The 112,089-nt window shown below is 71.5% G+C and carries 105 protein-coding genes and 1 pseudogene (2 of these 106 running past the window's edge); 50 read left to right on the forward strand and 56 right to left on the reverse strand.

All coding sequences use genetic code 11. The annotated features are described in order from the left end of the window. The 4 genes in view from dapF to ACFY1P_RS03020 are tightly spaced (at most 12 nt apart) and all read left to right on the forward strand, a layout consistent with a single transcriptional unit that may run on beyond the window. Positions 1-212, forward strand: partial view of a diaminopimelate epimerase gene (dapF, locus tag ACFY1P_RS03005; RefSeq protein ID WP_390749485.1) — the end only. 589 nt of this gene lie to the left of the window's left edge; only the last 212 of its 801 coding nucleotides appear in the window; its start codon lies beyond the left edge, outside the window; it ends in the stop codon at positions 210-212. Then, entirely contained in the window at positions 209-1,300 is a 1,092-nt protein-coding gene (locus tag ACFY1P_RS03010) for an ATP-grasp domain-containing protein (RefSeq protein WP_390749486.1), read from the forward strand. Before dapF ends, ACFY1P_RS03010 begins: the two co-directional genes overlap by 4 nt. Positions 1,301-1,312: 12 nt before the next feature. Continuing rightward, on the forward strand, positions 1,313-1,858 hold the full coding sequence (locus ACFY1P_RS03015) for a C39 family peptidase (RefSeq protein ID WP_390749487.1): 546 nt from the start codon (positions 1,313-1,315) through the stop codon (positions 1,856-1,858). Further along, positions 1,858-2,232: a glutamate ligase domain-containing protein gene (locus tag ACFY1P_RS03020; RefSeq protein WP_390749488.1), complete on the forward strand. Its 375-nt coding sequence runs from the start codon at positions 1,858-1,860 to the stop codon at positions 2,230-2,232. The genes ACFY1P_RS03015 and ACFY1P_RS03020 overlap by 1 nt, the downstream gene beginning before the upstream one ends. On the opposite strand, the gene ACFY1P_RS03025 is transcribed toward ACFY1P_RS03020, so the two are convergent. Next, entirely contained in the window at positions 2,229-3,431 is a 1,203-nt protein-coding gene (locus ACFY1P_RS03025) for a hypothetical protein (protein ID WP_390749489.1), read from the reverse strand. The genes ACFY1P_RS03020 and ACFY1P_RS03025 overlap by 4 nt on opposite strands. Positions 3,432-3,986: 555 nt before the next feature. After that, entirely contained in the window at positions 3,987-5,075 is a 1,089-nt protein-coding gene (gene ychF, locus ACFY1P_RS03030) for a redox-regulated ATPase YchF (protein ID WP_361528803.1), read from the reverse strand. Positions 5,076-5,360: 285 nt separating this feature from the next. On the opposite strand from ychF, the gene ACFY1P_RS03035 reads away from it, so the two are divergent. Further along, a complete protein-coding gene (locus tag ACFY1P_RS03035; RefSeq protein WP_390749490.1) occupies positions 5,361-5,903 on the forward strand; it encodes a DUF6542 domain-containing protein in 543 nt (180 codons plus the stop codon). On the opposite strand, the gene ppgK is transcribed toward ACFY1P_RS03035, so the two are convergent. Both ppgK and ACFY1P_RS03045 read right to left on the reverse strand, forming a co-directional pair. Further along, positions 5,800-6,564, reverse strand: a complete 765-nt coding sequence (gene ppgK / locus ACFY1P_RS03040) for a polyphosphate--glucose phosphotransferase (protein ID WP_361528799.1) — start codon at positions 6,562-6,564, stop codon at positions 5,800-5,802. The genes ACFY1P_RS03035 and ppgK overlap by 104 nt on opposite strands. Positions 6,565-6,594: 30 nt before the next feature. After that, on the reverse strand, positions 6,595-7,632 hold the full coding sequence (locus ACFY1P_RS03045) for a 4-hydroxy-3-methylbut-2-enyl diphosphate reductase (RefSeq protein ID WP_390749491.1): 1,038 nt from the start codon (positions 7,630-7,632) through the stop codon (positions 6,595-6,597). A 106-nt stretch (positions 7,633-7,738) separates the two neighbouring features. On the opposite strand from ACFY1P_RS03045, the gene ACFY1P_RS03050 reads away from it, so the two are divergent. From ACFY1P_RS03050 to ACFY1P_RS03065, 4 genes are all read left to right on the forward strand, one after another. Continuing rightward, positions 7,739-9,091 (forward strand): APC family permease, encoded by a 1,353-nt coding sequence (locus ACFY1P_RS03050; RefSeq protein ID WP_390749492.1) that lies wholly within the window; start codon positions 7,739-7,741, stop codon positions 9,089-9,091. Positions 9,092-9,181: 90 nt separating this feature from the next. After that, the gene (xseA, locus tag ACFY1P_RS03055) at positions 9,182-10,402 is read left to right on the forward strand and encodes an exodeoxyribonuclease VII large subunit (RefSeq protein ID WP_361528793.1); all 1,221 of its coding nucleotides are present in this window, start codon (positions 9,182-9,184) and stop codon (positions 10,400-10,402) included. Positions 10,403-10,412: 10 nt separating this feature from the next. Further along, entirely contained in the window at positions 10,413-10,661 is a 249-nt protein-coding gene (locus tag ACFY1P_RS03060; RefSeq protein ID WP_361528791.1) for an exodeoxyribonuclease VII small subunit, read from the forward strand. A 382-nt stretch (positions 10,662-11,043) separates the two neighbouring features. Beyond that, positions 11,044-11,634: a malonic semialdehyde reductase gene (locus ACFY1P_RS03065; protein ID WP_390749493.1), complete on the forward strand. Its 591-nt coding sequence runs from the start codon at positions 11,044-11,046 to the stop codon at positions 11,632-11,634. A 48-nt stretch (positions 11,635-11,682) separates the two neighbouring features. On the opposite strand, the gene ACFY1P_RS03070 is transcribed toward ACFY1P_RS03065, so the two are convergent. Further along, positions 11,683-12,216 (reverse strand): DUF4245 domain-containing protein, encoded by a 534-nt coding sequence (locus ACFY1P_RS03070; protein WP_361528787.1) that lies wholly within the window; start codon positions 12,214-12,216, stop codon positions 11,683-11,685. Between the two features lie 223 nt (positions 12,217-12,439). Between ACFY1P_RS03070 and glpX the strand changes: the two genes are divergently transcribed. Next, a complete protein-coding gene (gene glpX / locus ACFY1P_RS03075; protein ID WP_361528785.1) occupies positions 12,440-13,471 on the forward strand; it encodes a class II fructose-bisphosphatase in 1,032 nt (343 codons plus the stop codon). 343 nt (positions 13,472-13,814) lie between these two features. On the opposite strand, the gene ACFY1P_RS03080 is transcribed toward glpX, so the two are convergent. Both ACFY1P_RS03080 and ACFY1P_RS03085 read right to left on the reverse strand, forming a co-directional pair. Then, a complete protein-coding gene (locus ACFY1P_RS03080) occupies positions 13,815-14,171 on the reverse strand; it encodes a WhiB family transcriptional regulator (protein WP_361535436.1) in 357 nt (118 codons plus the stop codon). 170 nt (positions 14,172-14,341) lie between these two features. Next, positions 14,342-15,016 carry a DUF1707 domain-containing protein gene (locus ACFY1P_RS03085; protein WP_390749494.1) on the reverse strand — a complete coding sequence of 225 codons (675 nt, stop codon included), beginning with the start codon at positions 15,014-15,016 and terminating at the stop codon, positions 14,342-14,344. Between the two features lie 146 nt (positions 15,017-15,162). Between ACFY1P_RS03085 and ACFY1P_RS03090 the strand changes: the two genes are divergently transcribed. Beyond that, positions 15,163-16,857, forward strand: coding sequence for a fumarate hydratase (locus ACFY1P_RS03090; RefSeq protein ID WP_361535442.1), 1,695 nt, complete (start codon positions 15,163-15,165; stop codon positions 16,855-16,857). 330 nt (positions 16,858-17,187) lie between these two features. Here ACFY1P_RS03090 and ACFY1P_RS03095 read toward each other — a convergent pair whose 3' ends face one another. Next, a complete protein-coding gene (locus tag ACFY1P_RS03095) occupies positions 17,188-18,705 on the reverse strand; it encodes a ricin-type beta-trefoil lectin domain protein (protein ID WP_390749495.1) in 1,518 nt (505 codons plus the stop codon). A gap of 108 nt (positions 18,706-18,813) precedes the next feature. Here ACFY1P_RS03095 and ACFY1P_RS03100 point away from each other — a divergent pair, with 108 nt between their 5' ends. From ACFY1P_RS03100 to ACFY1P_RS03120, 5 genes are all read left to right on the forward strand, one after another. Further along, complete coding sequence (locus tag ACFY1P_RS03100; protein WP_361534990.1) at positions 18,814-20,208, forward strand: class II fumarate hydratase; 1,395 nt, start codon at positions 18,814-18,816, stop codon at positions 20,206-20,208. A 105-nt stretch (positions 20,209-20,313) separates the two neighbouring features. Then, a complete protein-coding gene (locus ACFY1P_RS03105) occupies positions 20,314-20,994 on the forward strand; it encodes a DUF402 domain-containing protein (protein ID WP_361534987.1) in 681 nt (226 codons plus the stop codon). Between the two features lie 100 nt (positions 20,995-21,094). After that, positions 21,095-21,805 carry a methyltransferase domain-containing protein gene (locus tag ACFY1P_RS03110; RefSeq protein WP_361534984.1) on the forward strand — a complete coding sequence of 237 codons (711 nt, stop codon included), beginning with the start codon at positions 21,095-21,097 and terminating at the stop codon, positions 21,803-21,805. A gap of 59 nt (positions 21,806-21,864) precedes the next feature. Further along, positions 21,865-23,964 carry a SpoIIE family protein phosphatase gene (locus ACFY1P_RS03115; protein WP_390749496.1) on the forward strand — a complete coding sequence of 700 codons (2,100 nt, stop codon included), beginning with the start codon at positions 21,865-21,867 and terminating at the stop codon, positions 23,962-23,964. Between the two features lie 172 nt (positions 23,965-24,136). Beyond that, positions 24,137-25,600, forward strand: coding sequence for a catalase (locus ACFY1P_RS03120; protein ID WP_390749497.1), 1,464 nt, complete (start codon positions 24,137-24,139; stop codon positions 25,598-25,600). A gap of 70 nt (positions 25,601-25,670) precedes the next feature. Here the strand turns inward: ACFY1P_RS03120 and ACFY1P_RS03125 are convergent, their stop codons facing one another. Further along, complete coding sequence (locus tag ACFY1P_RS03125; protein WP_390749498.1) at positions 25,671-27,920, reverse strand: transglycosylase domain-containing protein; 2,250 nt, start codon at positions 27,918-27,920, stop codon at positions 25,671-25,673. Positions 27,921-28,160: 240 nt separating this feature from the next. Between ACFY1P_RS03125 and ACFY1P_RS03130 the strand changes: the two genes are divergently transcribed. From ACFY1P_RS03130 to ACFY1P_RS03150, 5 genes are all read left to right on the forward strand, one after another. After that, complete coding sequence (locus ACFY1P_RS03130; protein WP_390749499.1) at positions 28,161-29,120, forward strand: SPFH domain-containing protein; 960 nt, start codon at positions 28,161-28,163, stop codon at positions 29,118-29,120. After that, on the forward strand, positions 29,117-29,368 hold the full coding sequence (locus tag ACFY1P_RS03135; RefSeq protein WP_361527491.1) for a hypothetical protein: 252 nt from the start codon (positions 29,117-29,119) through the stop codon (positions 29,366-29,368). The genes ACFY1P_RS03130 and ACFY1P_RS03135 overlap by 4 nt, the downstream gene beginning before the upstream one ends. 375 nt (positions 29,369-29,743) lie before the next feature. Continuing rightward, a complete protein-coding gene (locus ACFY1P_RS03140) occupies positions 29,744-30,268 on the forward strand; it encodes a PadR family transcriptional regulator (protein ID WP_361527489.1) in 525 nt (174 codons plus the stop codon). Then, positions 30,265-30,951 (forward strand): ABC transporter ATP-binding protein, encoded by a 687-nt coding sequence (locus ACFY1P_RS03145; protein WP_361527487.1) that lies wholly within the window; start codon positions 30,265-30,267, stop codon positions 30,949-30,951. The genes ACFY1P_RS03140 and ACFY1P_RS03145 overlap by 4 nt, the downstream gene beginning before the upstream one ends. Beyond that, the gene (locus ACFY1P_RS03150) at positions 30,948-33,347 is read left to right on the forward strand and encodes an ABC transporter permease (protein WP_390749500.1); all 2,400 of its coding nucleotides are present in this window, start codon (positions 30,948-30,950) and stop codon (positions 33,345-33,347) included. The genes ACFY1P_RS03145 and ACFY1P_RS03150 overlap by 4 nt, the downstream gene beginning before the upstream one ends. 47 nt (positions 33,348-33,394) lie before the next feature. On the opposite strand, the gene ACFY1P_RS03155 is transcribed toward ACFY1P_RS03150, so the two are convergent. After that, positions 33,395-34,411, reverse strand: a complete 1,017-nt coding sequence (locus ACFY1P_RS03155) for a hydrogen peroxide-inducible genes activator (RefSeq protein ID WP_361527483.1) — start codon at positions 34,409-34,411, stop codon at positions 33,395-33,397. Between the two features lie 132 nt (positions 34,412-34,543). On the opposite strand from ACFY1P_RS03155, the gene ACFY1P_RS03160 reads away from it, so the two are divergent. Both ACFY1P_RS03160 and ACFY1P_RS03165 read left to right on the forward strand, forming a co-directional pair. Further along, the gene (locus ACFY1P_RS03160; protein ID WP_116213654.1) at positions 34,544-35,098 is read left to right on the forward strand and encodes a peroxiredoxin; all 555 of its coding nucleotides are present in this window, start codon (positions 34,544-34,546) and stop codon (positions 35,096-35,098) included. Between the two features lie 6 nt (positions 35,099-35,104). Next, positions 35,105-35,638 (forward strand): alkyl hydroperoxide reductase, encoded by a 534-nt coding sequence (locus tag ACFY1P_RS03165; RefSeq protein ID WP_361527481.1) that lies wholly within the window; start codon positions 35,105-35,107, stop codon positions 35,636-35,638. A 73-nt stretch (positions 35,639-35,711) separates the two neighbouring features. Here ACFY1P_RS03165 and ACFY1P_RS03170 read toward each other — a convergent pair whose 3' ends face one another. The 4 genes from ACFY1P_RS03170 to ACFY1P_RS03185 all read right to left on the reverse strand — a co-directional run bounded on the left by ACFY1P_RS03170 (position 35,712) and on the right by ACFY1P_RS03185 (position 40,933). Then, the gene (locus ACFY1P_RS03170; protein WP_390749501.1) at positions 35,712-37,166 is read right to left on the reverse strand and encodes an AI-2E family transporter; all 1,455 of its coding nucleotides are present in this window, start codon (positions 37,164-37,166) and stop codon (positions 35,712-35,714) included. 169 nt (positions 37,167-37,335) lie between these two features. Continuing rightward, positions 37,336-38,061 carry a transglycosylase SLT domain-containing protein gene (locus ACFY1P_RS03175; protein WP_361527477.1) on the reverse strand — a complete coding sequence of 242 codons (726 nt, stop codon included), beginning with the start codon at positions 38,059-38,061 and terminating at the stop codon, positions 37,336-37,338. Positions 38,062-38,492: 431 nt separating this feature from the next. Then, entirely contained in the window at positions 38,493-39,815 is a 1,323-nt protein-coding gene (locus ACFY1P_RS03180; protein ID WP_361527475.1) for a PhoH family protein, read from the reverse strand. Between the two features lie 356 nt (positions 39,816-40,171). Beyond that, on the reverse strand, positions 40,172-40,933 hold the full coding sequence (locus ACFY1P_RS03185) for an isoprenyl transferase (RefSeq protein WP_361527499.1): 762 nt from the start codon (positions 40,931-40,933) through the stop codon (positions 40,172-40,174). Positions 40,934-41,038: 105 nt separating this feature from the next. Between ACFY1P_RS03185 and mgrA the strand changes: the two genes are divergently transcribed. Next, positions 41,039-42,097 carry an L-glyceraldehyde 3-phosphate reductase gene (gene mgrA, locus ACFY1P_RS03190; protein WP_390749502.1) on the forward strand — a complete coding sequence of 353 codons (1,059 nt, stop codon included), beginning with the start codon at positions 41,039-41,041 and terminating at the stop codon, positions 42,095-42,097. Between the two features lie 357 nt (positions 42,098-42,454). On the opposite strand, the gene ACFY1P_RS03195 is transcribed toward mgrA, so the two are convergent. From ACFY1P_RS03195 to ACFY1P_RS03205, 3 genes are all read right to left on the reverse strand, one after another. Next, on the reverse strand, positions 42,455-43,675 hold the full coding sequence (locus ACFY1P_RS03195) for an MFS transporter (protein ID WP_390749503.1): 1,221 nt from the start codon (positions 43,673-43,675) through the stop codon (positions 42,455-42,457). 117 nt (positions 43,676-43,792) lie between these two features. Then, the gene (locus tag ACFY1P_RS03200) at positions 43,793-44,374 is read right to left on the reverse strand and encodes a TetR/AcrR family transcriptional regulator (protein WP_390749504.1); all 582 of its coding nucleotides are present in this window, start codon (positions 44,372-44,374) and stop codon (positions 43,793-43,795) included. 114 nt (positions 44,375-44,488) lie between these two features. Continuing rightward, a complete protein-coding gene (locus tag ACFY1P_RS03205; protein WP_390749505.1) occupies positions 44,489-45,214 on the reverse strand; it encodes a prepilin peptidase in 726 nt (241 codons plus the stop codon). A 143-nt stretch (positions 45,215-45,357) separates the two neighbouring features. On the opposite strand from ACFY1P_RS03205, the gene ACFY1P_RS03210 reads away from it, so the two are divergent. After that, positions 45,358-45,741 (forward strand): DUF192 domain-containing protein, encoded by a 384-nt coding sequence (locus ACFY1P_RS03210; RefSeq protein ID WP_390749547.1) that lies wholly within the window; start codon positions 45,358-45,360, stop codon positions 45,739-45,741. Between the two features lie 4 nt (positions 45,742-45,745). Here the strand turns inward: ACFY1P_RS03210 and ACFY1P_RS03215 are convergent, their stop codons facing one another. From ACFY1P_RS03215 to ACFY1P_RS03270, 12 genes are all read right to left on the reverse strand, one after another. Beyond that, a complete protein-coding gene (locus ACFY1P_RS03215) occupies positions 45,746-46,999 on the reverse strand; it encodes a hypothetical protein (RefSeq protein WP_390749506.1) in 1,254 nt (417 codons plus the stop codon). Between the two features lie 82 nt (positions 47,000-47,081). Then, a complete protein-coding gene (locus tag ACFY1P_RS03220; protein ID WP_361527461.1) occupies positions 47,082-47,714 on the reverse strand; it encodes an OmpA family protein in 633 nt (210 codons plus the stop codon). A gap of 5 nt (positions 47,715-47,719) precedes the next feature. After that, positions 47,720-48,295, reverse strand: coding sequence for a hypothetical protein (locus tag ACFY1P_RS03225; protein WP_361527459.1), 576 nt, complete (start codon positions 48,293-48,295; stop codon positions 47,720-47,722). 56 nt (positions 48,296-48,351) lie between these two features. Then, a complete protein-coding gene (locus ACFY1P_RS03230) occupies positions 48,352-48,969 on the reverse strand; it encodes a pilus assembly protein TadG-related protein (RefSeq protein ID WP_361527497.1) in 618 nt (205 codons plus the stop codon). Continuing rightward, positions 48,966-49,190, reverse strand: a complete 225-nt coding sequence (locus ACFY1P_RS03235) for a hypothetical protein (protein ID WP_390749552.1) — start codon at positions 49,188-49,190, stop codon at positions 48,966-48,968. Before ACFY1P_RS03235 ends, ACFY1P_RS03230 begins: the two co-directional genes overlap by 4 nt. Before the next feature lie 218 nt (positions 49,191-49,408). Continuing rightward, on the reverse strand, positions 49,409-50,296 hold the full coding sequence (locus ACFY1P_RS03240; RefSeq protein WP_390749507.1) for a DUF5936 domain-containing protein: 888 nt from the start codon (positions 50,294-50,296) through the stop codon (positions 49,409-49,411). A 9-nt stretch (positions 50,297-50,305) separates the two neighbouring features. Next, positions 50,306-51,244, reverse strand: a complete 939-nt coding sequence (locus ACFY1P_RS03245; RefSeq protein ID WP_390749508.1) for a type II secretion system F family protein — start codon at positions 51,242-51,244, stop codon at positions 50,306-50,308. Positions 51,245-51,250: 6 nt separating this feature from the next. Beyond that, positions 51,251-52,594, reverse strand: coding sequence for a CpaF family protein (locus ACFY1P_RS03250; protein ID WP_390749509.1), 1,344 nt, complete (start codon positions 52,592-52,594; stop codon positions 51,251-51,253). Beyond that, entirely contained in the window at positions 52,591-52,938 is a 348-nt protein-coding gene (locus ACFY1P_RS03255) for a TadE/TadG family type IV pilus assembly protein (protein WP_390749510.1), read from the reverse strand. Before ACFY1P_RS03255 ends, ACFY1P_RS03250 begins: the two co-directional genes overlap by 4 nt. 632 nt (positions 52,939-53,570) lie before the next feature. Beyond that, a complete protein-coding gene (locus ACFY1P_RS03260) occupies positions 53,571-55,247 on the reverse strand; it encodes a CpaE family protein (RefSeq protein WP_390749511.1) in 1,677 nt (558 codons plus the stop codon). Positions 55,248-55,284: 37 nt separating this feature from the next. Then, positions 55,285-56,007 carry a Flp pilus assembly protein CpaB gene (cpaB, locus tag ACFY1P_RS03265; RefSeq protein ID WP_361523091.1) on the reverse strand — a complete coding sequence of 241 codons (723 nt, stop codon included), beginning with the start codon at positions 56,005-56,007 and terminating at the stop codon, positions 55,285-55,287. A gap of 74 nt (positions 56,008-56,081) precedes the next feature. Beyond that, positions 56,082-56,963, reverse strand: coding sequence for a hypothetical protein (locus ACFY1P_RS03270; protein WP_390749512.1), 882 nt, complete (start codon positions 56,961-56,963; stop codon positions 56,082-56,084). 285 nt (positions 56,964-57,248) lie between these two features. Here ACFY1P_RS03270 and ACFY1P_RS03275 point away from each other — a divergent pair, with 285 nt between their 5' ends. Beyond that, entirely contained in the window at positions 57,249-58,949 is a 1,701-nt protein-coding gene (locus tag ACFY1P_RS03275; RefSeq protein ID WP_390749513.1) for a chitinase, read from the forward strand. 77 nt (positions 58,950-59,026) lie between these two features. Here the strand turns inward: ACFY1P_RS03275 and ACFY1P_RS03280 are convergent, their stop codons facing one another. From ACFY1P_RS03280 to ACFY1P_RS03300, 5 genes are all read right to left on the reverse strand, one after another. Further along, positions 59,027-59,902, reverse strand: coding sequence for a serine protease (locus ACFY1P_RS03280; protein WP_361523087.1), 876 nt, complete (start codon positions 59,900-59,902; stop codon positions 59,027-59,029). Positions 59,903-60,058: 156 nt separating this feature from the next. Continuing rightward, complete coding sequence (locus ACFY1P_RS03285) at positions 60,059-61,456, reverse strand: GntP family permease (protein WP_390749514.1); 1,398 nt, start codon at positions 61,454-61,456, stop codon at positions 60,059-60,061. 475 nt (positions 61,457-61,931) lie between these two features. Next, on the reverse strand, positions 61,932-62,345 hold the full coding sequence (locus ACFY1P_RS03290; RefSeq protein ID WP_390749515.1) for a RidA family protein: 414 nt from the start codon (positions 62,343-62,345) through the stop codon (positions 61,932-61,934). Next, positions 62,342-63,103 carry an IclR family transcriptional regulator gene (locus ACFY1P_RS03295; protein WP_361523080.1) on the reverse strand — a complete coding sequence of 254 codons (762 nt, stop codon included), beginning with the start codon at positions 63,101-63,103 and terminating at the stop codon, positions 62,342-62,344. Before ACFY1P_RS03295 ends, ACFY1P_RS03290 begins: the two co-directional genes overlap by 4 nt. Then, positions 63,100-64,176, reverse strand: coding sequence for a sugar kinase (locus ACFY1P_RS03300; RefSeq protein WP_361523077.1), 1,077 nt, complete (start codon positions 64,174-64,176; stop codon positions 63,100-63,102). The genes ACFY1P_RS03295 and ACFY1P_RS03300 overlap by 4 nt, the downstream gene beginning before the upstream one ends. Before the next feature lie 162 nt (positions 64,177-64,338). On the opposite strand from ACFY1P_RS03300, the gene ACFY1P_RS03305 reads away from it, so the two are divergent. From ACFY1P_RS03305 to ACFY1P_RS03320, 4 genes are all read left to right on the forward strand, one after another. Then, positions 64,339-65,619, forward strand: coding sequence for an alanine racemase (locus ACFY1P_RS03305; RefSeq protein WP_390749516.1), 1,281 nt, complete (start codon positions 64,339-64,341; stop codon positions 65,617-65,619). A gap of 323 nt (positions 65,620-65,942) precedes the next feature. Next, entirely contained in the window at positions 65,943-67,547 is a 1,605-nt protein-coding gene (locus ACFY1P_RS03310) for an amidohydrolase family protein (protein WP_390749517.1), read from the forward strand. An 87-nt stretch (positions 67,548-67,634) separates the two neighbouring features. After that, a complete protein-coding gene (locus ACFY1P_RS03315) occupies positions 67,635-68,846 on the forward strand; it encodes a pyridoxal phosphate-dependent aminotransferase (protein WP_361523067.1) in 1,212 nt (403 codons plus the stop codon). An 82-nt stretch (positions 68,847-68,928) separates the two neighbouring features. Continuing rightward, positions 68,929-69,351: a hypothetical protein gene (locus ACFY1P_RS03320; protein ID WP_361523064.1), complete on the forward strand. Its 423-nt coding sequence runs from the start codon at positions 68,929-68,931 to the stop codon at positions 69,349-69,351. Positions 69,352-69,373: 22 nt separating this feature from the next. Here ACFY1P_RS03320 and ACFY1P_RS03325 read toward each other — a convergent pair whose 3' ends face one another. The 4 genes from ACFY1P_RS03325 to ACFY1P_RS03340 form a co-directional block, all read right to left on the reverse strand. Continuing rightward, positions 69,374-69,574 carry a hypothetical protein gene (locus ACFY1P_RS03325; protein WP_361523062.1) on the reverse strand — a complete coding sequence of 67 codons (201 nt, stop codon included), beginning with the start codon at positions 69,572-69,574 and terminating at the stop codon, positions 69,374-69,376. Positions 69,575-69,606: 32 nt separating this feature from the next. Continuing rightward, positions 69,607-70,266: a maleylpyruvate isomerase family mycothiol-dependent enzyme gene (locus ACFY1P_RS03330; RefSeq protein WP_390749518.1), complete on the reverse strand. Its 660-nt coding sequence runs from the start codon at positions 70,264-70,266 to the stop codon at positions 69,607-69,609. 100 nt (positions 70,267-70,366) lie between these two features. Further along, positions 70,367-72,100 carry an Ig-like domain repeat protein gene (locus tag ACFY1P_RS03335; protein ID WP_390749519.1) on the reverse strand — a complete coding sequence of 578 codons (1,734 nt, stop codon included), beginning with the start codon at positions 72,098-72,100 and terminating at the stop codon, positions 70,367-70,369. A 177-nt stretch (positions 72,101-72,277) separates the two neighbouring features. Beyond that, positions 72,278-74,110: a phosphoenolpyruvate carboxykinase (GTP) gene (locus ACFY1P_RS03340; RefSeq protein WP_390749520.1), complete on the reverse strand. Its 1,833-nt coding sequence runs from the start codon at positions 74,108-74,110 to the stop codon at positions 72,278-72,280. A 287-nt stretch (positions 74,111-74,397) separates the two neighbouring features. Between ACFY1P_RS03340 and ACFY1P_RS03345 the strand changes: the two genes are divergently transcribed. Then, positions 74,398-75,192 (forward strand): hemolysin III family protein, encoded by a 795-nt coding sequence (locus ACFY1P_RS03345; RefSeq protein ID WP_361523051.1) that lies wholly within the window; start codon positions 74,398-74,400, stop codon positions 75,190-75,192. Here the strand turns inward: ACFY1P_RS03345 and ACFY1P_RS03350 are convergent. Beyond that, positions 75,124-75,402, reverse strand: a complete 279-nt coding sequence (locus ACFY1P_RS03350; protein WP_361523048.1) for a hypothetical protein — start codon at positions 75,400-75,402, stop codon at positions 75,124-75,126. The two genes, ACFY1P_RS03345 and ACFY1P_RS03350, sit on opposite strands and share 69 nt — an antisense overlap. A 167-nt stretch (positions 75,403-75,569) precedes the next feature. Here ACFY1P_RS03350 and ACFY1P_RS03355 point away from each other — a divergent pair, with 167 nt between their 5' ends. Next, positions 75,570-76,211, forward strand: a complete 642-nt coding sequence (locus ACFY1P_RS03355) for a TetR family transcriptional regulator (protein ID WP_361523045.1) — start codon at positions 75,570-75,572, stop codon at positions 76,209-76,211. Between the two features lie 6 nt (positions 76,212-76,217). On the opposite strand, the gene ACFY1P_RS03360 is transcribed toward ACFY1P_RS03355, so the two are convergent. Then, positions 76,218-78,293, reverse strand: a complete 2,076-nt coding sequence (locus ACFY1P_RS03360) for a thioredoxin domain-containing protein (protein WP_361523042.1) — start codon at positions 78,291-78,293, stop codon at positions 76,218-76,220. Between the two features lie 129 nt (positions 78,294-78,422). Here ACFY1P_RS03360 and ACFY1P_RS03365 point away from each other — a divergent pair, with 129 nt between their 5' ends. Beyond that, positions 78,423-81,707 (forward strand): tetratricopeptide repeat protein, encoded by a 3,285-nt coding sequence (locus ACFY1P_RS03365; protein ID WP_390749548.1) that lies wholly within the window; start codon positions 78,423-78,425, stop codon positions 81,705-81,707. A gap of 3 nt (positions 81,708-81,710) precedes the next feature. Here ACFY1P_RS03365 and ACFY1P_RS03370 read toward each other — a convergent pair whose 3' ends face one another. Together ACFY1P_RS03370 and mca are read right to left on the reverse strand one after the other, a co-directional pair. After that, the gene (locus ACFY1P_RS03370; RefSeq protein WP_390749521.1) at positions 81,711-82,016 is read right to left on the reverse strand and encodes a hypothetical protein; all 306 of its coding nucleotides are present in this window, start codon (positions 82,014-82,016) and stop codon (positions 81,711-81,713) included. Positions 82,017-82,020: 4 nt separating this feature from the next. Beyond that, positions 82,021-82,890 (reverse strand): mycothiol conjugate amidase Mca, encoded by an 870-nt coding sequence (gene mca, locus ACFY1P_RS03375; protein ID WP_361523039.1) that lies wholly within the window; start codon positions 82,888-82,890, stop codon positions 82,021-82,023. Positions 82,891-83,015: 125 nt separating this feature from the next. Here mca and ACFY1P_RS03380 point away from each other — a divergent pair, with 125 nt between their 5' ends. Both ACFY1P_RS03380 and greA read left to right on the forward strand, forming a co-directional pair. Next, positions 83,016-83,417, forward strand: a complete 402-nt coding sequence (locus tag ACFY1P_RS03380) for a DUF4307 domain-containing protein (RefSeq protein WP_390749522.1) — start codon at positions 83,016-83,018, stop codon at positions 83,415-83,417. 309 nt (positions 83,418-83,726) lie between these two features. Then, positions 83,727-84,224, forward strand: coding sequence for a transcription elongation factor GreA (gene greA / locus ACFY1P_RS03385; RefSeq protein ID WP_116213613.1), 498 nt, complete (start codon positions 83,727-83,729; stop codon positions 84,222-84,224). A 126-nt stretch (positions 84,225-84,350) separates the two neighbouring features. Here greA and ACFY1P_RS03390 read toward each other — a convergent pair whose 3' ends face one another. The 3 genes from ACFY1P_RS03390 to ilvA all read right to left on the reverse strand — a co-directional run bounded on the left by ACFY1P_RS03390 (position 84,351) and on the right by ilvA (position 87,509). Continuing rightward, the gene (locus tag ACFY1P_RS03390; protein WP_361523034.1) at positions 84,351-85,211 is read right to left on the reverse strand and encodes an ABC transporter permease; all 861 of its coding nucleotides are present in this window, start codon (positions 85,209-85,211) and stop codon (positions 84,351-84,353) included. Continuing rightward, complete coding sequence (locus ACFY1P_RS03395; protein WP_390749523.1) at positions 85,208-86,185, reverse strand: ATP-binding cassette domain-containing protein; 978 nt, start codon at positions 86,183-86,185, stop codon at positions 85,208-85,210. Before ACFY1P_RS03395 ends, ACFY1P_RS03390 begins: the two co-directional genes overlap by 4 nt. A 103-nt stretch (positions 86,186-86,288) precedes the next feature. Continuing rightward, positions 86,289-87,509, reverse strand: coding sequence for a threonine ammonia-lyase (ilvA, locus tag ACFY1P_RS03400; protein WP_361523113.1), 1,221 nt, complete (start codon positions 87,507-87,509; stop codon positions 86,289-86,291). Positions 87,510-87,807: 298 nt separating this feature from the next. Here ilvA and ACFY1P_RS03405 point away from each other — a divergent pair, with 298 nt between their 5' ends. From ACFY1P_RS03405 to ACFY1P_RS03415, 3 genes are all read left to right on the forward strand, one after another. Further along, complete coding sequence (locus ACFY1P_RS03405) at positions 87,808-88,299, forward strand: MarR family transcriptional regulator (protein WP_361523027.1); 492 nt, start codon at positions 87,808-87,810, stop codon at positions 88,297-88,299. 129 nt (positions 88,300-88,428) lie between these two features. Continuing rightward, positions 88,429-88,893 (forward strand): sigma factor-like helix-turn-helix DNA-binding protein, encoded by a 465-nt coding sequence (locus ACFY1P_RS03410; RefSeq protein WP_390749524.1) that lies wholly within the window; start codon positions 88,429-88,431, stop codon positions 88,891-88,893. Next, positions 88,890-89,141, forward strand: coding sequence for a hypothetical protein (locus tag ACFY1P_RS03415; protein WP_390749525.1), 252 nt, complete (start codon positions 88,890-88,892; stop codon positions 89,139-89,141). The genes ACFY1P_RS03410 and ACFY1P_RS03415 overlap by 4 nt, the downstream gene beginning before the upstream one ends. Before the next feature lie 87 nt (positions 89,142-89,228). On the opposite strand, the gene ACFY1P_RS03420 is transcribed toward ACFY1P_RS03415, so the two are convergent. Then, positions 89,229-90,374 (reverse strand): cystathionine gamma-synthase, encoded by a 1,146-nt coding sequence (locus ACFY1P_RS03420; protein WP_390749526.1) that lies wholly within the window; start codon positions 90,372-90,374, stop codon positions 89,229-89,231. A 154-nt stretch (positions 90,375-90,528) separates the two neighbouring features. Here ACFY1P_RS03420 and ACFY1P_RS03425 point away from each other — a divergent pair, with 154 nt between their 5' ends. From ACFY1P_RS03425 to ACFY1P_RS03445, 5 genes and pseudogenes are all read left to right on the forward strand, one after another. Next, positions 90,529-91,614, forward strand: a complete 1,086-nt coding sequence (locus ACFY1P_RS03425; RefSeq protein WP_361523017.1) for a hypothetical protein — start codon at positions 90,529-90,531, stop codon at positions 91,612-91,614. A 68-nt stretch (positions 91,615-91,682) separates the two neighbouring features. Then, positions 91,683-92,336, forward strand: coding sequence for a peptide-methionine (S)-S-oxide reductase MsrA (gene msrA / locus ACFY1P_RS03430; protein WP_361523015.1), 654 nt, complete (start codon positions 91,683-91,685; stop codon positions 92,334-92,336). A gap of 75 nt (positions 92,337-92,411) precedes the next feature. Continuing rightward, on the forward strand, positions 92,412-93,623 hold the full coding sequence (gene mgt / locus ACFY1P_RS03435; RefSeq protein ID WP_390749527.1) for a macrolide-inactivating glycosyltransferase: 1,212 nt from the start codon (positions 92,412-92,414) through the stop codon (positions 93,621-93,623). A 3-nt stretch (positions 93,624-93,626) separates the two neighbouring features. Continuing rightward, a pseudogene (locus ACFY1P_RS03440) lies at positions 93,627-93,722 on the forward strand (peptide-methionine (S)-S-oxide reductase); the annotation flags it as partial. 276 nt (positions 93,723-93,998) lie between these two features. Further along, the gene (locus tag ACFY1P_RS03445; RefSeq protein WP_361523009.1) at positions 93,999-94,280 is read left to right on the forward strand and encodes a hypothetical protein; all 282 of its coding nucleotides are present in this window, start codon (positions 93,999-94,001) and stop codon (positions 94,278-94,280) included. Between the two features lie 56 nt (positions 94,281-94,336). Here the strand turns inward: ACFY1P_RS03445 and ACFY1P_RS03450 are convergent, their stop codons facing one another. Beyond that, entirely contained in the window at positions 94,337-95,113 is a 777-nt protein-coding gene (locus tag ACFY1P_RS03450; RefSeq protein WP_390749528.1) for a GntR family transcriptional regulator, read from the reverse strand. Between the two features lie 235 nt (positions 95,114-95,348). On the opposite strand from ACFY1P_RS03450, the gene ACFY1P_RS03455 reads away from it, so the two are divergent. Further along, complete coding sequence (locus ACFY1P_RS03455; RefSeq protein WP_361523004.1) at positions 95,349-95,984, forward strand: ATP-dependent Clp protease proteolytic subunit; 636 nt, start codon at positions 95,349-95,351, stop codon at positions 95,982-95,984. 1 nt (position 95,985) lies between these two features. Further along, positions 95,986-96,588 (forward strand): ATP-dependent Clp protease proteolytic subunit, encoded by a 603-nt coding sequence (locus tag ACFY1P_RS03460; RefSeq protein ID WP_361523001.1) that lies wholly within the window; start codon positions 95,986-95,988, stop codon positions 96,586-96,588. Positions 96,589-96,637: 49 nt separating this feature from the next. Here ACFY1P_RS03460 and ACFY1P_RS03465 read toward each other — a convergent pair whose 3' ends face one another. From ACFY1P_RS03465 to ACFY1P_RS03480, 4 genes are all read right to left on the reverse strand, one after another. Continuing rightward, the gene (locus ACFY1P_RS03465) at positions 96,638-97,039 is read right to left on the reverse strand and encodes a helix-turn-helix transcriptional regulator (protein ID WP_361522998.1); all 402 of its coding nucleotides are present in this window, start codon (positions 97,037-97,039) and stop codon (positions 96,638-96,640) included. Between the two features lie 790 nt (positions 97,040-97,829). After that, positions 97,830-99,080, reverse strand: coding sequence for a DUF2786 domain-containing protein (locus ACFY1P_RS03470; protein WP_390749529.1), 1,251 nt, complete (start codon positions 99,078-99,080; stop codon positions 97,830-97,832). A gap of 87 nt (positions 99,081-99,167) precedes the next feature. Further along, positions 99,168-100,172, reverse strand: coding sequence for a GNAT family N-acetyltransferase (locus ACFY1P_RS03475; RefSeq protein WP_390749530.1), 1,005 nt, complete (start codon positions 100,170-100,172; stop codon positions 99,168-99,170). Between the two features lie 142 nt (positions 100,173-100,314). After that, positions 100,315-101,592 (reverse strand): Ig-like domain-containing protein, encoded by a 1,278-nt coding sequence (locus ACFY1P_RS03480; protein ID WP_361534266.1) that lies wholly within the window; start codon positions 101,590-101,592, stop codon positions 100,315-100,317. A gap of 369 nt (positions 101,593-101,961) precedes the next feature. Here ACFY1P_RS03480 and ACFY1P_RS03485 point away from each other — a divergent pair, with 369 nt between their 5' ends. Further along, positions 101,962-102,231 (forward strand): hypothetical protein, encoded by a 270-nt coding sequence (locus tag ACFY1P_RS03485; RefSeq protein ID WP_390749531.1) that lies wholly within the window; start codon positions 101,962-101,964, stop codon positions 102,229-102,231. A 7-nt stretch (positions 102,232-102,238) separates the two neighbouring features. On the opposite strand, the gene hutH is transcribed toward ACFY1P_RS03485, so the two are convergent. From hutH to ACFY1P_RS03510, 5 genes are all read right to left on the reverse strand, one after another. Then, positions 102,239-103,783: a histidine ammonia-lyase gene (hutH, locus tag ACFY1P_RS03490; protein WP_390749532.1), complete on the reverse strand. Its 1,545-nt coding sequence runs from the start codon at positions 103,781-103,783 to the stop codon at positions 102,239-102,241. A 73-nt stretch (positions 103,784-103,856) separates the two neighbouring features. Continuing rightward, positions 103,857-104,942, reverse strand: coding sequence for a diguanylate cyclase domain-containing protein (locus ACFY1P_RS03495; RefSeq protein WP_390749549.1), 1,086 nt, complete (start codon positions 104,940-104,942; stop codon positions 103,857-103,859). Between the two features lie 533 nt (positions 104,943-105,475). Further along, a complete protein-coding gene (locus ACFY1P_RS03500; protein ID WP_361533100.1) occupies positions 105,476-106,294 on the reverse strand; it encodes an enoyl-CoA hydratase-related protein in 819 nt (272 codons plus the stop codon). 80 nt (positions 106,295-106,374) lie between these two features. Then, positions 106,375-107,574: an adenylate/guanylate cyclase domain-containing protein gene (locus ACFY1P_RS03505; RefSeq protein WP_361533097.1), complete on the reverse strand. Its 1,200-nt coding sequence runs from the start codon at positions 107,572-107,574 to the stop codon at positions 106,375-106,377. Between the two features lie 91 nt (positions 107,575-107,665). Continuing rightward, a complete protein-coding gene (locus tag ACFY1P_RS03510) occupies positions 107,666-108,535 on the reverse strand; it encodes a biotin--[acetyl-CoA-carboxylase] ligase (RefSeq protein ID WP_361533094.1) in 870 nt (289 codons plus the stop codon). A 133-nt stretch (positions 108,536-108,668) separates the two neighbouring features. Here ACFY1P_RS03510 and ACFY1P_RS03515 point away from each other — a divergent pair, with 133 nt between their 5' ends. From ACFY1P_RS03515 to ACFY1P_RS03530, 4 genes are all read left to right on the forward strand, one after another. After that, complete coding sequence (locus tag ACFY1P_RS03515) at positions 108,669-110,276, forward strand: acyl-CoA carboxylase subunit beta (protein ID WP_361533092.1); 1,608 nt, start codon at positions 108,669-108,671, stop codon at positions 110,274-110,276. 21 nt (positions 110,277-110,297) lie between these two features. After that, positions 110,298-110,504: an acyl-CoA carboxylase subunit epsilon gene (locus ACFY1P_RS03520; protein ID WP_361533089.1), complete on the forward strand. Its 207-nt coding sequence runs from the start codon at positions 110,298-110,300 to the stop codon at positions 110,502-110,504. A 125-nt stretch (positions 110,505-110,629) separates the two neighbouring features. Further along, positions 110,630-110,761, forward strand: a complete 132-nt coding sequence (gene mmpB / locus ACFY1P_RS03525) for a morphogenic membrane protein MmpB (RefSeq protein WP_390749550.1) — start codon at positions 110,630-110,632, stop codon at positions 110,759-110,761. A 101-nt stretch (positions 110,762-110,862) separates the two neighbouring features. After that, positions 110,863-112,089 carry the 5' portion of a peptidoglycan D,D-transpeptidase FtsI family protein gene (locus tag ACFY1P_RS03530; protein ID WP_390749533.1) on the forward strand. Its footprint extends 240 nt past the window's final position, so the window shows 1,227 of its 1,467 coding nt (coding positions 1-1,227); its start codon is at positions 110,863-110,865; its stop codon lies off the right edge, out of view.

Genomic DNA, 112,089 nt, shown 5'->3' on the forward strand with positions numbered 1-112,089 from the left:
GTGGCGTCGAGGCCGAGACGCTCTCCTGCGGCAGCGGAGCCGTCGCAGCCGTCGTCATCGCCACCATGCGCGGTCTCGTCGCCAAGCGCGAGGTCACCGTCCACAACCAGGCCGGTGAGCCGCTCACCGTCCGCCCGCACGAAGTCCGCCCGGACCGGACCGCCTGGATTGGCGGACCGGTCACTCAAACCTTCGAAGGGGTACTCGCATGACCGTCTTTCTCGACTCCAGCTCGAAGCAGGCGGCGCACCTGGCCGTCGAGGAACTCCGCAAGTGGGGGCAGAGCCGGCAGGGCCTCGGCGTCGCCCTCATCTACGGGCCGGTGTCCGCCGAAGACAGGCTCTACCACTCCAAGTGCCCCGTCGAACAGCGGTCCGTGACTGCCTTGGGCGAGGCGCTCGAAGAGATCGGCGCGCGGTGGAACGTGCTGGACCCCACCCAGCCCGACTTCATCCGGGAGCTGGTCTCGTACGACGTGGCCCTCTCGAACCTGCACGGCCCTTACGGCGAGGACGGCCGTCTTCAGGGCCTGCTCGACTACCTCCGCGTGCCCTACTGCGGTAGCGGGGTCGCGGCCTCCACGGTGGCCGCCGACAAGGTCCTCTGCAAGCGGATCATGCTGACCCTCGGCGTCCCGACGCCCGGCTGGCGCGTCTGGTCCGGCGGCCCGGTGAACTGGGGCAGCCGCGCCGTCATGGTTAAGCCGCCCCTTGGCGGGTCCAGCGTGGGCATGAGCCTCGTCCGCGATGCGGCCGACCTGCCCCGCGCCCTGACGGAAGCCGCTGGCGAAGGCGGCGACGAGGTGCTCGTCGAGGACTACGTGGTCGGCACTCCTGTGACCGTGGGCATGCTGGAGCTTCCCGGCGGCTCGGTCATCGTCTTCCCCCCGCTGACCACCGAGGCGACCGATGCCGAGTTCTACGACGCCGACACCAAGCTCGACGTGGACTCCAAGGGCACCGTCGCCGTCCGCGCCGCCGAGCTGGAGCCGGTAGCACTGAACCGGATCGCCAGGGACACCCGGACGCTGTGGGACGGGCTCGGACTGCGCGGCTCGGCCCGGATCGACTTCATCGTCACCGAGAACGGCGACGCCTATGCGCTGGAGGTCAACAGCACGCCGGGCATGTCCCGTGACAGCAACTTCGCAGTCGGGGCGGCGATGGTGGGGCTCACGCACACGGATGTCGTACTGGCGATGCTGCACGAGGCCCTAGTCCGCCCGCCGTACGATGTCCCCCTGCCCACTCCCGTGTTCACCAGCACCACGGCGACTCGGGAGGCTGCCGTCTCGCCGTAGGAGCCTGCCGCTGTGCCGCGCGTCCACGATGTCCCCCTGTGCCGACAGCTCATCGACCCCGCCGAATGGGATCTACACGGCGGATGGGCACTCGGAGACAGGATCGAATGGTCCAACCGGGCGTGCGGCCTAGCATCACTGAGAGCGATTCTGCTCGCCTACGGGCGTGCGGCGCCCACGGTGACCGAACTCCTAAAGCTCGCGGTCAAGCAAGACGTCTTGACCCCGCGTGGAGCGCTCCACGCGGGGATCGCGAGCCTGGCGAGCGACCTCGGAGTGCAGTCCCGCGCCGAGCCTGTACCCGTCGAGGAACTGCTCGCCCGGCTCGACGATGCCCCGCTCATCGTGTCCGTGACCGAGCAGTTTCCCAACGACGGCCGATCGGGCGGCCACCTCGTCATCCTTCGCGGCTACGAGAGCGGCGCGGACCCAACCATCCACTTCCGCGACCCGTCGGCCTGGGGCCAGGAGAACGACCAGGTTCCACTCAGTCGCCTGTCCCACTCATACACCGGACGTGCGATCACCTTCGCGCCCCTGAATAACGGAGACTCTTGATGACCGAGGCAGACGGCGGAACGCGCCAGGCCGAAGGCGGCCGGACGATCGCCGTACTCGGAGAGATGCTCGAACTGGGCGACGACTCGATAGAGGCCCATCGCGAGATCGGGCGCTACGCAGCCGAGCAAGGAGTCGACATCCTGCTCGGCGTCGGCAACAGCCCCAGCGTGAAGCAACTCGTCCTCCACGCGGGCGCGGCCGGCGTACCCAACCTTGCGCTCGTCGCCGACAACGAGACCGCCGCCGACTTCCTGGAAAAGATCCTCGTGCCCGGCGACAAGGTGCTCATGAAAGCCTCACGAGGCGGCATGCTCTGGCAGATCGCCCAGCGGCTCACCGGGCAGCCCGTCACAGGGATCGGGGACCACTAGCCCGCGGTCCGTTCAGGCCGCCCCGGCTCGCCCTCTCCTGTAGCGGACGGCTGGGGCGGCTCGGGTTGCGGGAGCTCCTCCAGCGCCTTGCCGGCGTCTTCGACCACCTCGTCCGCAGCCTTGGCGTCCGTGCGTGTGGCGCCGTCGTCGGCTGCGGCGGCGACCACCGCCTCAACGACTTCCCCGATGGCTACGCGCGGGATATCGGCTTGGCCACCTTCGACGGTCTGCTCGTTGGCGGCCACGGTCGCCCCCGTCTCCGGGTTGGTCACCGTCACCGAGACCGTGCACGGAGACGCATCGGGAGTTTCCTCGACAGGCGCCTGGACCTCCACGGTGACGGCCATGCTGTCGGTCATCTGCGACTCCGCGGTGACGGTGACCACCCCGTCCTGCGGCTCGGAGACCGTGAAGGTCGGCTGCGTGCCGGGGGCGCTGATCGCGGCCATCCACTTACGGAACGGGTTCAGGCGACCCATGAGCTCTACGGCCGGCTTCTCGATGGGGTCGGGGAGAACGGTTTCCACCGACCTCTTCAGAGTCTCTTTCACGCTCGGCTGCTTCTCGGGCTTGGCGGAGTCCCCCTCGTCCTCCCCCTCATCGCCACGCCGACCAGAAGAGCGGGTCGTCCCCCGAGCCGCCCCAGGAGAAGCCGCCCCTTCGGCGGCGTCGCTCTTGTCGGACGGAATCTTCTCTCCTGGAGCGACCTCGCGGTAGAGCGGCCCCGCGGCCAGCGCCGTTGTGCCGTCGAACGTCGGCGGTTTGATATTCGGCTTGGCAATCGGAGGGGCATCGTCGCCTTCGCCGTACGCAAGGGCGTGCGCGTCTTCCGTCGAGACGCCTCGCCGCAAGGCTTCCTTAAGGACGGCCTGTCGCTGTTCTTCCGTGAGGGGAACGCCAGCAATTCCGCCGCGCCCGTCGAAGTAGGTCGGGACGTAGCCGTCGGCCGGATCGTGGCGGTACATGTCTCCCTCGTGAACATGCACGTTCGATTCCGGGATCACGTCCGGCTCCGTCTTGGCGGGGCCTTTGCCCTTGCTCTGCACCCGCTCGTGGGTGGTCTGCGATATGCCCATCGTGCCGGCATAAACGGCGGTGGTGGCCAGCAGCCCCCACGCGACCATCGCGGTCCGCCTCTGCGGCTCACCCTTCTCGGGGACTGCGAGAGCTTTGGCTACGAGCGTGCGACGACGCGTCACGGATGATTCCTTTCCCCCAGGAACGAGTAGTTCCGGTTACTCCTCGGTTACTTCTAACATGCGAACAGCCGTTCGAACCAGCGGCGTATCCATTCGATCTTCCAAGTCATCCTCTGGGCTGATTAGGACCAACCCACGGGGATGATGAACACCGTTCGCGGACATGCAAGACGAACCGGGCGGCTCCACAAGATCGCACACACTCGCGCGCCATTCCACACAAATAACGGCGCGAGACCAATGGCCTCACGCCGCGAAAGAAACACTGTTCGCCCCTAGGGGAAGACGATCAACCGCAAGGGCATCAAGATCGCATTGTCAATTGAAATTCGATCACCGCTCTGCCGGAATCTCAGCGCCCGCAGTCCAGGCCCGACGCCGACCCAGCACCGATCCAGCACGGTACGGATGATGAGGGGTGATGACAGGTGACGAGGCGTCAGATTATCCAGCACCGATCCAGCACGGGAAAAAACAAGGGGCCCGACCCCGGAGAGTCGGACCCCTTCTGACCTGCATGTTTGCCAGATCAGCGACGTGGTGATATGTCAGCCGCTACACGTTGAACCGGAACTCCACCACGTCCCCGTCCGCCATCACATAGTCCTTGCCCTCCATGCGGGCCTTGCCCGCCGCTCGGGCCTCGGCGACGGAGCCGGCGGCCACGAGGTCGTCGAAGGAGATGACCTCTGCCTTGATGAAGCCCTTCTGGAAGTCGGTGTGGATGACACCGGCCGCCTCGGGGGCCGTGGCGCCCTTCTTGATGGTCCAGGCGCGGGTCTCCTTGGGGCCTGCCGTGAGGTAGGTCTGGAGGCCCAGGGTGGCGAAGCCGACGCGGCCGAGGGTGGCCAGGCCGGGCTCCTCCTGACCCATGGACTGGAGGAGCTCCAGCGCCTCCTCGTCGTCGAGCTCGATCAGCTCGGACTCGATCTTGGCGTTGAGGAAGATCGCCTCGGCGGGCGCCACCAGGGCGCGCTGCTCGTTCTTGAAGTCCTCGTCGACCAGCTCGTCCTCGTCGACGTTGAAGACGTAGAGGAAGGGCTTGGTGGTGAGCAGGTGCAGCTCGTGCAGGAGGTCGCCCTGCTCGGTGCCCTTGGTGATGCCGGCGGAGAAGAGCGTCTGGCCGGACTCAAGGATCTTCCGGGCGGACTCGACGGCGGCGAGGACGGCCACCTTCTCCTTCTGGAGGCGGGACTCCTTCGTCAGGCGCGGGACCGCCTTCTCCACCGACTGGAGGTCCGCGAGGATCAGCTCGGTGTTGATGGTCTCGATGTCGTCCTTGGGCGAGACCTTGCCGTCGACGTGGACGACGTTCTCGTCCTTGAAGGCGCGGATGACCTGGCAGATCGCGTCCGACTCACGGATGTTCGCGAGGAACTTGTTGCCCAGGCCCTCGCCCTCCGAGGCGCCGCGCACGATGCCCGCGATGTCGACGAAGTCGACCGTGGCGGGGAGGATCTTCTGCGAGCCGAAGATCTCGGCGAGCTTGTCCAGCCGGGGGTCCGGCACGCCGACGACGCCCACGTTGGGCTCGATGGTGGCGAACGGGTAGTTGGCCGCCAGCACGTCGTTCTTGGTCAGGGCGTTGAACAGGGTCGACTTGCCGACATTCGGCAGACCGACGATTCCGATCGTGAGCGACACGTGGCGACTTCCCGTAGCGAGATTCCCGGGAGGTGCCGGCAGCGGGTCGGCCGCCGCCATCCCCGGGAAGGGTGTAAAGGGTCCGCGGCCCACACGGGGCCGGTCAACCAGTCTACGGGTCCCCGCCGCGCCACGGCCCCGGAAGGACTATCAGTCGAACGCGCGGCCAAGGTGGCCCAAACCGCGTGTCCAACGTCGGATTCCTCCCGCTTCTCGACCTAGTTTGGTCGAGTGGAGCAACCCAGCACCCGTGCGCCCCAGCCCAGGATCCGTCGGACCTCCCCCGTGCCCAGGCCCGCCTCCCCCGTGGGGCAGGGCGAGAAGGCGGCGGTCCACCGCGTGCGCTCCGGGCGCGCCTCGCCCCCGCTGCGCGTCCCGGGCCCCCGCCTGACCGGCTTCGGCAGCGGCCTCCTGACCGCCCTGGCCATGCTGGCGGCCGGCGCCCTGGACTCGGCGGCGGGCGGCTCGCCCGCCTTCTACGGCGTCTTCTTCCTGGTGGCGAGCGCGGCCTGTGCCCTGTGGGTGCGGCCGGCCGACCTGGTCACCGCCCCGGTGACCGCGCCCATCGCCTTCGCGGCCGGCGCGGTGCCCCTCGCCGAGGGCCCGGACAGCTTCGCGGGGCAGGCCATGGGCCTGGTCACCGTGCTGTCCCTGCACGCCGAGTGGCTCTACGCGGGCACCGCGCTCACCGCGCTGATCGCCTTCGTACGCCGCATGGTGCTGCTCAGGCAGCAACGACGGGATCGGGCCAGGCCGCGCCGGCGGCCATCGCGGCTCCCACGATCCCCGCGTTGTTCAACAGCTGAGCGGGCACGATCTCCGCGCTGACGCCCTCGATCAGCGGGAGGAACTTCTCGGCCTTCCGGCTGACGCCACCGCCGATGACGAAGAGCTCGGGCGAGAAGAGCTTCTCCACATGGGCGAGGTACCGCTGCACCCGGCGCGCCCAGTGCGCCCAGCTCAGGTCCTCCTCCTCCTTGGCGCGGGTGGAGGCGCGCGTCTCGGCGTCGTGGCCGTTCAGCTCCAGGTGGCCCAGCTCGGTGTTGGGCACGAGCTTGCCGTCGGAGAAGACCGCGCTGCCGATGCCCGTACCGAAGGTGAGCAGGACGACGGTGCCACGGCGGCCGCGCGCCGCGCCGTAATACAGCTCGGCGAGGCCCGCGGCGTCCGCGTCGTTCAGCACGGTCACGGGGGAGCCCAGCCGCGCGGCGAGCAGCCCGGCCGCGTCCACGCCGATCCATTCCTTGTCGACGTTGGCCGCCGTGCGCGTCGTGCCCTGGACGACCACGCCCGGGAACGTCACCCCGACCGGGCGCCCGGACCAGCCGAAATTCGCCACGACCTCCCGGACGGTGTCGGCGACGGCGTCCGGGGTGGCCGGCCGCGGCGTGAGGAGCTTGAAGCGCTCCGCGGTCAGCTCGCCCCGCGTCACGTCGACCGGTGCGCCCTTGATGCCCGATCCGCCGATGTCCACGCCGAATACGTTCATGCCGACCACGCTAAAGGGTGGGGCTGACGCTCACCCCTCGGAATCCCGGACTGACCGCTCGGCTTGGGACTTCCCGGAGCCGTCGCCCTCGGACGACAGGGCGGCGGCCGCCTCCGCGCGCAGGTCGCGGCGCAGCTCCTTCGGCAGCGAGAAGGTGATCGACTCCTGGGCGGCCGTGATCGTCTCGACGTCGCCGTAGCCGCGCTCGGCGAGCCACTCCAGGACGCCCTCGACGAGGATCTCCGGGACGGAGGCGCCCGAGGTGACGCCGACGGTGGTCGCGCCCTCCAGCCACGCCTCGTCGATCTCGTCGGCGAAGTCGACCAGGTGGGCGTCGCGGGCACCCGCGCCGAGGGCGACCTCGACCAGGCGGACGGAGTTGGAGGAGTTCTTCGAGCCGACGACGATGACCAGGTCGGCCTCGGCGCCCATCTGCTTGACGGCGGTCTGCCGGTTCTGCGTGGCGTAGCAGATGTCGTCGCTCGGCGGGCTGATCAGCTGCGGGAAGCGGCCCTTGAGCGCGTCGACGGTCTCCATCGTCTCGTCGACGGACAGGGTGGTCTGGGAGAGCCAGACGACCTTGGACTCGTCGCGGACGCTCACGTTCTCCACGTCGCCGGGGCCGTCGACCAGGGTGATGTGGTCGGGCGCCTCGCCGCTCGTGCCGATGACCTCCTCGTGGCCCTCGTGGCCGATGAGCAGGATGTCGTAGTCCTCGTTGGCGAAGCGGACGGCTTCCTTGTGGACCTTGGTGACCAGCGGGCAGGTCGCGTCGATGGTGGCCAGCTTGCCGCGGGCGGCCTCCTCGTGGACGACGGGGGCGACTCCGTGCGCGGAGAAGATGACGATGTTTCCCTCGGGCACCTCCTCCGTCTCCTCGACGAAGATCGCGCCCTTCTTCTCCAGCGTCTTGACCACGTACTTGTTGTGCACGATCTCGTGGCGCACATAGACGGGCGCCCCGTACTGTTCCAGGGCTTTCTCGACGGCGATCACGGCGCGGTCCACGCCCGCGCAGTAGCCACGGGGGGCGGCGAGCAGGACCTTGCGGGCAGCGGCAGCAGTCATGCACTCCATCGTACGGGCCCGCCTTCCGGGGCCGTTCCGCCGACCGGCACCGTGGCCGGAGCTGGTGCACGATGGGCGGGAGCACGGACCGACGAGGGGCGACCCCATGGCCACACCACCCGGCGGCGGCCGGAAGGACGCCTTGCGCCGCACGCTCTCGTTCCGGGACCTCGTCGTCTACGGCCTCCTCTTCATCGCCCCCATGGCACCGGTCGGCGTCTTCGGCACGCTCGACGCGAAGGCGCACGGGGCGGTGGCGCTCGTCTATGTGGTGGCGACGGTCGCGATGGCCTTCACCGCCCTGTCGTACGCGCAGATGGTGCGGGTCGCCCCGCAGGCCGGCTCCGTCTACACCTACGCGCGCGTGGGGCTCGGCGAAGGGGCGGGGTTCATCGCCGGCTGGATGGCGATGCTCGACTATCTGCTGATCCCGGCGGTGGCCTATCTCTTCTCCGGCATCGCGATGCACGCGCTCGTGCCGGCGGTGCCGCAGTGGGTGTGGACGGCGCTCGCGGTGGCCGTGACGACCGGGCTGAACCTGTGGGGCGTACGGGCCGCGGCGGCGGTGGGCTTCCTGGTGCTGGCCATGGAGATCGCCGTGCTGCTGGTCTTCGTCGCCTCGGCGGTCTTCGCGCTCTCGGAGAACGGCACCCGGCGCGGGTGGCTGTCGCCGCTGACCGGGGAGGGCGGTTTCTCGGCGGGCGCGGTGTTCACGGCGGTGTCGGTGGCGGTCCTCTCGTATCTCGGGTTCGACGCGATCGCCGCGTTCGCGGAGGAGTCGGCCGGGGGCTCCGAGCGGGTCGCGCGGGCCGTGCTCACGTGTCTGGCGGTGGCGGGCGTGCTGTTCGTCCTCCAGACGTACCTCGCCGCGCTGCTCGCCCCGATGTCCCCGGCGGAGCTGGCCGCGCACCCGGCGGAGCAGGGGTCGGCGTTCTACGACACGGTCGACTCGGCGACCGGCGCCTGGCTGCACGACCTGGTGGCCGCGAGCAAGGCGGTCGGTGCCGCCTTCGCCGCGCTGGCCGGTCAGGCGGCAGCGGGCCGGCTGCTGTTCGCCATGGCCCGCGACCGCCGCCTGCCGGCCCTGCTGGCCAGGGTCGCCCCGGGCTCAGGCGTGCCCCGGCCGGCGCTGCTGGGGGCCGCGACGGTGACCCTGGTCGCGGCGGTGTGGGCGGCCCGGCGCGACGACGGGCTGGACCGGCTGGTGTCGGTGGTCGACGTGGGGGCACTGGTCGCCTTCGCCCTGCTGCACCTGTCGGTGATGGGGTGGTTCGGGGTACGGAAGCGAGGTGGCCTGCGGCCGGTGCGGCACGTGGTGGTGCCGCTGCTGGGGCTGGCGGTGGTGATCGCGGTGATCGTGAAGGCGGCGTCGACGGCACAGTGGGTGGGCGGCGTGTGGTGCGCGGCGGGGCTCGCGGTGCTGGGGGCGCAGGCGGTGCGGCGGTCACGGGCGGGCTGAGGCTTCCGCTCCGGGCTCTCCCCGGGACCGGCCACGGTCCACCCGCGGATGACCGCACCGGACTTCGAGCGGAGCGCTTACGCTCGCTCCATGGCCCTCAATACGTCAGCCGACGCCCCGATCCCCGTCGGGCAGGTGTCCCGTCTCATCGGCGGGTGGATCGACCGGCTGGGTGCCGTCTGGGTCGAAGGGCAGATCACCCAGCTGTCCCGGCGGCCGGGCGCGGGCGTGGTGTTCCTGACCCTGCGCGACCCCTCGCACGACATCTCGCTGTCCGTCACCTGCTACCGCTCCGTGTTCGACGAGGTCGCCGACATCGTCTCGGAGGGCGCGCGGGTCGTCGTGCACGCCAAGCCCGAGTGGTACGCGCCGCGCGGCTCGCTCTCGCTGCGGGCCGCCGAGATCAGGCCGGTCGGCGTCGGCGAGCTGCTGGCGCGGTTGGAGCAACTGAAGAAGTCGCTCGCCGCGGAGGGCCTGTTCGCCGCCGAGCGCAAGCGGCCGCTGCCGTTCCTGCCGCAGCTCGTCGGGCTGGTCTGCGGGCGCGCGTCCGCCGCCGAGCGCGACGTGCTGGAGAACGCCCGGCACCGCTGGCCCGCGGTCCGCTTCGAGGTGCGCAACGTCCCGGTGCAGGGCGTGCACGCAGTGCCGCGCGTGATCGAGGCGGTGGCGGAGCTGGACGCCCGTCCGGACGTCGACGTCATCGTCGTGGCGCGCGGCGGCGGCAGCGTGGAGGACCTGCTGCCGTTCTCGGACGAGCAGCTCGTACGGGCGGTGGCCGCGTGCCGTACGCCGGTGGTCTCCGCGATCGGCCACGAGCCGGACACCCCGCTGCTGGACCTGGTCGCCGACCTGCGCGCGTCCACGCCCACGGACGCGGCGAAGCGGGTCGTGCCGGACGTGGGCGAGGAACTGCTGCGCGTACGGCAGCTGCGGGACCGCGCGCTGCGCTGCGTCACCGGGCACCTGGAGCGCGAGGAGCGCGGCCTGGCGTCCGTACGCGCGCGCCCCTGCGTGGAGCGACCGCAGCGGATGGTGGACGAGCGGGCGGACCAGATCGCCGCGTTCGTCGAGCGGGGACGGCGCACGTTCGGCCACCTGCTGGACCGCGCGGACTCCGAACTGACCCACACCCACGCGCGCGTGGTCGGCCTGTCCCCGGCGGCGACGCTGCGCCGTGGCTACGCGGTGCTCCAGCACGCGGACGGCTCGGTGGTACGCGCCGCGGACGAGGTCACGGCGGACGAGGAGCTCCGGGCGCGGGTCGCGGAGGGCGAGTTCGCGGTACGGGCCGTTGTCACACCTCCCGCTTAGGCTTGGCCGCATGGCGAAGACGGATGCGGCTTCCGGTGACACGGGCGAGAGCGTGCTGGGGTACGAGCAGGCGCGGGACGAGCTGATCGAGGTCGTGCGGCGGCTGGAGGCGGGCGGGACGACGCTGGAGGAGTCGCTGGCGCTGTGGGAGCGGGGGGAGGAGCTCGCGAAGGTGTGCCGGCATTGGCTGGAGGGTGCGCGGGCCCGGCTCGACGCGGCGCTCGCGGCGGATTCCGCGGAGGACGCTTCGCGGGCTTGATCTTTTTCTTCCCCAGCCCCGCCCCTTCCCGGCTGCGTCTAATTTGCGGCTCCGCCGCGTGGGGGCTCCGCCCCAGACCCCGATGTGCGGGTCCGTCGGCTGACGCGCAGCGCCTGCGGCGCTAGTCCTCAAACTCCCCCAGCTACCTCCCCCAGACTCCGTCTGGGGGAGGTAGCTGGGGGAGTTTGAGGACAACGCGGCGAAGCCGTGTTGCGGGGTCTGGGGCGAAGCCCCAGTTTCGGGAAGGGGCGGGGCTGGGGAACAAAGCCCGGACCCCGTGAACCCCGTCACACCACCCCAGATTTAGTTGAAAGTTAACGTACTTCGAGGCAGGGTGTTCCTACCGCACACATTTCCGCACACAAGAGAAGGCGTGCCCCGAATGACCCTCGCACTCGACCCCGCCGCCCAGGACCTGCTCTTCCGTGAGGCCCGTACGGCCAGCACCTTCTCCGACGAGCCGGTGTCCGACGAGCAGATCCAGGCCGTCTACGACCTGGTGAAGTACGCCCCGACCGCGTTCAACCAGACGCCGCTGCGCATCGTCCTGGTCCGCTCCGAGGAGGCCCGCGAGCGTCTGGTGGCGCACATGGCGGAGGGCAACCAGCCCAAGACCCGCACCGCGCCGCTCGTCGCGATCCTCGCCGCGGACAACGAGTTCCACGAGGAGCTCCCGAACCTCTTCCCGCACTTCCCGCAGGCCAAGGACGTCTTCTTCAGCGAGCGTCCCGTCCGCGAGGCGTCCGCCAAGGTGAACGGCGCCCTCCAGGCCGCCTACTTCATCGTCGGCATCCGCGCCGCCGGCCTGGCCGCGGGCCCGATGACCGGCTTCGACTTCGCGGGCGTCCAGAAGGAGTTCCTGGACGACGACCACACCCCGCTGATGGTCGTCAACATCGGCAAGCCGGCCGGGGACGCGCCGTTCCCGCGCTCGCCGCGCCTGGCCTACGACGAGGTCGTCACGACCGTCTGACCCGACCCGCCCCTCCCGGGGCGGACCGGTTCACCCCGGCCGTCGCGCTCAGGCCTTCCCGGCCTTGAGCGCGGCGGCCATCTTCGTCAGCCGCTCCGGCGCGGCGGTGCCGGTGACCACCGTCGTCACGCCGTGCTCCTCGCGCACCAGGGCGTTGTACTTCCGGCCCTCGTAGCGCCGCCAGGTGGCGTCGCCCACCTTCTCGGTGCTCGCGGTCTTCTCCGCGCCCTGCGTCACGTTGTCGATGAACGCGGCGGCGGGGGCGTCGCTCTGCTCGACCGCGACGTACTGCGTGTCCGGGTCGAGGAAGCCGAGGTGCCAGGCGGAGCCGTTCTTGCCGCCCTCGTCGTAGGAGACCGAGGTCGCGCGCCAGTCGGCGTCGAGGCCCACGGGCGCGGCGACGGGGTACGGCGCCGCGCGCCGGGCCGTCGTGAGCTCCACCCGGTAATCGACGGTCCTGACGGGGTCCTTGCTGTCGTCATGCGGGATGAACACATAGCTGACCAGGGCGATCGGGATGATCACCGCCATCGCCAGCAACATGTTCCGTACGGTCTGCGCCTTAGGGTTCCTACCTGCCACGCCCCCATCGTCCCCCATGGCCGCGCGGATCTTGACGGCGGTGGCCCGCCGGGGCCGCCGGGCGCGTCACGGACCGCCGCCGGGTGACCTTGACGCCGCTCATGCGTGGGGTGGCCTGCTCACTCTCGCAGTAAACAGATAAAGTCATCAGCACCCTCACCCTCTGCCCCCTTCGGGGGACGAGGGGTCACACGGCCGTCGCCGTACAGAAAGGTGCGCTCCGATGACCGATCATCACCTGCCGTCCCAGCTCGAAGTCAGCCCCGAGGCCCCCGACCGCAACCTCGCCCTGGAGCTCGTCCGGGTCACCGAGGCCGGCGCCATGGCGTCGGGCCGCTGGGTCGGGCGCGGCGACAAGAACGGCGCGGACGGCGCCGCGGTCAAGGCCATGCGCGCCCTCATCGGCACCGTCTCCATGAACGGCGTCGTCGTCATCGGCGAGGGCGAGAAGGACAACGCGCCCATGCTCTACAACGGTGAGCGCGTGGGCGACGGGACCGGCGCCGAGTGCGACGTCGCCGTGGACCCGGTGGACGGCACGACGCTGACGGCCAAGGGCATGGCCAACGCGGTCTCCGTCATGGCCGTGGCCGACCGTGGCTCGATGTTCGACCCGTCCGCGGTCTTCTACATGGACAAACTGGTCACCGGCCCCGACGCCGCCGACTACGTCGACATCGACGCCCCGGTGGGCGTCAACATCCGCCGCGTTGCGAAGGCGAAGCACTCGTCGCCGGAGGACGTGACCGTCGTCGTCCTCGACCGCCCCCGCCACGACGGCATCGTCAAGGAGATCCGCGAGGCCGGCGCCCGCATCAAGTTCATCTCCGACGGCGACGTGGCCGGCGCCATCATGGCCGTCCGCGAGGGCACGGGCGTGGACCTGCTGCTCGGCATCGGCGGTACGCCCGAGGGCATCATCGCGGCCTGCGCCATCAAGTGCCTCGGCGGCACGATCCAGGCCAAGCTGTGGCCCAAGGACGAGGAGGAGCGCGAGCGCGCGCTGGCCGCGGGCCACGACCTCGGCAAGGTCCTGCACACGGACGACCTGGTCAGCGGCGAGAACGTTTTCTTCGTCGCCACCGGCATCACGGACGGCGAGCTGCTGCGCGGCGTGCGCTACCGCGCCGAGACGGCGACCACGCAGTCCCTGGTGATGCGGTCCAAGTCGGGCACGATCCGGCAGATCGACTCCACGCACCGGCTGTCGAAGCTGCGCGCGTACAGCACGGTGGACTTCGAGCGCCCCAGCTAGTCCTCAGGCCGGACGGGCGGGTTACCGGGTTTCTGGGTGCGGGTCCGTTGCCTCCCCCAGCTACCTCCCCCAGACTCCGCCCGGGGGTGCCCCCAGCGGCGGGGGCGGCCTGCGGCCGCGTCCTCAAACGCCGGACGGGCTGAATGTGCTGGTGACGGTCAGCACCATCCAGCCCGTCCGGCGATTGAGGACAGCGCGCGAAGCGTGCTTCGGGGGTCTGGGGGCGAAGCCCCCCACGCGGCGGAGCCGCACATCAGACGCAGCCGGGAAGGGGCGGGGTAGGGGAACAAAGCCCGCCGCAGGCGACGGCGGGCCGCAGCCGAACCCGGGGCCGCCCCCGTGGTCAACCCGCCGCGGCGACCCGTGTCGTGCGCTGGAGTTCCGCCTCGCGGCGACGGCGGCGGGCCAGGACGACGCGGCGTTCCGCCGCGGTCAGGCCGCCCCACACGCCATAGGGCTCCGGTTGGAGCAGCGCGTGCTCGCGGCACTCGACCATCACCGGGCAGCGCGCGCAGACGCGCTTGGCGGCCTCCTCCCGGGAGAGCCGCGCGGCGGTCGGTTCCTTGGATGGTGCGAAGAAGAGCCCGGCTTCATCCCGGCGGCACACCGCCTCCGAATGCCAGGGGCCGGCCTGATCCCGAGCGGGCACCCGCTGGGACGGTACGGCGGCTTCAGGCAGGGGCTGATGCGGTAGCAGCACGGTCTACTCCTGACGACGGCTTAGCTTGGCCGATTGAGTCACCTTTGCCCGCCTCCACTGCGCACGGCCATTCGCACCGGCAGCCGTACGAGAGACGATGCACCAAGCTTTACCCGCTGTGCGCGTGCTTATTCACACCGTTGCCATGAGCGGAACGCACTGACCCGCGATCAGCCGTCCGCCCGGAGGTTCCGCAGCCGCTTGCCCTTCTTGGGCTTGGCCTCGACCCCGCCGAACACGGCGAAGCCCATGACCGTCACGACCGGGGCGCTCTCGTCCGGCGCCTCGCGGGACTTGACCTCGAAACCGCCGAAGATGCCGGTGCCGGTGGAGCGCAGGGTGATGTTCTCCGGGACCTTGATCTCGACGCCGCCGAAGATCGCGGTGGCGTTGATGACGATCTCCTGCTGTTCGAAGACGGCCTCCGTCAGGTCGATCTCCACGCCGCCGAACAGGGCGAAGGCGTTGATCCGCCGGGGGACGCGCCAGCGGCCGTTGCGCGCGGCGCCGCCGAAGACGGCGATGAGGTTCTCGGCGGCCTCGGCGGCCGCACCACCGGGGCGCACCGGTGCGTCGTACGGGCGCGTGGCCGCGGCGGGCGCGGGCCGGGAGGCGAGGGGGAGGTCGCGGGTCAGCGGCTCCAGCTCGCCGAGGGTGCGGGCCTGATAGACCGCGCCGACGCGCTCGGCGTGCTCCTCCGCCGTGATGCGGCCCTCGCCCAGCGCCTCGCGCAGGATGTCGGCCGTCCGGTCCCGGTCGGCGTCGGAGGCGCGGAGCGCCGTTTCGGCCGGGGCCGCCTTCTCCAGCTGCACCGGGGGGCGCTTCTCGCGCGATGACTCGTCCACCGTGCCAGGGTAGCGAAACGCGATAGATCGCGACAGGGGCGGTCGCCGGTGAGCCTTACCTCACAGCCGCTCCCCCGCCCCCGCGTTCTACGCTTGTGGATGCTGTCGCAGTAGCCAGCATGTCTGCCGAGTGAGGAATGGCCGCAATGTCCCCTACTTCCCGCCCGACCCGCCCAGAGTTCGCCTACACGGATCTCCTGCCTTTGGGCGAGGACAACACTCCGTACCGCCTGGTGACTTCCGAGGGCGTGAGCACCTTCGAGGCCGACGGGCGTACGTTCCTCAAGGTCGAGCCGGAGGCCCTGCGGAAGCTGGCCGCCGAGGCCATGCACGACATCTCGCACTACCTGCGCCCCGCGCACCTCGCGCAGCTGCGCCGCATCCTCGACGACCCCGAGGCGTCGGCCAACGACCGCTTCGTCGCGCTCGACCTGCTGAAGAACGCCAACATCGCCGCGGCCGGCGTGCTGCCGATGTGCCAGGACACCGGCACGGCGATCGTCATGGGCAAGCGCGGCCAGAACGTCCTCACCCAGGGCGGCGACGAGGAAGCGCTCTCGCACGGCATCTACGACGCCTACACCGAGCTCAACCTGCGCTACTCCCAGATGGCCCCGCTGACCATGTGGGACGAGAAGAACACCGGCTCCAACCTGCCCGCGCAGATCGAGCTCTACGCGACCGACGGCGGCGCGTACAAGTTCCTCTTCATGGCCAAGGGCGGCGGCTCGGCCAACAAGTCCTTCCTCTACCAGGAGACGAAGGCGGTCCTCAACGAGTCCTCCATGATGAAGTTCCTGGAGGAGAAGATCCGCTCCCTGGGCACCGCCGCGTGCCCGCCGTACCACCTGGCGATCGTCGTCGGCGGTACGAGCGCGGAGTACGCCCTGAAGACCGCGAAGTACGCCTCCGCGCACTACCTCGACGAACTGCCCGAGGAGGGCTCCCCGCTCGGTCACGGCTTCCGTGACAAGGAGCTGGAGGAGAAGGTCTTCGAGCTGACGCAGAAGATCGGCATCGGCGCCCAGTTCGGCGGCAAGTACTTCTGCCACGACGTGCGCGTCGTCCGGCTGCCGCGGCACGGCGCGTCCTGCCCGGTCGCCATCGCCGTCTCCTGCTCCGCCGACCGCCAGGCCCTGGCGAAGATCACGCCGGAGGGCGTCTTCCTGGAGCAGCTGGAGACCGACCCGGCGCGCTTCCTGCCGGACACCACCGAGGAGGAGCTGACCGCGGGCGCCGGGCCCGACCTCGACGCGGTCGCCGTCGACCTCGACCGGCCGATGGACGAGATCCTCGCCGAGCTGTCCAAGCACCCGGTCAAGACCCGGCTGTCGCTGACCGGCACGCTCGTCGTCGCCCGCGACATCGCCCACGCGAAGATCAAGGAACTGCTGGACGCGGGCGAGGAGATGCCCGAGTACCTCAAGAACCACCCGGTCTACTACGCGGGCCCCGCCAAGACCCCCGAGGGCTACGCGTCCGGCTCCTTCGGCCCGACGACGGCCGGCCGGATGGACGCGTACGTCGAGCAGTTCCAGGCGGCGGGCGGCTCCAAGATCATGCTCGCCAAGGGCAACCGGTCGAAGCAGGTCACCGACGCGTGTGCGGCTCATGGGGGCTTCTACCTCGGGTCGATCGGCGGTCCGGCGGCGCGGCTCGCGCAGGACTGCATCAAGAAGGTCGAGGTCCTGGAGTACGAGGAGCTCGGCATGGAGGCGGTCTGGCGGATCGAGGTCGAGGACTTCCCGGCGTTCATCGTCGTGGACGACAAGGGCAACGACTTCTTCGTCGACCCGTCGCCGGCTCCTACGTTCACGAGCATTCCGGTGCGGCAGGGGTAGCGGGGCTGCGGGTCGGTTGGCGCCTGCGGCGGGCTTGTTCCCCCACCCCGCCCCTTCCCGGCTGCGTCCGATGTGCGGCTCCGCCGCGTGGGGGGCAAGCCCCCAGACCCCCGAAGCACGCTTCGCGCGCTGTCCTCAAACGCCGGACGGGCTGGATATCCAGCCCGTCCGGCGTTTGAGGACGCGGCCGCAGGCCGCCCCCCGCCGCAGGCGGGCAACTGGCCCGCAGCCGGGGGCCTGGGGCACGCGCCCCCCCACGCGGCGGAGCCGCACATCGGACGCAGCGGGAAGGGGCGGGTAGGGGCGGGTAGGGGAAAAAAAACCCCCCGGCTACGCGAACCGCTGCCGCGCCGACCCATCGCACTGCGCCAACCGCACCGGCTCCTTCGCCGTCGTCAGCGTCAGGCACAGTTCGGGCGCGGCCGCAGGCCGGAACGTCGAGCCGTCGCGCACGAACCGCTGGTTGGTTCCACCGTGGCAGTCCCACAGGGAAACCGCGATCCCGGCCCGGTAGGAGCCGGACGGCACGTCGACGCACCGGTCCTGGGAGAGCTCGGTGTGCAGGGACTGGCGCTGCGCGTCGTACCACCAGCCCTGGTTGCGGGCGCCGGAGCAGTCCCAGCCGCCGACCTCCGTGCCGTTGCGGCTGCTCGCCCCGTACGCGTCCACGCACGCGCCCGTCGCCTCGTTCTTCAGTGGCCGGTACGCGTCGTCCCACGCGCCCTCGTACAGCACGGGCGACCCCGTGCTCGCCGGGTCCGCGCAGCCCGCCTCGCGGTAGCCGGAGGCGTAGAGCTGGCCGAGGCAGGACGCGAAGGCGCCGTGGCCGCGGAAGTTGGGGTGGAAGGACTGGCGCACGGAGTTCTCGTTCGGCGGGAAGGGGTTGGCCACGTCGATGTAGAGACCGCGCGCCCACGTGTTGTCCGAGCACACCTCATGGCCGTGGAAGAGGCGCGAGTTGTCGAGGAAGAGCGCGCCGGTGTCGCGGGCCACCGTCCGCATGCCGCGCGCGAAGGCGGGCACTGCGGTGTTGCGGCCCCACGCCGCGTCGGAGGTGTAGCCGACGCAGCCGCCCGGGATCTTGCCGGGGTAGTCCGGGTTGTCCTCGAAGTCGGGGCCGATGGGGCTGGGGTAGCCCATGACGACGAGCTTGTAGTCACCGGCGGCGTAGCCCGCGCCGCTCATGACGGTGCGCAGGTCGCGTACGGTCTGCTCGACCTTGGGCACGAGGCCGTCGACGCGGGCCTGCCAGCCCGGCGCGTACTTCGGCTCGCAGGTGCCCTGGAGGAGTACGTAGCGCTCGACGCAGTCGGTCATCACGGGGCCGAACTGGAGGTCGTCGTTGGCGCCCGCGACCAGCAGGACCAGCTTGACGTGCGTGTTGCGGGCCTTGATCGCGAGGGCGTCGCTCTGCACCAGTTCGTCCGCGTACTGCTTGCTGCCGCCGATGCGGATGTTGACGGTGGAGGCGCCGGAGCAGGCCACGTTGTAGGTCACGTCGGCGGGGATAGTGGTGCGGTGGATGGCCGAGTCGGGCGAGCGGTGGCACCAGTTGGTGGGCCCGTTGGTGCCCGGTTCGTAGTTCCCCACGCCCTCGCCGGATATCTCGCTGTCGCCGAGCGAGACCAGCGAGGTCTTGCGGTCGGCGAGCGGGCGCTCGGCGGCGTCGCCGTAGAGCTTGGTGGCCTCGGCGGCGCGGATCTTCTCCAGTTCCGGTGCCAGGGGGGTGGAGGCGGCCGTGCGGGTGGCGGCCTGGGCCGCGCTTGTGGTGATGGCCGTCCCGCCGAGCGCCGCGGCGAACGCGGCGACGGCGGCGAGGGCACAGCGCAGGGTGGGTCTGCGTGTCATGAAGCCTCCCCGATTTCAGTTGTTACCCGCGGTATTTACTAGCTGGGAGTGCCTCTTGGGAACAGGCCGGACCGGACAAACGCTGTGCTGTACAGGAGGTAAGTGACGATGACCGACAGTGAGCAGTACCGGACCGAGCACGACTCCATGGGGGAGGTACGGGTCCCGGCCCACGCGAAGTGGCGCGCGCAGACCCAGCGGGCGGTGGAGAACTTCCCCGTCAGCGGGCAGCGCCTGGAGCGGGCGCACATCGAGGCGCTGGGCCGGATCAAGGCCGCCGCGGCCAAGGTCAACGCCGAGCTCGGCGTGATCGACAAGGACATCGCGGAGGCCGTCGCCGAGGCCGCGGAGGAGGTGGCGCGGGGGCGCTGGGACGACCACTTCCCGATCGACGTCTTCCAGACCGGCTCGGGCACGTCGTCCAACATGAACGCCAACGAGGTCATCGCCACCCTCGCCACCGAGCGCCTCGGCCGGGACGTGCACCCCAACGACCACGTCAACGCCTCGCAGAGCTCCAACGACGTCTTCCCCTCCAGCATCCACATCGCGGCCACCGCCGCCGTCACGGGCGACCTGATCCCCGCGCTGGAGCACCTCGCGGCGGCGCTGGAGCGCAAGGCCGCCGAGTTCGCGGACGTCGTGAAGTCGGGGCGCACGCACCTGATGGACGCCACGCCCGTCACCCTCGGCCAGGAGTTCGGCGGCTACGCGGCGCAGGTGCGCTACGGCGCCGAGCGGCTGCGCGCCTCCCTGCCGCGCCTGGCCGAACTCCCCCTCGGCGGCACGGCCGTGGGCACCGGCATCAACACCCCGGCGGGCTTCTCCGGCGCCGTCATCGCCGAGGTCGCCCGCACGACCGGGCTGCCGCTGACCGAGGCCCGCGACCACTTCGAGGCGCAGGGCGCGCGGGACGGCCTGGTGGAGACCAGCGGCCAGCTGCGCACGATCGCGGTCGGCCTCACCAAGATCTGCAACGACCTGCGCTGGATGGCCTCCGGCCCGCGCACCGGCCTCTCCGAGATCAACGTCCCCGACCTCCAGCCGGGCTCGTCGATCATGCCGGGGAAGGTCAACCCGGTGATCCCCGAGGCGGTCCTGATGGTCGCCGCGCAGGTCACCGGCAACGACGCGACCGTGGCCACGGCGGGCGCGGCCGGGAACTTCGAGCTCAATGTGATGCTCCCGGTCATGGCGAAGAACCTGCTGGAGTCCGTGCGCCTGCTCGCGAACGCCTCCCGGCTGCTGGCCGACCGCACGGTCGACGGCATCACCGCGAACGCGGAGCGGGCACGAGAGTACGCGGAGTCCTCGCCGTCCGTCGTCACCCCGCTGAACCGCTACATCGGCTACGAGGAGGCGGCCAAGGTCGCGAAGAAGTCCCTCGCCGAGCGGAAGACGATCCGGGACGTGGTGCTCGAATCGGGTTACGTCGAGCGGGGGTTGCTGACCCGCGAGCAGCTGGACGAGGCACTGGACGTGCTCCGGATGACGCGGCCGTAGCCCCGGGAGGCGGGGCGGACACCGTGTCAACCCCCACCTCTTGGACCGTACCTATTGCGGCGCACATCACGGCGCACCCGCCGTCACCCCGCCTAGGATCTGCGCATGACAGCGGACACCGTGGACACGACAGCAGGCACCGCCCCCTGGGCGCCGGGGGACCACATCCTCTGGCGCTATCGGGGCAACGGCACCGATCGCGTCCACATCTGCCGTCCCGTCACCGTGGTGCAGGACACCGACGAGCTTCTCGCGGTGTGGATGGCGCCGGGCACCGACTGCGTCAAGCCGCGGCTCGCGGACGGCACGTCCATCCACGAGGAGCCGCTGGCCACCCGCTACACCAAGCCGCGTACCACCGTCGTCTCCCGCTGGTTCGGCACCGGCGTGCTCAAGCTCGCCCGCCCCGGCGACCCCTGGTCGGTCTGGCTGTTCTGGGACCGTGACTGGGGGTTCAAGAACTGGTACGTGAACCTCGAGGAGCCGCTCGCCCGCTGGGCGGGTGGCGTCGACTCCGAGGACCACTTCCTGGACATCGCCGTCTATCCGGACCGCAGTTGGGAGTGGAAGGACGAGGACGAGTTCGGCCAGGCGCAGCGCGCGGGCCTGATGTCCGCCCGGCAGGCGGAGCGGGTGCGGGAGGCCGGGCGGTCGGCGGTCGCGGTCATCGAGTCCTGGGGCGCGCCGTTCGCCGGGGGCTGGGAGGACTGGCGGCCCGACCCGGCCTGGAGCGTGCCGGCGCTGCCCGCCGACTGGGACCGCTCCCCGGCCGGGATCCGGGCGTAACCTCGGGAAGCGCTTGGCGGGCCCCCGACGGACAACCGTAGGATCGGCCTCCGCGATACTGCACAGCAGCACGGCACGAACAGAGCACGGCATGTGACGCATGTTCACAACAAGACGGTCACAGGAGGGCGGAGCCGTGAGCGGTGACGAGGGGCGGGACTACGACGGCTACGCCCGCTTAGGGCTGGACCGCAGTGGGCAGGCCGAGGCGTTCGACGCGATAGGCGACCGCTACGACGACGCCTTCCCGCACAAGGAGGGCCAGCTCGCGGCCGGGGCCTGGCTGGCGAAGACGCTGCCGCCCGGCTCCCGGATCCTGGACCTGGGCTGCGGTACGGGCCTGCCGACGGCCCGGCAGCTCACGGAGGCCGGCCACCGGGTGGTCGGCGTCGACCTCTCCCCCGGCATGCTGGACCTGGCCCGCGCCAACGTCCCCGGGGCCGAGTTCCTCCGGGTGGACCTGGCCGAGCTGCGGGACGGTCGGCTGGGGGAGTTCGACGGGGTCGCCGCGTTCTTCTCGCTGCTGATGCTGCCGCGCGCGGAGATCCCGCACGCCCTGCGGATGGTGCGCGGACTGCTGAGACCCCAGGGACTACTGGCCCTGTCGATGGTCGAGGCCGACGTGGACGACTTCGCGATTCCGTTCCTGGGGAACACGATCCGGGTATCCGGATACCTGCGGGACGAATTGCGCCAGGTCGTGTGCGAGGCGGGCTTCGAGGTCGCCGGGGAAAGCACGCTGGCGTACGCCCCGGCGAGTACGGACGTGCCACCAGAGATCCAGCTCTTCTTCAATCTGCGACGCGCCTGACCCACGGTGCGCCCCCTGAACGACCCGGGCGTACGGCCCCGACGGATGGAACCCCACGCGTGACGGAGCATCCCAACTCCCACGGAAGACAGCGGACCGCGCCGACGCGGCAGGCCGCCGTCCAGCAGACGGCCGCCCCCGCGACGGGCACGGCCGCGCTCGGCTCCGAGGCCGCCGCGGCCGCCGCCCGCCTGCCCCGCCAGCCGGACGGCCGCTCGGACGGTCCGCGCGACCGCGGCCGTCCGGAATCGGGCGAGCCGGCCCACTCCTCCGCCGGACCCGGCGAAGGAGGCCGCGAGGCCGCCTCCCGCGAAGGCTCCGGCCGGGCCGGGGAGCACGCCGAACCGGCCGCCGGCACCCGGCCCGAGCCCGCCGCGGGCCGCCCCGGGACCCCGGAGCCCCCCGTCGGCGCGGGGGCCGGCATGCCCTCCGCCGGGTCCACCGGCGGGGAGCGGCTGCGGTTCGTGGGCGCCGCGACGCGGCGGATCGCGCGCGGCATCGACCTGGACGAGATCGTGCTGGGCCTGTGCCGGGCCACCGTGCCGACCTTCGCCGACGCGATCCTCGTCTATCTGCGCGACCCGCTGCCGGTGGGCGACGAGCGGCCGGTGGGCCCCGTCGTCCTGCGGCTGCGCCGCACCGACCAGCTGCCCGAGCACGTACGGGGCCTGGGCGAGGCCGCGGGGCCCGAGGCTCCGGCGGAGCGCGCCGACCCCGCGACCGATCTCGCTGCGGTCGCGGCGGAGCGCTGCGAGGTGCGCATAGGAGGGCCGCTCGCGGAGGTGCTGCGAGGGGTGCGGCCCGTCTACGGCGACTCCTCCGCCGCGCGGGCGGCGCTCCCGGAGCTGCTGGGCGAGGACCGCGCCGTGCCGGACCGGCAGCGGACGATCCTCGCGCCGCTGCGGGGCCGGCGGCGGGTGATCGGCGCGGCGGTGTTCATCCGCCGCGCGGACCGGCCCGCCTTCGAGGGCGACGACCTGCTGGTGGCGGCGCAGCTCGCCACCCACACCGCCCTGGGCGTGGACAAGGCCGTGCTCTACGGCCGCGAGGTGTACATCGCGGACGAGCTCCAGCGCACGATGCTCCCGGACTCCCTGCCGCAGCCCACGGGCGTGCGGCTCGCCAGCCGCTACCTCCCGGCGGCGGAGACGGCCCGGGTGGGCGGTGACTGGTACGACGCGATCCCGCTGCCGGGCAACCGGGTGGCGCTGGTCGTCGGTGACGTCATGGGCCACTCGATGACCTCCGCCGCGATCATGGGCCAGCTGCGCACCACCGCGCAGACCCTGGCGGGCCTGGACCTGCCTCCGGCCGAGGTGCTGCACCACCTGGACGAGCAGGCGCAGCGGCTCGGTTCGGACCGCATGGCCACCTGCCTGTACGCGGTCTACGACCCGGTCGCGCACCGCATCGTCATCGCCAACGCCGGGCACCCGCCGCCGATCATGCTGCACCGCGGCGGGCGGGCGGAGGTGCTGCGGGTGCCGCCGGGCGCGCCGATCGGCGTGGGCGGGGTCGACTTCGAGGCGGTGGAGCTGGACGCGCCGGCCGGGGCGACGCTGCTGCTGTACACCGACGGGCTGGTGGAGTCCCGGATAAGGGACGTGTGGACGGGCATAGAGCAGCTGCGGGAGCGGCTGATCGAGACGGCCCGGCTCACGGGCCCGAACCCGCCTCCGCTGGAGCCGCTCTGCGACGAGGTGCTGGGCATGCTGGGGCCCGGCGACCGGGACGACGACATCGCCCTGCTCGCCGCCCGCTTCGAGGGGATCGCGCCGAGCGACGTGGCGTACTGGTTCCTCGACCCGCGCCCGCAGACGGCCCGCCAGGCCCGCAGGCTGGCCCGCCGCGCGCTGGCCCGGTGGGGCCTGGACGAGCTCAGCGACTCGGTGGAGCTGCTGGTCAGCGAGGTGATCACCAATGCCGTGCGGTACGCCGAACGGCCCATATCGCTGCGGTTGCTCCGGACGGACGTGCTGCGCTGCGAGGTCGGCGACGATGTGCCGCAGCTGCCGCGGCTGCGGCAGGCGCGGCCGTCGGACGAGGGCGGCCGGGGTCTGTATCTGGTGAACCGGCTGGCCAGGCGGTGGGGCGCCACCCGGCTCAGCACGGGGAAGGTGGTGTGGTTCGAGATGGCGCTGCCGGCGCACGCCCGCTGAGGCCGCCGGTGCCGGCCGGGCCTCGCGGAGGCGGTTCGTCCACCCGTGCGACGTGAAAATCTGGACAGTGTCCAGGCTCCTGTTGCCGACGCGCTGTCGGCGGAGTTCACTGGCTCGGGTGGAGGGCGGCACGGACGCGCCCTCTCCCAATCCCCGTTCCGGGAGGCGTCCCATGACCGACTCGGCGCAGCAGGTTCCCTACACCACGAACAACGCCGGCATTCCCGTGGAGAGCGACGAGCATTCGCTCACCATCGGCGATACCGGCCCCATCCTGCTCCAGGACCACTATCTGATCGAGAAGATGGCCCAGTTCAACCGCGAACGGGTCCCGGAGCGCGTGGTCCACGCCAAGGGCGGCGGCGCCTACGGCTTCTTCGAAGTCACCAATGACGTCAGCCAGTTCACCAAGGCGGATCTCTTCCAGCCCGGCAAGCGGTGCGAGATGCTCGCCCGCTTCTCGACCGTCGCGGGCGAGCAGGGCAGCCCGGACACCTGGCGCGACCCGCGGGGTTTCGCCCTGAAGTTCTACACCGAGCACGGCAACTACGACATGGTGGGCAACAACACCCCGGTCTTCTTCGTCCGTGACCCGCAGAAGTTCCAGGACTTCATCCGCAGCCAGAAGCGCCACCCGAGGACCGGCCTGCGGAACAACGACATGCAGTGGGACTTCTGGACGCTGTCCCCGGAGTCCGCGCACATGGTCACCTGGCTGATGGGCGACCGCGGTGTGCCCAAGACGTGGCGTCACATGAACGGCTACAGCTCGCACACCTATATGTGGGTGAACGGCGGTGGCGAGAAGTTCTGGGTGAAGTACCACGTCAAGACCGACCAGGGCATCGAATTCCTCACCCAGGAGGAGGCGGACCAGCTGGCGGGTTCCGACGCGGACAAGCACCGCCGGGATCTGTACGAGGCGATCGAGTCCGGCAATGCCCCGTCGTGGACCGTGTACGTCCAGGTGATGCCCTTCGAGGACGCCGCGGACTACCGCTTCAATCCCTTCGACCTCACCAAGGTGTGGCCGCACGGCGACTATCCGCTGATCGAGGTCGGCCGGATGACGCTCAACGAGAATCCCGAGGACTTCTTCGTCCACATCGAGCAGGCGGCTTTCGAGCCGTCCAATCTGGTGCCGGGCATCGGCCCGTCGCCGGACAAGATGCTGCTGGGCCGGCTGTTCTCGTATCCGGACACCCACCGCTACCGCATCGGCCCGAACTATGCGCAGCTGCCGCCCAACAGGGCGCGCTCGGCGGTGAATTCCTATGCGAAGGACGGGCCGATGCGTTACGTGCCGGCGAATGTGGCCCGGCCGTACGCGCCGAATTCCTACGGCGGCCCGGCCGCGGACACCGGCCGCTTCGGTGAGATCGCGGGCTGGGCGGCCGCGGGCGAGATGGTGCGCGAGGCGTACAAGCTGCACCGCGAGGACGACGACTGGGGCCAGCCGGGGACGATGGTCCGCCACGTCCTCGACGACGCCGCGCGCGACCGTCTGGTCTCCAACGTCTCCGGCCACCTCAAGCAGGGCGTGAGCAGGCCCGTGCAGGAACGTGCCTTCCAGTACTGGCGCAACATCGACAAGAAGATCGGCGACCGGATCGCCACCGCGGTCGACGGCGGCTGACGGGCCCGTACAACGCCTCCGGCCGCCGCCCCGCCGAGGCGGGGCGGCGGCCGGAGGGGCGTCGCCTGGGTCAGTCGCGGTTGTTCAGCGGCGGGTCTCCGCCGTCGCCGCCCGTGACGGGCGGGGTGGGCGGTGTCGGCGGCTGCTTCGTCGGCGGCGTCGGCGGCTGCTTGGTCGGCGGCGTGGTGGGGCCGTGCGACGGCGTGTTCCGCGAGGCGCTCGGCGACGGCGGCGCGGACGGCGTGCTCGACGGGGTCGAGGACGGCTTGCTGGACGGCGGCGCCGAGGGCTTCGTGGAGGCGGTCGGGGCGGGCGGCGGGGGTATCGCGCCGGCCTCGTCCGTCTTCAGGTCGAACTCGGTGTCACCGTCGGCGACCTGCCCGGTGTACGCGGCCCAGATCTCGGCCGGGTAGCCACCACCGTTGACACGGCCGCCGTCGACACCGCCGGTGCCGGTCAGCGGGACCTGCTTGCCGCCGGGGCCCTCGCCGAACATGCCGACCGAGGTGATGAGGTCCGGGGTGTAGCCGGAGAACCAGGCCGACTTGTTGTCGTCGGAGGTGCCGGTCTTGCCCGCCACCGCGTACTGCGAGCTCTGCACGACACTGGCCGTACCGTCGTTGACCACGCCCTTGAGGACCTGGGTGACGTCGTCGGCGTTGACCCGGTCGAGGATCTGCGGGCCGACCGCGTCCGGCAGGGCGACCTTCTCGCCGTTGTGGGTCAGGGAGGCGACGATGCTCGGGGTGGTCTGCTTGCCGTGGTTGGCGAACGTGGCGTAGACGCCGGCCATGTGCAGCGGGCTCGCGCTCATGGAGCCGAGCGACATGGCGGGCTTCTCCGGGAAGTCGGCCTCGCCGTTCATGCCCAGGCTGACGGCGGTCTTCTTGACCTTGTCGAGGCCGACGTCGACGGCCATCTGCGCGAACGCGGAGTTGATGGACTTGTTCATCGACTCCTGGACCGTCACCGGTCCGTAGCTCACGTGGTCCTCGTTCGGCGGCGCGAACGGCGTGTCACTGTTCTTGACGGGGCGCTCGCTGGTGCCGTCGTAGATCGTGCTCGCCGTGATCGGCTGGCCGTCCTGCGTCTTGGACTTGTTGTCCAGCGCGGAGGCGAAGACCACCGGCTTGAAGGTGGAGGCCGGCTGGTAGTCCTCGCGGGTGGCGTTGCTGATCTGGTGCTTGGCGAAGTCCTGGCCGCCGTAGAGGGCCACGACCTTGCCGGTCTTGCGGTCCACCGACACGGCGCCCACCTGGGCGTACGCGTCGACCTTGCGGGCCTGCGGGTCGAGCTTGGAGGTCACCTTGTCCTTGACCGCCTGCTCCAGGGCCTTCTGGCGCTTGGGGTCGATGCTGAGGGTGATCGTCCAGCCGCCGGCCGCGAGCGCGCTCTCACCGCGTCCGCTCTTGCGGAAGGCCTGCTCGATCTCCTTCTTGGCCGCCTCGACCAGATAGCCGTTCTGCCCGTTCAGCCCCTTCGGGGGCGTGGGCTGCCGCGGCTCCTCGAACTTCATGTCCTTGCGCTTCGCGGGGTCGAGCCACTTCTGCTCGACCTCCTTGTCGAGGACGTAGTTCCAGCGCGCCAGGGCGTTGCGCTTGCCCGCGTCGGTGGCCGCCGTCCAGTCGTACTGGCTCGGCGCCTGGAGCAGGGCGGCGAGGTAGGCGCCCTCCTCGGTGGTGATCTTCCCGACGTCCTTGTTGAAGTACGCGCGGGACGCGGCCTGGATGCCGTAGGCGTTGCGGCCGAAGTAGCTGGTGTTCAGGTACCCGGCGAGGATTTCCTTCTTGTCGACCTTCTGGTCCACCTTGAGCGTGATGATGAGCTCCTTCACCTTGCGGGTGACGGTCTGCTCCTGGCTCAGGTAGGAGTTCTTCACGTACTGCTGGGTGATGGTCGAACCACCCTGCTTGCCACGGCCCATGACCGTGTTGAAGATGCCGCGCGCGGTGCCCTTGAGGTCGACGCCGGAGTCGTTCCAGAAGTTCTTGTTCTCGGCGGCGACAACGGCGTTCTTGACGCTGTCGGGCACCTTGTCGAGCGTGACTTCCTCACGGTTGACCTGGCCCGTGCGGGCCAGCACCGTGCCGTTGTCGAGCTTGTAGACGTTGCTCTGCAGCCGGGTCTCCAGCTTGCCGGTGGGCACGTCGACGTACATGTAGAGCGCCGCGAAGGCGCCGGCGCCGAGGGCTATGACGGCCACGAAGTAGGCGAGCAGCATCTTCCATGTGAAGAAGCGGCGTATGCCGGACTTCTTGGGTTTCTTGCCCTTTGCTGTGCGGGTGCTCTTCTGCGCCCGTCGCGCTTCCGCTCGGCCCATCTCTCCCGTAGCTCCACTCTGTCCGCCCCCAACCCAGCTCACGAAGCTAACACCGCAACTGTCACCAAACGCCCATCGATCAAGGCTTTGCGGCACGTGACATACAGCACCCCGGGTGGCGGGAACCGGGTACGGAGCAGCGCGGGAAACCGTACAGGGCGATAATGTGCTAACACTTTGCTAGACACCCAACGGCGTGCGGCGGACCACCGCGCGCCGCCGAGGAAACGGGGAACCTCCATGCCGGACACAGCGATCACCACCACGGAGAACACGCCTCCGACAGAGCCGCAGGTCATGCCGGCAGCGCGGGTGCGGGAGTTCCCGGCCCGCGACATCGGCGGCGGAGTGGCACTGCTGCTGGGGCTCGTCGGCCTGCTCATAGCGGCCGGACTCATCGCCCTGGCCGTCTTCCTCGGCAACGACGGCAAGGGCGCGCTGTGCGCCGCGCTCGTCGTCGTGGGCATCCTCGTCGGCATCGGCGCGATCACGGCCATGAGCGGGCTCAACACCGTGGCGCCGGGCCAGGCGCGCGTCGTCCAGCTCTTCGGCCGCTACCGCGGCACGATCCGCACCGAGGGCCTGCGCTGGGTCAACCCCTTCACCAGCCGCGACGTGGTCTCCACCCGGGTGCGCAACCACGAGACCGCCGTCATGAAGGTCAACGACGCCTACGGCAACCCCATCGAGCTGGCCGCCGTCGTGGTGTGGCGGGTCGAGGACACCGCCCAGGCGATGTTCGAGGTGGAGGACTTCCAGGAGTTCGTCGCCACGCAGACCGAGGCGGCCGTCCGGCACATCGCCATCGAGTACCCCTATGACGCGCACGACGACGACGCGCTGTCGCTGCGCGGCAACGCCGAGGAGATCACCGAGAAGCTCGCCGTCGAGCTGCACGCGCGCGTCGAGGCGGCCGGCGTGCAGATCATCGAGTCGCGCTTCACCCACCTCGCGTACGCGCCGGAGATCGCCTCTGCCATGCTCCAGCGGCAGCAGGCGGGGGCGGTCGTGGCCGCCCGGAAGCTGATCGTGGAAGGCGCGGTCGGCATGGTCGAGGAGGCGCTGTCGCGGATCAGCGAGCAGGGCTTCGTGGAGCTGGACGAGGAGCGGAAAGCGGCCATGGTGAGCAATCTGATGGTGGTGCTGTGCGGTGACCGCGCCGCACAGCCCGTCCTGAACACGGGCACCCTCTACCAGTGACGGAGGACCACCCGCCGGAGGAGCAGCGGGGGCCGCGGCAGCGCAAGCAGGTGCTGCTGCGGCTCGACCCGCTCGTGCACGACGCTCTGACGCGCTGGGCGGGGGAGGAGCTGCGCAGCGCGAACGCCCAAATCGAGTTCCTGCTGCGCAAGGCGCTGGCCGAGGCGGGGCGCCTCCCGCGGGGGGCGGGGGCGATCCCTCGGCGGGGGCGGCCTCCGAAGGACGCGGGCCCTTCCGACCCGGCTTGACGCCCTGCGGGCGGCGTTTTTCTCTCCCCAGCCCCGCCCCTTCCCGAAACTGGGGGCAAGCCCCCAGACCCCCGAAGCACGCTTCGCGCGCTGTCCTCAAACTCCCCCAGCTACCGCTGGGAGGTGCCCCCAACGGGCTGAATATCAGCCCGTCCGGCGTTTGAGGACGCGCCCGCAGGGCGCTCCCGCCGCTGGGGGCACCTCTGGGGGCACCCCCGGACGGAGTCCGGGGGAGGTAGCTGGGGGAGGCAACGGACCCGCAGCTGGGGGTCTGGGGCGCAGCCCCAGTTCGGGAAGGGGCGGGGCTGGGCGGGGCGGGGAAACAAAACCAGCCATCTATACACACCACGTATACACCCCGTGTAGAGTCCCACCATGTCAATCGGACACACCCTGCTCGCCCTCCTAGAAGCCGGCCCCAGCCACGGCTACGACCTCAAGCGCGCCTTCGACGAACGCTTCGGACACGACCGCCCGCTCCACTACGGCCAGGTCTACTCGACCATGTCGCGGCTGCTGAAGAACGGGCTCGTCGAAGTGGACGGCATCGAGCAGGGCGGAGGCCCGGACCGTAAGCGGTACGCCATCACGGACGCCGGGGTCACGGACGTCGAGCAGTGGCTCGTCCAGCCCGAGAAGCCCGAGCCGTATCTCCAGTCGACGCTCTACACCAAGGTGGTCGTCGCGCTGCTGACCGGACGCGACGCGGACGGCCTGCTGGACGCCCAGCGCGCGGAGCACCTGCGGCTGATGCGCGAGCTCACCCGGCGCAAGAGTGCGGGCGACCTCGCCGACCAGCTCATCTGCGACCACGCGCTCTTCCACCTGGAGGCCGATCTGCGGTGGCTGGAAATCACCGCTGCCCGGCTCGACCAGCTCGCCAAGGCGGTGGGCGCGTGACCCCCTCGGGTTCCCTGCTCGCCGCCACCGGACTGCACAAGGCGTACGGGCCCACACCCGCGCTCGCCGGGGCCGACTTCTCCATCCACCCCGGCGAGGTCGTCGCCGTGATGGGACCCTCGGGCTCGGGCAAGTCGACGCTGCTGCACTGCCTCGCGGGCATCGTCCAGCCCGACGCCGGCACCGTCCGCTACGGCGCGCGCGAGCTGTCGAAGCTGTCGGACACCGAGCGCAGCGCGCTGCGCCGCGGCGAGTTCGGCTTCGTCTTCCAGTTCGGCCGGCTGGTGCCCGAGCTGACCTGCGTCGAGAACGTCGCCCTGCCGCTGCGGCTCAGCGGCATGAAGCGCAAGGAGGCCGAGGCCACCGCCCTGGAGTGGCTGGAGCGGCTGGAGGTCACCGGGGTGCGCGGCAAGCGGCCCGGTGAGGTCTCCGGCGGCCAGGGCCAGCGCGTCGCCGTCGCCCGCTCGCTGGTCACCAGGCCGCGTGTGATCTTCGCCGACGAGCCGACCGGCGCCCTCGACTCCCTCAACGGCGAGCGCGTGATGCGACTGCTGACGGAGGCCGCGCGGGAGACCCGGGCCGCGGTCGTCCTGGTCACGCACGAGGCACGCGTCGCCGCGTACTCCGACCGCGAGGTCATCGTGCGGGACGGCGTCGCGCGCGACATGGCGGGTGTCTCATGACGGAGCGCCATCGCCCCGGGCACGGCCCCGCCGACATGCCCACCGGCCCCACCGGACTCACCGCCTGGGCCCGCGACCTGGCCACCGGCGCCCGCTTCGCGCTGACCGGCGGCCGCGAGGGCTGGCTGCGCACCGGGCTCACGGCGGCGGGCGTCGGCATCGGCGTGGTGCTACTGCTGATCGCGGCGGCCGTGCCGGAGATGCTGTCCCAGCGTGACGAGCGTCAGGCAGCGCGCGATGTCACCTCCTCGACGGCCGACGGGCCGCGCGCCGACACCCTCCTCTATCAGTCGGTCGACACCGACTACCGCGACAAGCCCGTCAACGGCGCGCTGCTGCGGGCCGAGGGCCCGAAGGCGCCCGCCCCGCCCGGCGTGGAGCGGATACCTGGCGCGGGCGAGATGGTGGTCTCCCCCGCGCTCGACAAGCTGCTGAAGTCCGACAAGGGGAAGCTGCTGCGCGAGCGGTTCCACTACCGCACGGTGGGCACCATCGGCGACGCCGGACTCGTCGGCCCCAGTGAGCTCTTCTATTACATCGGCAGCGACCGCATCAGCGCGGACGATCCCGCCGTGCGCTTCGGCCAGGGCGAACGCGTCCTGCGCATCGACCGCTACGGCTCCGACGGGACGGACCGCCCGCTGAGCCCGGCGCTCCTCGTCCTGGTCGTCATGGTGTGCGTCGTGCTGCTGATGCCGGTGGCCGTCTTCATCGCCACCGCCGTGCGCTTCGGCGGCGACCACCGCGACCGCAGGCTGGCGGCGCTGCGGCTGGTGGGCGCGGACATCAAGGCCGTACGGCGGATCGCGGCCGGCGAGGCGCTGTGTGCCGCGCTGTTCGGACTGGCCGTCGGCACGGGGCTGTTCCTCTTCGCCCGGCGGTTCGCCTCCGGGGTCACGGTCCAGGACACCAGCGTCTTCCCCGCCGACCTGACCCCCACCCCCGCCCTGGCGGCGCTCGTCGCCGTCGCCGTGCCCGCCGCGGCGGTCGTCGTCACCCTGCTCGCGCTGCGCGGCGTCGCCATCGAGCCGCTGGGCATCGTACGGAACGCCGTCCCCCGGCGCCGCAGGCTGTGGTGGCGGCTGCTGATACCGGCCGCGGGAGCGGCCCTGCTGATCCCGCTCTCCGGCAGCGTCTCGGTCTACGGCTACGGCGACACGGTCCCGACGGTGCGGGTCGCGGTGGGCGCCGTCCTGGTGCTGGTCGGTGTGACCGCGCTGCTGCCCTGGCTGGTCGAGGCGTGCGTGGCCCGGCTGCGCGGCGGTCCGCTGCCCTGGCAACTGGCCGTCCGGCGGCTCCAGTCGAGCGGTGGCTCGGCGGCCCGCGCGGTCAGCGGCATCATCGTCGCCGTGGCGGGTGCGATCGCGGTGCAGATGCTCTTCGCCGGGATGCAGAACGACTACGTCGACAAGCCCGACGAGGTCCCGGCGACGCATTCGCGGATGCAGGCCATGTACCGCACGGGCACGGCCGCGGAGGTGCGCGGCTGGCAGGAGCGGCTGCGGGCGACCGAGGGCGTCGTCGGGGCGGTCGCCACGGTCGAGAGCTACGCGGACGCGCCCGGCGGGGTCACGACCGTCCGGGTCGCCGACTGCGCCACGCTGCGCGAGCTGGCGCGGCTGGACTCCTGCGCGGACGGGGACGTCTTCGTCGCCCAGGAGCCGGACGGCGACGTCGCCACGGCGCGGAACTTCCCGCCCGGCACCCCGCTGAAGATGACGCGGTGGGACTCCTCGGGCGACTCCGCGAAGGACTACCGGTGGACCGTGCCCGCCACGGCACGCGTGGTGGCGACCCGGCCGGACCCGGCCGGTGAGCAGGAGTACGGCGTGCTGGCCACGCCCTCGGCGATCGACGTCCACGCCATGCCGGAGGGCAGGACGGTGGCGTCGGTGAAGTTCCGTCAGGGCGACCTGGACGCCGTCGAGCGGGTACGCAACACCGCGGCGGGCATCGACCCGGCGGTGCGCGTGTGGCGGATGGGCGGCGTGGTCAAGGACGACCACTACGCCGCGATCCAGCGGGGGCTGCTGGTCGGCGGCACCCTCACGCTGTTCCTCATCGGCGGCAGCATGCTCGTCACCACCCTGGAGCAACTCCGCGAGCGCAGCCGCCTGTTGTCCGCCCTGGTGGCGCTGGGCACCCGGCGCTCCACGATCGGCTGGTCGGTGCTCTGGCAGACCGCCGTCCCGGTCGTACTCGGCATGACCCTGGCGGTCGCGGGCGGCCTCGGGCTCGGCTGGACGATGCTCAGACTGATCGACCGCCGGGTGAAGGACTGGCTGTCCTTCCTCCCGCTGGTCGGCGCGGGCACGGCGGTCATCCTCCTGGTGACCCTCGTGAGCCTGCCACCGCTGTGGCGCATGATGCGCCCGGACGGCTTGCGCACGGAATAGCCACGGGACGGGCCGTGCCGGATGCGCTCCGGCACGGCCGGCTCCGCTCAGTCCCGGGCGATCCGGACGGGCAGGGCGGCGAGCGCGTCCCGCAGCGCCTCGGCGAACTGCTCGAACTCGCCCTGCCGCGCCGCCCCCGCCCGCATCGCGAGTGCCACCTTGCGCGAGGGCGCCGGCTCCGCGAAGTACCCCGTGGCGAGCTGGTCGTTGCGCCCGGTCTCCACCCGCAGCGCCGTACGCGGCAGCAGCGTGACGCCCAGGCCGCCGCCGACGAGCTGGACCAGCGTGGACAGCCCGGCGGCGCTGGTGGTGACGGGCATCCCCACCGTGCGCCCCGCCTCGCGGCAGATGTCGAGCGCCTGGTCGCGCAGGCAGTGGCCCTCGTCGAGCAGCAGGAGATCGAGTTCGCGCAGCGCGGCCCGCGGGATGTCCCCGCGCCCGGCCAGCCAGTGGTCGCTCGGAGTGACCAGGACGAAGTCCTCGTCGAAGAGCGGCAGCTCGACGACCCCGGGCGCGCCGAGCGGGACGGCGAGCAGCAGCAGGTCCAGCCGCCCCTGGGACAGCCCGTCCAGCAGCGAGGAGGTCTGCTCCTCGTGCACCTGGAGATCGAGGTCCGGATAGCGGTCGTGGACCAGCCGGAGCACGGTCGGCAGGAGATACGGCGCCACCGTGGGGATCACCCCGAGACGGAGCACTCCGGTGAAGGGCGCGCGGGCGGCGTCGGCCTCCTCCAGGAGCGCGCCGACGGCGTCGAGGACGGCGCGGGCGCGCACGGCCAGCCGCTCCCCCGCCGGACTGAGCAGCACCTTCCTCGTCGTACGCTCGAGGAGCTGCACGTCGAGGACCTCCTCCAGGGCCGAGACGGCACCGGAGAGCGCGGGCTGGCTCATGCCGATGGCGGTCGCCGCGTCGCGGAAGTGCAGGTGCTCGGCGACCGCGACGAAGGCGCGGAGCTGGGCGAGGCTGGGCTGGCGGGGCCGGGCCGGTGTGACCTTCCCGGCACCGGTCCGCTGGGGTTCCGCGGGGCTGCCGGCGGGTTCCGCTTCCGGGCTTATGGACGACATGACTGATAACCACCTCCGATCAACTTCACTCAGTCTAGCTATTTCCGTTATCAATGCCTCCTGTGGCAGGGTGGCCTGAGTCCAACCCCGCAGGAAGCTCCGCCATGGTCTTCCTCGATGCAAGGAGAGCGCGTGCTCACTGTCGGTGACCAGTTCCCCCAGTACGACCTGACCGCCTGTGTGGACCTCGACGCGGACAAGGCCTTCGCCCAGATCGACAACAAGTCCTACGAGGGCAAGTGGCGCGTCGTCTTCTTCTGGCCGAAGGACTTCACCTTCGTCTGCCCGACCGAGATCGCCGCGTTCGGCAAGCTGAACGACGAGTTCGCCGACCGTGACGCCCAGATCCTCGGCGTCTCCGGCGACTCCGAGTTCGTCCACCACGCCTGGCGCAAGGACCACGCCGACCTGCGTGACCTGCCCTTCCCGATGCTGGCCGACGCCAAGCACGAGCTCATGCAGGCCTGTGGCGTCGAGGGCGAGGACGGCTACGCCCAGCGCGCCGTCTTCATCGTGGACCCGAACAACGAGATCCAGTTCACCATGGTGACCGCCGGTTCCGTCGGCCGTAACCCCAAGGAGGTCCTGCGGGTCCTCGACGCGCTGCAGACCGACGAGCTGTGCCCGTGCAACTGGAACAAGGGCGAGACGACCCTCGACCCGGTCGCGCTGCTCGCGGGCGAGTGACCTGACATGGCCCTCGACGAGCTGAAGTCCCGGATACCGGACTTCGCCAAGGACCTGAAGCTGAACCTCGGCTCGGTCATCGGCAACTCCCCGCTCCCGCAGCAGCAGCTGTGGGGCACCGTCCTCGCCTGCGCGATCGCGAGCCGCTCGCCGATCGTGCTGCGGGAACTGGAGCCGGAGGCCAAGGCCAACCTCTCCGCCGAGGCGTACGGCGCGGCCAAGTCGGCCGCGGCCGTCATGGCGATGAACAACGTCTACTACCGCACCCGGCATCTGCTGTCGGACCCGGAGTACGGCAACCTGCGCGCGGGCCTGCGGATGAACGTCATCGGCAACCCGGGCGTGGAGAAGGTCGACTTCGAGCTGTGGTCGCTGGCCGTCTCCGCGATCAACGGCTGCGGCATGTGCCTCGACTCGCACGAGCAGGTGCTCCGCAAGGCCGGCGTGGACCGCGAGACGATCCAGGAGGCGTTCAAGATCGCCGCCGTTCTCCAGGCGGTCGGCGCGACGCTCGACTCCGAAGCGGTGCTGGCCGAGTAACCGGCCCGCCGCACCGCATCACGAAGAGGGGCCCCACCAGGCATTCGCCCGGTGGGGCCCCTCTTCGTCATCCTCAGCTACGGCTGACCGGATCCGGGGCGGGCGCGTGCTCCGGCCCGGCGGACGCCATCGCGGAGCGGACCGCGTTCTCCTTGGCGTGCGCCCGGAGATAGCCCACCACCGTATTGGTGACGGCGGCCAGCGGCACCGCGACCACCGCGCCGCCGATGCCGGCTATCAGCGAGCCCGCGGCCACGGAGAGCACGACCGCGAGCGGATGGACCCGCACGGCGCGGCCGAGGATGAAGGGCTGGAGGACATGGCCCTCGATCTGCTGCACCGAGAGCACCACCACCAGCACCATCGTCGCCGTGAAGACGTCCCGCGTCACCAGGGCCACGATCACCGCGAGCGCCCCGGAGACCACGGCGCCGACGAGCGGGATGAAGGCGAAGAGGAAGATGAAGACGGCCAGCGGGACGGCCAGCGGGACGTCGAGGAAGAACAGCCCCACACCGATGAAGATCGCGTCGATCAGGGCCACTATCACCGTGCCGCGCACATAGGCGGTCAGCGTCGCCCACGCGCGCGGACCGGCGCCCGCCACCCCCTCGCGCGCCGCCGCCGGGAACAGCTTGAGCAGCCACTGCCAGATCTTGGGACCGTCGTAGAGCAGGAAGAGCGTGCTGAACATCGCCAGCAGGATGCCGGTCAGCACCTCGATGATCACCTGCACGCCCTCTATGCCGGCGGTGGTGATGTCCTTGGTGTTGCTGCCGATCGCCTGACTGAGGTTGTCGGCGATGCTGTTGATCTGGTCCTCGGTGACGTGGAAGGGACTGTTGAGCAGCCAGTGCTTGAAGTCCTTGATGCCCTGCTGCACCTGCTTGGACAGGTCGTCGATGTTCTCCGTGACCTGCCAGACCACGAACCAGCCGACCAGGCCCATGATCACGAAGCCGGCGATGAAGGTCATGGCCGTGGCCAGGCCCCGGGGCACGCCGTGCCGCTTGAGCCAGGCGACCGTGGGCTGGAGCAGCGCCGTGATCAGCAGGGCGGCGGTGAAGGCGAGCACCACCAGCTGCACGGAGCTGATCACCCGCATCAGCACCCACAGCGTGCCGGCGAGGATGAGCAGCCGCCAGGCAGCCTCGGCGGCGACCCGCACCCCCCAGGGCACGGCGGCGACGGGGTCGGGGCGCGGCGCGACGGCCGGGGCGTAACCGGGCGGTGCCGGGACGTGGTCGGGCGCGGGCTCGGCCCCGCCCGCCTCCGCGTCCGCGGACTCGGGGGCCCCGGCTCGGACGGACGCGGTGGCCCGTGCCGACTCGGGGGCCCCGGTCCGCGCGGACTCCGGAGCGGGTTCGGGTGCGACGGCGGGCGCGGGGGCCGGCGGGTGCCCGGCGGCGGAGGGCGCGGCGTCCGGCGCGTCCGCCAGCTGCGCCTGGGCCCTCCGGCGTTCGAGCAACTCGGCGAGCCGGGTCAGGCCCGTCCCCATGCCGCCGATCATTTTCGGCAATCTCGACATTTCTCTTCCTCTACCCCCACTCCCCCGCGGCCATCACGACGACGTTACCCGTGCCCACTGTCAGCGCGACCGCCAGCCGTCGTCGGGGAAGACACACAAAGCCCCCGACCGGTTGAGGTCGGGGGCTGAGTGAGACGTGGAAGTCACCGGCGGGCCGGTGGGCCGGAGCCTAGTACCACTGGTTGGCCTGCCAGAACGACCAGGCGCCGCAGGGGCTGCCGTAGCGCTCGTTCATGTAGCCGAGGCCCCACTTGATCTGGGTGGCCGGGTTGGTCTGCCAGTCGGCACCGGCGGACGCCATCTTGGAGCCGGGCAGCGACTGCACCAGGCCGTAGGCGCCGGAGGAGGCGTTGGTGGCGGTGTAGTCCCAGCCGCTCTCGTTGTTCACGATGTTGCTGAAGCACTGGAACTGGTCGCCGGGGATCATCTGCCGGGCCATCGCCTGGACCTCGGCGGTGGAGTAGGACCCCTTGACCGCGAAGGACGAGGCGTCGCGGGAGGCGGAGCGGCTGCTGACCGCGTCCTTGTCCTCGCGCTCCTTGGCGTCCTTGGCCGCCTTCTCCTCCGCTTCCTTCTTGGCCGCGGCGTCCGCGGCCTCCTTCTTGGCGGTGGCGTCGTCGGCGGCCTGCTTGCGCGCGGTCTCCTCGGCGTCCTTCTTCGCGACCGTGTCGGCGGCGTCGGACTGGGTGTCCGCCTGCTGCGTCAGGAAGGACGCCTGCTGCTGGACGTTCTGTCCGGCGGGGATGTCCGCGAGGAGGGTCGTGTCCGCGGCGGTGGCCTCGACCTGACCGGTCGTGCCATGGTCGCTGCCCGACGCGACACCTACGACGGCGCCAACGGTGGTGACCGCGGTGGCGGATGCCACGGCGAACCCCCGGACCGAAATCCGGCTCACACGGTTTCCTTCCAGCATCGCCCGCTTAGGTGACCTCGCGGGCGCAATCGTGCCCCTGGCGCTGGCCTCCGTTTTGCGCGGCACCGCCAGGGGCGGGACCGGCCGGTCACAGGAGGCACTGACCCGGTGGGCCCTCCGCAGGGAGGTCCGCGTGATGCTCGGGCGGCATACGGCGACGCTGTTCAGTTCTTGTTGGTGCGGCACCCGGAGGGTGCCGAAGTGCCGTATGCGGGGCCTGACAGGACCCAGACTCTGCCCGACGGGGACGCCCCGAGGCAATTCCACGTTGCGTGGGAAAGCTCACATGCCGTTTACTCCAGCGGTTTTACGGAAAGTGCGGCGCGGCACGACAACGCGCGGCTAAGCTCCTTCGCTTCGCCGCGCGCTGCCCCTCGGATCACCCGCGGTGGGGCAATTGCCTGCCCACTCCCTCAGATGCGGCCTTCCTCCAGCATTTCGGTCACCAGGGCCGCGATGGGCGAACGCTCCGAACGCGTCAGCGTGACATGGGAGAAGAGCGGATGCCCCTTCAGCTTTTCCACGACGGCGACCACGCCGTCGTAGCGTCCGACGCGGAGGTTGTCGCGCTGCGCCACGTCATGGGTGAGGACCACCCGTGAATTGGCCCCGATGCGCGACAGAACGGTCAGCAGGACATTCCTTTCGAGCGATTGCGCCTCGTCCACGATCACAAAGGCGTCGTGCAGCGATCGCCCGCGGATGTGCGTCAGCGGCAGCACCTCCAGCATGCCGCGCCCGACGACCTCCTCGATCACCTCGGCGCTCGTCACCGCGGAGAGGGTGTCGAAGACGGCCTGCGCCCAGGGGCTCATCTTCTCCGCCTCGCTGCCCGGCAGATACCCCAACTCCTGCCCGCCGACGGCGTACAGGGGGCGGAAGACCATCACCTTCCGGTGCTGCCGGCGCTCCAGGACCGCCTCCAGGCCCGCGCACAGGGCCAGCGCCGACTTGCCCGTGCCCGCGCGGCCGCCCATCGACACGATGCCGATGTCCGGGTCGAGGAGCATGTCGAGCGCCACCCGCTGCTCGGCGGAGCGCCCGTGGATCCCGAACGCCTCGCGGTCGCCCCGAACCAGCCGCACCGAGCCGTCGGCCGTGACCCGGCCCAGCGCCTTGCCGCGCTCGGACTGGAGCACCAGGCCGGTGTGCACGGGCAGTTCGGCCGCTTCCGGCACATATGTCACCTCGGCGGCGTAGAGCTCGTCCACCTGCTCGGCGGTGACGGCGAGTTCGGCCATCCCCGTCCAGCCCGAGTCGGTGATGGCGAGCTCGGCGCGGTACTCCTCCGCGAGCAGCCCGACCGCGGACGCCTTGATCCGCAGCGGCAGGTCCTTGGAGACGACGGTGACGTCGTACCCCTCGGCCTGGAGGTTGCGGGCCACGGCGAGGATGCGCGAGTCGTTGTCACCGAGACGGAATCCGGCGGGCAGTATGCCGGGATCCGAGTGATTGAGCTCGACCCTGAGCGTCCCGCCCAGCTCGCCGATCGGGATCGGTGAGTCGAGGCGGCCGAATTGCACCCGGTAGCCGTCCAGCAGGCGGAGCGCCTGCCGGGCGAAGTAACCGAGCTCGGGGTGCTGCCTCTTGGCCTCCAGCTCCGTGACCACCACCACGGGCAGCACGACCTCGTGCTCCTCGAAGCGGGCCATGGCGCCTGGATCGGCCAGCAGGACGCTGGTGTCGAGGACATAGGTGCGCCGGTCGTTCTCACGGCGCTTCTTGCTGGTCACCACGGGTGGACGAACCCCCTCGGGGAGAGGTCGGGGCGCGACGACGTCGCCGGGGAATTGGGCCGGGTCCGTGCCCTTCGAGGGCCGGACGCCGGCCCTCCGCGTCGTCCGGGCGGGCCTGCGGTCCGCTCGGTCCGCACGGTCGTCGTCCGTGTGCAAAGGGCCTCCCGGGCGGGCGGCCCCATGCCACCCGCTGGCAGAGCGACGGTCTTTGGACAGACCGTCGACCTGGAGGGGATATTCCCGCTGGACCGCTTGACCATGCAACGGCATATGCGACGGCGAGGTGAACGCCCGATCCGTCAGGGGCCGTAGTGGCGCCCGAACTCCGGCTCCGCGGGCCCGCTCCCGCGTCGCGGTCAGTAGCCGTAGCGGCGGTGGCGCGCGGCGTAATCACGCAGCGCGCGCAGGAAATCGACCTTTCGGAAGGCCGGCCAGAAGACCTCGCAGAAGTAGTACTCCGAGTGCGCGCTCTGCCAGAGCATGAAGCCGGAGAGCCGCTGTTCGCCACTGGTGCGGATCACCAGATCCGGGTCGGGCTGGCCGCGCGTATAGAGGTGCTTGGAAATGTGCTCCACATCGACCATCTCGGCGAGTTCCTCGTAAGAGGTGCCGTTGTCGGCCGCTTCGAGCACCAGCGAACGCACCGCGTCCGCGATCTCCTGCCGACCGCCGTAGCCGACCGCGACATTGACCAGTATTCCGTCGATGCCGATGGTGTCCTGCTCGGCTTCCTTGAGCACGGACTGCGTACGGGCGGGGAGCAGGTCGAGGGTGCCGACGTGGTGGACGCGCCAGCGGCCGTCCGCGGCGAGGCCGCGCACCGTGTTCTCGATGATGCCGAGGAGGGGGTTGAGCTGGTCGGCGGGGCGGTCGAGGTTGTCCGTGGAGAGCATCCAGAGCGTGACGACCTCGACGTCGGTCTCGGCGCACCAGCCGAGCAGCTCGTGGATCTTGTCGGCGCCGGCCTGGTGGCCCTGTTCCAGCGTGCGGCCGTCCGCGCGCGCCCAGCGGCGGTTGCCGTCGAGGATGACGCCGATGTGCTTGGGCACCTGGGCATGGTCGAGGCGGCCTTCCACCCGGCGTGCGTAGAGCCTGTACACCAGGTCGCGCAACTTCACGTCTTCCAGCCCCTCCATGCCACGGCGGTCGCCCCGAGGGCGCCACACTACTGCCCGCGTGTCACGAGAACCCAACTCGGTCTGTCACAAGACCGTGATAGTCAGATGCACATGACCGATTCCACTCATTCCACTCACTATCGTGCAGCCGAAAATCGCTATGACGCGATGGAGTACCGCCGCACGGGGCACAGCGGCCTCAAGCTGCCCGCCATCTCGCTGGGCCTGTGGCACAACTTCGGCGACGACCGGGCCCTGGAGTCGCAGCGGGCCATTCTCCGCCGGGCCTTCGACCTGGGCGTCACCCACTTCGACCTGGCCAACAACTACGGCCCGCCGCCCGGCTCCGCGGAGCTGAACTTCGGCAAGATCTTCGCCCAGGACTTCCGTCCGTACCGCGACGAGATCGTGCTCTCGACCAAGGCCGGCTATCTCATGCACCCCGGCCCGTACGGCGAGTGGGGCTCCCGGAAATACCTGCTCTCGTCCCTCGACGCGTCGTTGCGCCGAATGGGTGTCGACCACGTCGACATCTTCTACTCGCACCGCTTCGACCCGGAGACCCCGCTGGAGGAGACGATGGGCGCGCTCGCGTCCGCCGTCCAGCAGGGCAAGGCGCTCTACGCGGGCGTGTCGTCGTACAGCGCGGAGAACACCCGTGAAGCGGCCCGCATCCTGCGCGGGATGGGCGTGCCCGCGCTGATCCACCAGCCGTCCTACTCGATGATCAACCGCTGGACGGAGGACGACGGGCTGCTCGACGCCCTGGAGACGGAGGGCATGGGCTGCATCTCCTTCGCGCCGCTGGCGCAGGGGCTGCTGACCGACAAGTACCTGCACGGCATCCCGGAGGGCTCGCGGGCGTCGCAGGGCAAGTCGCTGGACCCGGGGCTGCTGACGGAGGACGTCGTACGGCGGCTGCGCGGGCTCGACGGGATCGCCCGGCGCCGCGGCCAGTCGCTGGCGCAGCTCGCCCTGACGTGGGTGCTGCGCGACCCGCGGATGACCTCGGCACTGATCGGCGCGTCCAGCGTGCGCCAGCTGGAGGCGAACGTCGCGGCGCTCGGTGCTTCGAAGCTGACCGAGGAGGAGCTGTCGGAGATCGATTCCTTCGCGGTAAGCACCGAGGGCGTCAACATCTGGGCGAGCCGCAACGGGTCCTAGATCGTCTCTCAAACCTCATACGAATCATCACGCAACGTGATGTGAGGGAAAGAAAACGGGCCGGTCCGTGGGGGGGATACGGACCGGCCCGAGGGGGGGTTTCCACCTTAACCCCCCTGAGGCGGTGCTCCGCGCACCGACGGGGGTGACGGTGCGCGCGATGCTGACGCTCGGTGACGTTGTTGATCTTGAACTCGGCGACGGAACAAGATCGTCCGAGTCGGCACAGGGCCCGCCAGCTCTGGGCCTACGGCGTAGAACAAGCCATTCGAGGCTCGGCCGGATGTCTGCCCTCGACCCTTACGAAAACTTCCTGAAAATTCATCGGCAGGTTGATGCGTTTGACGTCTTTTGACGTCAGACGGTCCGAGTCTGCCGTGCGGCGCTTTCTTGGCAGATCGTGATTTTTGCGGTGCTTTGTCCGTCCGCTGGGCCGACCGGGCGACGGACGAGGACGGGGACGAGGGTGAGGAGCCCGAGGACGGCCATGCCCGCCCCTGTCCACAGGGGCGCCCGCAGCCCGAAGGCGTCGATGGCCGGCCCGCCGGCCGAGGTCCCGATGATGATGCCGAGGGTGATGAACGAGGAGTGGATCGTGTTGACCAGCGGCCCGGCGTTGCCCGCGCGCTGGACGCGGGTGGCCATCGCGGGGTTCATCGTGACGCCGACGAGGCCGATGCCCAGCATGCACACCACCGCGGGTACGGGCAGGTGGGCGAGCAGCGCGAAGCCGGTGAGGAACACCAGGTTCAGGGCGAGGCCGCAGAGCAGGACGCCGAGGGTGTGGCGGTCGGCGAGGCGCCCGACGATCGTGTTGCCGACCACGGTGGCCGCGCCGTAGGCGATGAGGAGCAGCGGCACGGTGCCGGTGGCGAAGCCCGTGACCTCCGTGAGGACCGGGTTGAGGTAGCTGAACGCGGAGAACGTCGCACCGATGATGAAGGTGCTGGTGGACAGCGCCAGCCACAGCCCGGGGCGGCGGAAGACGCCCAGTTCGCCGCGTACGCCTCCGCCGCCCTCGGCAGGGGCCCGGTCCAGGCGGGGGACGCCCATGAGGGTGCAGAGCGCGGCGAGGACCGTGAGCACGGTGATGCCCCAGAAGGCCGCGCGCCAGCCGAGGTGTTCGCCGGTCACGGTGGCCAGCGGCAGGCCGAGCAGGGTGCCCAGCATCAGGCCGTTCATGGCCACCGCGATGGCGCGGCCGCGCACCTCCGGGCGGGTGAGCCGGGCGCACAGCGAGAGGGAGACGCCGAAGAACGCCTGCGAGGCGGTGCCGGTGACGACGCGGGCCACCACCATGGCCGTGTAGGTGGAGGCGGTGGCGGCCAGGACGTTGCCGGCCAGGAAGACGGCGAACAGCACCATCAGCGCCTGTTTCTGCCGGAGCCTCAGCACGGCCACGGTGAGGAACGGGCCCCCGACGGCCATGGCCACCGCGAACGCGGTGATGAGATAGCCGATTTCGGGGATGGTCGCGTCCAGTCCCTCGGCCATCTGCGGCATCAGTCCCGCGACGACGAACTCGCTGGTCACCATGGCGAAGATGCCGAGGGCGAGGACGTATACGGCTCGTGGCACAGCGGGTCACCTTGTCTTTTTCTGGAACGCGCAGTTCAAAACCAGGGCGCGAAAGGGCAGGGCAGGGGTGTCGGGTCAGCGATGGGCGGGGCGAGTAGGGGCGGGAGGCTGGAGGTGTCAGATCGCGTCGAGCGTGGTGCGGGCGACGCCTTCCAGCGCCGTACGGCCGACCCCCGCCCGGGCGGAGACGCGCATGCCGCCGATGGCGGCGATCACGAAGTGCGCGAGGGCGCGGGCGTCCTTGGCCGCGTCGATGTCACCGGCGCGCTGCCCCTCGGCGACGGCGGCGGTCAGCAGCTCCAGCCGCTTGCGGTAGTCGCGCTCCAGGACGCGCGCCACGTCGGCGTCACGGCCGGCGAACTCGACGGCCGTATTGACGACGAGACAGCCGCGGTGGGCGCCGGGCGGGCCGCACTCCTCCTCGACGACGCTCTCCAGCAGTGCGCGGAACTTCTCCCGCACCGGCAGATCGCCGCCGAACAGGGCCTGTTGGAACTCCGCCCTGACGTCCATATAGCGCAGCAGGGCCCGGCGGAAGAGGTCGTGCTTGCTCTTGAAGGTGTTGTAGATGCTGCTCCTGCCCAGCCCCGTGGCATCGCACAGGTCCTGGGTGGAGGTCGCTTCGTATCCGGCGGTCCAGAACGCCTGCATCGCGGCGTCGACCGCCCGCTCCTCGTCGAACATCCTCGGCCGGGCCATGCGTCGAACCGTACCCGTTTTGGATCACGCGGTCCAATAGCTTGATCCTCCATATGCCGCCGGTGTTCCGGCCGCCGCTCACGCCCCCGCTCAGGCTCCCGTGCAGGTCCCCGTTCACGCCCCGGAGGCGCCTCCCAGGAGCAGGCCGAGCCATGTGCCCGCGAGCATGAAGGGGCCGAGGGCCAGGGCCGTGCCGCGGGTGGCCCGGCGGGTCAGGAGCAGCGCCGTGCCGTGGAGCGAGCCCAGCAGCAGGCCCGCGAAGGCGCCCAGGAAGAGGACCTGCCAGCCGTACCACCCCAGGGCGCAGCCCAGGCCGAGCGCCAGCTTCACATCGCCGAACCCCATGCCGCTCGGGTGGATCAGGAACAGCGCGAGATAGCAGCCGCCCAGCACCACTCCCCCCAGCAGCGCGCCCGGCCAGGACCCCGCCGATCCGGGTATGAGGGCCGCGAGACCCAGCAGCAGCGCGACGCCCGCCGCCAGGGGCAGCGTCAGCACGTCCGGCAGCCGCCGCACCGACCGGTCGACCCCCGCCAGCAGCACCGCCACCGGCGCGGCCAGCAGCCACACCGCGAGCTCGGGCCGCGCCCCGACCACGGCGGCGAGCCCCGCGCACACCGCCCCGGTCACCCCGGCCCACCACAGCGCACCCCGCGCGTACCGCCCGCCGCACTCCCCGCACCGGCCCCGCCCGAGCCAGCCCCCGAGCGCGTGCCCGCACGGCCCCGCCGAGCGCCACGGCTCCTGCGGCTCCACGCTCAGCCGGTAGTGCGCCCGGGGCAGGGACACCCCGGCCACGGCCCCGTACAGGGCGGCGAGGACGATCAACAGCGCGGCCATGCACCGAGGTTACGCAGAAGCGGCGATGCCCGTGGGGGCCTGTGGATAAAGTGCCTCCAGGGCATCACACACCCCACAGGTCACGGCCGAACGGACCTCTCATGCCTTCTCGGCACGACGGCACGCCTCGTCGGCACAGCGGGATGCCTCGCCTGCGCGACGGCACCGCGAGCCTGCACATCCCGCCCGGGAGCGCCGGGCCCGACGTGGAACACGGCAGCGGCCTCGTGGTCCCGCTGGAAGTCGCCGCCTCTTACCGCGCCCGCACCCGCGGCCTCCTCGGCCGCGACCACGTCGAGGGCGCGCTGCTCCTCACCCCCGCGTCGTCGGTGCACACCTTCCGGATGCGCTTCCCCGTCGACGTGGCCTATCTGGACCGGCAGTTGACCGTCCTGGCCGTGCGCACCATGCGCCCCTGGCGCCTCGGGGCGCCACGCGTCCGCTCGCGCCATGTGCTGGAGGCGACGGCAGGAGCCATGCGGCTGTGGGGCCTGCGGCCCGGCGTGCGCGTGGAGATCCGCTCCTGAGAGCTCACTCCCCGCCGCGCCGGGCCGCCAGCGTCCAGCCGCCGAGCCCGAGCAGCAGCAGCGACCCGGTGGTGACGCCCGCGTACCCCACGGCTCGCAGCCGCCGGTCGCGGTGCCGTCCGGCGACCGCGCTCGTCGGTGCCATGCCCCCTCCGGGCTCCCGCGCCTCCTGGCGCGCCTTGCCGACGTCCACCGTGAGCGTGATGGGCACCCGGCCCGGCTTCCCCTGGCCCACCTTGGGGTTGAGGCTCACCTGGAGGTAGTACCAGCCCGCGAGGCGCATGCCCCGGGCCGCGTCCCCGCCCGCGCCGTCGCCGGCCGCGGCGGCGGGCGTGGTCAGCGAGAGCTCCGCGGGCTTGCCCTGGTAGCCGCCGGTCCTGTTCATGACGTAGCCGCGGGCCGCGTTGCTCAGCCCCATCCGCACTCCGGCGATCACGAACGGCGCGCTCGCGGCGTCCTGGTCGGTCCCGAACCGCGCGTTCGCCGCGAGCTGCTGACCGGCCCCGACCGGGACGCGGTAGAAGTGGGTCTCACCGGGCCGGAGTTCGTCCGTCCAGACGCCGGGTCGGATCTCCGCGGCGTCGTTGAAGCCCGACCCGCCCTGGACGCCGCCGCCCTGGACGCCCACTCCCCCGCCGCCCGGCGCGGGGGCGGTGCGCGCCGCCCGGTCCCCGGTGGAGTCGCCCGTCGGCGACGGATCCCCGGGCGCGCTCACGTACTTCAGCTCCACCGGCACGGCCGCCGTGTCCCCGCCCGCGGCGTCGCCGCGCTCCACGACGAAGCGGTAGGTCCCCGCGGCCTTGCAGGCCCCGCCCGTGGCGGTCACCCGCTCCGCGTAGTCGGCGACCGGATAGGCGCCACCGGCCGAGAGGAACGTGCGGTGACGGCCCACGCCGCACTGCGTGCCGTCCAGGGCCTCCAGCGCCACCGAGATCCCGTCCCGGGCCCCCATCGAGCTGCCGGGGGCGGGCACGGCCACGGCCGAGACGTACGCGCTGGACCGCGCGTCCAGCCGCACGGCGTAATACTTCCGCTGCCCGGGGGCGAGACGGTCCTTGTAGGTGTGCGCGCCCGGCTTCAACAGGGGGGCGTCGGCGGTGTTCTCGGAGCCGGCCAGCTCCTGTGCGTCCGGGGCCATCCTGTACGAGGCGACGGGCGCGGCCTCCTCCACCGCGGCGTCCGCCTGCGCGGCCGCCGCGGCCAGCATGCCCAGGGCCGCCGCCCCGACGAGTCCGCCTCTCGCTTTCCCCCGGCGCATCTTCCGCCTCCCTGGCGCGTCCCGGCTTCCCGGGCCTCATCCTGCCGCCTGGTGGGCGGGGGCGCGAGGCATCGTGAGGGCCTCAGCCACGGGTGGGGAAGCTGACCTCCACCCGGCGGTTGCGGCGGCGGCCCTCCTCGGTGGAGTTGTCCGCGATGGGGTAGTCCTCGCCGTACCCCCGTATCTGGTACGCGACGCCCGACGAGCCGATGTTCTGCGCCAGTTGGCGCTGCACCGCGTCGGCCCGCTGCTTCGAGAGCTGCACGCCGTGCTCGGCGGAGCCGAGGTTGTCCGTAAAGCCGAAGACCCGGAGCGTGGTCGCGTGCCGCTTCCTGACCTCGTCCGCGATCGCCCGGATCCGCTTGCCCGCCTCCGCGCCGAGCGTCGCGCTGTCCTTGTCGAAGAGCACCTCCGCCTGGAGGGCGAAGGTGACGTCGACGTTGGTGTCCTCGCGCCGCTCGCCCCCGTCGTCCGTCTCGACGACGGACTTGATGTCCAGGACCCGGCCGGGCGCGAGCTTCGCGCCCGGCCGCATCCGCAGGCCGTGGGCGGAACCGTCGATCTTCACGGGCGGCGTGGTGTCGGCCTTGCCGCCGGGTCCGCTCTGCGCGCGGGCGGGGGCGGCGTCCGGGGCGGTGACCAGCAGGGCGGTGGACAGGACCACCGCGACGGCCGCCCCGCGGCCGAACCGGGGCACGTACACGGTCCGGGTCATCCGGCTCACTCCGAGATCCGCACGCGGACGGACGGCATGGTCGGCACCTGGAAATCGACGTCCGTGACGTTCTCCGGCGGTGCGGGGAACTGCGCGAAGACGGGCCTGCTCTCCTGGGGCTTGATGTTGGTCAGGCCCGTGCTGCACAGGCACTCGCCGTCCGTGTCCCGCAGCACCAGATAGCGCTTCTTGCTCGCCCCGTCGACCAGCGAGGCGCCGGAGATGGAGGAGCGGGACTTCATGTCCGTCTCCTGCGAGAGCCAGTGGATGGCGTTGAACGGCTTGCTGCCGCCGTTCGTCAGCGTGCCGCTCACCGTGACGAAGCCGCCGCTGTCCCGTACCGCGGAATTGACGGCGATGACGACGCCGTCAGGGCCCTTCATCTGGCCTATGACCTCGCCCGGCCGGTCCGAGGGCGCGTTCTTCGCGCTGCCCGGGGGGCCGGCCGACTTCTTGGCCGGTGCGGCGTCCGCGTCCCCGCCGCCGCCCCCGCCGCAGCCGGACACGGCGAGGGCCAGGAGGGACACGACGGCCGCCGCTGCCGCGCGTCTGCGGGACTTCGTGATGTGCCGCGTGCTCATGGGGCGCGTCCTTTCGGGGAGTCGCCGGCGGAAGGGCAACCGCGCGGCGGGCCGCTTCAGTCGGCGAGGCGTACGACGAACAGCGCTCCGGCCGCTCTCGCGAGGTCGTCGGGGCGCTTGGGATCGACCGGCACCACCCGCCCGTCGCACACGATGTCGACGGGTGGCTTCCGCGCCTCGGGGGACATCCCCGCGCAGCGCGGTTCCACCACGGCGCGGGCCGTGGCGCTCGCGTGGACGTCCTCGGTGCCGGGGACGACCGAGCGGCCGACGGCAGCCGAGGAGCGGACGGTGACGGTGAAGGCCACGGGCAGCGGCCCCGGGGCCGACGTGCCGCACCCGCCCACCACTTCCGCGCCGTTGCTCCGTGCGTACGCGTCGGCCTCGCCGCAGGCGGCGCCCGCGTCACCCGTACGGCCCGCCAGCCAGTCCGCCCAGGCCCCGTCGGACCCCAGGGCCGCCGACAGCCCCGTACGCAGCTGATCGCGGTAGCTCTGGGCCGCCGCCAGGGCGGCGGCGTCCGCGGCCGTCTGCGCGCCGTTCTTGTTCGCTCCCGCCTGGCCCACGGCGAAGAACGCCAGCGCGAGGAAGAGCAGTGCGGCGACCGCCGTGACGTAGATCGGGAACGCCTGTCCGGCGTCACCGCGCGAGCGGAGAGTGACGGCGCGCGTCAGCCGCCCGTGACCTGGGAGATCTTGTCGGAGATGGCGCTGGCGATCGCGCTGCCGAAGTCCGTCCGGGTCAGCACCAGGACGATCGCTACGACCACGGCGATGATGCCCAGATACTCGATCGCGGTCTGCCCCCGGTCGCCCCACGGTGTGTGGCGGCGCTCCCCGGGGTCTCTCCCCGGGCCCCGGTCGTTTCCCGGGATGCGCTCGCGCGACGTCTCCATGCTCTTCCCCTCCATCGACGGCAACCCCCGTGCGGTACGGAATCCGGGTGTGGTGCGTGGTGTCGCTCACGCCACATGAAAAGTACGCCGGAACGGCACTCCCGGAACAGTGCGTCCGGCACCATTCCCTTCCCCTGGAGGGGAGTTGGGACACCATCGAACAGACGCGCCTCACGGAACCCGCTCGCCTCACACGCCCCACCCCCTCTCCAACTTTTTCAACGCCCCATGATCGAGCCGAAGTTCGTACCCGACCCCAGGAAGAAGCCCGCCACCATCAGGATCATGGTGCCCGGCACCATGCAGGTGGTGATCACGACCGTGGCCTTCGGCACCGCGCGGGCCGCGCGGCGGCGGGCCCGCTGGGCGTCCGTGCGGCGCATGTCGTCGGCGATGGCGATCAGCGTGTCGACGATGGGCGCGCCGAGCTCCTCGCCCTGCTGCAAGGCCGTGACGAACCGCGCGACCTGTTCCGAGTCGTTGCGCACGCGCAGCCCCTCGAACGCCTGCCGCCTGCTGACGCCCATGTCCAGCTGGCGCAGGGTGATGCGGAGTTCGTCGGCCCACGGGCCCTCGTACTTCTCCGCCACCCGGTCGAGGGCCTGCCGGAAGCTCAGCCCGGCGCTCACGACGACCGCCAGGACGTCCAGGAAGTCCGGCAGGGTGCGGTCGATGGCGTCCTTGCGTTCGCGTACGGCGGCCCAGATGCCGACCTCGATCCAGAAGAGCCCGAAGGCGACCAGCAGCAGGGCGACGACCAGCCGTCCGGCGAGGAGCATGACGAGGGCGCCGCCGAAGCCGAGGAAGCCGTAGACGGCGCGGCGCGCGGCGTAGCGGTCGACCGTGAGGCCGCCGGGGTTGCCCGCGCGGTCGATCCGGGTGCGCACCTTCGCGACCCGCTTCTCGCCCATCATCCGCAGCACGAGCGGCGCGTAGCGCATGCCGAGCCGGTCGAGTGCCGAGCCCACGGCCGTGGTCCGGGTGGCCCCGACCTCCAGGGCCAGGGTGAGGTCCGTCGGCAGCTTGACCTCGCTGCGGTAGAGCGCGATGCCCGCGCAGGCGCCCGCGACGGACAGCGCGGCCAGCAGCCCCAGCAGAAGACCCATGCCCGCCCCTCAGACGTCGATCCTGGACAGCCGGCGGATCGCCACGAAGCCCAGCGCGTAGAGGCAGAACGCGGCGACGACGGCGGCCTGGCCGAGGAAGGTGGAGGTCATGCGGTCGATCGACCCGGGCGCGATGCGGTCCATCAGCAGCAGCGTGCCGACGCCCATCAGGGGGACGACATAGGCCGTGACGGTCACCTGCGACAGCTGGGTGCGCACCTCCCGGCGGGTCTCCTTCCGCTCCTCCAGCGTCCTGGTGAGGTTGCGGAGCGAACTGACCACCGTGCCGCCCGCTCTGTTCGAGAGCACCAAGGTCGTCACCAGGACGCCGAGTTCACGCGAGGGCAGCCGCTCGGCGAGCTCGCCGAGGGCGTCGTCGACCGAGTGTCCGACCGCGAGCTTGTCGGCCACCTTGGCGAGTTCCTCGCCCGCAGGCGCCTCCATCTCGTCGGCGGCCATGGCCAGCGCCGTACGGAGGGCGAGTCCGGCCTGGGTGGCGTTGGCCAGGATGCGGGACAGCTCGGGCAGCTGGTTGATGAACCGCTCGATGCGCTTGCGGCGTTGCAGACCGAGGAAGGCGGACGCGGACCACAGGGCGGCCAGGGCGGCGGGCGGGCCGAAGAAGGGCGCGAGGGCGGCGGCCGCCACGAGCCACAGCCCGGCCGCGGCCGCGACCGCGCAGACGGTGAACTCGCCCGGTGTGACGTCCAGTCCCGTCGACGCGAGCCGCCGCTCCAGCCGGCGTCCCGCCCGCGTGGCACGCAACCGCCGGTCGAGCCCCCGGAAGTGCCGCACACGCCCGGCAGACGGCAGGGCCGGGGCGTCGGAGAGCCGCGCCACCAGCGACTGCCGCTGCGCCTTCCCGGCCGCGTACACCAGCACGCCCGCCGTGGCCAGCGCGCAGCACAGCAGGGTGGCACCGGCGGTCAGCAGTACAAGTGCGTTCATGTGCGGCTACCTCTGCCTCGCTTCTCGGACGGTGAGCTCGGTGGGGAACGCGGCGACCCCGAACGCCGCCGGTACGGCCTCGTCGGCCATCCGCAGCCGCTCGGCCACGCGCTCGGGGACGGGGAAGCACGAGAAGTGCCCCCGCACGATGCGGTCCGAGTCCATCGGCCGGGCGTCGAAACGGCAGACGGTGGCCAGGCGGTAGTCCTCCCTGCCGTGCGAGTCGAGCAGCGCGATCTCGACGACCCGCCGCGAGCCGTCCGCGTGCCGGGTCAGCTGGACGATGCAGTCGACGGCGCTGTTGATCTGGTCGCGCAGCGCCTCGTACGGGATCTTCACCTCGGACATCGACGCCAGCGTCTGCAAGCGCATCAGGGCGTCCTCCGCGCTGTTGGCGTGCACAGTGGCGAGCGAGCCGTCGTGACCGGTGGACATCGCCTGGAGCATGTCGAGCGTCTCGCCGCCGCGCACCTCGCCGACGATGATCCGGTCCGGGCGCATCCGCAGGGAGTTGCGGACGAGGTCCCGGATGGTGATCCGGCCGTTGCCCTCGACGTTGGGAGGACGCGACTCCAGCCGGATCACGTGCGCCTGTTGGAGCTGGAGCTCGGCGGCATCCTCCACGGTGATGATCCGCTCGCCCTCCGGGATCAGCCCGGACAGCGCGTTCAGCAGGGTGGTCTTGCCGGAGCCGGTCGGGCCGGAGACGACCACGTTGAACTTCGCCCGGACGAGCGCGGAGAGCAGCACCAGCATCCGCTCGTCGAGCGTCCCCATGCCGATCAGCTCCGGCAGGGTGTACGCGCGGGGGAAGCGGCGGATGGTCAGCGTCGCGCCGTTCAGCGCGAGCGGCGGGATGATGACGTTGACACGCTCGCCGCTGGGCAGCCGGGCGTCGACCATCGGATTCGACTCGTCCACCCGCCGGTTGACGGTGGAGACGATGCGCTCGATGGTCTGCATCAGCTGTTCGTGGGACGCGAACCGTACGGGTACGAGCTCCACGCGGCCGGCGCGCTCCACGAAAATCTGGTCCGGGCCGTTCACCATGATCTCGGTGACCGAGGGGTCCTCCAGGAGGGGTTCGAGGACACCGAGCCCCAGTGCCTCGTCGACGACGCGGCGGATGAGCCGGTCGCGCTCGGAGGTGGAGAGGACCGGGCCCTCCCGGCTGAGGATGTGCCCGAGCACGCGCTCCAGCCGGGTGCGGCGCTCGGCCGCGGCGAGCGCGGACATCTCGGCGAGGTCGATCTCCTCCAGCAGCTTCGCGCGGTAGACGGGAACGAGGTGCCCCGACTCCCGCCCTTCCGTGGGCACTTCCGGTGCGGTGATCCGCGCCCGCAGGCTCATGGCGCACTCCTCGGCAGTGGCCCGGCCGGGCAGCGCATGGTGGCCCGGCGGGTGACGGACCGGTCGCCCAGCAGCGGCAGGACGGCCGGGATCCTGACCGTGACGGTGGCGGTGGTCTCCCCCGCGCCCTCGCAGGGCGCCGCGTCGGGCGCGCCGTCTGTTTGCAGCCAGCCGCTCAGCGCGGCCCGGCCGGCGTCCGCCGGTGTCGTCCTCGGGTCGTCCTGGGTGGCGGTACGGGCCGCGGCTCTCGCGGCGCTGCCGGCTTGCTGGGTGGCGAAGGCGGCGAGGCCCAGTTGCAGGGCGGCGAGTCCGATCAGGAGCAGGACGGGAAGGAACCCGAGCAACTCGATGGAGGCGGACCCTCGATCACGCCTGCGGCGGGCTTGCTTGTCTGCCCCGCCCCTGCCTGCACTGGGGCACGCGCCCCAGGCCCCCGCGACGCGTTCCCCTGCCCCACCGCTTCCCGGCTGCGCCTGACGCACGACTCGGCGTGGGGGCTCGGCCCCAGCCCCCTGGCTGCGGGCCGGTGGGCGCCTGCGGCGCTTTGTTCCCCACCCCGCCCCTTCCCGAAACTGGGGCGCTGCCCCAGACCCCGATGTGCGGGTCGGTTCGCCCCCTGCGGCGGGAGCGGCCTGCGGCCGCGTCCTCAAACGCCGGACGGGCTGAAAAGAAAAGAATGGCGCGCCCCGGCTGCAATGAGCGCCCCGGACGGGCTGAGTGTGTACCCCGACGCCCGCACTTGCCCTCCGGCGGGAGGGGGTGGGGTCGGAGGGTGGGGTTCTGGAACGCGGTGCGTCTTCACGGTACGCAATACGGGCAAGGGCGCCCGCACCGCGTTCCAGGTCCTCAGCCCGGAGGCGCCACCCCCGGCACCACAAACCCAGCCCGGCCGGCGATTGAGGCCGCCCGCCGCAGGCGGCAACGCACCCGCAGACAAAGACGAACCCGCACCCGACAACCGCAAGCAAAGACCCCCTCACCGCTCCCCCTCGAACGCCGCCCCCGCCACCCCCGAAACCCGCCAAGGCCAACTCACCGCCCCAGGAAAAAGCACCGGCACAGACAGCGAAACCGTCGCCCGGTAAACACCGCCCTCCACCCCGCACCCCACCCCGTCCGTACCCCACGCGCCCGGAACGTCCGCCGTCGCCGCCGCGACGCAGTCGCCTCCCGCCGCGCCCACCCGGGCGCCCTTGTCGGCGGCGTCGCCGGCGAGGGAGTACGTGTAGCCGATCAGTACGCACTGCCAGACCACGGCGAGCACCACCAGGACCAAGGGCAGGATGCCGAGGAACTCCACGGCCACCTGTCCGCGGTCCCCGCCGCGTCGGCGGAAGCGCGCGGGCGCGAGCTGATCGGGGCCCGTACCCCCCGCACCACCCGGCTCTATCGCCGCCCGCCGCCTGCGCAACCCACCCGTGAGCGAACGGTCCGCGTGCGCGCCGGCACGCGGCCCGCCGGTGCGGGCGGCGGCCGGGCCGGAGGCGAGGCCGAGTTCGGCGGCGAGGGTCCACAGGGCCTGCCGGACGGCGGACCGGGCGTCGAGGTCCTGCATGCGGCCGGAGTCGACGGCGGCCTGGAGTTCCTTGTAGCCGGCCGGGACGGTTGTGCGGGCCGCCCGGGTGCCGGTGGCGCGCTCGACCAAAGACGGCTGGATCTCCGCGCTGCGGGTGTGCCGGTTGACGACGGTGACGGTCTCGGAGGCCTTGCGGATCTGGAGCCGTTCCCAGAGCCGGACCATGCGCTTGGCGGCCCGTACGGACACCACGTCCGGTGTGGTGACGAGCAGGGCCACGTCGGCGGTCTCGACAACCGCCGCTCCGGCGGCGGTGAGCTGGGTGCCGCAGTCCACGACGACGAGTTCGTAGCGGCCGCGCAGGGCGCCGACGATCTGCCGGGCCGCGAGGTCGCCGACGTCCTCGCCGCGCTCGCCCTCCGCTGGTGCGAGGAGCACGCCGGGCCCGGCCGGGTGCGGGAAGACGGCGTCCTGGAGGACGCGCGGGGAGATGTCGCTGATGCCCGCCAGGTCGGCGATGGAGCGCCGGAACTGCACGTCCAGATAGGAGGCGATGTCCCCGGACTGGAGGTCCATGTCGACCAGGACGACGCTGCGCCCGGCGGCGGAGGCGGCGAGGGCGAGCTGGACGGCGGTGACGGTCGTACCGACACCGCCCTTGGCACCGGTGACCGCGACGAGCGTGCCACCGGGCCCCGCGTCGGCCGCTCCCTCGCCACCGCCGCCGAGGTGGCGGCGGACGCCCGCGGCCCACTGGGCGGCCGCCTGCACCCGGGTGCCCAGCTCGTCGTAGGAGAGCGGCAGCCCGGCGAGGCCGCGGGCGCCGGAGTCCATGGCGGCGGCGTAGAGCGCGGGGCTGGGGGACGCGGTGACCAGGACGACGCCGGTGGCGGGGAAGCGGAGGGCCACTTCACGGATGAGTTCGAGCGCGGGTAACGGCCCGAGGCGCTCGTGGACGAGCACGACCTCGGGGAGGTCCTGGGCCGAGGCGGCGCCCAGGACGGCGAGCGTGTCGAGGAGCCGGGTGGAGTCACCGGCGGTCGGCAGCGGCTCGACGCCGGGGAGCTGGCCGAGGAGCCCCCCGACGGCGCGGGCGGCGTCCGGGTCACCGATGGCCGGGAGAATTCTGATCGTCACCGTGTCCCTGCCTCTCCTGGACCGCTGTCCGTCGCCGTCACTTGTCGCTGTCGAGCGTGTAGGTGCGGTCCGCGCCGCTGACCCCGGAGTCGTCACCGGGGGCGACCAGCGCGAGCCGCACATGGGAGGCGAACGACTCCGCGTACGCGACGCGCTGGGCGTCCTTGGTGTCGAGGGCGAAGGTGATCGGCACGGCCTCCCCGGCGCGCCGGGTGGTGGCCCCGGTGGAGCCGCCGTCGCGGTCGAGGGCCTTCAGCTTGCCGACGGCGATGACCTGCGCGTCGCTCACGATGACCTTGGAGACGGGCTTACTGCCCTGGTCCTTGCCGTCGAAGGTGGCGAAGATGTTGACCTTCGAGCCGGCGTTGATCTTCCCGGCGACGCCCGTCGCCGCGTCGATCATGATGGCGATCTCCTGCTGGCCCGGCTTGAGTTCGGGCCGGGCGGCCATCATGTCCTCCTGGAGGAGCGACCCCTTGTGCAGCGGGGTGACGGCGATCTTGCCGGTCAGCTGTCCGAGGTCGGTGACGGCGGTCGGGGGCAGCCAGCGCTTGGGCATCGAGATCTTCTCGAAGCGGTCACGGGCCTCTTCGAGCGGCTGGTAGGCGGGGATGTCGGCGCGCAGCCGGTAGGCGGTGGTGCCGGGGCCGGTCTTCGACTCCGCGTCGTGGATGACCGAGAAGACCCCGGCGAACGCGCCGAGGGCGCAGAGGGCCGACAGGAGCAGGAGGATGATCCCGCGGCGCTGGCGTGAGTTCATGGGGCGGCGGACCTCGTTCGGGGATGGGACCGGCGGTGGCACGAGGGGGCGGGCGGGTGCGGCGGCATGCCGGCTCAGCCTCCGGCCGACGCGAGGTGCCGGGCGGGCGGGTCGAGCGCGTGCCCTCCGGCCGCGCGCGGCAGTGGTCCGGCGCAGAACGCGCAGCGGTCACCGATGAGTTCGAGTCCGCACCAGTGGCACTCCTCGCGCCGTACGGACGACACGAGTTGGTAGAGCACCGAGGGGTCGGGGATGGCGGCCGCGAACTCGACGGCCCGGTGGGTGCCCCACCAGCGGGCCGATCCGTCGGGCAGAGCGGTCTCCTGGACGCCCTGGACGCGCCAGTGGGGGGCGAGGGTGTCCACGACCCAGTCGTCGCCCTTGAGGGGCCTGCCGCGGGCCACGGTGAGCCGGGTGCCGAAGCCGGGGCCGTCGGGCGCCTGGTCGACGCCGGTCCGCAGCAGGCGGGGCACCGGGTTGACGAGGACCGCGAACCGGGTGCCCGGGAGTAACGACCCGAGGTGGGTGCGGAGGCCGACGTCCACCCGGTCGAGCCGGGCGACACTGGCGAGTTGGGCGCCCGCGTAGATGTAATGCGCGAGCAGCCGGGCCGCGCAGGCGAGGACGCCGGGGCTGAGGTCGGAGACGGACAGCTGACGGAGCTGGCGGGCCAGCACGGCGACGGCCAGGGGCGGCAGGGCGACGGGCAGCAGGGCGATCCGGTCGCTCTCCAGGACGGACCGGACGGTGCGCAGGCGCCGGACGTACGGGGCGGGCAGCGAGTCCGGGTAGAGGACGGCCACATAGCCGCACTGGTCGAGCAGGATCGCCGTCTGGGTGACCGCGGTGTCGAGCGGCTGCGCCTCGGGCGGCTGGAACACGGCTGCGTCGGGGGTCTGCCCGTCGGCGGGCGGCAGCACCAGGCCGGGGCTGGTGACTGCTATCGCAATGGGCACGTCGGCTTCCCCGTTCACTCCGGCCGCGGGGGCCGCGGCGGACGCAGTTCGATACCGCCCTGTGCTGGCGCCTCCGCACTTTATCCACGAATGGAGCGGCTGAGAACCGCCCTTCGGGGTTTGGGCCGGGCACCCCCGCGGTGGCCTGGGTGTCTGCGCGGAAAGCCGTGACGGATGTATTGACGGACGCATTGGACTAGACCATCTTTACGCCAGACGGCGACGACCCCCCGAGCACCTTCCGCCGACGTCACACCCTCAACTCCCTTCCCACCGGAGGCCGTAGTGGAACACGCGATACGCAGCACCCGCACCGGAACGAGACGCCGCCTTGGCGCGCTCCTGGCGACCGCCCTCGCGGCCACCGGCCTGACGGCGTTCGGCGGCTCGCCCGCGCATGCCGCGGACGTGAACCTCGTCAAGAACCCGGGATTCGAGTCCGGGCTCTCCAACTGGACCTGTTCGAGCGACAGCGGCACCACGGTCACCTCACCCGCGCACAGCGGCACGAGCGCGCTGAAGGCCACTCCGGCCGGCTCCGACGACGCCCAGTGCGCGCAGACCGTCACCGTCCGGCCCAACTCCTCGTACACGCTGAGCGCGTGGGTGCAGGGGTCGTACGTCTACCTCGGGGCGAGCGGCACCGGCACCACGGACGTCTCGACGTGGACGCCGTCCGCGAGCGGCTGGCAGCAGCTGAGCACAACGTTCAGCACCGGCGCGAACACGACGTCCGTCACGGTCTACACGCACGGGTGGTACGGGCAGCCCGCGTACGTCGCGGACGACGTCGCCCTGACCGGCCCGGGCGACCCGGGCGGCCCCGGTGACCCCGTGCCCGCCGCGCCCGGCGGGCTCACGGCCAAGGCGGCGTCCTCCTCGTCCGTGGCGCTCTCCTGGAACCCCGTCTCCGGCGCGACCGGTTACAACGTCTACCAGGACGGCACCAGGACGCAGTCCGTCAGCGGCACCACAGCCACCGTGACCGGGCTCGCGCCGTCGACCTCGTACCGCTTCGAGGTGACGGCCACGAACGCCACCGGTGAGTCCGCGAAATCGACGGCCGTCACCGTCACGACAGGCGCGGGCAGCGGCGACGGGCCGTCCGTGCCGAAGCACGCGGTGACCGGCTACTGGCAGAACTTCGACAACGGCGCCAAGGTCCAGCGGATCAGCGACGTCCAGAGCCAGTACGACATCATCGCCGTCGCCTTCGCCGACGCGACGGCGACGCCCGGAGCGGTGAGCTTCACCCTCGACCCGGCGCTGAACTACTCCGAGGCCGCGTTCAAGGCCGACATCGCCGCCAAGCAGGCGGCAGGCAAGAGCGTCGTCATCTCCATCGGCGGCGAGAAGGGCAGCGTCTCCGTCAACGACGCCGCGTCCGCGGCGAACTTCGCCGACAGCGTCTACGCCCTGATGCAGAAGTACGGCTTCAACGGAGTCGACATCGACCTGGAGAACGGGCTGAACCCGACGTACATGACGCAGGCGCTGCGCGCCCTGTCGGCGAAGGCGGGCAGCAAGCTCGTCATCACGATGGCGCCGCAGACCATCGACATGCAGTCGCCGTCGGCGGGCTACTTCAGGACCGCGCTGAACATCAAGGACATCCTGACGGTCGTCAACACACAGTTCTACAACAGCGGTTCCATGAACGGCTGCGACGGCAAGGTCTACTCCCAGGGAACGGTGGACTTCCTCACCGCCCTCGCCTGCGTTCAGCTGGAGGGCGGCCTCGACCCGTCGCAGGTGGGCCTCGGCCTGCCGGCGTCCACGCGCGCCGCGGGCAGCGGCTATGTGGCGCCGTCCGTCGTCGACGACGCCCTCGACTGCCTGGCGAAGGGCACGGGCTGCGGCTCCTTCAAGCCCTCCAGGACGTACCCCGGGATCCGGGGAGCGATGACGTGGTCGACGAACTGGGACGCGGCGGCGGGTGACGCCTGGTCGAGCGGCGTGGGACCGCACGTGCACGCGATGCCGTAGCGGCGGTGAACCCGGAGGACGCTGGACGGGCGGAAGACGCCCGTCCAGCGTTCGCGCTTCCGGGGCCCGGCTCCCGACTACCGCTGCCGCGCCAGCCCCTCGTCCGTCCGGGGGAGGTCACAGCCCGGCAGGGACAGGTCCAGCTTGTTGCCCGCGGCGAAGCACTTGCCTATGCCGTAGGTCTCCTCCGCGTAGTTGGTGCCCTGCCGGACGGTCACCTGGCCGTTCTCGTCGACCTCGCAGGGGTTGTTCTCGGTGCACCGCTCGCCGTTCTCGTTGCCCGTGTTGTTGATGGCGATGACCTTGCCCGAGCTGGCGTCGATCACCGGCGAACCGGACGTCCCGCCTATCACGTCGCACGTCGAGGTGTAGCGGAGGGAGTCCTTCCAGGTCCAGTCGCCCTCGCGCAGGCGGTAGACGAAGCCGTCGACGTTGCAGGAGTAGATCTTCTTCCAGTAGCCCGAGACCACCTTGATCGGCGTGCCCGCGGTGGGGTGGTCGGCGGAGAGCTTCAGGGCGTCGATCCTGTAGCGCTGCTTGATCTGCGCGTACGTCTGGTCGAGCTCGTAGAGCGTGACGTCGGTGTCGGTCATCGTGGAGTACGAGACCTTGGTGGCGCGCAGCGTACCGGCCTTGCCCGCCGAGGAGTTGAGCAGCGTGAACGTACGGGACGAGGGCTGGTCGGTGATGACCTCGCCGGGGCCCGGCATGCCCGTCTCCAGACAGTGGCCGTTGGTCATGACGAGGCCGGGGTCGTTGTCGCCCGAGTTGGGCAGCTTGATCAGCGACCCCGAGCAGTTGCTGAGGGCGACCGTGCCGGCGAAGTCGACGGCCTTGGTCTTGCCCGCGGGCGCCTGCGTGGCCGCGGAGGCCGTACCGGCGCCGACGGCGGTGGCACCGGTGAGCAGGAGTGTGGCGAGTGCGCCGACGAGTGGTCTGCTGACGCGCGTCATGGGGGGTGGGTCCTCTCTGGAGGCAGCCGGGACGGCGTGCTTGGTTTTGACGTGTGCATTGTTGGGGGCGGTGGGGTCCGGCGCAATCAATCAGCCACAAGTGAAAGGGAAGTTGGCCGGAACCAGGCACGTACGACAGCGGCCGGGAACCAGCGGTCAGACGACGGCGCTCAACGCGCAGACCACCACCCCGAACCCCGCCACCGACAGCACCGATTCGAGCACCGTCCAGGACGCGAGCGTGTCCCGCTCCGAGATGCCGAAGTACGTCGCGACCATCCAGAAGCCGCCGTCATTGACGTGCGAGGCGAAGATCGAACCCGCCGAGATCGCGACGATGACCAACGCGAGCTGCGGCTGCGAGTAATGGCCCTCCGGCAGCAGCGGCGCGACGATGCCCGCCGTGGTGACGATCGCGACCGTCGCCGACCCCTGCGCGACCCGCAGGACGACAGCGATCAGCCAGGCGAGCACGATGACGGGCAGGCCCGCGCTGTCGAACGTGTCCGCCAGCGCCTTGGCCACCCCGCTCGCCTTGAGCACGGCACCGAACACCCCGCCCGCGCCGACGACGAGCAGGATGTTGCCCACCGGCTTGAGCGACGCCGTCGACACCTTCTCCAGCGCCTGCCGCGACCAGCCGCGCCGGATGCCCAGCAGGTAGTACGCGAGGAACAGCGCGATCGTCAGGGCGACGAAGGGATGGCCGAAGAACTCCACCACCGAGCGGCCGGTGCTCGGGTCGAACGCCACGGAGGAGAACGTGGCCAGGAGGATGAGCACCAGCGGCGTCCCGATGATCGTCAGCAGCGTGCCCAGCGGCACGGGCGCGGCGGCCGGGGCGACGTCCCCGGCGACCGCGGCCTTCGCCTCCCGGGCCGCCTCCACCATGTCCTCGGGCACGGGCACGAAGACGCGCTCACCGATCCACGCCGCGTACGCCCAGGCCGCCAGTACCGCCGGGATGCCCGCGGCGGCACCCATGAGGATCACCCACCCGAGGTCGGCCCGCAGCAGCCCGGCCGCGGCCACCGGGCCCGGGTGCGGCGGCAGGAACGCGTGCGTCATCGACAGCCCGGCCAGCAGCGGCAGCGCGTACAGCAGGACCGACCGGCCGCTGCGCCTGGCCGCCGCGTAGACGATCGGCGCGAGCACGAAGATGCCGACGTCGAAGAAGACCGGGATGCCGAAGACGACCCCGGTGAGCCCCATGGCGAGCGGCGCCCGCCGCTCGCCGAACGCCGCCAGCAGCCGCGAACTCAGCGCCTCCGCCCCGCCGGAGACCTCCAGGACCGACCCCAGCATCGTGCCCAGCCCGATGATGATCGCGATATGCCCGAGGGTGCCGCCCATGCCGGACTCGACGACGGAGACGGCGTCCGACTTCTGCACCGTGCCGAGGAGTTGGGTGACGGAGAGCCCGGAGGCGAGGCCGACGGCGAGGGAGACGGTGAGCAGGGCGACGAAGGGCTGGAGCCGGATCTTGATGATCAGCAGGAGGAGCAGGGCGATGCCGGCGGTGGCTATGGTGAGGAGGGATGCGGTGCTTTGCATGTGGCTCCCTGGTGGGGCTCGCCGCTGTTGGGGGCGGGTTGCTCGCGCCTGCGGCGGGCTTTGTTCCCCTGCCCCGCCCCTTCCCGGCTGCGTCTGATGTGCGGCTCCGCCGCGTGGGGGCTGCGCCTGCGGCGGGCTTTGTTCCCCTGCCCCGCCCCTTCCCGAAACCGGGGAGACCCCGGACCCCCTGACCGCGCTGACGCGCGGTGTCCTCAAACGCCGGACGGGCTGGAATGGGCACCCACATCAGCCAATTCAGCCCGTTGGGGGCACCTCTGGGGGCACCCCCGGACGGAGTCTGGGGGAGGTAGCTGGGGGAGTTTGAGGACGCGCCCGCAGGGCGCTCTCCGCCGCAGACGGCAACGGGCGTGCAGGTTCGGGGGCTGGGGCAGCGCCCCAGTTTCGGGAAGGGGCGGGGTGGGGAAAAAGCCCGCCGCAGGCGCCACGCACCCCCACCCCCGACGCCCCGAACCCCTCAGCCCAGAACCGCCAGCGCGTCCATCTCGATCAGGAGATCGCCCGGCAGACCGACGTACACCGTCGTACGAGCCGACGGCACGGACTTCAGATCGGCGAAGTACTCGTTGTAGATCGCGTTCATCTCGTCGAACTGCCCCGGATCCGTCAGGTAGACGCGAAGCATGAGGACGTCCTCCCACGCCGCCCCGCCCGCCTCCAGGATCGCCTTCACATTGGCCAGAGTCTGGAGCGTCTGCTCGCGCAGCGTCGGACCCGCCGGCACCGGCTCCTCGCCCTCCGCGGCGGGCAGGAAGCCGACCTGGCCGGCGACCTGGAGGATGTTGCCCTTCTTCACGCCGTGCGAGAACTTCGCGGGCGGCGCGCTGTGCCCGGCAGGGGTGATCGCTGTCTTCTCGAGCTTCTCGGTCATGTCTTCTCCTTGGGTGTGGTGTTTCCGGAGAACTCCGCGCTGATCGCGTCGGCGGCGCGGCGCAACAGCGGGAGCAGGCCGAGGAGTTCCTCGGCGGATACGACGACGTTGGGAGCGGAGATCGAGCACGCGGCGACCACCCGGCCGTCGGTGCCCCGGACCGGCGCCCCGACGCAGTTGATGGACTCCTCGTGGCCGCCGAGGTCGGTGGCCCACCCCTGCGCGCGCACGGTCGCGAGTTCCTTGAGGTAGGCGGCCGCGTTCGGCGTCGAACGGGCGGTGTACGCGGGGTAGTCGAGCCGCTCGACGACAGCGCGGCGCTCCGGTTCCGGCAGGTCGGCGAGGAGCAGCTTGGCGACGGCGGCGACGGTGATCGCGACGGGCTTGCCGACGCGGGAGTACATCCGTACGGGGTACCGGCTCTCGACCTTGTCGATGTAGAGGACCTCGTTGTCCTCCAGGACGGCGAGGTGCACCGTGTGGCCGCAGCGCTCGTTGAGGGCGACGAGGTGCGGGTGGGCGATCTCGCGTACGTCGAGGCTCTCCACGGCCTGCTGGGCGAGGGCGAAGAGGCGGGCGCCGAGGCGGTACCGCTGGTCCTGCTGGCGGTAGACGAACCCGTGCTCGTGCAGGGTGCGCAGCAGCCGCAGGGCGGTCGACTTGTGGACGTCCAGCCGCCGCGCGACCTGTTCGAGGTTGGCGGGGCCCTCGGCGAGCAGCGGCAGGATCGTGAGGGCGCGGTCGACGGTCTGGCTCATACGGCGGTGCCTTCTTCCACGCTGACGCTCCGGCCGGTCCAGCCGGGGCCGAGTCGCAGTCTTCCCCATCCGGCGTCGTCGAGGGCGACGAGGCGGTCGGCGTACGCGCGCCCCGGCGGCACACCGAGGTCACCGGGGACGGTCAGCGCGGCGGCGGCCGTCAGGTGCGCGTACCGGACGCGTGCTTCCAGGGTCAGCCCGCGCAGCGTGCCGGAGAGGAAGCCCGCGGCGAAGGCGTCGCCCGCGCCGACGGGTGTGACGACATCGACGCGCAGGGCGGGCACGCTGACGACGTGGTCGGTGGGTCCGGGCGACGTGCCGTCGGTGCGGCGAAGGGACGCGTACGCCACCGCCGCACCGGCTCCTCGCTTCACCACCAGGACCGACGGTTCCGGCAGAAAGGCGCGCACCGCGTCGGGCCCCTTCAGGCCCCACACCGCCTCTGCCTCGTCCTCCCCGACGAAGACGACGTCGGAGCCCCGGGCGAGCTCGGCGAGCACCCCGCCGGCCGGTGTCTTCCACAGTCCCGCGCGGTAGTTCACGTCGAAGGACACCGGCGGCCGGCCGTCCCGCCGCCCTGTGAGCTCGCGCATGAGGGCGAGGCAGTCCGCGGACAGCGCGGCCGTGATCCCGGACAGATGAAGGATCCGTCCGGACCACACGTCCGCGGCCGGTACCGATGCCGGGGACATCGCCGAAGCGGCGGACCCGGCCCGGTAGTAGACCACCTCCGACGCGCCCGCCCCGGGCAGCCCGTCCACCGCCCGCTCGCCCGCCGTACGGAAGTAGACGCCGGTCGGCCGCTGGGGATCGCGCTGGACGCGGGTGACGTCGACGCCGTACGCGGCGATCGCCTCCACCACGTGATCCCCGAAGCCGTCCGTGCCGACCCGGCCGACCCATCGTGCGCGGTGTCCGGCGGCGGCGAGGGCGCAGGCGACGTTCGACTCGGCGCCGCCGATGCCGCGTTCGAAGGCCGGTACGTCGGCGAGGCGGCCGGGCCGCGTGGGGTGGAAGGTGACCATGGACTCACCGAGGCAGACCACGTCCGGTTCCGCGAAGTCGGCAGTCACACGATCCCCCTCGATCCGTGTTTGTGCGCACTGTGTCACGGTCTCCCCGGGGGCCCGGCGAACCGTTGACCCGGCGCTTGCCGGGATGTTAGACAGCGGCAAGCGTTATACGCAATGGAAGTTGCACATACTGCAATGCCGTCATCACAGCCTGGAGGCTCCATGGCCGCCGCCGGAGACGCCCTCGCCCGCCTGGCCGAGGAGCGCGTCGACCACCGATTCAAGGGCCTGCCGCCGGACGCCGAGGGCCTGACGGTCGGCGAACTGGCGGCGGAGCGCCGTTCGCTGTTCACCGGTGGCTTCACCACGCCCGTGCTCGCCCTCTCCGCCGAGGCGCTCGACCACAACCTCGCGCTCATGGAGCGCTGGTCCGCCGAGCACGGCCTCGCCTTCGCGCCCCACGGCAAGACCTCTCTCGCCCCGCAGCTGCTGGAGCGCCAGCTGGAGCACGGCGCCTGGGGGATCACGGCCGCCGTGCCCACCCAGGTGCGTGTGTACCGCGCCTTCGGCATCCAGCGCGTCTTCCTCGCCAACGAGGTCGTGGACGCGGCAGCCCTGCGCTGGCTGGCCGCCGAGCTCGCCGCCGACCCGGACTTCCGCCTGGTCACGTACGTCGACTCCGTACGCGGCGTCGAGCTGATGGACGCCGCCCTGCGCGCGGCCGGCGCGACCCGCCGCCTGGACGTCGTCGTCGAACTGGGCGCCGAGGGCGGCCGTACGGGCATCCGCACCGAGGCCGACGGCACCGCCGTCGCCGACGCCGTGGCGGCCACGGAAACGCTGCGCCTGGTGGGCGTCGCGGGCTACGAGGCGGAGATCCCGGACGCCGACGGCGACCTCGTACGCGCCTGGCTGCGGCGGATGACCGCGATGGCGGTGGAGTTCGACAAGGCGGGCCGGTTCGCGGGCGTGGAGGAGATCGTCGTCAGCGCCGGCGGCAGCGCGTGGTTCGACGCGGTGGCCGAGGTCTTCGGCGAGCTCCCGCCGCTGTCCGCACCGGTGTTGAAGCTGCTGCGCTCCGGGGCGTACGTCACGCACGACGACGGCTCGTACCGCCGCAAGACGCCGTTCAACCGCCACCCCCAAGAGGGCACCCTGCGCCCCGCCTTCCGCCTCTGGGCCCAGGTCGTCTCCCGCCCCGAGCCGGGCCGCGCCTACCTCAACGCGGGTAAGCGCGACGCGGCGTACGACCTCGACCTGCCCCAGCCCCAGGTCGTCCGCTCCGCCCGCGACGGCTCACTGCGCCCCGCGACCGGCATGACCGTGGTGGGGCTCGCCGACCAGCACGCTTTCGTCTCCCTGCCGGAGGGGGCGGAGCTGGAGGTCGGTGACTGGGTGGGGCTCGGTCTTTCGCATCCCTGCACGGTTTTCGACAAGTGGCAGCTCATTCCGTTGGCGGCGGAGTCGGGAGTGGTGACGGATTACGTCCGCACGTTCTTCTGAGCGGTGGAGGACGCCTGCGGCGGGCTTTTCTCTCCCCAACCCCGCCCCTTCCCGAAACTGGGGCGCTGCCCCAGACCCCGATGTGCGGGTCCGTCGGCTGACGCACAGCGCCTGCGGCGCTCGTCCTCAAACGCCGGACGGGCTGAAATTGCGCACCCACATCAGCCAATTCAGCCCGTCCGGCGTTTGAGGACACCGCGCGAAGCGCGGTCAGGGGTCTGGGGCGAAGCCCCAGTTTCGGGAAGGGGCGGGATTGGGGAACAAAGCGCCGCAGGCACCGGCCGGGGGAACAAACCCCCCCGCCACAACGAAAGGCGTATCCCATGGACCTCCTCATCCAGAACGCCGCCATCATCGACGGCACAGGAACCCCCGCCTACAAAGCCGACATCACCCTCTCCGAAGGCCGCATCAAGGAAATCCACCCCGAGGGAAAACCCCACCGCCCCACTTCCCCCCGCACCCTCGACGTCGACGGCCTCGCGCTGGCGCCCGGGTTCATCGACATGCACGCCCACTCCGACCTCGCCCTGCTCCAGGACCCCGCGCACACCGCGAAGGCCGCGCAGGGCGTCACCCTCGAAGTCATAGGGCAGGACGGCCTCTCGTACGCGCCCGTCGACGACCGCACGCTCGCGGAGGTCCGCACGCAGATCACCGGGTGGAACGGTGACGGGGACGGCATCGACTTCGACTGGCGCACAGTGGGCGAATACCTCGACCGCCTCGACCGCCAGGGCACGGCCGTCAACGCCGCCTACCTCGTGCCCCAGGGCACGGTCCGCGCGATGGCGGTCGGCTGGGAGGACCGTCCGGCCTCTCCCGCCGAGACCGAGCGGATGAAGCGGCTCGTGGCGGAAGGGCTGGAGCAGGGTGCGGTGGGGCTTTCCTCCGGGCTCACCTATACACCCGGAATGTATGCGACCGACGCAGAACTGACCGAGCTGTGCCGGGTCGTGGCCGCGTACGGCGGCTACTACTGCCCCCACCACCGCTCGTACGGCGCGGGCGCCCTCGCCGCGTACGAGGAGATGATCACCCTCACGCGGGACGTGGGATGCGCGCTGCACCTGGCGCACGCCGCCATGAACTTCGAGGTCAACAAGGGCCGCGCGCCCGAGCTGTTGGCCCTCCTCGACAAGGCGCTCGCCGAGGGCGCGGACATCACGCTGGACACCTATCCGTACACCCCCGGCTGCACCACGCTCGCCGCGATGCTGCCGAGCTGGGCGAGCGAGGGCGGCCCGGAGGCGACGCTCGCGCGGCTGCGGGACGACGCGGCCGCCGAGCGGATCCGGCATGCGATGGAGGCCGTGGGCGCGGACGGCTGCCATGGCGTCCCGATCGACTGGGACAGCGTCGAGATCTCCGGGGTCACGGATCCGGCGCTGGGCGACCACGTCGGCCACACCGTCGCCGCCACGGCCCGGCTGCGCGGTGAGGAGCCGTGGACGACGGCGCGCCGGCTGCTGATCGCCGACCGGCTGGGGCCGACGATCCTCCAGCACGTGGGGCACGAGGAGAACGTCCGGGCGATCATGCGGCACCGCGTGCACACGGCGGGCAGCGACGGGATCCTGCACGGCAGCAAGCCGCATCCGCGGGCGTACGGGACGTTCCCGCACTACCTCGGCCACTACGTGCGCGAGCTCGGGGTGCTGTCGCTGGAGGAGTGCGTGGCGCATCTCACGTCGCGCCCGGCGGCGCGGTTGAGGCTGCCCGACAGGGGGCTCGTGCGGGAGGGATACCGCGCGGACCTCGTCCTCTTCGATCCGGGGGCGATCTCCGCCGGCGCCACTTTCGAAGCCCCGAGGACGCTTCCGACCGGCATTCCTTTTGTCCTGATTGACGGGCGCTTTGTAATGGAAGACGGCAGGCGCACGGATGTGATCGCGGGGCGCACGGTCCGGCGCACGCCGGTCGCGTGATCCAGGGCGCGGCGGGGCCGCCCGGGGCGGACCCGGGCGGCGTTAAAGCGCGCGCGACCCCGTTTACGCCCCCGTAAGGTGGCCGTCATGCAGGTGATCCAGTCAACGAAGCTCGCCAACGTCTGCTACGAAATCCGTGGCCCGGTGCTCGAGGAGGCAATGCGGCTGGAAGCGGCAGGTCACCGCATCCTCAAGCTCAACACCGGCAACCCCGCGATCTTCGGCTTCGAGTGCCCGCCCGAGATCCTCGAGGACATGCTGCGCAACGTCGGCGACGCGCACGGTTACGGCGACGCGAAGGGCCTGCTGTCCGCGCGGCGCGCGGTGGTGCAGCACTACGAGACCAAGGGCGTCGAGCTGTCCGTCGAGGACGTCTATCTCGGCAACGGCGTCTCGGAGCTGATCCAGATGTCGATGCAGGCGCTGCTCGACGACGGCGACGAGGTGCTCGTGCCGGCCCCGGACTATCCGCTGTGGACGGCGTCGGTCTCGCTGGCCGGCGGCACGGCCGTGCACTACCGCTGCGACGAGCAGTCGGACTGGATGCCCGATCTCGCCGACATCGAGCGCAAGGTCACCGACCGCACCAAGGCCATCGTCATCATCAACCCCAACAACCCCACAGGTGCGGTCTACGACGACGAGATGCTGCGCGGGCTGACGGAGATCGCCCGCCGCCACAATCTGATCGTCTGCTCCGACGAGATCTACGACAAGATCCTCTACGACGGCGTGACGCACACCCCGACCGCCGCCATCGCGCCGGACCTGCTGACGCTCACCTTCAACGGCCTCTCCAAGGCGTACCGCGTCGCGGGCTACCGCAGCGGCTGGCTGGCGGTCTGCGGCCCGAAGGCGCACGCCGAGAGCTATATCGAGGGCCTGACGATCCTGGCCAACATGCGACTGTGCGCCAACATGCCCGCGCAGTACGCCGTGGCCACGGCGCTCGGCGGGCGGCAGACCATCAAGGACCTGGTGCTGCCGGGCGGCCGGCTGCTGGAGCAGCGCGACGTCGCCCACGACCTGCTGACGCAGATCCCGGGTGTGACGTGCGTGAAGCCGAAGGGCGCGCTGTACGCGTTCCCGCGGCTCGACCCGAAGGTCTACAAGATCAAGGACGACCGGCAGATGGTGCTGGACCTGCTGCGGGCCGAGAAGATCATGGTGGTGCACGGCACGGGCTTCAACTGGCCGGAGCCGGACCACTTCCGCCTGGTCACCCTGCCGAACGCCACGGACCTGGCGGACGCCGTGACCCGGATCGGGACCTTCCTGGACGGTTACAGCCAGCCATAGTCCACACTGGATCTGTAAGCGAAACAACTTTAGACGCCGTCTAAGTTAGGATGGCCTTCTCAGCGAACGCAGGAGGCCATCCATGTACGAACCGATCCGCACGAAGTCGGTCCACACGATGGCCGAGCCGTGCCGAAGGACCCGCGCGCCGCGGCGCTCCCGCGAGGAGGAGCTGGACATCAGGCTCGCGGGCCACCTGACCGCGCTCCTCACCGTGACGGACGAGCTCCGCGCGCTCACCCCCTCGCCCGGGCTGGACGAGGCGGCGCAGCGCCTGGCCGACCGGATCACGGCCCTGAGCGCCGGCCGCGCGCCGCTGCGGGCGACCCCGACGGCGGGCGGCGCCGCGCCGTCCCGGGTGGCCGCCCTCCACCAGCGCGCCCACACCCTCGCCGGGCAGGCCCTGGTCGTGGCGACGTCCCGCGCGGACGCCCCGGGCACGGAACTGGCGGCCGAGCGCCTGCGCGCCCACGCGGCAGCGCTGGGCATCGCGGACGCGGGGTGAACGACCCCGCCGGGTGCGGGAGTCAGCGCTCCTCGGAGGCGCTCGGGAACATCAGCTTCGCGCTGCCGCTTATCATGCCCAGCACCGCCAGCCCCAGGCCGAAGCGCAGCAACTTCAAGCTGCCCTCCCACTCGTGCGGTTCGCCGAAGACGATCCAGAGGCCAAGGACCACTCCGGCGACGAGCGTGGCAAGGGCGCAGACGCGATACAGGACGAGACTCATGCGCTCATGATCTCAGCCGTCGCGCGCCCGGGTCAGAAAATATTCAGCTCTTCCGGCTGCGCTCCGGTCAGTTCGAAGTGCGCGCCGTTCAGGGGCCGTCCCGCGTAGAGACGGATCAGGGTCGGTACGTCGGTGACGAGCCGGGCGGGTGCCCGCTGTGGATCCGGTGCGCCGAGGACGAGCGGCTCCGCCCGGTCGGTCAGCTCGGCGTGCACCGAGGGGGCCTCGCGGACGCGGGTGGCGAAGGCGAGCAGGCCGAACACCGCGTCGTCGGAGGCGGCGTACGCGCCCGGTTCCCCGAGGGTGTCGCGGACGTCTCCCGCGTGCACCCACTCCCCGAGGGCGACGAGGCCGAGCCTCCGGTTCTCGTGTGCGGCGATCACGGGTCCGGCCTCGGTCATGGCGGATTCGAGCTCGTCCACCAGCCGTTCCAGCGGCCACGCGTCGCGCTCCGCCACGTCGGCGGCGTTGGAGGCGGGCGAGAACACGCCGGGCTCCAGCCTGTCCTCGATGATGCGGGCGAGCGCGGCCTGGCAGTGCGCGAGCACCTGCCGCACGGTCCAGTCCGGGCAGCCCGCGGTGCGGAGCTCGAAGGCATCCGGCGCGGTACGGCGCAGGAGCGGGATGAAGGCGTCGCGCTCGGCGATCAACAGGCGCTGCGGCAGGCCCTTGTCGCGTATGTCGTCGGTCATGGCAGCAAGAGTGACATGGCGTCATCTGGCGGTTGACGCGGCCCCGATGGCGTACGGCCCACCCGCCCCCGAGGCGAGTGGGCCGTACGGCTCCGCCCGGTCAGCCGCGGAGGCCGACCTTCACGGTGGCCGACGCCGAGGAGCCCTCGTGCGAACCGCCGCCGTTCCAGGTGACGGTGTACGTCGTGGAACCTGCCGTCCAGGGCGTGTCGACGACGTGGAACGTGCCGTCGGCGGCGACCGGCGCCGTGCCCAGCATCTTCGTGCCGAGCGGCGTCTCGCGGACCACGGTCACGAGCTGCCCGTCCGGGATCCGCGCGCCGTTCGACGTCAGCTTCCCGGTGAAGTCCAGCGTGTGGCCGATGCGGGAGCGCTCGGGCGCGGCGAGGGTGACGGCCGTGCCCGCCTTGGCCACCTCGACGGTGAGAGTGGCGTCCTTGGCGGGCCGGTGCGCGGCGTCACCCGCGAAGGAGACGGTGTACGTGGCGCTGCCGACGCGGGAGGGCGTGTCCTCGACGGTGAACGTGCCGTCCTCCGCGACCGTCGCCGGGGCCAGCGTGTGCTTGCCGTCGGCGTCCTCGCGCACGGCGGTGACCTTCACGGGCGCGGCTCCGTCCCGCTCCAGCCGGCCGTTGATCTTCAACTGGGCGCCGACGACGGGCTTCTGGGTGCCGGTCGCGAGCTCACCGGCGAAACGTGCGTCGCGCATCGGCTGCGGGTCGTGCAGGACGCGCAGCCAGTAGCCGCGGTGTCCGGCGTCGGTCGTGACGGCGAAGAGCGTGCGACCGCCCTCGCCCCACGCGAGGCCGCGCTGGGCCACCTCGTCGCCCTGGTCGGTGCCGTCGAAGGCGAAGGCGCGCTGCTGGGTGCCGGTGGCGGGGTCGGCGTTCTGCACGAGGAGGTCGGCACCGCCGCCGGGGGTGGCCGCGCCGCGGGCGACGTACGCGCCGTCACCGCTGAAGGCCACCGCGGTGGGCACCGCCCCGTCGGCGGGCTGGTAGCCGGGCGCGGCGTCGGAGAGGTCGGAGGTGTTCAGCAGGCGGTGCCCGCCCTTGGCATCGGCGACCGCCAGCCGGGTGCCGTCGGGGGTGAACGCCATGTCCTTGAGGTCGAGTCCCGCGGCGGAGGAGCCCAGCGCGAAGAACCGCTGACGCTCGATCTTGATCTTCTCGCCGGAGACGTCGAGGAGGTAGAGCGCCGGGTTGGGGTTGGCGCGGGTGGCGTCCGTGCCCAGGACCATCTTGCCGGGCAGCTTGGGCGAAGTGGCGATGCGCATGGGGCCGTTGATGGCGTACTTGAAGTCCCGCTCGTGGGTCTCGTTGTCCGCCGGCCCCTTGACGTTCCACAGCTCGAAGTCGCCGTCGGCGCAGCTCTGGCCGGAAGAGTGCTGCTGGGTGTACCAGAGCTTGTCGCCGGACAGGGCGATCTGCCGGTCGCAGCCCGCCCACGGGAAGTAGTTCTTGATCTTCTTGGTGAGCGTCGCGGTGTCGTACTCGTAGACCCCGCCGTACACGGCGACGTACAGGCTCCGCCCGTCCGCGCCGAGCGTCATCCCGGTGGCCGACGCGACGTCGTCCAGCGTCTTGACCAGCTCGCCCCGGAAGTTGTAGACGAGCAGCTTCTCGGCGGCGGTGCCGGAGTTGCTGCTCTCCGTGATGAAGACGTGCTGGTTGGCCTCGTCGACCACCATCTGGCCGTACGACCTGACCGGCAGCTTCGTCACCGTGTCGGCGGCGGGGCCCGGGTCGGCCTGCGCGGGTGCGGCCAGGGTGAGCGCGGCGGCGCCGAGCGCCAGGACGAGCGGGACGGAGGTGGAGCGTCTGAAAAGCGACATGACGAAAAAGCCCCCCACAGGCAGACGTGCGTGCCATTGGCCTTATTTCCGGACACGCTTACCGGAAATGTAACAGCATGCAGGGGACACTGATCTTCTGGCGGTCTGTCAGATGTGCGGTGAGGGGGGCCGCATGGTGGCGGTGGCCCGCCCCGGAAGCCCGGGGCGGGCGGGACATCAGCCCAGGCGCTTGACCAGGGCGCGGTACTCGTCCCACAGCTCCTTCGGGGTGTGGTCACCGAAGGTGTTGAGGTGCTCGGGGATCAGGGACGCCTCCTCACGCCAGACGTCCTTGTCGACGCTGAGCAGGAAGTCCAGGTCGGCGTCGTCGAGGTCGAGACCGGCGGTGTCCAGCGCGGACTTCGTCGGCAGGATGCCGATCGGCGTCTCGACGCCCTCGGCCGTGCCGTCCAGGCGCTCGACGATCCACTTCAGGACCCGGCTGTTCTCGCCGAAGCCCGGCCACACGAACCGGCCCTCCGCGTCCCTGCGGAACCAGTTCACGTAGTAGATCTTCGGCAGCTTGGCGGCGGCACCCTTCCGCGCGGCGTCCCGGCCGACCTCGAGCCAGTGGCCCATGTAGTCGCCCATGTTGTACCCGCAGAAGGGGAGCATGGCGAAGGGGTCGCGGCGCAGCTCGCCGACCTTGCCCTCGGCGGCGGCGGTCTTCTCGGAGGCGACGTTGGCCCCGAGGAAGACGCCGTGCTGCCAGTCGAAGGACTCGGTGACCAGCGGGACGGCCGAGGCGCGGCGGCCGCCGAAGAGGATCGCGGAGATCGGGACGCCCTTGGGGTCCTCCCACTCGGGCGCGATGATCGGGCACTGCGAGGCGGGCACGGTGAAGCGGGCGTTGGGGTGGGCGGCCGGGGTCCCGGAGGCCGGGGTCCAGTCGTTGCCCTTCCAGTCGGTGAGGTGCGCGGGCTGCTCCTCGGTCATGCCCTCCCACCAGACGTCGTTGTCGTCGGTGAGGGCGACGTTGGTGAAGACGGAGTTGCCCCACATGGTCTTCATGGCGTTGGCGTTGGTGTGCTCGCCGGTGCCGGGCGCGACGCCGAAGAATCCGGCCTCGGGGTTGATGGCGTAGAGGCGGCCGTCGTCACCGAAGCGCATCCAGGCGATGTCGTCGCCGATGGTCTCCACCGTCCAGCCGGAGACGGTGGGCTCCAGCATGGCGAGGTTGGTCTTGCCGCAGGCCGAGGGGAAGGCGGCGGCGACGTACTTCGACTCGCCCTGCGGCGGGGTCAGCTTGAGGATGAGCATGTGCTCGGCCAGCCAGCCCTCGTCGCGCGCCATGACGGAGGCGATGCGCAGGGCGTAACACTTCTTGCCCAGCAGGGCGTTGCCGCCGTAGCCGGAGCCGAAGGACCAGATCTCGCGGTCCTCGGGGAAGTGCGAGATGTACTTCGTGGTGTTGCACGGCCACGGCACGTCGGCCTCACCCTCGGCGAGCGGGGCACCGAGCGTGTGGACGGCCTTGACGAAGAAGCCGTCGGTGCCGAGCTCGTCGAGCACGGCCTGGCCCATGCGGGTCATGGTGCGCATCGACACGGCGACGTAGGCGGAGTCGGTGATCTCGACGCCGATCGCGGACAGCGGCGAGCCGAGCGGGCCCATGCAGAACGGCACGACGTACATCGTGCGGCCGCGCATCGAGCCCCGGAAGATGCCCTGCTCACCGGCGAAGATCTCCCGCATCTCGGCGGGGGCCTTCCAGTGGTTGGTCGGGCCGGCGTCCTCCTCCTTCTCGGAGCAGATGAACGTGCGGTCCTCGACGCGGGCCACGTCGCTGGGGTCGGAGGCGGCGTAGTACGAGTTGGGGCGCTTGACCGGGTCAAGCTTCCTGAACGTGCCCTTGGCGACGAGCTCCTCGCACAGGCGCTCGTACTCGGCTTCGGAACCGTCGCACCAGACCACCCGGTCCGGCTCCGTGAGGGCGGCGATCTCGTCGACCCAGGAGATCAGCTCCTGGTGGTTGGTGAGGGTGGTGGGAGCCGCATTGCTGCGCGCCACGATCGCTCCGTCCCGCCGGAAACCACGCTGCCCCGGCGTAGAAGTTGAGGGTTGACGGGCCAGGCCGCGGCAGCTGCTCCGACGGCGCGGTCCGCTTCTTTGGATGTTCCCTGGATGGATTGCCCCTTGGGGGCTGCGACCCAGACGCTTCGTGACCGCTCATCCGGTGCCGCCCGCACTCATTTGATCATCCGACTCGGATTCCGTTCTGTCCAGGGGGCACCCCCGTGACCATCGCCACGTGATACTGATCCGTAACTTACGGTTGCGTAGGTAGCATGGCGGCCATGACTTCCGCGCCCGACGCAGCGCCTCCCGCGCGCCCCGCCTCCGCCGGCGCAGCGGCCGCCGCACCCCCTGCCGCACCCTCCGCTTCCGACGGGCCGACAGCGGCCGCGACGGCCGTCGCGGCGTCCGCCGACGGCACGCCCGACTCCTCCGCCGCCCCCGTCAAGCCGCGGCTGCGCGGCTGGCTGCACGCCGGGATGTTCCCCGCCGTGCTGATCTCCGGCGTCTTCCTGACCGCGCTCGCCGACAGCACCCGCGGCCGGATCGCCTGCGCGGTCTACGTGCTCTCCGCATGCCTGCTCTTCGGCATCAGCGCGCTCTACCACCGCGGGAACTGGAGCCCACGCGCCAACGCCGTGCTCCGCCGCCTCGACCACGCCAACATCTTCCTGATCATCGCGGGCACCTACACCCCGCTGACCATGCTGCTCGTCCCCGGCGGCCGGGGGCAGGTGCTGCTGTGGGCGGTGTGGGCGGCGGCGGCCGCGGGCATCGCCTTCCGCGTCTTCTGGGTCGGCGCGCCGCGCTGGCTCTACACCCCCTGTTACATCGCCATGGGCTGGGCCGCCGTCTTCTTCCTCCCCGACTTCCTGCGCACGGGCGGCATCGCGGTGCTCATCTGCGTGATCGTCGGCGGCCTCCTCTACAGTGCGGGCGGCGTGATCTACGGGATCAAGCGCCCCAATCCGTCGCCGCGCTGGTTCGGCTTCCACGAGGTCTTCCATTCACTGACGCTGGCGGCCTTCGTCGTCCACTACGTGGGCATCTCGCTCGTCGCCTATTCGCACGCCTGAGCGTCCCCGGGCGGGGCGCGCGGCGCGCACCGCACCCGCCGCACCCAGTGGCCGTGGCCTCGATGCCACGGCCACTCGCCATGTCAGGCCACCGACGCCGGCCAGCACCACCAGCAGCACGGCGAGCTCGCCGACGATCACATAGCCCCCGACGCACAGCGCTCCCGTCAGCACGGCGAGCAGCTTCATCACGGCCAGCACGGCCGCCACCCCCTTCACTTCCTCACTGATTCCACCCCTGCCCAGCACCCAGCGTCACATACCCCACTGACAATCAACGTGGCATCAAAGATCCACAGCGATGGACAGCCACTCCTTTCCCGCCCGCCCCGGCCGGTCCGCCGCCCGCGCCCACGCTGTGGTCCCCGGGAATGCCGATGCCCGAGAATGCAGGCATGGCCCCCGCGAACACCTCGTCCGCCGTGCCGTCCGAGCCCCGGCTCGGGCTGCGTGAGCGGAAGAAGATCCAGACCCGTCAGGCGATCCGCCGCGCCGCCTACCTGCTCTTCGAGCGGCAGGGGTACGACGCGACCCCGATCGACCGGATCGCCGAGGCCGCGGACGTCTCCCCCAGCACCGTCTTCCGCTACTTCCCCACCAAGGAGGACATCGTCCTCTCGGACGAGTACGACCCGGTGATGGAGGCCGCCATCCGGGCCCGGCCCGCCGAGGAGCCCCCGGTCGAGGCCATCCGGCAAGGCGTCCTGGAGGCCATGCGCCACATCATGGACAACGACATCGCCGAGCTCAGGCAGCGCACCAGGCTCGTGCGCGAAGTGCCCTCCCTGCGCGGCCGGCAGGCCGAGGGCATGGGCCGGACGGCCCGGATGCTGTGCTCCGTCCTCGCCGAACGCTCCGGGCGCGACGCGGACGACATGGAGCTGCGGGTCGTCACCAGCGCGATCCTCGGAGCGATGCACGAGGCCCTCATGTACTGGGTCGAACAGGACCAGCGGGAAGACCTCATCACGCTCATCACCCGCACCCTGGACGTCCTGGACCGCGGCCTCACCCTCTGACGGCCCTCACGCCTCCCCCGCCAGACGCTCCCCCAGCACCTCCGGATCGCTCGTCGGCGCCTCACAGGTGAAGGCACGGCACACATAGGCGGCCGGGCGGCCGTCGAGCAGCGTCCGGTGCGCCAGCAACGGCACCTCGGCGCCCGCCGCGTCACCGTCCGCGGGCGGGGCGCCGACCGCCACGGCCAGCCCCGGCGCGGTGGACAGCAGGGCCGTACGGTGCAGTTCACGGGTGGCCGGATGGTCCTCCGGGCCGACGACCGCGACCTCCCGCGGCCCGTCGAGCAGCGCCTCTGCGACCGCCAGCCCCCAGCTGATGAAGCGCGGCGCACGCGGCCCCAGCGCCCGTACGACACCGAGCGCGCGCTCCGCCGCCTCCCGGTGCGCGCCGCTGCCGGTGTACGCGGCGTAGGTCAGCAGCGCGCCGCAGGCGGCGGTCCAGCCGGAGGGGGTGGCGGTGTCGGTGGGGTCCTGCGGGCGGCGGATGAGCGTCTCGGCGTCGTCGGCGGTGTCGAAGAGACTGCCGTCCGCACCGGTGAAGTGGATCAGCACGGTGTCCAGCAGCAGCCCCGCGAAGTCGACCCAGACGCCCTCGCCGGTGACCGCGCTGAGCGCCAGGAAGCCCTCGGCGACATCCGCGTAGTCCTCCAGGACACCCGCGTGGGTGCCCGCCGTCCCGTCCAGGGAGGTGCGGAACAGCCGCGCGTGCCAGTCCATGTGGGTGCGCACGAGCAGGTCGGCGGCGTCCGTCGCGGCCTGGACGAGATCCGGGCGGTCGAAATACGCGCCGGTCTCGGCGAGCGCGGCGATGGCCAGGCCGTTCCACGCGGCCACGACCTTGTCGTCACGGCCGGGCCGGGGCCGCTGCTCGCGCGCCGCCAGCAGCCTGGCCCGCACCGACGCGAGCTTCCCGGCGTCGAAGAGCTGCTCGCGGTCGGGCAGTTGCAGGACGGAGGCGCCCTCCTCGAAGGTGCCCTCCTCGGTGACACCGAAGTGGGCGGCCGCGAGCAGCGCGTCCTCCTCGCCCAGGACCTCCCGCAGCCGCGCGGGGGTCCAGACGTAGAACGCCCCTTCCGCGTGTGCGCCGGAACCGTCGGCCACCGCGCTGTCCGCGTCCAGCGCGGACGCGAAACCGCCCTGGTCGGTGCGCATTTCACGGACGAGGAAGTCGGCGGTCTCCAGGGCCACGCGCCGCGCGAGGTCCGATCCCGTCGCCCGCCACAGGTGCGCGTAGACGCGGCACAGCAGGGCGTTGTCGTAGAGCATCTTCTCGAAGTGCGGCACCGTCCAGGTGGCGTCCACCGCGTACCGCGCGAAGCCGCCGCCGAGCTGGTCGTAGATCCCGCCGCGCGCCATCGCCTCGCAGGTGGCCTGCACCATCTGGAGGGCGGCCTCGGAGCCCGTGCGGGCGTGGTGGCGCAGCAGGAATTCCAGGGTCATGGACGGCGGGAACTTCGGCGCGCCGCCGAACCCGCCGCGCACGGCGTCGAATTCCCTGGTCAGGCCCATCAGCGCCTGGTGGAGGTCCTCGGCGGCGGGCGGGTGCGCGCCGTCCTTCCCCTCGGCCATGCCGAGGGTGAGGGTGCGTTCGGACAGGTCACGGACGATCCGGCCCGCGACCTGCCCGACCTCCGCGCGGCGGTCCGCCCACGCGGCCCGTACGCCCTCCAGGACCTGGGGGAACGACGCGGAGCCGTGCCGGGGCGCGGGCGGGAAGTAGGTGCCGAAGTAGAAGGGCTCGGCCTCGGGGGTGAGGAAGACGGTCATGGGCCAGCCGCCGTGGCCGGTGGCGGCCTGGACGGCCTCCATGTACACGGCGTCGATGTCGGGCCGCTCCTCGCGGTCCACCTTCACGGAGACGAAGTGCTCGTTGAGGAAACGGGCGGTCTCCGTGTCCTCGAAGGACTCATGAGCCATCACATGACACCAGTGACAACTCGAATACCCGACGCTCAGCAGCACGGGCACATCGCGGCGCCGCGCCTCCTCGAATGCCTCGGGCGACCACGGCCACCAGTCGACCGGGTTCTCGGCGTGCTGGAGGAGGTAGGGGGACGTCTCATGCGCCAGGCGGTTCGGCATGTCCCCCATCCTTCCCCAAGTGGACCCGATGATGAGTTATCCACAGGGCTGCCGGAAATCTCGCCGAGACGGAAGACTTGGGACACGGAGCGCTTGAGCACAGAGCGATCGCTGGTGGAGGGGGAAACCATGGCGGGAGTGCGGGCCGTTCTGAAGGACAGTCACCGTACGGAAGTCGAGGGCCTGCTGGGGCGGATGGTGGAGGAGGAGGTCCGCCATTCGGGTGGGGCCGCCGATGGTGCGGCCCTGCTGCGCCGCGCGAAGGCGGAGCTCGACGCGATAGCGGCCAGGGCCACCGAGGAGTACGAGGCGTATGTGCGCGCGCTCGACGAGGAGGCCGCGGCCCGGCGGCCGCTGACGGCCGGTCTCACCCGTTCGGCGCTGGCCACCCCGGCGCTGGTCACCGCGGTGACCGCGGTCGCGGCGGCCGTCGCCGACCTCGGCTACGGCACGTCGTCGGGCACGGCGCTGGGCGCGGGCGTCACGGTGGCGGCGGCGGGTTCGGCGACCACGGTGCTCAAGCTGACCGCCGGGCACTGGCCGGCCGCGCACCGGCGGGCCGGACTGCGGGGGCAGCCCGGCGGGGCGCAGCAGTTGAGGCTGGCGTGGCTGACGGCGGTCGAGGTGCGCGGGGTGCGGCCGTTCCTGGATCAGCAGCGGATGCTGTCGGCGGCGACGCGTGCGGGCGGCGGCGGGCGGACGACGGGGCGGCCCGGCGCGGACGGCACGGGCCGGGGCCCGGTGCTGCGCGGCGCGGACCGCAGCGCGGCCGCCCGGCGGCGCAGCGTGCTGGAGCACTCCTTCGACCACATCCCGGAAGCGGTGGGCCCTTTCGCGGGCCGTCGTGAGCACCTCGCGCGGATCACCCAGTGGGTGCAGCAGGCACGGGCGAGCACGGAGACCAGGCCGACGGTGGTGGTCCTGCACGGGCCGCCGGGCGCGGGGCGCTCCACGCTCGCGGTCCGTGCCGCGCACCATCTGCGCGATCAGTTCCGCGGTGCGTGCGTGGTGGATCTGCGCGGCGAGTCCGAGGAACCGCCGCTGCCGACCCGGGACGCGCTGCTGCACCTGCTCAACCGGCTCGGCGCCCCGCGGGACCAGTTGCTCTTCCGCGAGCGGTCCTCCCACGAGCAGCAGCTCAAACGGCTCTCGGAGCTCTATCACCAGCACCTGACGGGACTGCCGGTGACGGTGGTGCTGGACGACGCCTCCGACGCGGAGCAGGTCCGCACCCTGATCCCCGAGCGGTCCGAGAGCCTGATCCTGGTCACGGCGCGGGCCCCGCTGGCCCTGCCGCCCGGCCTGGACGCGTGGGTGCACGAGCTGCCGGTCGGCCCGCTGGACGGGGCGGGCGCGGAGGAGCTCCTGCGGGCGGCGTCCGAGGAGCCGCAGGCCGTTCCGTACGACGAGAAGGCCCTGGCGCGGGTGCGTGAGCTGTGCGGTGGGCTGCCGCTGGCCCTGCGGGTGGCGGGTTCCGCCCTGGGCGGGCGCGCGCCGCACCTGCTGGCCGCGGAGCTCGCGGCGTCCGGGCAGGACGACCCGGTGGAGCGCGTGCTGTGGCTGCGCTATATCGACCAGAGCGACAGCGCCCGGGAGTTGCTGCGGCGGATGGCGCTGGCGGGCCGGGCGTCACTGGGCGCGGCCGCGGCAGCGGCGCTGCTCGCGCAGGACGAGCGGGAGGCCGGGCGGGAGCTGGCGGCGCTGGCCCGCGCGGGGCTGATCGAGCAGGTCCGCGCCGGCCGGTATCGGATGCACGACCTGGTGCGGTCCTTCGCGCACGCGCGGCTGCACGAGGAGGAGGGCCCGGCCGAGCTGAGCGCGGCGCAGGAGCGGCTGATCCGCAGCTATGCGGAGCTGGCGGACTCCGTGATCCGGATGGTCGACGGCAAGACCTCCACGCGCGCCGACATCTTCGTCAAGGGCGCGGCCGGCGGGCACGGCTTCACCTCGCTGGACGCGGCGCTGCGCTGGCTGGACGACGAATCGAGCTTCATCACCGCAGCCCTGCGGCACACCGAGGGCGTCGACCAGGCGGCGGTGCTGCACCTGCTGGGCGCGCTGTGCGACTACTGCCTGCTGCGCGGCGACCTCTACCGCCTGGGTGAGCTGAGCGAGCTGACCCAGGAGGCCGACCGTGGCCTGCTGGTCCGCTCGGTGCAGTGGCGCACGGGCATCGCGGCCCGGCAGCTGGGCGAGCTGGACACCTCGCGTACGACGCTCTCGTCCGTCGTGGATCTGTATTTCGACGCCCAGCACCCGGCGGGCGCCGCGCGGGCCCTGCGCGATCTGGGCGTCACGCTCCAGCACCAGGGCCAGCTGCGGGAGGCGACGGAGAAGCTGCGGGAGGCGCTCGCCCTCCAGGGCGGGCGGGAGCTGAGCGGGGACCGGGCGTGGACTCTGCACGCGCTGGCCGCCGTGGAGCGCGACCGCGGCGGGATAGCGCCGGCACTGGAGCTGCTGACCGAGGCACTGGAGCTGCACCGGGAGAGCGAGAGCCTGCACGGGCAGGCGTGGGCGCACTTCCAGCTGGGCCAGGTGCGGCTGCGGATGGGCCAGGTCGGGCGGGCCGAGGCCGACTTCCGCGAGGCCCAGGAGCTCTACTGCCGCACGCAGGACGGCCGCGGCGAGGCATGGGCGCTGACCCAGCTGGCGCGGGCCCGGCTGGTGGCCGGTGACCCGGGCCCGGCGGTGGAGCAGCTGGACCGCGCGGCGACCCGGCACCGGGAGAACGACGACGCCCGCGGCGAGGCCTGGTCGCTGTATTACCTGGGCCTGTCGCTGGAGGAGAGCGGCGACCGGGCGGCGGCCCTGCGCGCGCTGGAGCGGGCGCGCACCATGTTCAACCGGATGAGGGACGCCTACGGCCTGGCCTGCGCCCGGCACCACGCGGCGCGGTTGACCCGTGACCAGCGGGCGACCCAGACGGGGAATCTGCGCAACAGCGGTTTCGCCCGGCAGCTGTTCCAGGAGGCGCGGACGGATTTCCAGCGGCTGGGCGTGCCGCACGGGGAGGCGTGGTCGTGCGTGGAGCTGGCCGTCGTCGACGCGGGCAACGGCCGCGCCGGGGCCGCGCTGGAGCTGGTGGCGGAGGCGGAGCGGCTGTTCTCGGGGTACGACGACCGGCGGGGCGCGGCCTGGGCCCGGTTCCTGCGGTGCACGCTGCTGCCGTTCGCCTCGCCCGGCGGCTCGGTGGTGGGCACGGCGGTGGCGCAGGAGGAGCTGGAGGTTCTGCGGCGGGAGCTGCGGTCCGCGGACTGGGCGACGGATCCCGCGCTGGAGGACTGCGCGGAGGCGTACGCCCTGCTGCTGGAGCGCGGTGTCGAGCCGGAAGCGGGATGGCAGGCATGGCGGCTCGGCATGGTGCCGGGCCGCCGTGCCCGGGAGGTCATGGCGGTGCTGTCCCGTGACAGCTGACCGTCAGCTCTCGGCGGCGTCGCCGCCCTTGTCGCCGCCCTTGTCGCCACCCTTGGCCCCACCGCGGGCCGCCGGGGCCGAAGCGGATGCCGGGGCCGCGGCCATCGCGGCCGCGCCCTCCGGGATCTCCTCGAAGGCGACCTTCTTCATGTGCTTGTTCATGCTCTTCATCAGCATCCACACGGCGGCGCCGAGGAGAGCGAAGACGATGAAGCCGAGCACGCCGGGGGTGACCTTGTTCTTGTCGAGGTCATCGGCTGCGAGCGGCACGAAGTGGGTGGCGGCGAGGGAGACAGTCGCGCTCATCATGGGGTCAATTGTTGCGGATGCCCGCGAAGAGGTCGTCCTCGGGGAGGGATGTCCCGACGAGAGACTTCGCCAGCTCGTATTCCTCGGTGGGCCAGACCTCCCGCTGGAGGTCCAGCGGCACCCGGAACCAGCCGCCGTCGGGGTCGATCTGCGTGGCGTGCGCGATCAGCGCCTTGTCGCGGATCTCGAAGAAGTCACCACAGGGCACATAGGTGGTCAGGGTCCGCTCGCGGCCCATCTTGTGCCACCGCTCCAGCCACTCGCCGTACGGGGACTCCAAGCCCCGCGCCAGGAGCGCCTCGTGGAGGGCGAGGGTGCGCGGCCGGTTGAAGCCCTGGTTGTAGTAGAGCTTCAGCGGCTGCCAGGGCTCGCCGGCCTCGGGGTAGCGCTCGGGGTCACCCGCCGCCTCAAAGGCCACCATCGAGATCTTGTGGGTCATGATGTGGTCGGGGTGCGGATAGCCGCCGTTCTCGTCGTACGTGGTGATCACGTGTGGGCGGAACTCACGGATGAGCTTCACCAGCGCGCCGGCCGCCTCGTCGACGTCCTGGAGCGCGAAGCAGCCCTCGGGCAGCGGGGGCAGCGGGTCGCCCTCGGGCAGCCCGGAGTCCACGAAGCCCAGCCACTCCTGCTTCACGCCGAGGATGTCGCGCGCCTCGTCCATCTCCTTGGCGCGGACCTCGTGGATGTGCTCCTCGATATAGGGGTCGCCCTGAAGCTTGGGGTTGAGGATGGAGCCGCGCTCACCACCCGTGCAGGTCGCGACCAGCACGTCCACCCCCTCGGACACGTACTTGGCCATCGTGGCCGCGCCCTTGCTCGACTCGTCGTCGGGGTGGGCGTGCACGGCCATCAGTCGCAGCTGCTCAGTCAAGGCTTGATCCTCAGTCACTGGTCATGGCCCGTCTTATCGGTGTTTCGGGGCGCCTCCTATAGTGACCGAAGAGGGAGACGTTTCATTCCGGACGACGGAGCCGGTCCCCGGGCAGGAGGAAGACCATGGCTGCGGCGCGCGAGGGACTCCCCGAGGGCCGTTACGGCCGGTCGGCCGACCGGCGTGCGGACCGCCAGCTCAAGATCGTCGGTGCGGTGCTGGGTACGGCGCTGGCCGGCCTGCTCATCTGGTTCGGTGTGCATTACGTCACCAAGACGGATGTCAGCGCGCAGCTGATCCGCTCCAAGCCCATGTCGGACACCACCGTGCAGGCGGTGCTCGAGGTCCGCAAGGGCAAGAACGACGTCGGCGTGTGCACCCTGCGTTCGCTGGGCAGCGACGGCTCCGAGGTCGGCCGGATGGACGTCCGGCTGGACCGCGGCGAGGAGCACTTCACCGAGCGGGTCACGATGCGCACCACCCAGCACGCGGCCGCCACCGAGCTCGAGGGCTGCACGAGCAAGTAGCTCCGCGGCCGGCCGCCGCGGGCACGGTGCCGGGCGGGGTGCCGGGCGCGTCGCCGGGCGGGGCGTCGTACGCCGCGGGTCCGGGACACGGCGTGGCCGCCAGGGCGGCCACGGCCCCTGAGACCCTCTTTGACCTGCGTTGACGCGTTTCTTGCGCGGTTCCTCCCCGCAGCTTCTTCCCCCTTTCCGGACCTAATTGTTAGGCTCGTGGTTTCGCCCACCTTTGAAGGTGCACCCTTCTGAGTAGGGCGTTCATTTGTATCCCCGATGTATCCCCAAGTTTTTCCCCAGTACCGACGAGGAGCACCTGTGACCCAGACCAGCGACAACGTCACCTGGCTGACTCAGGAGGCGTACGACCAGCTCAAGGCCGAGCTGGAGTACCTGTCTGGTCCCGCTCGCACCGAGATCGCGATGAAGATCGCGGCGGCCCGCGAGGAGGGTGACCTGCGAGAGAACGGCGGTTACCACGCGGCCAAGGAGGAGCAGGGCAAGCAGGAGCTCCGTGTGCGCCAGCTCACCCAGCTGCTGGAGAACGCCAAGGTCGGCGAGGCTCCGGCGGCGGACGGCATGGTCGCTCCCGGCATGGTCGTCACCATCGCCTTCGACGGCGACCCGGACGACACCCTGGACTTCCTGCTGGCCTCCCGGGAGTACGCGAGCTCGGACATCGAGACCTACTCCCCGCAGTCCCCGCTGGGCACCGGCGTGAACGGCAAGAAGATCGGCGCCGACGCGGAGTACGAGCTGCCCAACGGCCGCAAGGCCAAGGTCCGCATCCTGGACGCCAAGCCGTACCAGGGCTGAGCCCGCTCGGAAGGGCCCCGGATCCTCGAGGATCCGGGGCCCTTCGCATGCCGCGGGCCGCGCACCCCGCTCACAGGCCGCGTCTTCGGCGGGGCCTCGAACTTCGGGGCCTCGAACAGCGGGGCCTCAGGCCGTGGCCGAGCGGTACTTCCGCACCGACAGGGTCCGGAAGACCACGATGATCACCACCGACCAGATCAGCGAGGCCCACACCGGGTGCTGCATCGGCCACGCGGACGGCACCGGATAGCCGTCCGGCAGATTGCCGAAGAGCCGCCTGGCCGCCTGCACGGTCGCGCTGAAGGGGTTCCACTCGGCGATGTCGCGCAGCACGGTGGGCATGTTGTCGGACGGCACGAACGCGTTCGAGATGAAGGTCAGCGGGAAGAGCCAGATCAGCCCGCCCGAGGTGGCCGCCTCCGGGGTGCGCACGGACAGCCCGATCAGGGCGCCGATCCAGGAGAAGGCGTATCCGAGCAGGAGCAGCAGGGCGAAGCCCGCCACCGCCTTGGGGATGCCCGCGTGCGTCCGCCACCCCACGATCACCGCGACGACCGCCAGCACCACCAGCGTCAGCGCGGTCTGCACCAGATCGGCGAGCGTGCGGCCGGTGAGCACGGCCCCGCGGGCCATGGGCAGGGAGCGGAAGCGGTCGATGAGGCCCTTGTGCATGTCGTCGGCGATGCCCGCGCCCGCGCCCGCCGTGGCGAATGTCACGGTCTGGGCAAAGATGCCCGCCATGAGGAACTGGCGGTAGGCCGACGGGTCGGTGTTGCCGCCGACGGCGATCGAGCCGCCGAAGACGTAGCTGAACAGCACCACGAACATGATCGGCTGGATCAGCCCGAAGATGACCACCTCCGGGATCCGCGCCATCCGGATCAGATTGCGCCTGGCGACGACCAGGGAGTCGCGCACGGACTGGCCGACGCCACCGAGCGCCCCGGGCGTCACGGGCCTGGCAGCGGCGCCGCTGAGGGTACTCACGAGGCCGCCTCCTTCCTTTCCTGCTCCTCGTCGGACACGGCTGCGTGCCCGGTGAGCGAGATGAAGACGTCGTCGAGGGTCGGGCGGCGCAGCGCGATGTCGTCGATCTCGATGCCGCGCCCGTCGAGCTCTCTGATGACCTCGGCGAGCAGTTTCGCGCCGCCGGAGACCGGGGCGGTGACCTTGCGGGTGTGTGCCTCGATCTTGGAGTCGCCCTTGCCGAAGCCGCGCAGCACTTCGTCGGCGACGGTGATGTGCTCGGGCGCGTGCACGACGACCTCGACGCGCTCGCCGCCCGTGCGGGCCTTGAGCTCGTCGGAGGTGCCGCGCGCGATGACCCGGCCGTGGTCGACCACCGCGATGTCGTGCGCGAGGTGGTCGGCCTCCTCCAGATACTGCGTGGTGAGCAGCAGGGTCGTGCCTCCGGCGACGAGCTCCTGGATGACCTCCCACAGCTGCTGCCGGTTGCGCGGGTCGAGGCCGGTGGTCGGCTCGTCCATGAACATCACGGGCGGGCTGACCACCAGGGCCGCGGCGAGGTCGAGACGGCGGCGCATGCCACCGGAATACGTCTTGGCGATGCGGTCCGCGGCATCACCGAGATTGAAGCGCTCCAGCAATTCCCCTGCACGCACTTTCGCATCACGGGAACTCATCTGGTAAAGCTGACCCACCATGCGCAAATTCTCACGGCCCGTCAGATATTCGTCGACGGCGGCGAATTGGCCGGAGAGACCGATGGCGCGGCGGACCTCGTTGGGTTTCTTCAGTACGTCGATGCCCGCCACCACAGCCGTTCCCCGGTCGGGCTTGATGAGGGTGGTGAGCACGCGTACGGCGGTGGTCTTGCCGGCGCCGTTGGGGCCGAGCAGTCCTAGAACGGTTCCTTCCGGTACGTCGAGATCGACGCCGTCCAGAGCCCTGACATCGCCGAAAGTCTTGACCAGGCCTTCGGCAAAAATAGCGCCTGGCATGGAGGTTCTCCCCGTTTGGATGACGTATTACGCGATTTTACGTTCGCCGTAGTCATTCCGCCCCGTGAATGAACCTCCTCCGTGAATGAACCTCCTCACCGGATCAGTCCATGACGAGATATCCCGCGTCCCGCAAGGCCGCCGAGACCTCGGAACAGTGTTCCGGCCCCTTGGTCTCCAGGTGCAACTCCACTTCCGCCTCGGTGAGCCCAAGCCGCGGATCGGTCCGCACGTGGCTCACGTCGAGGACGTTGGCGTCGACCTCCGAGAGCACCTCCAGGAGCGCGGCCAGCGCGCCTGGCCGGTCCGTCAGCCGCAGTCGCAGGGACAGATAGCGGCCCGCCGCCGCCATGCCGTGCCGCAGGATGCGCTGCATCAGCAGCGGGTCCACATTGCCGCCGGACAGCACCGCGACCACGGGCCCCTCGAACGAGCCGGGGTCCGAGAGCAGCGCCGCCACCGGGCTCGCCCCGGCCGGCTCCACCACCAGCTTCGCCCGCTCCAGGCAGAGCAGCAGCGCGCTGGACAGCTCGTCCTCGGAGACCGTACGGACCTCGTCCACCAGCTCCGCGACGATCCGGAACGGCACCTCGCCGGGGCGGCCCACCTTGATGCCGTCCGCCATCGTCACCGGCGCCTCGACCGACACCGGGTGCCCCGCGGCCAGCGAGGGCGGGTAGGCGGCCGCGCCCGCGGCCTGCACGCCCACGATCCGCACGTCGGGCCGCAGCGCCTTCACCGCCACCGCGATGCCCGCGGCCAGCCCGCCACCGCCGATGCCCACCACGATCGTGCGGACCTCGGGGCACTGCTCCAGGATCTCCAGGCCCACCGTGCCCTGGCCCGCGATGACGTCCGGGTGGTCGAAGGGGTGGATGAAGACCGCGCCGGTCGCCCGCGCGTATTCCTGCGCCGCCCGCATCGTCTCGTCGACGATCTGCCCGTACAGACGCACCTCCGCGCCGTACTCCCGGGTCGCGGCGACCTTCGGCAGGGGCGCGCCCTCCGGCATGAACACCGTGGAGCGCACGCCCAGGAGCGCGGCGGCCAGGGCCACGCCCTGCGCATGGTTGCCCGCGCTGGCGGCCACCACGCCCGCCGCGCGCTCCTGTTCGGAGAGCCCCGCGATGCGCGCGTACGCGCCGCGCACCTTGAAGGAACCGGTCCGCTGGAGGTTCTCGCACTTCAGATGGACCGGCGCCCCGACCAGGCCGGACAGGAAACGACTGCCCTCCAGCACGGTCGTCCGGGCCACCCCGGAGAGCATCTTCTGGGCGTCGCGCACCTCGTCGAGCGTGACGGAGGGCAGGGACGTGCCGGACATCGGCGGAAGCGCCCCCGGCAGGGCGGATACGTCGGACTTGGGAGACGCCCGGAGGCCGTCCTCGTCACCAACTCGTGCAGCCATGCCGCCCAGTCTCGCAGCTCGCACCTGTGACGACCGCCGCAGGAGGGATACAGCGCGACATACCGGCACGGCGTACGGCGAGGCGTACGGGACCACGCAAGCGCCGCATACCGAGCGGTTTGCCAAGGCCCCGTACGAGCGCCCTTCCGGCCGCGTACTCTGTCCCCCAATCCTCAGCGATTCCCTGCCCGCCGCACGAAGTGAGCCCCAGGCCATGCCCACCCCTTCGGACATGACGACCGACCTCGTCCCAGGCGTCCTCGACGTCCTCCAGCACCAGGTTGCCGTCTTCGCCCGCCGCGCCGAACAGACCCGGCTCGGCGGTGTAGGCCAGGTCCGCAACTCCATGGACCGCGCCGCCTATCTGCTGCTCAACCGCCTCGACCAGGAAGGCCCGATGGGCGTCAAGGCGCTCGCCGCGGGCATGGGCATCGACTCCTCGACCGTCACCCGCCAGGTGGCGCCGCTGGTCGACACCGGCCTCGTCAAGCGCACCTCGCACCCCGAGGACGGCCGCGCCGTCGTCCTCCAGCTCTCCGCGCGCGGCAAGGCCCGCCTCGACGAGGTACGCGCCTCGCGGCGCGAGCTGATGGCCCTCATCACGCAGAGCTGGACCGAGGACGAGCGGAACACCTTCTGCAACCTGCTCACCCGCTTCAACTCCGCGCTCTCCGACGCGCTCCTGCCGGTCGCACCCACCTCTTGACGACCTCTTGACCGGACGCCGCCGGCTGCTCTCTCCTGGTGCGTACGGAGCTGATGCGTACGGACCCGGGACACTCGGACCCGATACGCACGGACCTCGTGCGTACGGACGGGAGCGCGCGGAGGCGCGGTGCGAGAGCGACAGGCGGCCCGGGAACGCCGTCGCGCCCGGGAGTTCGAGGCATTCGTCGGGGGCGCGGGCGGCAGACTGCTGCATACCGCCGTGCTGCTCACCGGGGACACCGGCCTGCCCGGCACGGGCCCGCACGAGGCCGCCGAGCGGCTGCTGACGGCCGCCCTGGCCGACACCTACGCCTGCTGGGACCGGCTGCGCGGCGAGGATCCCTACGAGCACGCCCGGCAGGAACTCGCGGTCCGCTTCGCGCGCTCCGCCCGGCGCTACCGCCACGCCCCCGGCACCCTGGAACGGCTCGCTCCGCGGGAGCGGCTGGTGCTCGTGCTGCGCCTCCACGAAGGCGTCGCCGAGGAACAGGTCGCGGCCTGCCTCGGCCTGCCGACAGAGCGCGTACGCGTGCTGTGCACGCGCGCGGTGGCCGTCCTGCGCAGCCGCCGTACGCCCTCGGGTGTGCCGTGAGCCCGCACGACCGTAAAGAGGACGAGATACGCCGGATGCTGGAACGCCCGCATCCGGCGGTCCCGCCGGACCTCGCCCCGCGGGCGGCCGAGCGGGGCCGCCGCCTGCTGCGCAGACGGCGGTTGCTCCGGGCCGTGGCATGGGGCGCGCTGCTGGTAGCGCTGGTGGCCTTCTGCGTATGGGCGGCGACGGCGCGGCCGTGGGCCTCACCGCCGGCGGACGTGGCGCCGCCGCTGAGCGGCTGGTAGCCGTCCTCCGAGGCTCTCCGGCCCTTCGGAAGGACACCGCCGGGCCGCGGTGGTGCGGACGGCACCACCGCGGCCGGGAACCCGCCGTCAGCCGAGCGCCTGCGACAGGTCCGCCAGCAGGTCGTCCGCCGACTCGATGCCGACCGACAGGCGCACCAGGTCGGCCGGGACCTCCAGCGGGGAACCGGCCGTGGACGCGTGCGTCATCCGGCCCGGGTGCTCGATGAGCGACTCCACGCCGCCCAGGGACTCACCGAGGGTGAACAGCTGGGCGCGGTTGCAGACCTCGACCGCGGCCGCCTCGCCGCCCGCGACGCGGAAGGACACCATGCCGCCGAAGGCGCGCATCTGCTTGGCCGCGACCTCGTGCAGCGCGTGCTCCGGCAGACCCGGGTAGAAGACCTGGGTCACCTTCGGGTGGGACACCAGCATCTCGGCCACGCGCTCGGCGTTGGCGCTGTGCCGGTCCATGCGGACGGCGAGCGTCTTGATGCCGCGCAGCGTCAGCCAGGAGTCGAAGGGGCCGGCGACGGCACCCATCGCGTTCTGGTGGTACGCCAGCTCGTCGGCCAGCGCGGTGTCCGCCGTGATGAGCGCGCCGCCGACGACGTCGGAGTGGCCGCCCATGTACTTCGTGGTGGAGTGGACGACGACATCGGCGCCCAGCGACAGCGGCTGCTGGAGGTAGGGGCTGGCGAAGGTGTTGTCGACGACCAGCTTCGCGCCCGCCTCGTGGGCGACGCCCGCGACGGCCGCGATGTCGGTGATGCCGAGCAGCGGGTTGGACGGCGTCTCGACCCAGACGGCCTTCGTGCGCGGCGTGATCGCGGCCCGCACCGCCGCCGGGTCCGAGGTGTTGGCCACCGACCACTCGACGCCCCAGCGGCTGACGACCTTCGCGAAGAGACGGAACGTACCGCCGTAGGCGTCGTCGGGGATGACGACGTGGTCACCGGGCGACAGCAGCGTACGCAGCAGGCAGTCCTCGGCCGCCAGGCCCGACGCGAAGGCGAGACCGCGGCGGCCGCCCTCCAGCGCCGCCAGGTTCTCCTCCAGCGCGGTGCGCGTGGGGTTGGCGCTCCGGCTGTACTCGTAGCCGTTCCGCAGGCCGCCGACGCCGTCCTGCTTGTAGGTGGAGACTTGGTAGATGGGCGGGACCACGGCCCCGGTCAGCGGATCCGCCTCCTGACCTGCGTGGATGGCGAGGGTTTCAAAAGAGTGCTGGTCGCTCATTGCACCGAGGGTAGTACCCCGTTCACGTGAACACTCCTGTCATTTGTAACCGGAGGATGAACGATCCGCGGGGTTGCGGCGTTGTCACTCATAGGGCCGCTGTCCTCGCCCTCGTCCCCTCTCCCGTTTCTGCCCCGTTCTGTCAGGAAAGCCCATGGAGTATCTGTTCATCCTGTTCGCCGTCGTCGTGATCTGCGGCGTCCTGGTCGCCCCCGCGCTCCGCCGCAGGCGCGCCGGGCAGGACGTGCTCCAGGGGCACGAGGCGGCCGTCGACCCCGCCGGGGCGTACGGCTTCGTCCCCGCAGAGCAGCTGGACGTACGGCTGCCGGGGCCCGACCCGCAGCTGCTCGCGGCCGTCGAGGAGGCGCGCCGCACGCAGGACTGGAAGCCCGCCGCGGAGCTGCTGGCCCGCACGGACGCCACCAGCGAGCCCGAGCTGCGCTGGCAGCGCGTGCAGACCCTGGCGGGGGCCGCCGCCCAGGAGCTTGCCGAGACGCCCGGCACCGGCGGGATCTGGCTGCGGCACTGGCGCGTCGTGGCGCCGAAGGACGCGGGCGGCGCGGCGGTGCAGGCGGAGTTCCTCGTCCAGCAGGCGATGCGCGACCCGTCCTCACAGGACTTCCGGATGATCCTGGAGGAGGCCCGCACGGTGTGCGGGGACGCCGCCCTGCTGGCTCCGGGCGACCCCGTGCCGTACATCGTGCAGCTGGGTGTCGCGCGGGGGCTCGGCGCGAGCGAAGCGGAATTCCAGTCCCTCTGGGAGACGGTCGTCAGCCGCGCGCCACATCACATGGGGGCGCATCTGGCCGCCCTGCGCTACTGGAGCGCGAAGTGGCACGGCTCGCGCGAGCAGGCCGAGACCTTCGCCCGGCGTGCCGCCGCGTCGGCCCCTGCGGGCAGCCTGCTGCCGGCCCTCCCGCTCTTCGCCGTCCACGACCACCTGCCGGACATGCTCTCCCGCGAGGCGTTCCGCGGTGCCGTGGTCTCCGAGGCGGTCGAGGGCGCCCTGTTCGCGGTGGCGGACGCGCCCGCCGATCACCCCGTGCTCCCGCACGTGCGCCATCTGCTGGCGTGGTTCCTGGTCCGCACGGAGCGGTACGGGGAGGCGATGGAGCAGCTGCGCGCGGTCGACGGGCACATCGGGGCGGTCCCGTGGTCGTACGAGGCGGACCCGGTCGCGGCGTACGCGACCTACCGGGCGCTCGCGGTCGCCGGCTGGGAGCGGTCCGGCCGGAGCTGAGTGCGGCGGGAATCGGCCTCCCCTCTCGTACGTTGTAGGGAGGACGCCACCTCCCTGGAGCCGCCGCCATGCTGTTCTCGCGCCACGAAACCCGCCTGCCGACCCCGGAAGAGGCCCTCAAGGGCCGCCCGGAACCGGAATTCGCGCTCCCCGAGCGCCACACGGTCCTGGGCAATCCGCTCGCCGGCCCCTACCCCGAGGGCCTGGTCGTGGCCGACTTCGCCCTGGGCTGCTTCTGGGGCGCGGAGCGCAAGTTCTGGCAGACGCCGGGCGTGTGGACGACGCTGGTCGGCTATCAGGGCGGCCACACGCCGAACCCGGCGTACGAGGAGGTGTGCAGCGGCCTCACCGGCCACACGGAGGCCGTGCGCGTCGTCTTCGACCCGTCCGCCGTCTCCTACGAGTCCCTCCTGAAGCTCTTCTGGGAGTCCCACGACCCCACCCAGGGCTTCCGCCAGGGCAACGACAGGGGCACGCAGTACCGCTCGGCGATCTACACCCACTCCCCCGCGCAGCAGTCGGCGGCGGAATCCTCCCGCACCGCCTACCAATCGGTGCTCCAGCGCTCGGGCTACGGCACGATCACCACGGAAATCCTCCCGGCGGGGCCGTTTTACGCGGCAGAGCCTTATCACCAGCAGTACTTGGACAAGAACCCCACGGGCTACTGCGGCATCGGCGGGACGGGCGTTTCCTGCCCGGTGGGGGTAGCTCCGGCCTGAGGCGACTGACGCCTCACGAAGCAGCAACCTGAAAAAGAATTGAACGAGACGCTTCGTCTCGCTTAGCGTGAGGGCATGACGAACCCAAAGCACGGTGGGCGCGCCCATATCGCCATGTTCTCCATTGCCGCCTACGGGCATGTGAACCCGAGCCTCGAAGTGATCCGGGAGCTCGTCGCCCGACGCCACCGCGTGACGTACGCAATTCCACCCCGCCTACAGGAGGAGATTGCCGAGACCGGCGCCGAGCCGGTCCCGTACCGCACGACACTGCCGTCACCTGACAGCGACCCGTCGGCGTGGGGGACCACGCTCCTCGACAACGTCGAGCCGTTCCTGGACGACGCGATCCAGGCACTGCCGCAACTCATCGAGGCGTATCAAGGGGACGAACCGGACCTGGTGCTGCACGACATCACCTCGTATCCCGCGCGTGTCCTCGCTCACCGCTGGGGCGTGCCCGCGATCTCCCTCTCGCCGAACCTCGTCGCGTGGGAAGGGTACGAGGAGGAGGTTGCCGAGCCGATGTGGGCGGAAGCCAGGGCGACCGAGCGCGGCAGGGCGTACTACGAGAAGTTCACCAACTGGCTTGCGGAGAACGGGATCACGCAGCACCCCGACCCGTTCGTCGGTCGCCCCGACCGGTCGATCGTGCTCATCCCCAAGGCGCTGCAGCCGCACGCCGACCGGGTCGACGAGAGCGTCCACTCCTTTGTCGGCGCCTGCCAGGGCGACCGCACGACGCAGGGCGAATGGGAGCGGCCCACGGACGCCGAGCGTGTACTGCTCGTCTCGCTCGGCTCGTCCTTCACCAAGCAGCCCGGTTTCTACCGCGAGTGCATCAAGGCGTTCGGTGACCTGCCGGACTGGCACGTCGTGCTCCAGGTGGGCAAGCACGTCACCGCCGACGAGCTCGGGGAGATCCCCGGGAACGTCGAAGTGCACCAGTGGGTACCGCAGTTGGCGATCCTGAAGCAGGCCGACGCCTTCATCACGCACGCCGGCGCAGGAGGCAGCCAGGAGGGCCTGGCCACCGCCACGCCCATGGTGGCCGTCCCGCAGGCCGTCGACCAGTTCGGCAATGCGGACGTGCTCCAGGAGCTCGGCGTGGCCCGCCACGTACCTATGGACCAGGCGGACGCCGCCACGCTCCGTGCGGCGGTGCTCGCGCTCGTCGCCGACCCGGAGGTGGGACGCCGCCTCACGGCCATCCAGCGGGAGATGGCCACCGAGGGCGGCACCCTGCGAGCGGCCGACCTCATCGAGGCCGAACTGCCCGCTGGGTAGGGGCACCGGCAGTACCTGGACAAGAACCCCACGGGCTACTGCGGCATCGGCGGGACGGGTGTGAGCTGCCCGATCGGCGTCGCGAAGGCGGACGGCTGACGCTGCGGCAGTTCGGGCCGAGTGCCCCGTCCGAGGGCGGTCGGGGTGACTCGTGCTTGATCGTGTTACGAGCTCTTGGCATGGGTGCCCTTCTCATTCTCAGGCTGCTGGCGCGCCGCCGAACTCGCTCCGGTGGCGACGGCGGGTGCGAGGGTCATACTGAAGCTAGGCTGATCTGGAGCATCCACGACTAGGGCGATAGTTGGTCAGTGAGACCGGAAAACTGAGCGGCGCAAGTCGCGGTGCTGGGCCCCAAAGCTGGACTGGAGGTGCGTGATGGCCTTGTTTATCCGCACGCGTCGGATGGAACTTGCCGAGACCTTCGGCGATGTCGAGCAACTTAAAAACAACGTCCACATCGTGCTGGACAACCTCGGGTTCCAGAATGTCGTAAGCAACGACGAGGTTGCGGGCGACCTCCCCGGCATCCGCCTGTCGGTCGTGCATCTTCCGATCGCGGACCGGAGTTTCTACCAACAGGTCATCGCCGCGGGTGACAGCATTGATGACACGCTGGCGAAGGTAAATGAGGTTGTGGATCAGATTGGCAGATTGTAGTTCTGTGATCTGCTCCCGGGAGTCTCTGCCCGGCGGAGCGAAACCCCCCGGTGACCTTAGCGGCGGGTCCTGCCCGTGGCTGGGGTCTTCTCGGCGTTGATGCGGTAGGTGAGCTGGGCGCGGTCGGCGCTGACGCGGAGTTCTTCTAGGAGGAGTGGGCGGTCGTCGTTGCCGTGGGTGGTGCGGGCGGCGTGCAGGACCGCGGTGGCGTCGGCGAGTTGGAGGGTGGTGCGTTCGTCGGGCTTGGGGATGCGGGCGCCGACGGTCTCCGACCACCACAGCTTGTGTCCGGCCTCGGCCAGCATCGCGTAGAGCTCCGTCGGCGCGCTGTCGGGCGCCTTGCCCAGCCCCGTGTCCTCAGCCGTGGCGAACGGGATCAGTACCCGCTGCATCAGCCGTGTGCCCGTGGTGGGGTCGGCCAGGAGCCAGTCGCAGGAGAACAGTTCCTCTCCCTCGTCCAGGCCCAGTTGGCGGCCGGTGATGGCGCTGGTGGTGGTGCGGTGGACGGCGGGTTCCTCGACCGGCTCCCACACCTCGCCCCCGAGCACGCTGAACGTACGGCCCTTGCCGGCCACGCCCCGGCAGAGGGTGTTCACCGGTGCCGGTAGCGCACGGACGAACGAGCCCTTGCCGTGGATGACCTCGATCAGGCCCTCCGACCTGAGTGCGGCGATCGCGTTGCGGACGGTGGGACGGGAGACCCCGTACCGGTCCATGAGCTGGGTTTCCGAGGGGACGGGCGCGCCCGGCGGGATCTCGCCTGCGGTGATGGCGTTGCGGATCTCGGCGGCGACCTGCTGGTACAGGGCGCCGGGTCGCTGGATCTCTCCCACTGTCGAACTCCCTTGATATGAAGGCCCAGTTGGGCCATGCATCACTCGTCAGCATAAGTGGAAGGAGGGTGATGACCAAGGCGGCCAACTCCCCACGCAGTCCATGTCTGCGCACTCCCACCGCTCTGCCCTCGGCAGATCTGCCCGTGGCAGAGAAGGCTGTTGCCGGGGTGGGGGCGAGGTGAGAGTGGAGGGGCGCGATGACGGGAGTCGCGCTCTTCACAGGGAGGCACCCATGTCCATGCTCACCACCGCTCCCCGGGGGGCCGAGGGGGATGCGCCTTCGTCGCGGTTCGACGATCATCTCTCCGCCCAACTCCTCGCGCAGCGCATCGTCTTCCTCGGCACCCAGGTGGACGAGGTCTCCGCGAACCGCGTCTGCGCGCAGTTGCTCCTGCTCTCCGCGGAGGACCCGCGAGCCGACATCGGCCTGTACATCAACAGCCCCGGCGGATCCGTGTCAGCCGGGCTCGCGATCTACGACACGATGCGGCTGATCCCCAACGACGTCTCCACGCTGGCCATGGGCTTCGCCGCGAGCATGGGCCAGTTCCTGCTCACCGTGGGCACGCCGGGCAAGCGCTACGCCCTGCCGAACGCGCGGATCATGATGCACCAGCCGTCCGCCGGCATCGGCGGGACCACCGCCGACATCGCGATCCAGGCGGAGAACCTGGAGTTCACGAAGAAGGCCATCGAGCGGATCACCGCGGAGCACACCGGACAGAGCGAGGAGACGATCTCCCGCGACGGCGACCGGGACCGCTGGTTCACGGCCGAACAGGCCAAGGAATACGGCATGGTGGACCGCGTCGTCGAGTCGCTCGACGACGTCCGCCCGGCCGCCTCGCGCCGACGGATGGGGATCTGAGATGAGCCAGTACACGATCCCGACCGTCGTCGAGCGCACGTCGGCGGGCGAGCGGGCGTACGACATCTACAGCCGGCTGCTGTCCGAGCGGATCATCTTCCTCGGGACGGAGATAGACGACGGCGTCGCGAACGTCGTCATCGCCCAGCTGCTGCACCTCGAATCGTCGAGCCCGGACGCCGAGATCGGCATCTACCTCAACTCCCCCGGTGGCTCGTTCACTTCACTCATGGCGATCTACGACACGATGACGTTCGTCAGCTCGCCGATCTCCACCTTCTGCGTCGGCCAGGCGGCCTCGACCGCGGCGGTGCTGCTCGCCGGGGGCGACCCGGGGCGGCGGTTCATCCTGGAGCACTCCCGGGTCCTGCTGGGACAGCCCGCGAGCGGCGGCAGCCAGGGCACGGTCTCCGACCTCGCCCTCCAGGCCAAGGAGATGCTGCGGGTGCGCTCCCAGGTCGAGGAGGTCCTGTCCCGGCACACGCACCACGACGTGGCGACCCTGCGCGCGGACATGGACCGCGACAAGATCTTCACGGCGCACGAGGCGGTGGCGTACGGGCTGGCCGACCAGGTGCTCAGCCGCCGCACACCGGCCGCCTGACCCGCCACGAGCTCCGGCGGCCGTCGTTCAACGGGGGTACGGCCGCCGGTCACGCCGCGAGACGCACCTCGCCCTGCCAGTGCGCCGTCGGGGCGGCGGTACGACGCTGGGTCCGCGCGGTCAAAGAGGTCACCGTGGAGGCGCGTCCGGCCGACGCGGCGCGGGCGAGCTCGCCCTGCACCAGACCGAGGAGATCGGCCAGGCCGAGGCCGAGCGCGTGGGCAGCGGCCGCGAGCATCTCGGACGACGCTTCCTTGCGGCCGCGTTCGAGCTCGGAGAGGTACGGCATCGAGATCCGGGCGGCCTCTGCGACGTCCTTCAGCGTGCGTTCCTGTGCGAGGCGTTCGCGGCGCAGGACGTCTCCGACGATGTGTCGCCAGAGGGGCTCCTTGGGGTCCTCCTTGGGGCGCAGCGGGACGATTCGGGGGTGGCGGTCCGGGGCGTGGGTCACTTCTTCAGGGTAGAAGGGGCGTGGCTTGGGGAGGGGCCAACTGGGTTCTGCCGGGGGCGAAATCGGCGTGCGGCTTGGCGCTTGCGGTGTTTTCCCCACCCGCCCTCCCCGAACTGGGGCACGCGCCCCAGCCCCCCCCCGCCTACGGGCCAGTTGGCGCCTGCGGCGGGCTTTTCCCCTACCCCGCCCCTTCCCGGCTGCGTCTCATTTGCGGCTCCGCCGCGTGGGGGCGCTGCCCCAGATCCCTGGCTGCGGGTGGGTGGGCGCCTGCGGCGCTTTGTTCCCCTACCCCGCCCCTTCCCGAAACTGGGGGCGAGCCCCCAGACCCCCGCAACACGCTTCGGGCGTTGACCTCAAATGCCGGACGGGCTGGAAAGAACGGCGTACCCCGAAACTGGGGCGCTGCCCCAGACCCCGACCTGCACGCCCGTCACCTCCCCCAGCTACCTCCCCCAGACTCCGTCCGGGGGTGCCCCCAGAGGTGCCCCCAACGGGCTGAAAGAAAAGAAGGGCGCGCCCCGGCTGCAATGAGCGCCCCGGACGGGCGAAAAGAAAAGCACGGTGCACCCCACAACCCGCACTTGCCCTCCGGCGGGAGGGGGTGGGGTCGGAGGGTGGGGTTCTGGAACGCGGTGCGTGTATCAGGGCACTGAATACGCGTAAGGGTTCCCGCACCGCGTTCCAGGTTCCCAGCCCGGAGGCCCCACCCCCGGCACCCACCACAACCCAGCCCGGCCGGCGATTGAGGCCACCCCACCCCCGCCACAATCAACCCGCACCCAAAAACGCCTCACCCCAACAAAGCCCCATCCGCCGCCTCCTCCCCCCGCGCCCACCCCTCCGCATCGCGTCCCCTCAGCCGATGCGCCGACGTCGTCGGGAACAGCCTCTCCGCCGTCTCACCGACCGCCACCTCCCGAGCCGCGAGCACAGGAAGGACCGAGGTCTCCGTGGCCTCCTCCGTGCGGGCGGCCAGGGTCAGGCGGTCGCGGATGCGGGCCGCGTAGGCGATGAGGAAGGACTGGCGGAAATCGCGCGTGCGGCGGGAGCGGCCGCGGGCGTGGTGGGCGTCGCCGGCGCGGGCCATCGCCGTGGTGGCCTGGACCAGCAGCGAGGTGTACATCAGCTCCACCAGCTCCAGGTCCGCCTCGAAGCCGACGACGGTCGAGAAGTCGTAGTCGCTGGACCACACCGACCGGCAGTGGTTGGCGGCGGCCACGGCGTCGAGGAGGAGCGCCTTCGCGGATTCGTACGGACCCTCGACACCGATGCGGCAGGCGGCGGGGCCGTCAGGGCCGTCAGGGCCCACGGACGCGGCGAGGAGGGCCTCGTCCATGGAGTGCCGGGCCATGAGCTGCTGGGCCTTCGCCGACAGGGCCTCGGCCTCCTCGGCGAACTCCGTCGACTCCGCCTTCGCCAGCAGCGCCCGGATCCGGGCGAGCATGCGCGGTGGGGCCGCGGGAGCACCCGCGGGCCGGTGTCCGGCGCCGGGCAGCGGGCCGGCCGCCCCGATCCGGGGCAGGCCACCGGCCAGCCGCAGCGCACCGAGCGCACAGGCGACCGTCTCGAAGCGGCCGATCCGCTCACGCGCCGCGAAGCCGTCGAGGAAGGCGTCGTCGGTCTCCCACCAGACCCGCGCGTCGAGGTCCCGCAGCTGTGCCGCCCAGCGCGCGCCGAGCGTGTCGGGGGCGTAGCGCCGGGCCTCCGCCGCGACGGCGTCCACGGTGAAGCGCACCTCCGCGGCGGTCAGCTCCCGCCGGGCGAGCCGGACCACGTCGGCGGGCTGCCAGCCGTCTTCCCAGGCCCGGCGCAGGGTGCGGGCGGCGGCGCGCAGCAGGGCGCGGCCGACGGCGGCGGGACCGGCCGGGGATGCGGCCAGGGCCGAGGCGGCGGCGTAGACGGCGTCGTCGAGGGCGTCCTCGCTCAGCCCGCGCAGCCCGGCCAGCGCGGTCTCGACGCCCGCGAGCAGCTCGTCGTCACCGGGCGGCTGCTGGGGGCTGCCGCCGGGCCGCCCCTGCTGCCGGTCGCTTCGCTTGGCCACGGGTCTCACTTCCGGGGGACGGCGGGGAAAGGACGCGTCAACGTCCGTACGTCCCATTCTCCCGGAAAGGAGGACCGCGGCCGGACGTCACCCGGACGGGAGCCGCGCCTGGAACAGCGAGACCGACCGCTCGGGCCGGTAGCCGAGCAGCTTGTTGACGGCGCGCATCGGGCCGTTGTCGTCGGCGACGGTCGTGGCGATCTCGCGTACGGGCAGCCGCTGTTCCCGGAGCACGCCAAGGAGGCGCCGCTTCACGGCGAGGCCGAGGCCGCGTCCGCGGTGGGCGGGGGCGACGCCGGTCGCGAACTGCACGGCCCGTACGTCGCCCGGGGAGCGCTGGACGACCTCCGTGTAGGCGGCGTGGCTGCCGTCCGGGGCGAGCACGACGGCGGTGATCAGCAGCCCGCCGCGCTCGGTGGCGGCCCGCTGCGCGTGGGTGACGCGCTCGGCGGTCGCGCGGGGCGGGCTCAGTTCCAGGTCACCGTGCGGGGCGTCCCGCATCGCCTGGTGGACGGCCGCGAGCCGCTCGGCGTGCTCGGCGGGGACGACGCCCGTCCAGTCGGCGAAGCGGTAGCCGTCGGGGAGGCTCGGCTCGGTCGTCTCGTCGGCCACGCGCTGGACGTACCAGACCATCGGCAGCGCGCTGTCGAAGCCGCGCGCCTTGGCGAACTGTTCGCCCGGACCGCCGATTTCGACCGAGACGGTCACCGAGGTGCGGCCCTCGTCGGCGACGGCCTTCCGCAGTTCGCGCCAGAGCAGGGTGCCGATGCCGCGGCCCCGCTGGTCGGGGCGGACGGCGAAGTCGCCTATGAAGGCGGTCGTACGGTTCTCCTGGTCGTCGAAGAGCCGCACCCAGGCGACTCCCGCGTACGCGGGTGTGCCCGCGGCGCCGGGGAGCGGCACGGCGATCTTGACGTAGTGGCTCAGCATGGCCGGCACCTGGAGGTGACCGGCGATCTCGGCGCGGCCGGGCGGGGGCACGGTGGGGGGCATGTCGTGCAGGTGGGCGGCGGTGATCACGTCGTACCACGCGTCGGCCTCGACGGCGGTGGGGCACGGATCCAGGCGCACCACGCTCAGTTCATCGCTCATCCCGCGGACGGTACGTCGCGGGGTGCGCCCTGTCGCCCGGATTTCCGCGGCCCCGGGAACGGCGGCGGCCCCGGAAACAACAGCGGCCCTCCGGGCGGAGAGTTCCGCCGGGAGGGCCGCCGCAGGAGCGTACGGATCAGGGTCAGGCGCCCGTCGCGCTGCCCGCGACCCAGGCGTTCCAGTCCATGTTCCAGCCGTTGAGGCCGTTGTCCGGGGCGATGGTCTTGTCGTTGGAGCCCTTGACCTCGACCACGTCGCCGATCTGCGAGTTGTTGAAGAACCAGGCACCCGACGTGGACGGGTCGTCCGCGCCCTGCTTGTCCTCCAGGCCCACGCAGCCGTGGCTGGTGTTGGCGACGCCGAAGATGCCGCTGCCCCAGTAGTTGCCGTGGATGAACGTGCCCGACGTGGACAGGCGCATCGCGTGCGGCACGTCCTTGATGTCGTACTCGCCCTTGCCGTCGGACTTGCTGAAGCCGACGGTGGAGCCGTCCATCCGGGTCTCCTTGAACTTCTCGGAGATCACCATCTTGCCGTTGTACGTGGGGTTCTCGGGGCTGCCGGCCGAGATCGGGATGGTCTTGAGGGTCTTGCCGTCCCGGACGACCGTCATCTGGTGGGTCTTCGCGTCGACCGTGGAGACCTGGGAGTGACCGATCTTGAAGGAGACCGTCTTCTTCTGCACGCCCTTGATGCCCGGGGCACCCTCGACGCCGTCGAGGTCGAGCTTCAGGGTGACGTCGGAGTTGGCCTTCCAGTAGTCCTGCGGGCGGAAGTCGATGCGCTGGTCGCCGAACCAGTGACCGACGACCTTCTGGCCGCTGCTGGAGTTGACCGTGATGCCCGACTGGACGGCCTTGCGGTCCTTGATCGGCTTGTCGAAGTTGATCGACACCGGCATGCCGACACCGACGGTGGAACCGTCCTCCGGCGTGAAGGAGCCGATGAAGCTGTTGGTGGGCGAGACGGTGGCGAAGGAGGAGTTCTCCGTGGCCTTGCGGCCGTCGGAGTCCTTGGCCTCGACGACCACCTTGTACTTGGTGGACCGCTCGAGCTGCTTGGCGGGCTGCCACGACTTCTTGTCCGGCGATATCGTGCCCTCGACCGGAGTGCCCTTGTCGTCGGTCATCTTGACGCTGGTCAGCTCGCCGTCACTGACGGTGACCTTGGCGGCATCGGCGGTGATTCCGGCGTTGGTCGAGCCGTCCTTCTGCGCGATCTTGATCTGCGCCTTGGAGGCTTCCTTGGCGGCGGCGGCGTCGACCTTGTTCTGCGCCTTGCCGTTGTTGCCGCCGGAACCGTTCTTGCCGTCGTCGTCCCCGCCGCCACAGGCGGCGAGGGTCAGCACACCACCGAGCACAGCGGCCGCGGCCACCAGGGCCTTGCGGCGCTTGCCGTCCGTCATCACACGCTTCTCCATTGCTCCTGGACCCCGAAACCCCGAGCCGAATCGTGGGGCAACACGCATACCGGCTACTGCTTGAGGAACGTCTTTACCGATTCGCCCGTTCCACCCCTCGGGGAAGTGTGGGGAAGACCACGCCAGTAAAGCGCCTCGGAGGGCCGACATGGTAGCCGGGGTCTCGGTATGACCGTGTTGTCCATGATGCGGGTGAGACGGCGCACCGGACCAGGGTCAAGGGCCCCTTGACATTCGGGCGCGGCGTCCGGCACCGCTCTCGCGTCCCGGCTTCCCCCGGGCCCGTTCGTATCACTAACATCGGGTCAGTTGAGGCGGTGCGGCGCTGCCGCTCCCTCAACCTCCGGCACTTCGAGGGGGATTCGTTCCGTGACCGCACGCCGCCCGCTGCTGACCGCCGTCGCCGCCGGTTCGCTCCTGTGCGCGGTGTGGTTCATGCCGAGCGCGCACGCGACGCCGGAGCCGTCCGCGGCCGACGCCGCACGTCAGGAGCCCGGAACCGCCGCTGCGCAGACCTCCCTGGCCGACACGGGCAGCGTGGACACCACGCCGTACGTCTTCGGGGGCGTGGCCTTCGTCGCGGCGGGCGGCGCACTGGTCACCGCCGCTGTGCGCAGATCGCGCACAGCGGCTCGCTGACCTCCGCTCAGGCCAGCCGTCCGGTCACGGGCTCGACCGTCTCCAGCAGCTTCCCGGAGCGGACGAACGCCTCGGCCGACGCCAGGTCAGGGGCGAGGAAACGGTCCTCCCCGGGACCCTCGACCCCGGCCTCGCGGACGGCCTTCAGCACCGCCCGGCTGGCCGGCGCGGCCGACAGGCCCGTACGCAGTTCGATCGCGCGGGTCGCGGCGACCAGCTCGACCGCGATGACACGGGTGAGGGCGTCAACAGCCGTACGCAGCTTGCGCGCCGCGGACCACCCCATCGATACATGGTCCTCCTGCATCGCGGACGACGGGATCGAGTCCACGGAGGCGGGCACCGCCAGGCGCTTCATCTCGCTCACCAGGGCGGCCTGGGTGTACTGCGCGATCATCAGACCGGAGTCGACGCCCGGGTCACCGGCCAGGAACGGCGGCAGGCCGTGCGAGCGGTTCTTGTCCAGCAGCCGGTCCGTGCGGCGCTCGGCGATCGACGCGAGGTCGGCGGCGGCGATGGCGAGGAAGTCCAGGACGTACGCGACCGGGGCGCCGTGGAAGTTGCCGTTGGACTCGACCCGGCCGTCGGGCAGGACGACGGGGTTGTCGACGGCGGCGGCGAGCTCGCGGTCGGCGACCAGCCGGGCGTGCGCGAGGGTGTCCCGGCCGGCGCCCGCGACCTGCGGGGCGCAGCGGATGGAGTAGGCGTCCTGGACCCGCGGCGCGTCGTCCTGGTGGTGCCCGGTCAGCCCCGAACCGGCCAGCACGCGCAGCATGTTGTCCGCGCTCGCGCCCTGGCCCGGGTGCGGGCGGATGGTGTGCAGCTCGGGCGCGAGGACCTTCTCCGAGCCCAGCAGCGCCTCCAGCGAGAGGGCTGCGGTGACGTCGGCCGAGGTGATCAGCCGGGCGAGGTCCGCGCAGGCCATGACCAGCATGCCGAGCATGCCGTCGGTGCCGTTGAGGAGCGCGAGGCCCTCCTTCTCCCGCAGTTCGACGGGCGCGATGCCGTGCTCGGCGAGCAGCTCGCCGGCCGGGCGCAGCACGCCGTCCGGGCCCTCGGCCTGGCCCTCTCCCATGAGGGTGAGCGCGCAGTGGGAGAGCGGCGCGAGGTCGCCGGAGCAGCCGAGGGAGCCGTATTCGTGCACGACCGGGGTGATGCCGGCGTTGAGGATCGCGGCCATCGTCTCGACGACGAGGGGCCGTACGCCCGTGCGGCCGGAGGCGAGCGTCTTCAGCCGCAGGAACATCAGCGCGCGGACCACCTCGCGCTCCACGCGCGGGCCCATGCCGGCGGCGTGCGAGCGCACGATGTTGCGCTGGAGCTGGGCGCGCAGGTCGGGGCTGATGTGGCGGACGGCGAGGGCACCGAAGCCGGTGGAGACGCCGTAGACGGGGTCGGGCTTGGCGGCGAGGTCGTCGATGACCTGCCGGGAGGCGGCGACGGCCGCCAGCGCCTCCTCGGACACGACGACGCGCGCGCCGTCACGTGCCACGGCGATCACGTCTTCCGCGGTCGTCCCGGCCGTCCCCACCACCACAGTGTGCATATCCATATTCAGGCACCCTAGAGACTGAATCGCCACCTGTCACTAGGCGTCTTGCGGACGGGTGCGCGGGGCACGGCCGCTACCGCCGTCCACGGAAGCGACGCCGCTCGGCGTGCGGGGCCGCGGGCGGGTGGTCCGCGAGCTCCACCACGGGATCCGCGGGCCCGTCGCGGCCGGCGACCACCGGCTTCACGGCGAGCGCCGCCTTCGCGCGGTACTGAGCGGCGTCCGCCAGCCGGAACAGCCGCCGGGCCGTACGCACCGGCCCGATCGGGTCCCCCGTCGAGGCGACCCCGCACGCGACGCCCTCGCCGAGCTCCAAACCGGCCGCCCGGCGGCACAGTTCGTCGGCGACGCGCACCACCTCGTCGGCCGACGGGCCGACCGTCAGCAGGCAGAACTCGTCACCGCCCAGCCGCGCCGCCAGCGTGCCCGGCAGCATCGCCCCGCACAGGGACAGCACCGAGGCGAACCGTTCCAGCAGCCGGTCGCCCACCGCGTGGCCCAGGGTGTCGTTGACCCGCTTGAGGCCGTTGAGGTCGCACACCACGAGGCTGACGACGACGTCCTCCGCGAGGTGCCGCTCCACGGCCTCGTCGAGGCGGGCGTCGACGGCGCGGCGGTTGCCGAGGCCGGTGAGGGGGTCGGTGAAGGCGAGGCGGCGGACCTCCTCCAGCCGTTCGGTCTGGGCGATCCCGGCCGCCGCGACGGCGGCGAGCACGGTCGCGAAGTCCGCGTCCGTACGGTCGAAGGCGGGCGCGCCCGGCGGGCGCGCCACATACAGCTCGCCCCAGGCCCGGCCGTGCAGCACGATCGGGGCGACGACACAGCAGCCGCGCCCGCGCCGGCGCAGCGCGGCCACGCGCTCCCAGCCGGTGCCTTCCGGCTCGTCCACGCACTCCACCCACGCGCGGGGCCCCGGGCCGCCGCCGGCCCACTCCTCGTGCAGGAACTCCGCGATCTCGGGAAAGTCGTGCACCGGATAGGACTCGTCCTCCGGAAAGCGCTCCTCGCCCTCCGCCAGCTCGCCCGCGTTCACCAGCACGCGCAGCCGTCCGTGTCCGCGCTCCCACGCCGAGATGGCCGCGAAGGTGCCGCCCAGCGCGCTCCGGGCCCGCTCAGCGGCGGCGGCGACGGATTCCAGGGGTGCCTGAGCCGCCGCCATCGCCTGCGCGAGCTCCACGACGGCGCGCAGCCGGATGTCGCACTCCCCGCTTTCTGCCACCACCTCGAACGCCTCACATTCTTTCGCTGCGCGCGGGCTTCTGCACCCAGCGTATGAATGTTGCGCGGCTTCCGCTTCGCGGTGGTGAGCGGGGGTTTTCTCCCCCGGCCTCGCCCCTTCCCGGCTGCGTCTGATGTGCGGCTCCGCCGCGTGGGGGCTACGCCTGCGGCGCTTTGATCCCCAATCCCGCCCCTTCCCGAAACTGGGGCTCGTGCCCCAGACCCCCGGCTGCGGGTCCGTCTGCCGCCTGCGGCGGAGAGCACCCTGCTGGGGTCCCCCCGGACGAAGTCTGGGGGAGCGTCCTCAAACGCCGGACGGGCTGGATGTGCTGGCTACGGTCCGCACATTTCAGCCCGTCCGGCGTTTGAGGACAGCGCGCGAAGCGTGCTTCGGGGTCTGGGGCAGCGCCCCAGTTTCGGGAAGGGGCGGGGCTGGGGGAAGAAAGCCCGCCGCAGGCGCGGCGCACGCCCCCCTCAAACCCCCGGCCACTCCGGCGCCCGCTTCTCGTTGAAAGCCGCCACCCCCTCCACCCGGTCCCCCGAGAAAGCGACGGCGCGCCAAGCCGCGTCCTCCACCTCCAGACCCGTCCGCAGGTCAAGGCCATGCCCCAGCCGCAGCGCCCGCTTCGCGGCGCGCAGCCCCACGGGGGAGTTGGCTGCCATGCGGCCGGCCAGGGCGAGCGCCTCGGTGCGGTCCTCGCCCTCGGGGACGAGCTGGTCCACCAGGCCCAGCTCACGCGCCTCGGCCGCCGGCACCCGCCGCGCGGTGAAGATCAGTTCGGCCGCGCGCGCGGCGCCGACGCGGCGGGGCAGCAGCTGGGTGCCACCGCCGCCCGGGATCACCCCGACCGACACCTCGGGCAGGCCCACCACGGCCGTGCTGTCGGCGACGATCACATCGCAGGAGAGGGCGAGTTCGAAGCCGCCGCCCAGCGCGAAACCGTGCACCGCAGCGATGGTCGGCACCGGCAGTTCCAGCACGCCGGTGTACGCGGCGCGGGCGTGCGGGCGCTGCCGCGCGAGGTCGGCCTCGGTGAAGGAGTTGCGCTCCTTGAGGTCGGCCCCGACGCAGAACGCCCGCTCGTGCGTGGACGTGAGCACGACGACCCGTACGGAGGTGTCGGCGGCGAGGGCCGCGGTGGCCTCCGCGATGCGGCGGCCCATCTCGGTGGAGACGGCGTTCATGGCTTTCGGACGGTCCAGCACGAGCTCGGCGACGTGCCCGTGCCGCTGGATCCGGATCCATTCGCCGAAGCGCTGCTCACTCGTGCCGACGTCCATGCGGGCCTCCATGCGGACCTCCTGTTAACGACCGTGAACCTGTCGCAAGGATCTTCGCCCGCCGGGGAGATGTCCAGAGCGGCCGCGGGCCGTCAGTCGCCGCCCCTGCGGGTGAGCAGCCAGGGCTCGACCACGCCCAGACCTCGCACCGGCCGCTGCCACATCGGCTGGAGGGCGAAGCGGTAGAGCTCGTCCGCCTCCGGCCCCACCTCCGCCTCCGACTTCGGGGCGTCGCCGCTGCGGGCCAGTTCCTCGGCGAACGCGCTGTCGACCAGGACGGCGTCCTTCGGCGCTATCGACGTCAGCCGGGACGCGAGGTTCACGGTGGTGCCGAAGACGTCGCCCATGCGGGTCGTGACCGTGCCGAAGGCGATGCCGACGCGGAGTTCGGGCATCGTCTCGTCGTGGGTCATGGTCTCGATCAGCCGCAGGCCGATCTCGGCGGCGGTGCCTGCGTCGTCGGCCGCGTAGAGCACCTCGTCGCCCAGAGTCTTGATGAGCCGGCCGCCGTGCGCGGCCACCAGGTCGGCGGCGGTCGTCTCGAACGCCTCGACCAGCTCGCCCAGCTCCTCCTCCTCCAGACGGCGCGTCAGGCGGGTGAAGCCCACGAGGTCGGCGAAGCCCACGGCGAGCCGCCGGTCGACCATCTCCGCGTCGTCCTGGGCCTGGACGACGCGGCCGGTGGCGGCGGCGAGCTGGCGCCGCCAGACGTAGATGAGGAACTCCTCCAGCTCCGGCAGCAGCAGCTCGACCAGCGGATAGGTGATCTCCGTCCGCGTCATGCCCGGTTCCTGAGGCTCGGTCAGGCCCTCCAGGAAGGAGTCGATCTGCCAGTCGGCGAGCCGGGCCGTGGTCTGGCCGGTGGAGCGGGCGACCTGCACGGCCATCGGCTCGCTGAGCAGCCCGGCCTCGACCAGGCCCGCGAGGCGGCGCAGCGCGAGGACGTCCGCCTCGGTCAGCGCGCGGGCCTGGCCGATGTCGGCGAAGCCCATGGCGCGCCAGAAGCGGGCGGCGAGGTCCATGGAGACCCCGGCCGCGCGCGCGGCCTGGAAGGGGGTGTAGCGGCGCTCGGCGCCGAGGATCAGTGCCTCCAGGCGCAGGGCGATGGGGTCGCCGCCCTCCTCGCCGTACTCCTCGACGCCCTTGGCGGCCGCGCGGCCGGCGCTCTCCGCGCCGCCGTTCGCGCCGGACCCGCCGCCCTCGCCCTCGGCTCTCCCGGCGTTCCCGTGCCCGGCGCCGTCGTCACCCGTGGCCTCGGCGGCACGGGAGGTTCCCCCACCGTCGGCGGTCACCGCCCGCCCCCTGTCAGTTCCGTGCGCACTGCCCTGCCGATCACTGCTCGCTTAGGTTCCGGGCACAACGATACGACAGGTGTGCCGTAGCTCACTCTTCCGACGGCGCGGGCCGCAGGTGAACGATGTCGCCCGCGCCCACCGGCTGCTGCACGCCGTCGCCCGTCGCCAGCACCAGCCGGCCGTCCCCGTCCACGGCCACAGCTTCCCCGACGAGCTCGCGGCCGCCGGGCAGTTCGGCCCGTACGGTGCGGCCGAGCGTGGCGCAGCCCGCCGCGTACGCCTCCTGGAGACGGCACGCGCCGGGGTCGCCTCCGGCGCGCCGCCACTCGCCGTACCACTCCTCCAGGGAGCGGAGCACGGACCGCAGCAGCGGGTCGCGGTCCACGGACCGGGCGCCGGCCAGGGCGAGGGAACCGGCTGTGGGGACGGGCAGTTCCGCCGCGCGCAGGGACACGTTCAGGCCGATGCCCACGACCACGCTGTCGCCGGCGCGCTCGGCGAGGATCCCGCCGGCCTTGCGCTCGGCACCGTCGACCGTCACCAGCAGGTCGTTGGGCCACTTCAGGGCCGTGTCGACGCCGGCGGACCGGGAGAGCGCGGTGGCCGTCGCCACCCCGGCGAGCAGCGGCAGCCAGCCCCAGCGCGCCACGGGCACGCCCGGTCCGGGCGTGAGGAGGACGGAGAAGAACAGGCCGGAGCGCGGCGGCGCCGACCAGGTCCGGTCCAGCCGCCCGCGCCCGGCGGACTGTTCCTCGGCGACCAGCACCGCGCCTTCCTCCGCCGTGCCGGACGTGGCGGCCGCGACCAGGTCGGAGTTGGTCGACCCGGTGCGGGGCACCACGTCCACGGAGGTCCACAGCCCGTCGGGCCGCAGCAGTCCGCGCCGGAGCGCGGTGGTGTTGAGGGGCGGCCGGTCCAGGTCGGACCAGCGGTTGCCGGAGGCGTCGGAGGGCGTCATGAGGGCCACCTTAGGAGGCGGGCGACGGGGTACGGGTGTGGCCAACGACGCAGTGCCGTAGCGCATCCACGCGGATACGCTACGAACCGGTAGCCCAGTCAGCCCCCTCAGGACGAGCAGGAGCCGCATCCCGATGTCCGAGCCAGACACCACTCGTGGATCCGATATCGACATCCACACCACCGCGGGCAAGCTCGCGGACCTCCAGCGCCGGATCGAGGAGGCGACGCACGCGGGCTCCGCTCGGGCGGTGGAGAAGCAGCACGCCAAGGGCAAGTTGACGGCCCGCGAGCGCATCGAACTGCTCCTGGACGAAGGTTCCTTCGTCGAGCTGGACGAGTTCGCCCGGCACCGCTCGACCAATTTCGGCATCGAGAAGAACCGGCCGTACGGCGACGGCGTCGTCACCGGCTACGGCACCGTCGACGGCCGGACGATCTGCGTCTACTCCCAGGACTTCACGATCTTCGGCGGTTCGCTGGGCGAGGTCTACGGCGAGAAGATCGTCAAGGTCATGGACTTCGCGCTGAAGAACGGCTGCCCGGTCGTCGGCATCAACGACGGCGGCGGCGCGCGCATCCAGGAGGGCGTGGTCGCCCTCGGCCTGTTCGCCGAGATCTTCCGCCGCAACGTGCACGCCTCCGGGGTGGTCCCGCAGATCTCCCTGATCGTCGGCCCCTGCGCGGGCGGCGCGGTCTACTCCCCCGCGATCACCGACTTCACGGTGATGGTCGACCAGACCTCGCACATGTTCATCACCGGCCCGGACGTCATCAAGACCGTCACGGGTGAGGACGTCGGCTTCGAGGAGCTGGGCGGCGCCCGCACGCACAACACCACCTCGGGCGTGGCGCACCACATGGCGGGTGACGAGAAGGACGCCATCGAGTACATCAAGGCGCTGCTGTCCTACCTCCCGTCCAACAACCTCTCCGAGCCGCCGGCCTTCCCCGAGGAGGCCGAGCTGGGCATCTCGGACACCGACCGCGAGCTCGACACCCTGATCCCGGACTCGGCGAACCAGCCGTACGACATGCGGACCGGCATCGAACACGTGCTGGACGACGGTGAGTTCCTGGAGACCCAGGCGCTGTTCGCACCCAACATGATCACGGGCTTCGGCCGGGTCGAGGGCCACCCGGTGGGCATCGTCGCCAACCAGCCGCTGCAGTTCGCCGGCTGCCTGGACATCAACGCGAGCGAGAAGGCGGCCCGGTTCGTCCGGACCTGCGACGCGTTCAACATCCCGGTGCTCACCTTCGTGGACGTCCCCGGCTTCCTGCCGGGCACCGACCAGGAGTACAACGGCATCATCCGGCGCGGCGCCAAGCTGATCTACGCCTACGCGGAGGCCACGGTCCCGCTGATCACGGTGATCACCCGCAAGGCGTTCGGCGGCGCGTACGACGTCATGGGCTCCAAGCACCTCGGCGCGGACCTCAACCTCGCCTGGCCGACCGCCCAGATCGCAGTCATGGGCGCCCAGGGCGCGGTCAACATCCTGCACCGCCGGACGATCGCGGCCGCGGACACCCCGGAGGAGCAGGAGGAGCTGCGCGCCAAGCTCATCGCCGACTACGAGGACACCCTGCTGAACCCGTACGCGGCCGCCGAGCGCGGCTACGTCGACGCGGTGATCATGCCGCACGAGACGCGCGCCCACATCGTGCGCGGGCTGCGGGCGCTGCGGGACAAGCGCGAGTCGCTGCCGCCGAAGAAGCACGGCAACATCCCGCTGTAACAGGCCGTCGAGGAGCTGACCATGATCAAGGTCGTACGGGGCAACCCGACCCCCGAGGAGCTGGCCGCCGCCCTGGCGGTGGTCCAGGCCCGCGCGGCGGCGGGGGCGGCCGCCGCGCCGGAGGGCACCGCCCGCACGGAGTGGGCCGACCCGGCCCGCCGCGTCACGGCCCGGCGCACGCCGCGCCCGGGCCCGCGCTCCTGGCGGACGTCGTACTGGCCGGCCTGACGGCTCGCGCGCCGGGCCCCGCCGCGGGCCCGGCGCACGGCTTTTCCCGGAGTTGACCCGCGCACCGGCCTGACTGAGTACCCGTACTCAGGCGCCGAGCCGCGCAGCGCACGAGCATGGACAGCATGCTGTGGTCGGATCCGCCCGAAGAACCTCCCGAGGAGCTGCGCGAAGTCCAGGCGATGCTCCGCCGGGCGGGCTTCGTGCTGGCCGTCGGCGTGGTGGCCCTGTTCGTCCTGCTCGGGCTGCGCCCCTGACGCCACGGGCGACACGCCCGGCTTCCGCACGCCCGCAACCGAAAACGCCGCATTCACGTCATCCCCAGTGAATTGCCGCGATTCCGGGAGTGCGTCACACCATGAACAAACCCGTGCGTCACATATCCGTCTTCGTCGGGGTGCTGGTGCTCGCCCTACTGGTCCAGGCGACACTGGTCCAGTTCGTGCGTGGCGACGAGCTCTCCGGCAACGAGCACAACCGGCGCACGAAGATCGCCACTTTCTCCCAGCCGCGCGGCAACATCATCGTCGGCGGCGAGGCCGTCACCGGCTCCGTGGAGAGCGAGAGCAGCGACCTCAAGTACAAGCGCACCTACAAGGACGGCGAGATGTACGCCCCGGTCACGGGCTACTCCTCGCAGATCTTCTCCAGCACGCAGCTGGAGAACCTCAACGACAAGCTGCTGAGCGGCCGGGACGACAAGCTCCTCTTCCAGCACACCACCGACATGCTCACCGGCAGGAAGCCGCGCGGCGGCGACGTGGTCACCACCATCGACCCCAAGGCGCAGAAGGCGGCCTTCGAGGGCCTCGGCAAGTACAAGGGCGCCGTCGTCGCCCTCGACCCGCGCTCCGGCAAGGTCCTGGCCCTCGCGTCGACCCCCTCGTACGACCCGTCGGTCTTCGCCGGTGACCGCACGAAGGACGCGGACGCCTGGAAGAAGCTGGAGGCCGACAAGAACAAGCCGCTGCTCAACCGGGCACTCAAGGACCGCTACCCGCCGGGCTCCACCTTCAAGATCCTCACCGCGGCGGCGGCCCTGGAGCACGGCGTCGTCTCGGACATCGACGCCAAGGGCGACGCCCCCACGCCGTACAAGCTCCCCAACACCACCACCTACGTCCGCAACGACGTGCAGACCCCGGACTGCGACAAGGGCTCCCTGAAGTCCGGTCTCCAGTGGTCGTGCAACAACGTCTTCCTCGACCTGGCGGACAAGCTCGGTGTCGACAAGATGCGCGAGACGGCGGAGAAGTTCGGCTTCAACGACCCCAAGGTGGACATCCCCGTCCGGGCCGTCGAGAGCGTCTACCCCAAGAAGCTCGACCGCCCGCAGACCGCGCTGACCGGCATGGGCCAGGGCAGCCTCGACAGCACCCCGCTCCAGATCGCGATGATGACCGCCGGGCTCGCCAACGACGGCAAGCTGATGAAGCCCTACATGGTGGACGAGCTGCGCGGCCCGGACCTGAGCGTCCTGGAGAAGCACAAGCCCGAGGTGATGTCGCAGGCCGTCTCCGCCGACACGGCGAAGAAGGTGCAGTCGATGATGGAGAACACCGCCCGGAACGGCACCGGCAAGAAG

This window comes from Streptomyces sp. NPDC001407 (assembly GCF_042895325.1).
In the GTDB taxonomy this organism is placed as follows: Bacteria; Actinomycetota; Actinomycetes; order Streptomycetales; family Streptomycetaceae; genus Streptomyces.

Coding starts and splice junctions, on each gene's coding strand:
- ACFY1P_RS03010 (WP_390749486.1), top strand. CDS start 209: ATGACCGTCTTTCTCGACTCCAGCTCGAAGCAGGCGGCGCACCTGGCC.
- ACFY1P_RS03020 (WP_390749488.1), top strand. CDS start 1,858: ATGACCGAGGCAGACGGCGGAACGCGCCAGGCCGAAGGCGGCCGGACG.
- ppgK (WP_361528799.1), bottom strand. CDS start 6,564: ATGAACGTATTCGGCGTGGACATCGGCGGATCGGGCATCAAGGGCGCA.
- ACFY1P_RS03045 (WP_390749491.1), bottom strand. CDS start 7,632: ATGACTGCTGCCGCTGCCCGCAAGGTCCTGCTCGCCGCCCCCCGTGGC.
- ACFY1P_RS03050 (WP_390749492.1), top strand. CDS start 7,739: ATGGCCACACCACCCGGCGGCGGCCGGAAGGACGCCTTGCGCCGCACG.
- xseA (WP_361528793.1), top strand. CDS start 9,182: ATGGCCCTCAATACGTCAGCCGACGCCCCGATCCCCGTCGGGCAGGTG.
- ACFY1P_RS03060 (WP_361528791.1), top strand. CDS start 10,413: ATGGCGAAGACGGATGCGGCTTCCGGTGACACGGGCGAGAGCGTGCTG.
- ACFY1P_RS03065 (WP_390749493.1), top strand. CDS start 11,044: ATGACCCTCGCACTCGACCCCGCCGCCCAGGACCTGCTCTTCCGTGAG.
- glpX (WP_361528785.1), top strand. CDS start 12,440: ATGACCGATCATCACCTGCCGTCCCAGCTCGAAGTCAGCCCCGAGGCC.
- ACFY1P_RS03090 (WP_361535442.1), top strand. CDS start 15,163: ATGTCCCCTACTTCCCGCCCGACCCGCCCAGAGTTCGCCTACACGGAT.
- ACFY1P_RS03095 (WP_390749495.1), bottom strand. CDS start 18,705: ATGACACGCAGACCCACCCTGCGCTGTGCCCTCGCCGCCGTCGCCGCG.
- ACFY1P_RS03100 (WP_361534990.1), top strand. CDS start 18,814: ATGACCGACAGTGAGCAGTACCGGACCGAGCACGACTCCATGGGGGAG.
- ACFY1P_RS03105 (WP_361534987.1), top strand. CDS start 20,314: ATGACAGCGGACACCGTGGACACGACAGCAGGCACCGCCCCCTGGGCG.
- ACFY1P_RS03110 (WP_361534984.1), top strand. CDS start 21,095: ATGTTCACAACAAGACGGTCACAGGAGGGCGGAGCCGTGAGCGGTGAC.
- ACFY1P_RS03120 (WP_390749497.1), top strand. CDS start 24,137: ATGACCGACTCGGCGCAGCAGGTTCCCTACACCACGAACAACGCCGGC.
- ACFY1P_RS03125 (WP_390749498.1), bottom strand. CDS start 27,920: ATGGGCCGAGCGGAAGCGCGACGGGCGCAGAAGAGCACCCGCACAGCA.
- ACFY1P_RS03130 (WP_390749499.1), top strand. CDS start 28,161: ATGCCGGACACAGCGATCACCACCACGGAGAACACGCCTCCGACAGAG.
- ACFY1P_RS03140 (WP_361527489.1), top strand. CDS start 29,744: ATGTCAATCGGACACACCCTGCTCGCCCTCCTAGAAGCCGGCCCCAGC.
- ACFY1P_RS03150 (WP_390749500.1), top strand. CDS start 30,948: ATGACGGAGCGCCATCGCCCCGGGCACGGCCCCGCCGACATGCCCACC.
- ACFY1P_RS03155 (WP_361527483.1), bottom strand. CDS start 34,411: ATGTCGTCCATAAGCCCGGAAGCGGAACCCGCCGGCAGCCCCGCGGAA.
- ACFY1P_RS03165 (WP_361527481.1), top strand. CDS start 35,105: ATGGCCCTCGACGAGCTGAAGTCCCGGATACCGGACTTCGCCAAGGAC.
- ACFY1P_RS03170 (WP_390749501.1), bottom strand. CDS start 37,166: ATGTCGAGATTGCCGAAAATGATCGGCGGCATGGGGACGGGCCTGACC.
- mgrA (WP_390749502.1), top strand. CDS start 41,039: ATGCACATGACCGATTCCACTCATTCCACTCACTATCGTGCAGCCGAA.
- ACFY1P_RS03200 (WP_390749504.1), bottom strand. CDS start 44,374: ATGGCCCGGCCGAGGATGTTCGACGAGGAGCGGGCGGTCGACGCCGCG.
- ACFY1P_RS03205 (WP_390749505.1), bottom strand. CDS start 45,214: ATGGCCGCGCTGTTGATCGTCCTCGCCGCCCTGTACGGGGCCGTGGCC.
- ACFY1P_RS03210 (WP_390749547.1), top strand. CDS start 45,358: ATGCCTCGCCTGCGCGACGGCACCGCGAGCCTGCACATCCCGCCCGGG.
- ACFY1P_RS03215 (WP_390749506.1), bottom strand. CDS start 46,999: ATGCGCCGGGGGAAAGCGAGAGGCGGACTCGTCGGGGCGGCGGCCCTG.
- ACFY1P_RS03220 (WP_361527461.1), bottom strand. CDS start 47,714: ATGACCCGGACCGTGTACGTGCCCCGGTTCGGCCGCGGGGCGGCCGTC.
- ACFY1P_RS03225 (WP_361527459.1), bottom strand. CDS start 48,295: ATGAGCACGCGGCACATCACGAAGTCCCGCAGACGCGCGGCAGCGGCG.
- ACFY1P_RS03235 (WP_390749552.1), bottom strand. CDS start 49,190: ATGGAGACGTCGCGCGAGCGCATCCCGGGAAACGACCGGGGCCCGGGG.
- ACFY1P_RS03240 (WP_390749507.1), bottom strand. CDS start 50,296: ATGGGTCTTCTGCTGGGGCTGCTGGCCGCGCTGTCCGTCGCGGGCGCC.
- ACFY1P_RS03245 (WP_390749508.1), bottom strand. CDS start 51,244: ATGAACGCACTTGTACTGCTGACCGCCGGTGCCACCCTGCTGTGCTGC.
- ACFY1P_RS03250 (WP_390749509.1), bottom strand. CDS start 52,594: ATGAGCCTGCGGGCGCGGATCACCGCACCGGAAGTGCCCACGGAAGGG.
- cpaB (WP_361523091.1), bottom strand. CDS start 56,007: ATGAACTCACGCCAGCGCCGCGGGATCATCCTCCTGCTCCTGTCGGCC.
- ACFY1P_RS03280 (WP_361523087.1), bottom strand. CDS start 59,902: ATGACGCGCGTCAGCAGACCACTCGTCGGCGCACTCGCCACACTCCTG.
- ACFY1P_RS03285 (WP_390749514.1), bottom strand. CDS start 61,456: ATGCAAAGCACCGCATCCCTCCTCACCATAGCCACCGCCGGCATCGCC.
- ACFY1P_RS03290 (WP_390749515.1), bottom strand. CDS start 62,345: ATGACCGAGAAGCTCGAGAAGACAGCGATCACCCCTGCCGGGCACAGC.
- ACFY1P_RS03295 (WP_361523080.1), bottom strand. CDS start 63,103: ATGAGCCAGACCGTCGACCGCGCCCTCACGATCCTGCCGCTGCTCGCC.
- ACFY1P_RS03305 (WP_390749516.1), top strand. CDS start 64,339: ATGGCCGCCGCCGGAGACGCCCTCGCCCGCCTGGCCGAGGAGCGCGTC.
- ACFY1P_RS03310 (WP_390749517.1), top strand. CDS start 65,943: ATGGACCTCCTCATCCAGAACGCCGCCATCATCGACGGCACAGGAACC.
- ACFY1P_RS03315 (WP_361523067.1), top strand. CDS start 67,635: ATGCAGGTGATCCAGTCAACGAAGCTCGCCAACGTCTGCTACGAAATC.
- ACFY1P_RS03320 (WP_361523064.1), top strand. CDS start 68,929: ATGTACGAACCGATCCGCACGAAGTCGGTCCACACGATGGCCGAGCCG.
- ACFY1P_RS03325 (WP_361523062.1), bottom strand. CDS start 69,574: ATGAGTCTCGTCCTGTATCGCGTCTGCGCCCTTGCCACGCTCGTCGCC.
- ACFY1P_RS03330 (WP_390749518.1), bottom strand. CDS start 70,266: ATGACCGACGACATACGCGACAAGGGCCTGCCGCAGCGCCTGTTGATC.
- ACFY1P_RS03335 (WP_390749519.1), bottom strand. CDS start 72,100: ATGTCGCTTTTCAGACGCTCCACCTCCGTCCCGCTCGTCCTGGCGCTC.
- ACFY1P_RS03345 (WP_361523051.1), top strand. CDS start 74,398: ATGACTTCCGCGCCCGACGCAGCGCCTCCCGCGCGCCCCGCCTCCGCC.
- ACFY1P_RS03355 (WP_361523045.1), top strand. CDS start 75,570: ATGCCCGAGAATGCAGGCATGGCCCCCGCGAACACCTCGTCCGCCGTG.
- ACFY1P_RS03360 (WP_361523042.1), bottom strand. CDS start 78,293: ATGCCGAACCGCCTGGCGCATGAGACGTCCCCCTACCTCCTCCAGCAC.
- ACFY1P_RS03365 (WP_390749548.1), top strand. CDS start 78,423: ATGGCGGGAGTGCGGGCCGTTCTGAAGGACAGTCACCGTACGGAAGTC.
- ACFY1P_RS03370 (WP_390749521.1), bottom strand. CDS start 82,016: ATGATGAGCGCGACTGTCTCCCTCGCCGCCACCCACTTCGTGCCGCTC.
- ACFY1P_RS03380 (WP_390749522.1), top strand. CDS start 83,016: ATGGCTGCGGCGCGCGAGGGACTCCCCGAGGGCCGTTACGGCCGGTCG.
- ACFY1P_RS03395 (WP_390749523.1), bottom strand. CDS start 86,185: ATGCCAGGCGCTATTTTTGCCGAAGGCCTGGTCAAGACTTTCGGCGAT.
- ilvA (WP_361523113.1), bottom strand. CDS start 87,509: ATGTCCGGCACGTCCCTGCCCTCCGTCACGCTCGACGAGGTGCGCGAC.
- ACFY1P_RS03405 (WP_361523027.1), top strand. CDS start 87,808: ATGCCCACCCCTTCGGACATGACGACCGACCTCGTCCCAGGCGTCCTC.
- ACFY1P_RS03420 (WP_390749526.1), bottom strand. CDS start 90,374: ATGAGCGACCAGCACTCTTTTGAAACCCTCGCCATCCACGCAGGTCAG.
- ACFY1P_RS03425 (WP_361523017.1), top strand. CDS start 90,529: ATGGAGTATCTGTTCATCCTGTTCGCCGTCGTCGTGATCTGCGGCGTC.
- msrA (WP_361523015.1), top strand. CDS start 91,683: ATGCTGTTCTCGCGCCACGAAACCCGCCTGCCGACCCCGGAAGAGGCC.
- mgt (WP_390749527.1), top strand. CDS start 92,412: ATGACGAACCCAAAGCACGGTGGGCGCGCCCATATCGCCATGTTCTCC.
- ACFY1P_RS03445 (WP_361523009.1), top strand. CDS start 93,999: ATGGCCTTGTTTATCCGCACGCGTCGGATGGAACTTGCCGAGACCTTC.
- ACFY1P_RS03455 (WP_361523004.1), top strand. CDS start 95,349: ATGTCCATGCTCACCACCGCTCCCCGGGGGGCCGAGGGGGATGCGCCT.
- ACFY1P_RS03460 (WP_361523001.1), top strand. CDS start 95,986: ATGAGCCAGTACACGATCCCGACCGTCGTCGAGCGCACGTCGGCGGGC.
- ACFY1P_RS03475 (WP_390749530.1), bottom strand. CDS start 100,172: ATGAGCGATGAACTGAGCGTGGTGCGCCTGGATCCGTGCCCCACCGCC.
- ACFY1P_RS03480 (WP_361534266.1), bottom strand. CDS start 101,592: ATGGAGAAGCGTGTGATGACGGACGGCAAGCGCCGCAAGGCCCTGGTG.
- hutH (WP_390749532.1), bottom strand. CDS start 103,783: ATGGATATGCACACTGTGGTGGTGGGGACGGCCGGGACGACCGCGGAA.
- ACFY1P_RS03495 (WP_390749549.1), bottom strand. CDS start 104,942: ATGGCGGCGGCTCAGGCACCCCTGGAATCCGTCGCCGCCGCCGCTGAG.
- ACFY1P_RS03500 (WP_361533100.1), bottom strand. CDS start 106,294: ATGGAGGCCCGCATGGACGTCGGCACGAGTGAGCAGCGCTTCGGCGAA.
- ACFY1P_RS03510 (WP_361533094.1), bottom strand. CDS start 108,535: ATGACGCCCTCCGACGCCTCCGGCAACCGCTGGTCCGACCTGGACCGG.
- ACFY1P_RS03515 (WP_361533092.1), top strand. CDS start 108,669: ATGTCCGAGCCAGACACCACTCGTGGATCCGATATCGACATCCACACC.
- ACFY1P_RS03520 (WP_361533089.1), top strand. CDS start 110,298: ATGATCAAGGTCGTACGGGGCAACCCGACCCCCGAGGAGCTGGCCGCC.
- mmpB (WP_390749550.1), top strand. CDS start 110,630: ATGCTGTGGTCGGATCCGCCCGAAGAACCTCCCGAGGAGCTGCGCGAA.